Below are 115343 nucleotides of genomic sequence, written 5' to 3' on the forward strand. Positions count from 1 at the left end.
CAACACGAATGTCAGCTGCAATAGTGCATTTTTGGCATTGACTTTAAGCACGCTGTTGAGTTCTCAAGTTTCGGGTGCATCCCTCACTCCCAGGAACAAGTTCCTGTTGCATTCGGGGCAACTCGGTTAACTTTAATGTGAATTGTTTTGGCTGTCAACTTGGCGTTTCGGCCTCTAGCAATTCGCATTTTAAGTTGTTATCACTGCCTTTCAATCTGGCAGCTATTGAAGCTTACTCGCTGGATCAGTTCCGCGCAATTCGGTAATTCTTTGAATTCTTTTGGATTGTTCAGCGGGGTTCCTCAGCCGCTTGAAGCGACTCGATCAACACTACCGCTGCGCCTCATCCCTGTCAAAGCGGATTGTTGTGCGTCCTGGTCCAGTGTTGAGTTGTGTGGACCATCTCAGATCCTGGGGCTCGGCCCCTCCCCCGTCCCTGTCACCATGGTGACCCGGACACGCCACACACCTTCGGTTCCGGTGGGTTCCATTGAACGCACACCCGAGCTCGAGAGAGTTTGTGGTTGTGGGATCTTCGGGTTCGTCCGCCCTGTGGGGCGTCCGGTTCACCTCGAAGCGTTGGAAACACTACACGCCGCCGACGTCGCGCACAAATCGGCTCCGGGCGTGGGTTCTTTCGGGATCCCGACACCATCCGCAGTGGCCGCCGGCCACGCTCCATCCAACGCACAGGACGCCCCTCCCCGGTGGGGAAGGGCGTCCGGTGGCCGCGTGGTGCCGGTCAGCCGAGCACCACGCCACCGACAGTCCTGCGTCCGCGCCGCAGGACAGCGAAGCGGTTGGCCAGCAGGTGTTCGGGAGCGAGCTGGAGGTCAGCGTCGGTCACCTTCACGTTGTTGAGGTACGCGCCCCCCTCACTGATGGCGCGACGGGCGGCGGACTTGCTGTCCACCAGACCAGCCAGCGTCATTGCCTCCGTGATGCTCGGCAGGGTGTTCACCCGGGCAGCCCCGACCTCAGTCATGACCTGGTCAAGCGTCGATGCAGGGAGATCAGCGAGATCCCCCTTCCCGAAGAGGGCGGCCGCCGCATCAGAAGCCGCCTTCCGTTCCGCGGTTCCGTGCACCAGATCCGTCACGTCGTCGGCCAGCGCCCGCTGAGCGGCACGCCTGAACGGCTCGGCTGCGGTGGCACGCTCCAACTCCTCAATCTCTTCCCTGCTGCGGAAGCTGAATACTTTGAGGTAGTCGATGACCTTGGCATCCTCCGCATTCAGGAAGAACTGGTGGAACGCATAGGCGCTCGTCAGACCCTCATCGAGCCACACGGTGCCGGACTCGGTCTTGCCGAACTTGGTGCCGTCGGCCTTGGTGAGCAGCGGGGTGGCCAAAGCATGCACCCGTTCCTGGTCGCTGCGACGAAGCAGTTCCACCCCCGCCGTGATGTTGCCCCACTGGTCACTCCCCCCGGTCTGCAGGGTGACACCGTGCCGGCGATTGAGTTCCCGGTAGTCCATCGACTGCAGGAGCACATAGCTGAACTCGGTGTAGGAGATCCCCGCCTCGAGACGCCGGGCCACCACGTCGCGCGCCAGCATCCTGTTGACCGGGAAGTGCTTGCCCACGTCGCGCAGAAAGTCCAGTACAGAGATCTGCTGCGTCCAGTCCAGGTTGTTCACCATCGTCGCGGATCCTGGACCGTCGAAGTCGACGAAGCGCTCCACCTGCGAGCGGATTCGCTCCACCCACCCGGCAACCACCTCGGCGCTGTTCATGGTGCGCTCGCCCGCCTCCTTGGGGTCACCGATGAGCCCTGTGGCGCCGCCCACCAGCATGTACGGCTTGTGACCGGCCTGCTGGAGTCGACGCGCCAGCAGCAACTGGACAAGGTTCCCGGTGTGGACGCTGGGCGCCGTGGGGTCGAACCCCACATAGAAGTTGACGGGCGCCGCGTCGAGATGCGCGGCCAGCGCCTCCTCGTCGGTCGAGTGGGCGATGAGCCCCCGCCACTTCAGGTCTTCGAGCAGTGCATTCACGCTGTTCACCCTATCGCCGTTGTCGTTGCCTTCCACCCCCTTCAGAGGGCGGGGTCAGTTCCCCGAGGATGCCCAGTCACGAAGACCGGACTGGCGGCTGCGCAGTTCACCCAGCTGCTCGGTGACCCGCAGTGGCGCCGTGCCACCCCGTCCGTCGCGGGCAGCCACGGAGCCCTCAACAGTCAGGACATCGAGGACCGAGGCGTCAAGATGCTCCGAGATGTGTCCTAGATCTTCAACGGTGAGCTCCTGGAGCGTCATGCTGCGGGACTCGCAGTAGCGGACCGCCTCCCCCGCCACCTCATGGGCGACGGCGAACGGCACACGATGGCGCACCAGGTGGTCCGCCACGTCGGTGGCCAAGGAGAAACCCATGGGAGCCACCGCCGCCATGCGGGCACGGTCAAAGGTGAGCGTGCCCACCATGCCGGCAACGGCGGGCAGCAACACGTGGAGTTGGTCGATGCTGTCGAAGATCGGCTCCTTGTCCTCCTGCAGATCCCGGTTGTAGGCCAGGGGCAATCCCTTGAGTGTGGCCAGGAGCCCCGTCAGGTTGCCGATGAGACGCCCCGCCTTGCCGCGTGCCAGCTCCGCGACGTCGGGGTTCTTCTTCTGCGGCATGATCGAGCTGCCCGTGGACCAGGCGTCATCGAGTTTCGCGAACCCGAACTCGGCCGTGCACCACAGGATGACGTCCTCGCTGAGCCGGGACAGGTCGATGCCCACCTGTGCCAGCACCCATGTGGCCTCGGCCACGAGGTCGCGGGACGCTGTCCCATCGATGGAGTTGGGCACTGAGGAGGAGAACCCGAGTTCGTGGGCCACCAGCTGCGGGTCGAGTCCCAGCGATGTACCCGCCAGCGCAGCAGAGCCATAAGGACTGACCGCCAGCCGGGCGTCCAGGTCGCGGAGTCGCTCGATGTCACGCACCAGCGGCCAGGCATGGGCGAGCAGATGGTGGCTCAACAGAACGGGCTGCGCGGACTGCAGGTGCGTGCGGCCCGGCATCACAGCCCCCATGTAGGCGTCTGCCTGGGTGCCGAGCGCGTCGAGGACTTCGTCGACGGCCAGGGCGATGGACCGCAGCTCGGTGCGGAGGTAGGAGCGGATCAGGGTGGCGATCTGGTCGTTGCGGGACCTCCCTGCACGCAGCCGCCCCCCGAGTTCGGAACCGACGACCTCCTTCAGCCCACGTTCCAACGCGCCGTGCACGTCCTCATCATCCGCGGCCGGCAGGAACTCGCCCGCCGCCACCCGCCGGGCCAGCTCCGCGAGACCGGCATCCATGGCGTCGGCCTCGTCGGATCCCAGAAGGCCCGCGGCCAGGAGCGCCTTGGCGTGCGCGCGCGAGCCGGCAATGTCATGGAGCGCGAGGCGCCAGTCGAACTGCGTTGACTTGCTGAGCGCGAACATCGCCTCGCTCGGGCCGCCGCCGAAGCGGCCACCCCAGAGTCGTCCCTCAGTCACTTGTCATCCTTCTGCGTTGTCGGTGTGTGTGGTTTGCCGGTGCGGGTCATGTCCGAGATGGCCGCGATGACCTCGCCGGCCCGGTGGTCGTCGGCGGCTATGAGCAGGACAGTGTCGTCGCCGGCGATGGTGCCCATGATGCCGGGCAGCCGGGCGGCGTCGAGTGTGGCGGCGAAGAACTGCGCCGCCCCCGGTGGTGTCCGCAGCACCACCTGGTTGCCCGCCGACTGAATGGACTGCAGGAGTTCCGCGGCCAGTCGTGCCAGCTTCTCCAGCGCGAGGCCGGGAACATCCCCGTCGGTACCGAGCGCGTAGACGAGCGAACCGTCCGCGGCTCGTCGACGGATCGCCCCCATCGCCACGAGGTCTTTGCTGAGCGTGGACTGGCTGACGGTGATGTCGTCGGCAGCCAGCGCGGAGCTCAGGTCCTGCTGCGACGCGTGGCGCTCCTCGGCGAGCAGTTCCCGCAATCGGGAGAGTCGCGCCGGGCGGGCCACGTCAGCCACGCGCAGACTCCAGGAGCTGTGGCAGCGCGTCCACGAAGGGTTGCAGCTCCCCCTGCGTGATGATCAGGGGCGGCGCGATCCGCAGTACGTTGCTCCGGGGCGCGTTGATGACCCACCCTGCCGCCAGTGCTGCGTCCACCACGGCTGGCCCTATGTCCGCGCCCAGCACGATGCCCCGAAGGAGGCCACGGCCGCGCACGTGGTCGATGAGCGGGTGTCTCAGCCCCTCCACCGCGGCGGCGAACCAGTCGCCCACCTGCCGCACGTTGTCCAGGACGCCAGCCTCGAGTTCGTCCAGCACTGCGTTGGCGGCGGCTGCGGCCACCGGATTGCCACCAAAGGTGGACCCATGGTTGCCGGGCTGCAGCAGCATGGCAGCGTCACGCACAGCGATGCAGGCACCCACGGGGAACCCGTTGCCGAGCCCCTTTGCCACCGTCACGAGATCGGCGGTCACACCGTCGGCCCGGTGCAGCAGCAGTTCACCGCAGCGGCCGATGCCGGTCTGAACCTCGTCGACCCAGAGCAGCGCACCGGCGTCGCGGGTGATGCGACGCGCCTCGGCGAGGTAGCCAGCTGGCAGAGGCAGGATGCCGTTCTCCCCCTGAATGGGCTCGACGAGCACCGCGGCCGTCTTGTCGTTGACTGCACCCCGAAGAGCATCGACGTCACCAAATCGCACGAACTCCACATGCCCGGGCAGCGGCTCGAACGGCTCCCGATACTTGGGCGTGTGCGTCACCGCCAATGCCCCCATGGTGCGGCCGTGGAAGGAACCCTCCATGGCAACGATGTGGGTGCGCCCCGTCAGCCGGGTGACCTTGAAGGCTGCCTCGTTGGCCTCGGTTCCGGAGTTGGTGAAGAAGACCCGAGCACCCTCCCCAGCGGCAGCAGCCAGCCTTTCGGCGAGCCGCACCTGCCCCTCGGTGGCGAAGAAGTTGGACACGTGGCCCAGCCGGGACAGCTGCGAGGTGATGGCGGCGGTCACACCGGCATGGTTGTGGCCCAGGGAGTTCACGGCGATACCGGCCAGCAGGTCGACGTAGCGGTTGCCGTCGGCGTCGACGAGGTGGATGCCCTCTCCATGGGAGAACACCCGCTTCGGGGAGCCGAAGGCGTTCATCATGACGGCGTCATAACGCCCCAGGATCGTGTTCTGGTCACGCGCACCGGGCTCGCTCATGCGGGCGCCTCCTCGTGGGTTGGGTCATCGGTCACCATGGTGCCGATGCCGTCGTTGGTGAAGATCTCCAGCAGCAGGCAGTGCAGGACCCGACCGTCGATGATGGTGGCGGCCTTCACCCCCGACTCCACGGCGCGAAGGCAACCCTCGAGCTTGGGCACCATGCCAGCCTGCACCTGGGGAAGGAGCTCCCGTACCTCGGCCGTGGACATGGACGTGATGATGGAGTCCTCGTCCGGATAGTTCGCGTACAACCCCGCAACATCTGTGAGCATCACGAGACGCCTCGCGCCCAGCGCCACAGCCAGCGCCGACGCAGCCGTGTCAGCGTTCACGTTGTACACCTGGCCGTCTGGTCCGGGCGCCACGGTGGCGATGACAGGGATGCGTCCCGCCTCGATGAGGTCGAGAACTGAGGTGGGGTCGACGGAGTCCACATCGCCCACGAGCCCGAGGTCGATCTCCTCGTCATCGACGATCAGCCCCCGCCGCTTGGCCCGGAGGAGCCCGCCGTCCTCACCGGACATGCCGACGGCGAACGGCGCGTGCGCGTTGATGAGACCGACGAGTTCACGCCCCACCTGCCCGACGAGCACCATACGCACCACGTCCATGGCCTCCTGCGTGGTCACGCGCAGCCCGCCGCGGAACTCCGAGGAGATGTCCAGACGCTTCAGCATCGAGGAGATCTGCGGTCCACCACCGTGAACGACGACAGGTTTGAGTCCGACGCGGCGCAGGAAGACGACGTCGGCGGCGAAGGCACGCTTCAGTTCGTCGTCGATCATGGCGTTGCCGCCGTACTTGATGACGATGGTCTGACCGGCGAACTCCGCCAGCCACGGCAGCGCCTCGATCAACGTGCTGGCCTTGTCCATGAGCACGTCACGGTCCCGGCTGGTGATGCGGCTCATGAGGAGTACTCCGCGTTCTCCTTCACGTACTCGTACGTGAGGTCGTTGGTGAGGATGGTGGCCGTGTGTTCCCCCGCATGGAGGTCCACGAGGACATGGACGTGGCGGCCCGTGAGGTCCACGAGTGATCGATCCTCGCCGATCTGGCCGCCGCGACAGACCTGCACGCCGTTGAAGGAGACGTCGATCATGTCGGGGTCGAAGTCCGCGTCGGTGACACCGATGGCCGAGAGCACACGCCCCCAGTTGGGGTCGTTGCCAAAGATTGCGCACTTGAACAGGTTGCTGCGGGCAATCTCGCGGCCCACCAGTTCGGCGTCCTCCTCGTACAGCGCACCGACCACCTCGATGGCAATCTCGTGGCTGGCACCCTCGGCGTCGGCGATGAGCTGCCCGGCGAGGTCGTGGCACAGTTCGGTGAGGGCGTCGGTGAAGGCATCCGTTCCCGGTGCGACGGCGCTGGCTCCGCTGGCAAGCAGCAGGACTGTGTCGTTGGTGGACATGCACCCGTCGGAGTCGGCCCTGTCGAAGCTGACACGGCACGCGTCACGCAGGGCCGCATCACACTGCTCGGCAGTGATGTCGGCGTCGGTGGTGATCACCACGAGCATGGTGGCTAGGCCGGGCGCGAGCATCCCGGCGCCTTTGGCCATGCCGCCGATGGACCAGCCGTCTTGTTCCCGGACGGCGGTCTTCGGGACGGAGTCAGTGGTCATGATGGCGGTGGCCGCAGCGGCGCCACCGTCGTCCGTGAGACCGGCGCACGCCGTCTCGATGCCCTCCAGCACGGTGTCCATGGGCAACCGGATGCCGATGAGACCTGTGGAGCAGACGGCTACGTCGTCGGCGGGGAGGCGCAGGTGGCCGGCGGTCGCGGCGGCCATGCGTGCGGCGTCGGCGAACCCGTCGGCGCCGGTGCAGGCGTTGGCACCGCCGGAGTTGAGGACGACGGCGGCCAGCTGGCCGTCCGAGACGGCCTGGCGCGACCATTTCACGGGGGCCGCGTGGACCCTGTTGCGGGTGAAGAGGCCGGCGGCGGCGAAATGCGGACCCGTGTTCTGGACGACAGCCAGGTCTGCTCTGCCGCTGGCCTTGATACCGGCGGCGATGCCGGAGGCGGTGAAGCCCTTGGGTGTGGTGACGGTCATGGTGCGACTCCGACGGTGCTGAGCCCGGTTGCCTCCGGCAGGCCGAGCGCGATGTTCATGGATTGGATGGCGCCGCCTGCGGTGCCCTTGGTGAGGTTGTCGAGGGCGGCGATGGCGATGAGTCGGCCCGCAGCCAGGTCCACCACCACCTGGATGGTGGTGCGGTTGCTGCCCAGCACGGAGGCCGTCTGCGGCCAGACCCCCTCCGGCAGGAGATCGACGAAGGGTTCGTCCGCGAAGAATGCCGCATAGGCGGCGCGGGCCAGGGCGGTGTCGACGCCCTTGGCCACCGGGGCGCTGCAGGTGGCCAGGATGCCCCGGGACATGGGCACCAGCAGGGGGGTGAAACTCACGTTGACGGTCTCGTCGGTGACCAGGGACAGGTTCTGGATGATCTCCGGGGTGTGGCGGTGCACGCCGCCGACGCCGTAGGCGCTGGCGTTGCCCATCACTTCGGCGCCCATGAGGTTGGTCTTCGGCGCTTTGCCCGCGCCGGAGGTTCCGCTGGCGGCGACGACTGAGATCTGGGCGGCGTCCACGAGCCCCTTGGAAACGGCAGGCAGCATCGCCAGCGTCGCCGTCGTCGGGTAGCAGCCGGGCACCGCGATCCGCTTGGAGCCACGCAGCCTGTCCCGCTGGCCCGGCAGTTCGGGGAGTCCGTAGGGCCAGGTCCCGGCGTGTGGGGAACCGTAGAATTTTTCCCACAGGGCGGGATCCTGGAGTCGGAAATCGGCGCCGGCGTCCACCACGAGCGTGTCCTCGCCCAGCTGTTCAGCGATCGCGGCGGAGGCGCCGTGCGGCAGGGCAAGGAAGACGACGTCATGGCCGGCAAGGTTCTCGGCCGTGGTGGCCACGACGGGGCGGTCGGCCAGCGGGGCCAGGTGGGGCTGGTGGAGGCCCAGCGAGTCACCGACGCTGGAGTTGCCCGTGAGGGCTCCGATCTCCACGTCCTGGTGCTGCAGCAGCAGCCTCAGCACCTCACCGCCGGCATAGCCTGTGCAGCCCGCGACTGCGACCGTGTATGTCATATAGGAAACTATGCCACAGATCGAATAACTATTCGAGGCGGGCGGCTGTCTGAGCGACTCCCCGCTCGGAGCCCGCCACCAGCAACCGCACACCCCAGTCGAAGTGGCGCTGCGAGCGCTCCCCGTCGAACCCGCCGATGACCCCGAGCGCGGCGAGCTGCGACTGCGTCTGCTCCTCCATCACATGCCCCAGGACGAAGTGCATGAATGCCTGGGCCACGCCCTCGGCCTCGTCCTCGGTGGCGCCGCGTGCCACCAGAACTTCCCGCGCCTGCGCCGCAGGGTCCACACGTCCGAGACCCATGGCCCGTGTGGAGGCCACCAGTTCGGCGGCGTCACGATGAGCCAGCAGCAGGAAACGGACGGCTGCGGCCCACTCCCCCAACCAGTTCCCGTCAGGGCGAGACAGGGTTTCCAGCCCGTCCAGCACCTGATCCGCCACGGCTGCCAGCAGTGTCTGTTTGTTGGGGAAATGCCAGTAGAGGGCTCCCGCCTTCACTCCCAACGCTTCGGCCACACGGCGCATGGTCATGTCCGCGAGGCCGTACTCGTCGAGGATCGCCAGCGACGCCTCGACGATCCGTTCAGCCGTCAGCGCCACGCCGCCACTCCCAGAACCCGCATGCCGCGTAGGGCTCGTAGCCCAGCGCGGTGTTGATGGCCAGCATGTGGGCGTTCTCCGATGCGTTTCCGGTGATGAGCCGCGTCACCCGGGGCCAGACCTCCGGTATCGCGGCATGGTTGACCGCCTTCATGAGCATGCCCAGCCCGTGCCCCCGGTGCCCACCCACCACGAGGGTCTCCCACTGGTGGGCGATCTCCGGCCGGGACCGGTCGTGGAGAAACCGGGTGAACCCGACGAGTTCGCCGCTCGGCACGTGCCTGATCAAAGTCTGCAACTGGTCGCGGTCGGCCGCGTCGAGCTGGGCGTCGGAGGCGCGCAGACGCTCGGCATCCCACAGCTCCTCCCCCACGTCCAGATCTCCTGTGGGCACGTCGGCGGCCATGGTGGCGCTCAGTGCGGCCGCCCCGTCGAGGAGGTCATCGGGGGTGGGACCGTGAATGGTGATGATCTCGTACTCAGACGGCATCCGGGCGAGCTCCGCATCCCGCATCGCCGCCAGATCGTCCACGGATGGGAGGGCCATCCGCGAGATGCGCTCTGCCTGTCCCAGTGTGTAGCCGCGACCGGCGAGGAAACGCGACTCTGCACTGTCCCGCTCGACTCCGCCGACGCCGGTCTCCGCTGGCAACTCGCGGGCACCGTCCGGAATGCTCACGGGCTCCCAGGTCCAGACCTGGATGGTGCTCCTGCCGAACTCCTCAGCGACCTTGAGTGCCGCGGCGTGCAGCGCACCCCCCACACCCTTCCCGCGGGACCCGGACCGCACCACCAACGAGAGGATGGCAAGGCGCGGGTTGTCGGCCATGGGCATGTCGAGGCTGGCAACACCCAGGACATGCTCCTGGCAGGTGGGGGTACCCCCGTCGCTGGCCACGAGATGGATGTGCCGGTGGTACTCCGGGTACATCCCGTAGGAGAAGGCCAGCTCCGCACTCTCGAACATGTCGAGATCCCCGACCTTGGCCAGAAGCACCTCGGCCCACAAATCGCGCTCGGCGCGCAGGACGAACATCTCCGGCGCATCGATGGACGCTGGATGTTCGAAGCGGGTGATGGCGTGCACGACTACAGAGTACGACCCACGCTGTGGGATGCGGAGGCGCACCGGTGGCGACGTACGGTTGCCACCGGGCCAGCACCGCCCGGAGGATGAGCCCAGGGGAGGCCCCACCTGCCGGGTCAGGCGCGCTGCACGGCCCCGTACCGGTCCGCGGCGACGGCCACCGCAGCCTGTCGGGCTGTGGCGGCCTCGGCATCCTTCAGGGTCCTGTCCGCGCGGAAGCGCAGGGCAAACGCCAGTGATTTCTTCCCCTTGCCCACCTGGTCGCCCCGATAGACGTCGAACAGGGAGATCTCCTCGAGGAGCTCACCGGCCCCTTCGCGGAGCGCAGCCTCCACGTCGGCGGCGGCCACGGCCTCGTCGACGATGAGGGCCACGTCCTCCTTGGCCAGCGGGAACGACGACAGGGCACGGATGGAGCCACCGCCGGGGGCCGCGGCCAGGAGGGCACCCAGCGTGAACTCGACGGCGCAGGTGCGCTCAGGCAGGCCGAACTCCCTGATGACCTCGGGGTGCAACTCCCCTGCGAAACCCAGTACCTGGCCGTTGACGGACAGCTCCGCGCAGCGCCCGGGGTGCCACGGCATCACTTCGGTGTTGCGGCGCGCCAACTGGAGACCCACCGCCGATGCAGCTGTTTCCGCGAAGGCCACGACATGTGTCCAGTCGGCCTCCACTGCGTCCCCGTGCCACCCGGCGGCAACCCAATCGCCGCAGACCAGCGCGGCCAGGGTCTCTGGCTGCGCCGGCAGCGCAGCCTCGATCCCTGCGAGGTCCTCATCGGAGGGACGATCCGTGACGTCGGGATGCGGAACGGCACCGCCGTCGGTGGCGTGGAACACAGTCCCGTGTTCGAACAACGCGAGGTCGCCCAGTGAACGCGACGTGTTCTTGGCGACGGCGGCGAAGAGCCCAGGCAGCAGGCTGGTGCGCAGGTACGGGTGCGTATCCGACAGCGGGTTGGCGAGCCGCACGAGACTGCGACGGGGATCGTCGGCGGTCAGGTGCAGCTTGTCGAGTTCGGTCTCCGCGATGAACGGCAGGCTCAACACCTCGGTGAAGCCGGCGGCAGCGACCGCGGACATGACGGCGCGACGACCACGCTGAGTGCGTGTCAGTCCCCCACCCACGGGCGGGACGGGGATCCTCAGGCCGATGCGGTCGTAACCGTACTTGCGGCCCACCTCCTCGACGACGTCGTACGGGTCATGCAGGTCGGGGCGCCAGGAGGGCGCGCACACGGTGAGGGAGTCACCCATGGCCGTCACCTGACAGCCGCTCGCCTCCAGGATGCGCACGGTGTCGCTCGCCTCGATGGGGGCGCCGAGGATGGCGGCCACCAGTCCGGTGCGCAGGTTGATGCGGTGTCGCTCGGGCACAGAGCCGACGACGGTCTCCTCGGCACGCAATTCCCCACCGCCGTGGGCGATGAGCAGCTCCGCGGCGCGGCGTGCGGCCGCGTACGGCACGCGGGGGTCGACGGTGCGCTCAAAGCGCTTGGATGCCTCGGACGGTAACCCGTGACGTCGGAAGGTGCGCGACACGCTGGCCGCGTCGAAATGTGCCGCCTCGAGCACGATGGCGGTGGTGGAGGAAGTCACCTCGGTGTCCTCGCCCCCCATGACCCCGGCCAGGCCGATGGCGCCCGAGTCGTCGGTGATCAGCAGGTCGTCGGCCGTGCACGTGCGCACCGTGCCGTCGAGCGTGCGGAGTTGCTCGCCGGCGGAGGCAAGCCGGACCCGGATGGGTCCCTGCAGCTGTGCAGCGTCGTAGGCGTGCAACGGCTGGCCGCTCTCGAGCATCACGTAGTTGGTGACGTCAACGGGCAGGGAGATGGAGCGCACCCCACTGGCAAGCAGCCGCTGTGACATCCACGACGGCGTCGGTGCATCGGGGTCGAAGCCCTCGATGGTGAGGGCGACGAAACTGGTGCAGCGATCCGACTCCAACTCGACGGGGTAGCCGCCGCTGGTGGGGCTCGGCATGCTGCGGTCGTAGGGGTCGCTGAACGGAACACGTGCGGCGATGGCAGCCTCGCGGGCCAGGCCCCGCAGGGACAGGCAGTACCCGAGGTCGGTGGTGACTTCCATGTCGAAGACCGTGTCGCTGCTCCACAGCGCGTCGAGGGCATCGTCGCCGGGGGTCGCTCCGGTGGTGGGGTCGATGACGAGGATGCCGTCGTGGTCGTCACCGAGCCCGATCTCGTCCTCGGCGCAGATCATGCCGTCGGAGATGTGCCCGTAGGTCTTGCGGGCCGCGATGGCGAAGTCGCCGGGCAGCACCGCCCCGGGCAGCGCCACCACCACGAGGTCTCCCTCGTCGAAGTTCAGGGCGCCGCACACGATTCCTCGGGAGGCGGGGTACTCGTCGGTGGCCTCATCGTTGTGGCCACCCACATCGACGCGGCAGTAGCGGATGGTCTTGCCGTTCTTCTGCGGCTCCTCCACCAGCGACAGCACACGACCGATCACCAACGGGCCGGTGACGTCGGGGCCGGTTGTCTCGACGCGCTCAACCGTGAGGCCGGCGCGCGTGAAGGAGTCGGCCATCTCGGCGTCGGTCACGGGCAGCGAGACAAGCTCGCGCAACCAGGAAACGGGTGCCTTCATCGGGCTCCTCCAAGCAGGGATCGGCTGAAGCGGATGTCGCCCTCGACGAAGTCACGCAGGTCGGGGGCGTTGTTGCGGAACATGACGGTGCGGTCAACGCCCATGCCGAACGCGAAGCCGGAGTAGACGGCCGCGTCGATGCCGCAGGCCCGCAGCACACGGGGGTTCACGATGCCGCAGCCACCCCACTCGATCCAGCCCTCGCTCCGGCACGTGCGGCAGGGTGCATCCGGGTTCCCGACGGAGGAGCCGTGGCAGACGAAGCACTCGAGGTCCACCTCGGCGCTGGGTTCCGTGAAGGGGAAGTGGTGGGGGCGCATGCGGGTTCTCACGTCACCGAACATGGCGCGGGCGAAGTGGTCCAGAGTGCCCCGCAGGTCGGCCATGGAGATGCCCTTGTCCACCACGAGGCCCTCGAGTTGGTGGAACACGGGCAGGTGGGTGGCGTCGTACTCGTCGGCGCGGAACACCTTGCCGGGGCTCACCACGTAGAGGGGAAGGTCGCGCTCCAGCAGCGCCCGGATCTGCACGGGTGACGTCTGTGTGCGCAGCAGCTTGCCGTGTTCGGGCGGGTCGATCCACAGGGTGTCCTGCAGGGCGCGGGCGGGGTGGTCGGGGGCCACGTTGAGGGCGTCGAAGTTGTACCACTCGGCCTCCAGTTCGGGGCCCTCCGCCACCTCCCAGCCCATGGCCACGAAAACGTCGCACATGTCGTCCATGAGTGCGGTGATGGGGTGCAGGGCACCCTGGGGTGCCAGCCGCACGGGCAGCGTCATGTCGACGCGCTCATCGCGCAGCGCCTGCTGGAGTTCCTGGGCTGCCAGCTCAGTCGCTCGCGCGGATATCGCCTGGTTCACGCGGCCGCGCGCCTTGCCGGTGCGGGCACCCGCCTCCTTGCGGGCGGCGGGCGGCAGCGCACCGATCTCCCGGTTGGCGAGGGCCAGTGGGGAGCGGTCGCCGGCATGCTCCAGCCGGGCCTGCTTCAGTTCGGCCGTCGTCCGGGAGGAGGCGACGGCGGCCAGGGCAGCGTCGACGTACCCGGCGACCACCTCGGGATCCAGCGCAGCCACAGGCTGCGGGTCGACGTTGTCATGCGGACCTGACATCAGGATCCTCCCGGTTGGTGCTGGGGCGCTCTGTGGTTCGACGCTGGGCCGAGGCGCTCTGGTAGAGACAAATTGCTGCTGCGCTGGAGAGGTTGAGGCTTTCGGCGGAGCCCCACATCGGCACGGACACCACACGGTCCGCGAGTTCCGCATCCTCCGCCGGCAGGCCCCACGCCTCGTTGCCCATGATCCACGCCGTCGGGCCCGAGAGCCCGCCGTCGGCGGCCAGCAGATCCAGCGCCACCCCGTCGGAGTCGGCTGCCAGCACCTGGAGGCCGTTGGCCCTGCAGTACTCGACGGCCTCGGCCAAGGGGATGCCCGTGACGATGGGGAGGTGGAACATGCTGCCCACGGTGGAGCGGACGGTCTTGGGGTTGTGCAGTTCAACAGAGCCCTGTGTCAGGATCACGGCGTCTGCACCGAACGCGTCCGCGCAGCGGATGACGGTGCCGGCGTTGCCGGGGTCCCGCACCTGTGCGCAGATGACCACGAGACGGGCATCGGTGATTGACTCCAGCGGGTGGCCCAGTTGGCGGCACACCGCGACGACTCCCTGCGGGGTAACGGTGTCGCTGAGTTGCCGCATCTGCTCATCGGTTGCCACCCAGACGGGGCAGTCGATCCCCTCGAGGAGGTCCGCGTGCTTGTCGGGGTCGCCCACGATGACATCGGCAACGATCCCGCCGAAGGCTAACGCTTCACGGACGGCCTGACGGCCCTCCACCAGGAAGGTGCCCGCAAGGTCACGTCCACGGCGATTGGTGAGCCGACGAACTGAACGCAGCACCGCGACCGGAAGGTCGGGCACTGCGTTCGGTTCGTACGTGTTGACCACTCAGACAGCCTGGGCTGCGGACTGATTCTCCTTGGCCACGACGACGAGCGCCGAGAACGCGGTGGGGTCGGTCACGGCCAGGTCGGCGAGGATCTTGCGATCCACGGCCACGCCGGCGTTGCTCAGTCCGAAGATGAAACGGTTGTAGGTCATGCCGTCAGCGCGGCAGGCTGCGTTGATCCGCTGGATCCACAGGCCACGGAAGTCGCGCTTCTTGTTGCGACGGTCGCGGTAGGAGTAGGTCATCGAGTGGAGGACCTGCTCCTTTGCCTTGCGGTACAGACGAGAGCGCTGGCCGCGGTAGCCGGAAGCGAGCTCAAGTATTTCGCGGCGCTTCTTGTGCGCATTCACAGAACGCTTGACGCGTGCCATGTTTTCTCCTTGCTTGGGGTGCCGGGATGTTCCCGGAGGGGGATGGTCAGGTCAGGGGGGGTCGAGGCTCAACGGCCCTTGTGCTTGCCGAGCAGCTTGCGAGCCTGCCTGACGTCGGCGGGAGCCATCTCCACGTTGCCCTTCAGGCGACGCAGTCGCGTGGAGGACTTGTGTTCGTTGAGGTGGCCAAGGTTGGCCTGACGGCGCATGATCTTGCCCGAACCGGTCACCTTGAATCGCTTCTTGGCACCAGAGTGAGTCTTCATCTTCGGCATGGTGATTCGCTCTCTATCTTCTTCGTGAATCGACTCAGAGGTCGATGTCTGGGTCCATGTTGTCTGCAGGACCACGCTTCTTCTGGTGCGGCGGCTCAGCGGAGTGTGCAGCACGCAGCTGCGCCTCGGCCTGCTTTTCGGCTTCCTGCTGCTCACGGCGCTCTTCCATGCGGCGATCGCGGTCAGCGGCCTTGTCGACCTTGGCCTCGGTCTTCTTCCGCGCGGGGCCGAGCACCATCAGCATGTTGCGGCCGTCCTGCTTGGCCGAGGATTCGACGTAGCCGAACTCAGACACGTCGTCGGCCAGGCGCTTCAGCAGTTCCATGCCCAACTCGGGGCGGGACTGCTCGCGACCGCGGAACATGATGGTGATCTTCACCTTGTCGCCACCCTTGAGGAACCGCACGACGTGACCCTTTTTGGTCTCGTAGTCGTGGTTGTCGATCTTCAGGCGGAGCTTCATTTCCTTGGTGAGCGTGTTCGTCTGGTTCTTGCGGGCGTCGCGGGCCTTCTGCGCAGCCTCGTACTTGAACTTTCCGTAGTCCATCAACTTGCACACCGGCGGGCGCGCCATGGGCGCAACCTCAACAAGATCGAGATCGTTCTCGGTGGCCAGTCGAATGGCATCCTCGACACGAACGATGCCGACTTGTTCGCCGTTCGGGCCGACGAGGCGGACTTCTGGTACTCGGATGCGATCGTTGATCCGTGGTTCTGTGCTGATGGGTCCTCCAGGTGTCGGGTGAAGCTGAGTCGAACTGAATCGTGATCAAATCACAAAAGGCCTCCGCATGTGCGAAGGCCTGACTGCACACCACAACGGTGTGCTGGTACCGACCCGGCAACCGGTGAAGGTCAGCTCGGGTGGGAGGTCAGGCCTCCACTTGCTTGCGGATCGCCATGGGCAGATCTCGACAATGAAAGATTCTAGTACGCCCACCGCCCTGCCACCAAAACGCCTCCGTCCCGGGGCCGTCCTCCACATGAACGTGGATGGGTGTCGGCGTCACTCGCCGTCTTGTGCCTGCTTCACCCACGCAAACGCTCCGTCCTCGAACTCGACGAGCCGCTGGCCGTCCGCGATGGCGGCGAGCAGGTCACCGCCCAGCACGAACGGGCTGGGGCCGGCGAGGTCGAGCAACAACTCGGTGGCACCGGCGGGCTGCACGGAGGCGGCGAGCTCGTCGAGGTGGCACGGTACGGGGCGGGCGTCGGACTGCCAGGCGCGCAGGGCGTCCATGCCGGTGAACGCGAGAAGGTGTGTGGTGCCGCCGTCTCTGAGGGTGACGGCCGCCATCTCGGCATGCCGGTCCGGGTCGGGGTGGTCGGTCTCGTCACCCGAGGCCACGATGGGCATGAGAAGGCGCGACGCACACAGCGCCACAACGGCACGGCTGTAGGACACCTGGTCCCCCACTGCGGCCAGCGCGGCACGCACGAGGGGGTCGGGGCTGCCGTCGTCGCCGAGGAAACGTTTGTTCGGCTGCGCGAGGTGGCGGGGTGGTTCCATGGCGCACCAGCCTAGGCCGATGTGGGAAGCTGGGCCAATGGAAGCGCCGTTGATCATCACCATTTTCCTCATGACCCTCATCGTCGCCATCACGGCGGGATTGTGGGCCCGGCACCGCGGCGCACGCCCGCTCATGGGTGGGATCGGTGCCCTGTTGATCCCGCTCGGCCTGTACCTGCTCGGCGTCACCCGGCTCGCCTACAACGGCGTCGTCAGCCTCATTGACTGGGCGCAGCGCACCGCGTGGTCGCCGGTCATGACCTGGGGTGCGAGCCTGGCCGGCGTGGGGCTCCTGATGTTCGTCGTTTCCCGCTTCATCCAGCCGGCCGCCCGCCCCGCGGTGGAACCTGACCGGAAAGCGGCAGTGGCCAGCAAGGCCCGCCCCGGCCAGTCCTCATCCGCCGTGGTGGCAACGGGACCTGCTGCGAAGCCCGCCCCCGCGAAAGCCCCCGCCAGGACGGCGGAGGATGACGAGGTGGAGGACATCCTGCGCAAGCGGGGGCTGCTGTGAGGTTCACTCCTCCGTCAGGGTGATGTCCTTCGACGTCGCCCCGTGAGCCTTCAACCATTCCCGGAGATCACGCAGCTTCTTCTTGCCCTGTGCGCCCTCCAACTGCTGGATGGCCAGGACCGCGCGACGCTTGACCCCGGTGCCATCCTTGATGAGGAGGTAGGCCCACGCGTCGCCACTGCGCAGCCGCAGGCCAGCGATCTCGTCCACCGAGAACTTGCGCAGCACAGGCCCGTTGCGGACCGTCACACCCTTCTCGTCGGCCCACAGCCGTGAATAGCCCACGCTCAGCATGATGCCGATCATGACGAGCACGAAGAACAGCAGCGTGCCCGCCTGTGTCCAGGTGACCTGGACCCGAATCTCCGGACCCAACGCGTACCAGCCGTACAGGGCGAAGACCAACAAAATCCCCGAGAGCAGGAGCGATGTCAGCAGCGCAGGGACGCTGCTGAACACGAGCCGCTCAGGCGTCGTTGCCTGCTCGGGCCCATCCGGTGTCACAGCAGACATGCGGTCAGCTCCGTCAACAGGATTCCGCGCGCCCCGGCCTCGAAAAGCCGGTCCATCAGCAGGTGGGCGCCCTTGCGTGGCACCAGAACCCGCACCGCGAGCCACCCGTTCTTGGCGAGCTGCGACACCGTCGGGCCGTTGACGCCCGAAGCCAGCGCCGTCGTCGCCGCGAGGTCGCCCTCAGCCACGTTGTAGTCCATCATCAGGTAGTTGTTGGCCACGAGCACGCTGCCCAGACGGGTGCGCAGCCCGTCCATGCCTGCGGGGTCGTCGCCGCCGCGACGGCGGATGAGGATGGCCTCCGAGGAGCAGATGGAGTCCCCGAACATCTCCAGGCCGGCCCGTCGCAGCGTGGTTCCGGTGTCCACCACGTCAGCCACGACGTCGGCGACGCCCAGCCTGATGGCGGATTCCACGGCTCCGTCGAGTTTTACGAGCGTCGCCTCGATGCCCTGGGCGTCGAGCCACACCTGCAGAAGGCCGGGATAGGAGGTGGCGATGCGCTTGCCAGACAGGTTCGAGACGGTGTTGCCCTGGCCCTGTGGGGCGGCGAAACGAAAGTGGCTGCCGCCGAACCCCAACGACATGATCTCGTCGGCCTGCGCTTCGGAGTCCAGGAGCATGTCCCGGCCGGTGATACCGAGGTCCAGATGGCCGGCGCCGACGTACACGGCGATGTCGCGGGGACGCAGGTAGTAGAACTCGACGTTGTGGTCGACGTCGATGAGCGTCAGGTCCTTGGGGTCGGTGCGCTGCCGGTAGCCGGCGCTGCGGAGCATGTCGGCAGCAGCCTCGGCCAGTGCACCCTTGTTGGGGACGGCGATCTTGAGAAGTCGATCAGTCATGCAGGGGGCCTTCACATTTCTCTCTGCGGATCACAGGTAGCGGTAGATGTCGTCGAGGTCGAGGTCGAGGGCGAGCATCATCGTCTGCAGGTGGTACAGCAGCTGGCTGATCTCCTCGGCTGCCTCCTCCTTCGACTGGTACTCGGCGGCCATCCACACCTCGGCCGCCTCCTCCACCACTTTCTTGCCGATGGCGTGGACACCGGCGTCGAGGCGTGCCACGGTGTGGGAACCCTCGGGGCGGGTACGGGCGGTTTCGGTCAGCTGCTCGAAGAGCTGTTCGAAGGACTTCACGGCTGGCAGCCTACCCGCCGTCGCGGCCTCGTCGTGCACTGCCGATGCTGCGTCCAGCTCGTGGGTGGTTCAGAGCTTGATGCCGAGGAGGGCGTCCACGGCGATCTCCATCTCGTGGATGGCACCGGTGTCGTCGGAGTCGACGGCGAGGCTGCCGGCCACCCAGGCGTCGACGCTCTGCAGCGCGGAGGGCGCATCCAGGTCGGTGCGCAGCGCCTTGCGGAGCTGGTCGATGAGTCCTGCGGCGGGGAGCGCGGTGCCGTTGTTCCTGATGCTTCGCCACAGGTGGAGGCGCTCGTTGGCCTTCTCCAGCATCGAGGCCTCCCACTCCCAGTCGCTGCGATAGTGCTGGTCCAGCAGTGCGAGGCGGATGGCCATGGGGTCGGCGCCCGCATGGCGCAGGCGGCTCACGAGTTCCAGGTTGCCCTTGGACTTGCTCATCTTCTCGCCACCGAGGGCCACCATCCCGGAGTGGACAAAGGCCTTCGCCATCGGTTCACGGGAAGCAACGATGGCCTGGGCTGCGCACATCTCGTGATGAGGGAACGTGAGGTCGGAACCACCGCCCTGCACGTCGAAATGCGGGCCGAGGAAACGCAGGGAAATAGCCACGCACTCGATGTGCCACCCGGGCCGCCCGGCACCAAGCGGTGATTCCCAGCTGGGCTCCCCCTCCCGGGCGAACTGCCACAGCAGGGAGTCCAGTGGGTGGCGCTTGCCGGGCCGCTCGGGGTCGCCGCCCCGCTCCGCGAAGACGCTGAGCATCTCCGCTTCCTCCAGGTTGCTGACGCCACCGAAGCCGGGTGCGGCCGCGCTGTTGAAGTACCAGTCGGGGTGCTCGGCGTCCTCCACCTGGTAGACCAGGCCGCTGGGCAGCAACTGCTCGATGACCTCCACCACGCAGGAGATGGTCTCCACTGCACCCACGTAGTGGTCCGGGGGGATGACCCGCAGGTCGGTCATGTCGCTGCGGAACAGTTCGATCTGACTCTCGGCCAGCTCCTCCCAGTCCTGCCCTGTGGCCTCGGCCCGCTCCAGGAGCGGGTCATCAACGTCCGTGACGTTCTGGGTGTAGTTGACGTCCAGCCCGAGATCGCGCCACACCCGGTTGACCAGGTCGAAGGCGACATAGGTGTTGGCGTGCCCGAGGTGGGTGGCGTCGTAGGGGGTGATGCCGCACACGTACATGCGCGCCTCGTCCTGGTCGGGCTCGATGGCCACCAGTTCTCGGGTCGCCGTGTCGTGCAGGCTCAACCTGTCCGGCACGTCTCCTCCACTGTGGGAGATGAGGGGGACGTCTACTTTCGGCCACGCGTACATGGGATCGGAATCTACCGTCTCCCACCAAGGCGGCGCACCGCTGTTCGCCTTCAGCAGTCCCGCCCTCGGCTGCGGCGCCTCACCAGGCGGGCCACGGGATGGCGGGCCACTGCCTGCTGGGGCCCGGGAACACCCCGGCTCGCAACAGTGACTCGGCACGCTCCCCCATCGCCTCCCACTCCTCCTCGTTGAGCCCCTCCGGCCGTGCCCCGAGTGCGGAAACGGACCGCAGGACGGCCTCTTCGTCTCCCGAAATGGGTTCGCCGGCGAATCCCCACAGGACGGTGCGGAACTTGTTCTCCACGTGCATGCTGACGCCGTGATCAACGCCGAACAACCGCTCCCCGTCGGCGATGATGTGGCCCGCCTTGCGGTCGGAATTGTTGATGACAAGGTCGAACAGGCACATGGCACGCAGCCGCGGGTCGTTGCGGTGGGCAAGCAGGATCGGTTTGTCGTGCTGGTCGATCCCCTCCACCACCGGCAGCCACGTCTCATCAACCTGTTCCGGGCGCAGCAGGTCGACGGTGTCGGTGACCTCCCCGTCGATCCACACCTGCAGCGATCCCTCCCCCGCCGGTCCGTCGTGCCACACGGTGCGCGGCACCACGTGGAAGCCGAGGGCCTCGCTGAGGTCGTGGGCGGCCACCTCCCGACGACTGAGGGTGCCGTGCGGGAAGTCCCACAGCGGCGCCTCACCGGCGACGGGTTTGTACACCCACAGCTGGTCGTCCTCGTCGCGGGTGAGGAAGGTGGCATTCGAGGCCTCGGTCAGGCGACCAAGCACCGTCAGGCCACCCACCGGCACGGTTGCCGCCATCAGAACAGGTCGGTGCGGTAGCCGTTCGAGCGCGGGCAGATGTGGCCGCCGGCATCGATGGGTTGCGCGCAGAACGGGCAGGCCGGGCGTCCGGACGCCACCACCACCTGGGTGCGCAACGAGAAGTCCCGCGCCATGCGTGGGACCAGCCAGATCTGCATGAGGACGTTGCCGTCCTCGTCCTCCTTCTCCTCACCGAGGTCCTGGGAGAACAGCTCCAACTGGATGGCCGATCGTCCGGCATCCCAGGCAAGACCGATGGCGCCCACCCGGAACTCGATGTCCAGCGGCGCGTCGAGAGGGCCCATGTCACTGGGCGCGATCATGTGGCTGGTGGAATGCCCCAAGGACTCGAGCTGGTCGAGGATCTCCCCCATGCGGCGCCCCAGCACCTGCACCTGCTGCTTCTCGATGGCGACGGCTGCCAGAGCCCCACCCTGGGACACCTGAATGATGAACAACCTGTTTCCCGGCTCACCGATGGTGCCGACAACGCAACGGTCCGGGCGTGGGAACTCGAGCAACATGGGACAAGCCTATTCCTTGTGGGCGACGTCTCCGCCGCCGACGACGGGAGCAGCAGGGACGGCGAGAAGACCGGAGACATCACTGTTGGCGTTGATGCACACCACGAACGGGCGTTCGCTGCTGTAGTTGACGATGCTCACGGAGGCGGGAGCGACGTTGAGTCGCTGGAAATCGTCGAACCCCTGAGCCAGGGCGTCGGAGAGGATTGCCTTGATGACGTCGCCATGGCTGACCACCACCACGGTCTCCCCCTTCTCGTGGCGGCCGCGGATGGTGGCGATGGCGTCCACTGCGCGGGCCCGCATCTCCTCCATGGACTCCCCGTCGGGGAACACCACCGCCGACGGTGACTGCTGAATGGTCGACCACAGGGGCTCAGCGGCCAGTTCCATGAGCTTCCGGTTGGTCCACGCGCCGTAGTCACACTCGTCCAGGCCGGGCAGTTCCTCGGCGTCCGGTAACCCCAGCAGCGTCGCCGTCTGCTGGCAGCGCAGGCTCGGGGACCGGTATGCGGCGGTGACGGACGCGCCTGCCAGCAGCTCCTTCAGGCCAGTGGCCTGCTCCCGCCCCACGTCGTCGAGTTCCACGCCTTCCGCTCGTCCCGCGAGGACGCCGTCGGCGTTCGCGGTGGATCTGCCATGTCTGATCAGAACAACTGTGGTCATGGAACACAACGCTAGTCGGTCTACAGTGTGGGCTGGTCTGGAGGACACCGGACAATTGGCCGAAGGGTGCAACACATGGGGTGGTTCGACGCGATCGTGCTCGGAATCGTGCAAGGTCTCACGGAGTTCCTACCGATCTCCTCCAGCGCACACGTTTCGATCGTGGGCCAGCTGTTCTTCGGCGGCAAGGACCCGGGCGCAGCATTCACCGCCGTCACCCAACTCGGCACCGAGACCGCGGTGCTCGTCTACTTCTGGCACGACATCGTGCGAATCATCAGGAAGTGGTGCCTGGCACTGGTGGGGCGGGGGGAACGCTCGGATCCCGACGTTCGACTCGGCTGGCTCGTGATCCTTGGTTCCATACCGATCGTGGTGCTCGGTCTGATTTTCCAGGACGCCATCGACTCCACCGTGCGCAACCTGTGGGTCACTGTGGCCATGCTCGCCGGAGTTGGGGTGGTCCTGTGGTTCGCTGACGCACGGGGTGACCGCAACACCCTGGAGCTGAAAGACCTCACCTGGAAGCACGGCCTGCTGGTCGGTCTTTTCCAGGCCTGCGCGCTCATCCCAGGCGTCTCGCGCTCGGGCGCGACCATCTCCGCCGGGCTCTACATGGGATACACCCGCGAGACGGCGACGCGCTACGCCTTCCTGCTGGCAGTCCCCGCCGTCTTCGGCTCAGGTCTCTACAAGTTGAAGGACATCGGGGGCGAGGCCACGAACTGGGGTCCCACCATCGTCGCCACGGTTCTCGCATTCATCGTCGGATACGCGGTCATCGCCTGGCTCATCAAGTTCATCTCCACTCACAGCTTCCGCGGGTTCGTCTACTACCGGCTCGGACTCGCAGCCGTCGTCGCTGCCCTCCTGCTGACCGGCGTCCTTTCGGCCGTCCCACAGCAATAGGGTGGCTGACATGGAACGACGCGCACTGGGGGCCTCCGGTCTGCAGGTGTCCCGCATGGGGCTCGGGACCATGGCCTGGGGCCGCGACACGGACTGGCCGACGGTGAAACAACTGGTCAACGACTTCATCGACGCCGGTGGGAACCTCCTGGACACCGCGCCCGCCTACGGCGGCGGGGTGGCCGAGAAGATGATTGGCAAACTGCTGGCGGGCGGCGTGGCGCGCCAGGACCTGGTCATCGCCACCAAGGCCGGCTTCGTCATCCGGGGCGGCAAACGCGTGATCGACACGTCGCGGGCCGCCATGCTGACGGACCTGGAGCAGTCGCTGCGACGCCTGAACACCGACCATGTGGATCTGTGGCAGGTGCACGCCTGGGGCGACGCCCCCATCGACGAGACGCTCTCCGCCATGGACTCGGCCGTCTCCCGCGGGCTGGCGCGCTACGTCGGCGTGTCCAACTTCGTGGGCTGGCAGACCGCCACCGCCGCCACCTGGCAGCAGGCACTCACTGAGCGCACAAAGCTGTCCTCGGTGCAGGTGGAGTACTCGCTGCTGGCCCGGCGTGCCGAAGTGGAGGTGGTGGGTGCCGCCGAGCACCACAACCTCGGACTGCTGGCCTGGTCTTCGCTCGGACGCGGCGCACTGACGGGCAAGTACCGCACAGGAATCCCCCGCGACTCACGTGCCGCCTCCGACCACTTCGCGTGGTTCCTTGAGCCCTACATGCAGCCGCGCTCCCGTTCCGTCGTTGACGCCGTCGCCAAGGCTGCCGAGGGTCTCGGTCTGACGCCGGCCCAGGTGGCGCTGCTGTGGTTGCGCGACGCCCCGCAGGTCGCTTCGGCACTCGTGGGGCCCCGCACCCCTGAGCACCTGTCCGAACTCCTTGACGCCGAGTCCAAGGAACTGGTGGCGCCCATCGTCTCGGCCCTCGACGACGTCTCCGGCGGCCCCAACGCGTACCGACCTCCTGCCACCGCGCCAGTCCGCTGACGCCGGACGGTTCCCCCACCCCCGACACAGGCGGAACCTGCCCCGGAATTGCGCTGACAGGGACTGGGCCTGTATTATTTCGGACGCGCCTCATGGAGGTGCATCACCTGTCCGGGTGGCGGAATTGGTAGACGCGCTAGCTTGAGGTGCTAGTGCCCCTTTCGGGGCGTGGAGGTTCAAGTCCTCTTTCGGACACAATTATTGGACCCCCAGTCGACAAGGCCAAAAGCCAGTTGACTGGGGGTCTTGTCATTCCCGAGCCCACCTTTGACGCACAGCGTGGTGGGCGTCCACCCTCACGGCCTTCGCCATCAGGTCAACGTCCTGTGGTCGGGAACTGAGGCCTACCGAACAGGGAAACGTGCGACGAGACATGACCCGGAACCGTGACTTTCGCTGGGATAAAGCCCACTGGAGCGTCCGCGGACTGACGGCCCACTTCCACCTGGCTCCGTCTGATATCGCATCGCCATCTGCGGCGAATGGACCCAGCGCTCCAACGAACGGGTGGCCCAGCGCGCGCCGCGCCGGAACCTGGACACCGAGAACGGCTGCGCCGCCTTTCACGACCGCTGACCGGGCAGGGCTGATCCTTTGACGAACACCCGCTCTGCACACGATCACCGGCCCGAACCCGGCGACGACATCACCCTCTTGACACCCGTGCCCACAGACGCCGCGTCCACGCGGTTGACCGCGCCGGACCTGTCGTCAAACGGTTCACCCAGGTATTCCACCCAGTCCCGTTTGAGGCAGGGGTAGTGCTTGCTCGCCTCGACGAGATCCAAGAATCCAGCCACAGTGGAACGGAGCAGATTTTCCAACTGGTCGTCGATCAGTTCCCCGTTCTCGGAGAAGGCCCGGTGTGCCTGGGCGAGGGAAAACATGTCGGGGAACACCCGCACGCCCAAGTGTTCCAACGGGATCCTCAGCGCCCACAGTCCCCTGTTTCCACCAGCCATGGAGCCGGAAGCTGACATCAGCAACGCGTGCTTCTGCTGGAACGGCTGCGGCCGAAACCGGGACACCCAGTCAATGATGTTCTTCACCACACCGGGCATGGAGAAGTTGTATTCCGGGGACACCAGCAAAAACGCGTCCACGGCCAGCAACGCTTCCTTGAAACGTTGTGCTCCTGGTGGAAATCCGGTGGAGTCCTCGACATCCTGGCTGTACCCGGGTGTCTCGAACTCGCTGATCGTGAGCACCTCCGTGGTGGCGCCCAAGTCCACCATGACCTCGGCAGCCAACCGTGCGAGCTGTGTGTTCAACGACCCGGTCCGTGCCGAGCCGGAGAGCACCAGCACCCTCACATCCACCGACAATCCCGCACCACCTGTACCAGTCATGCCATCCTCCTTCCGTGGGTCCACCTGTGAGGACACGAGTGTTCGGATGCCCGCGCCTCGATGTTCGGGAACACGCCGCACAGCAGGGACGCGACGGCGAACCGCACTACGGCCATCGGGAATATCCTGCGTCCACCGAAGCGGTCGGCCAAGGACCCCGACATCAAGGATGCACGCAGCCAACGTGGGTCTGTACGCGGTGACCGTCCACCGCGGTTCGACGAAGTAGGCGGCTGACAGACCGGAACCCAGGATCGACGCAACCAGGATCCAGGACACGGCCGCCGAGTCCATCGTGACACCGCGGGCATCCTCGGCCCCCGCCTCGAATCCGGCGCTACTCATGTCCGTCCATTCCCGGGACAATGCCACGGCATCCCACGTGTCGCTACGGTCAATCGACTGAGCCGGGCCCCCCACCTTCGGCGGCGCCCTGTCCACCGGACCAGACCTGCCCCCCTGCCGGCAGATGTTTGCGGATGCAGTCAAACGACCCAAGCGTGACCCCGGGGCCCCGAACTACCGCCATCGAGAGCGCACGAGTACCTGGAGGACATCATGAAGGACAGGCCCGGAATCGATCCCACGGTGACCCCCGCCGGAAGCGGGTGTGTCGACTGCGACGCCACGGATGGGTGGTGGGTCCATCTCCCGCCGCGCAGCCAGTCCGTCCCCGGGCCCCGCAGCCGGGTGCCACCTGACTGGCGTCGTCAGTTCCGCTGAGGCACCCCACGGTTCCACAGCGCCACCCAGGTTTTCAGTCGATTGACCGTGGCGGCCAACGACCGGAGATTTCTAGCATGACTACACCATCTGAAAGGGGAATGATGAGAGAAACCATGACTGCGGTACGCGCCCACCGGCGCGGTGGCCCGCAGGAGTTGGTCGTGGAGACCGTCGCGCTGCCACCGTTGGGGCCGGATGAGGTCCTCGTCGCCGTGCACGCGGTCGCGATCACGTTCACCGAACTGGAGTGGGATGAATCCTGGACGCACGCGCCCGTCATCCCCGGGCACGAATTCTCGGGTGTTGTCGAGGCCACGGGTGCAGATGTCAGCACAGCGGAAGTGGGTGATCCCGTCTTCGGATTGATTCGATTCGACCGTCAGGGTGCTGCTGCGGACTACGTCGCGGTCCCTGCCCGCGACATCTCACGCAAACCAGAGTCGCTGTCCCACACGGAGACGGCAGCTTTGCCCCTGGCTGGGCTGACGGCGTGGCAGGGACTGTTTGACCTCGCCAAGGTGCAACCGGGCGAGCGCGTCCTGGTCCTGGGGGGGGGCTGGTGGTGTCGGTGCGTTCGCTGTGCAGCTCGCCAAACATGCAGGGGCGTTCGTCGCCGCGACGGCACGCGGAGCGGGTGTCTCATTTGCGGGTGACATGGGGGCCGACGTCGTCCTGGATGCGGAGAACGAGGAGTTGTCATCCTTGGGGCGCACCTTCGATGTTGTGTTCGACACGATCGGCGGTGAAGCCCTGGCAGCGTCCTACGGCACGCTGATGCCGCGGGGGAGACTCGTCACGCTCCATGCGCCCCCCGACGAGTCGCTCAGCGCTCGTTATCAGGTGGAATCGTTCTTCTTCATCGTCTCGCCCGATGTGGGAGAGCTCGACACGCTGGCCGGACTCGCGGAGAAGGGCTTGCTCCGGGTCACCCTGTCGGCCTCCTACCCACTCGAAGAGGCCCGCGCCGCCTTTGCGCACGCGTCGTCCCCCAAGCATGCCCCCGGCAAAACAGTGCTGGTGGTGCGGGACTAGTCACTGTAGGGAGCAGTCGCACCGGCCGGGCCGAGCGGCCAGTGTGCGCGGGGGCCCGGGATGGGCCACGACGTCGGGCACTCATGCGCCGACACCTCACATGGTGCGAGGCACACGCCTTGCACATCATCGAATCCACGGATGGGTCACGAAATGTCTGATCAGAAAATCCCAGTTGTCTTCATTCACGGGCTCTGGCTCGCCGCTTCGTCGTGGCAGCCGTGGGTCGACCTCTTCACGGAGCGAGGGTTCGCACCCATCTCCCCCACATGGCCGGGGGAGGCGCCAACCGTCATGGCGTCCCGGGCAAACCCTGAAGCTGCGGCGGGCTACGGAATTGACGCAATAACGTCCCACTTCGCTGCAATCATCGATTCGCTCCCGTCGAAACCCATCATCGTTGGGCACTCCTTCGGCGGGATGATCACGGAGAAGTTGCTCGGCCAGAACCTTGGCATCGCCGGGGTGGCCATCGATGCGGCCCAGATCAAGGGGGTCCTCCCCCTACCGCTGTCGTCGCTGCGTTCGACACTGCCAGTGTTTCGAAACTTCGCCAACGAGAAGCGGGCCGTGTCCCTGACCGTTGATCAGTTCCGGTACAGCTTCGGCAATGCCCTCCCGGCTGAGGAGTCCGACGCACTGTGGGAGAAGCACAGCATTCCCTCGCCCGGCAAGCCACTGTTCGAAGCCGCCAGCGCCAACTTCTCTGCACACTCCCCCGCAAAAGTTGACACCGACAACGACGACCGTGGTCCTCTCCTGCTGATCATGGGGGGCAGGGACCACGTTGTGCCGGAAGCAATCACCAAATCAACGATGAAGCAGTACCGCCAGTCCTCCGCCGTCACGGAATTGGTCGAGTTCCGTGATCGAGGTCACTCGCTGACGATCGACAGCGGTTGGACAGAGGTGGCCGACTCCGTCCTGAGCTGGGTGGGGGAACGGGTCATGGCTTCCTCGTCGTGAGTCCTGTTGCCGGGATCATTCCTCCGCGGTGCGAGGGTGGAGTGCGGACGACAGTTGCGCCCGGTTCGTGATGCCAAGCTTGGGGTAGATCCGGTAGAGATGTGACCCGACGGTCCGGTGCGACAGGAACATCCGTTCCCCAATCTCCCGGTTCGACAACCCGCGGGCCGCGAGTTCCGCCACCTGGAGCTCTTGGGATGACAGGGGTTCCCACGCCCCGGGGATCCGTGCCTGGGAATCGGTGCCGAGCGCCCGCAGGTCGGAGCGTGCACGCTCCGACCACGGACGCAAGGACAGCGCATCCGCTGCATCCCGCGCTGTTCGAAGCAGGTCACGCGCCTCCTGGTTTCGCCGCTGGCGACGGAGCCAGGAGCCGTAGCCCAGGAGTAGGCGGGCACGGTACGTGGGCCACGCGGCAACGGCGCCCCGCAGCGCTTCCACGTATGCCTCCTCCACCTCCGCCGTCTCGGTGGCGAGAAATGGCGCGGCATACGCTTCCGCCACCCGACGCCAGGGCGTGACGGCCACGCGCGCATCACGTTGGAAGAGAGAACGCACCTCGTCAATCCGGCCAAGATGTGCGGCGGATTCCGCCAGATCGCCAAGACTCCAGCCCGACTGGACGGGATGGTACGACGGATCATGCTGGTCAAGCGCTCGACGCAAAGCAACGAATGCTTCGTCGTAGCGTCCCTGCGCCAGATGGTTCACCCCGCGTGCAAGTTGCACGCCGGTCAGGACGTTGTGCGCACCGACGGCCAGGGCACCCTTCTCCGATTCGTGGATCAGCATCTCCGCACGATCATGCTCGCCACGCAGCGCGGCTATGAAGCCCTCCCCGATCACTGTGCCGGTCCCCCACCGTGGCAAACCAAGCTCGTCGGCAAGTCGAGTGCCCTCCTCCACCGCCTGGAGCGCCTCCGGCCAGTTCGCGAGGCAGATCTCCACCCAAGCGTGGATGGGCTGCAGGGATGCGATCGAGCGCAGACGGCCATGTGCCCGATAACTGTCGAGGAGCCTGCGTTGCATGGCGGCGAGCACGGGGTCTGCATCGACGTTCAGCCGGACACGCACCAGCATTTCCGCAGCGGCGTCCATAGCGGAGGCGTCCAGACGGAGCACCGCCTCAGCGATCAGATCTGCATGTTGGGCAGGCTCACTCATCGCCAGGACGACGAGCCGCCGGGGATCCGAAGCGGGCAGCACCGCCGCGATGCTTCGGCCCAGCAGGACAAACTCCTCCGGAAAACTTCCCCCTGCTGCGCTGATCTCCTCGCCGACGGCGAGTACGAGCTCGATCGCCAGGTCTGTCTCTCCACGAGCGAGAACCCGTCGCGCTTGGTTGACGGTGCGCCCGAGGGCGCGAGGATGGGCCGTGCAGGGTTCTAATCCGAGCTCCACGAGTGAGAGCCTGCCCGCCTCCACGTCATCGAGATCATCAGCGTCGAGACCCGCCAGTGCATCGGAGGCCGTGTCACGTTGACCTGCTTCCAGCGCCGCCTCAGCCCATCTCAGGGCCCGTCGTTGCCTCCCGGCAGCGTCGACGCTGAGTCGAGCCGCTGTCCGCCACGTGCGCATACTGACCGCCACATCCCCCTGGCGAGTCGCCCGGAGAGCGGCATCCTCCAGGGCTGATGCGACATCTTCATCAGCCCCCAGGAGGCTGGCGGCTCTGTGCCACAACGCACGGTCAGGGTCATGCTCCAATGCCTGCGCAAGTGCCGAGTGTGCCCTGCGACGTTGCTCTCCCGGAGCCGACGAAATGATTGCGGCTCGCACCAACGGGTGCAGGAAGGTGAAGCGGCCAGCACCCAACTGGACGACACCCGTCCCCTCGGCTTCTCCGAGAGCCATCCGGATCTCGTCAGGCGTGAAGCCCAGCGCCACACCGCTCCCCTGGATGTCAAGGACTGCATCGTCGTCATTCAGTGCCCCCACCAGCATGAGCGTGGCAGTGGGGTCAGAGACCCCATGGACGCGAGCGAGGAAGGCGGAGCACAATCGCTCTCCCAAGCTCTCCTCCTCATCACCTTCAGAGAAATCAGCGGACAATTCGAGGAGCCCCAGAGGATTGCCACCAGATCGTCGGAGGACCCTGACTTGCCCCTGCGCCTCCAGTGAGGGGCGGCGGGTGCGGAGCAATTCGATGGCGTCGTCGACGGTCAGTGCATTCACGTCGATTGTTTCCAGTCCGGCTTTCAGCAGCGGAGAAACGTGGCCGCAGCGGACCGCAAAGATGCTGAGGACCGGGTCAAGCGTCAGCCGCCGCGACACGAACGCGAGGACGCGCGCCGTGGATTCGTCCATCCACTGCGCGTCATCCACCACGAGGATGAGGCCGGACCCAGGTGCAAGGTCTGACAGGACCTCCAGCGCAGCAATCCCCACGGCAAAGAGGTCAGGAGTTGCACCGATGGCGTCCCCGAAGGCCCTATCGAGCACTCCTCTCGGCCGTGCGCGCATGGAGTCGGGGCGCCGGATGAGAGGTCGGAGGATCTGTTGGAGCGCCGCATAGGGCAGTGCGGCTTCGGATTCTGTGGCCGCCAGATGGAGAACCCGGGATCCGCGGGCCATGGCTCGCTGGATGGCGACGGAGAGGAGGGCACTTTTTCCGATGCCGGCCTCACCCCGGATGACCAGCCCGCCACCGCGATGCGGCAGCGCATCGACACCAGCGAGCATCCGCGCGATCTCCACTTGTCGCCCAACGAGCTGCTGCACCGGCCTCACCTCTGACGGGGTCCAGCCGGGCCGACCACACGGTCTGCAGGCGCTCCCTGAGTCGGCCGAACCCAAGCACATACCACTCTACGTTCACATCACTTTCTGCGTGCCTCGCGGGGAAGTCACGCTTCCACGCCGCACAAATAGCAGGACGCCCGTGGGGGTCCGCTGCGCCGATCAGGGACGCCAGTAGTTGTTGGCCGCCGCGATCGTTGCAAACTCGATTGCGATCACCTGGCTGGCCGCAATGAGACTGTCCGCATTCGCAGCGTAGATCGGGCGCCCGTCCTGGAGGGTCTCCAGAACAGGTTGGATTCGATGGATGCTGTGACGGGCCATCAGCACAGCAAGCGCCCGTCCCTCCTCAGCTGTCGCGGTGATCAAGGTGCCTCCCGGGACACCCACTCGCTCAGAGTCCGGTAATTGGGTCATGACGCTCCTTCTTGGTGCCTGTCAGATGGTCAAGGTAACCAAGCTGGAGATGGGACGTCACTACTTCTGGGAACAGTTCAGTCATTCGACTGAGCACAGGGCGGCACGCCGTCAATGCTGCCTTCGTAGAATTGGAGACAGCGCAACCACCGGTTGCGGAGACTCGCGGGCGACCCGTAAGGAACACCAATCCCGAAGGAACAGCACGATCAAGCTCGCAATCATCTGCTACTCCGCAACCGGGCACGGCACCACGATGGCCAGGCATGTCGAGCATTTCGCCCAGGAAGCCGGCGCCGAGGTGAGGCTGCGCCACGTCCGCTTAACCGTCGATCCGTTGCTGTTCGTCAACAACCCCGCCTGACGCCGCAACTATGGAGCGACCAAGGACCTTCCGGAAGCCTCCGGTGACGACATCGGCTGAGCGGACGCGGTGATCTTTGGCTCACCCACCCGATACTCCAATGTGGCGGCATCCTTACAGTCGTTCATCGACACGCTGGGCCCTGACTGGATCAGCGTCACGCCAACTTGCAAGCGCAAAACTGCTTCACAGCCGTGCCCTGTGGAGATGATTTCCGGGTCATCGGGCAGCAGAACAGGGACTGGATGCGGCGTTGTCCGTGTTGCGACTGTCGCGTCGGTTCTCCCCCGACCGCATCGACTCGGCCTTCCCCTCGCCCTGACCGGACGGGTGAGGTCGCCTCGCCATGCGCACCTGCAATCGGTCCTGGCCATCGGCCAGGACGGCATCGCCGGACTCCAACCGTCTGGGGATGTCGCCGATCGCAAAGGACACGTCCGCGGCGCCACCCACTACGCAGGAGACGCCAAGTGAGCAGCATCGACATCGAGACCAACAGCAAGCTGCTCGAGATAGGCGCCGCAGCGCTGCTGTAGGCGATCGAGGCCCAAGACGACGCACTCGTGATCAGTCTCTCCTGCGGGGACAGGTCACCGAACGGGAACCGGTCATTCTCACGTACGTCGTGAAGGGTCGCTCTTCGGGGAGATCGCCAGGGATCTCTTCGTCAGTGACAAGACGGTGACTTCACATGTCTCGAGCCTGCTGAGGAAACACGTGCAAGAAACTGGATCGATCTCGCGCGCCTTATTGCGAATCAGGACGGACGAGATGCGCTATTTGCGAGATATAAAATGCTTCACCAGCCTACAATGGATAAAATTTATCGAACTAAGTCCTTTCGGGAGCGGCAATGCGTATTCGGCGCAAGGTTTTCGCGGTAGCGGCGGCAGTGATAATGGCTGTGGCATCAGGTGCGCTCGTGGCCCATGCCGACTCCCCGCCCACTGTGTACACCACCCCGGGTGGGCAGATCTCCGGTGGGCGGCTGTGGAACACCACGTGTGAGAAGTACTCCAGCAACGTCGTGCGCTGTCGGGCTGAGATCTGGGGCACGCAGGTGCAGTACCGGGGTGGCCGCTATGTCTCCACCACTGGGTGGATGTTCAACAACCTCACCTATCTCCCGTCGCCGCAGGCTTCGTGGGCGGGGAACAACCTGGCGAGGAACAACGCGGGTTGGACGAGTGCCGGCAGGACGTGGAGGACTGAATGCGACACAGCCACCACGGGACGCGGCGGTTGCCGCAGCTACGTCTGGACCCAGCAGGTGGGTCTGGAGGATGGACAGTACGTCTCTCGGTCCCAATGGGTGTTCAACAACATCGTGCAGTTCTCGACCTCAGCGATTCAGCCAGTTACCAGGGTTCCGCTGTGGATCATCGACCATTCACGGTTGGACTTCACCGGCCTGGTGCCGTCGCCCCTCCAATGGGGAACTTCCATGAAGGACTTGGAGAAGCTGGGGTACTTCTCGCTGGAGCCCAACGAAGAAGGCAACAAGTGGATGGAAAACCCGAGCCTGAACAGGCGGGGCATCTTCACCTGGTTGTGGGATGACGATGAGACCTTCAGGGAAACGATAATTCTCGAACCCCAGATCCGCACAGTGGACGGCGCCCACGTCGGCATGACATTTGCGGAGGTCAAGGCCATCTACGGTGACCGGGTTCATCTGGAGACAAAGCGCAATGGCCAGGACCAGAAGTTCTACACCGCAGTGGTGAAGAAGAATGGGTATGAAGTGGTGTTCTGGAACTGGAAGACCGAAAGTGACCGCCCTTTGGTGGGCTCCGACGTGATCAACGGGATGATGGCCCGCAAGTACTCTAACGAGCGTGAGCCCATCTAGTCGTGGGTCGTTCCTGACGGCATAGGGCCCCACCCGTCAGACGTACGGCCTCATCCCACTGAGCCTCGGGGTTTCCCACGCATGCCCGAAGCATGCGGCCATAGTGCCCGCGCAGAGACTCGAAGTCCCGCATATCGAAGCCTGCGGTGTCGAGGACGTCGATCATGTCGGGGAGAGGATTGAGCTCCCCGTCGGGGACGACGTAGCGCCAGATGAGGAGGCCTTGGCCCGCCTGGTGTGCCTCGGTCCGCGCGTCAGCGGTCGGGAAAATGGTGCGAGGCGATCCGGGTCAGGGAGTCGGTTCGGTAGATGTCGACCCCGGAAGGAGCGACCACATACAGGTCGGCGTCGAAGGGATGGAGGGAGGTGCTGAAGCCGGGGATCTTCAGGGCGCTCATCACCCTCGGTTCGGTCGGGGTGCTGAGGTCCAGCGTGAAGAGCGGGTCGATCTGGCGGTAGCTGACCACGTAGGCGCGCGGGCCCTGGAAGCGCACCGATTGGCTCTGCTCGTTGATACCAGCTTCGGCAGCGACGCGACGACGTTGAGCGCGTCATCGAGTATGAACAAGGTGGGGTACCTCGCCCAGCCTCCGGAGGCGATGGTGCCGTCCATGGTGACCGCGACCCTGAGATGCCCGTCGAAGTGGTCGAGGGCGAACTGGTTCAGCGGTATGCCCGGGATGGAGGCAGTCGCGGCGACGGTGACCGCACCATCGGCGAGTTCGATCCGGACCAGGTCGCTCTTCTGGGCGACTCCGCGCCCTCCGGTGTCCCTGATCAAGGGTGAACTCGGCCGCGGCTGTGGGCTGGTAGGTGGTGGAGGCCAGGAAGAGGCGTCGTCGCTCATGTCGGTGACGTCCGCGCGTCCCATCACCGACGCCGTGTCGAGGCGCTGCCGGGTGGCCAGGTCGATGCTGCTGATCACCTGGAACGACGGTCCCGTCGGACTTGCAGGGATCATCAGGTAGGCGGCGGCCACCGGCGTGACCCCCCGCGCGTCGGCGACGCAGGGAACGAACGTGGCTGGATCATCCGGGTCGACGACGTCGCCGTCGGGGACCGCGTAATCCGTCACCAGGCACAACAGGTCCCTGAAAGTGACCCCCGTATGACGGAGGCTGCACAGGGTGCCAACCTTGTGAAGGCTGGAGACGCAACGCTCAGAAGTCCCACTGCCCCCAATTGGCCAGAGTCCCGGTAGAAGTGCAGCAGCTCCGCCCTGACGAGTAGCCGTCGCAGGTGAGACGACAGCATCGCGAGCAACGTGCCTGGTCCCGCATGATGCGGTGATCGCCGCGCTGCGGGTCGCCGATGGAATCCGACTCCTCAGCCAGCACAGCCACGTTTCTCCGGCTCACTGTCGTCAAATCGTCTCCCAACGACCCCGTGAGACGGACGCCATGCCAGGCACAGGGGCGGGGACCGGGCGCAGGGGACGGTCTCGAAAGTGATTTCCCGCGGACGTCATCCCGGCGTGGCACAGTCACGGATCTGCGAGAAGGCGGTGCATCGCTCGTGGCCTCTGCGACTCCATTAGTGTGTGCCCAACCTCACCGATCGGAGACACATGTCCCAGCATCGACGATGGCGTACCGCAGCAGCGTCGCTCGCGGTAGCCGCCCTCATTCTGACCCCCACAGCAGCCCGCGCCGAGGAAGGCAACACCGGCCGCCTCGACCTCGGCAACCTCGCCGACTTCACCACCACACCCGAGGGATCACCCGGCAAGACCCGCCCCACCGGGGAGTGGTTTGTCGAATTCACCTCGGAACCCACAGCCTCTGGAGGAACGAAGGTCGAGATCCAACGCGACCGCACGAGCTTCACCGCCGAAGCCCGTGCGGCCAACCTCCCGGCCGACGTCACCCACATCTACACCCGCCTGTTCAACGGTGTCACCGTCAAGGCCGACGATGCCCAGGCGAGTCGACTCGTCCATTTGAAGTCCGTGAAGGACGTCTACCCCGTCCTCGCGATGCGTGCGCCCGCAGCCCCGCCGTCGCCCGACATGGCTGCCACGAGATCATCACTGGCGATGATTGGCGCTGACAAGGCGCAAACCGAGCTGGGCTTCACCGGTCGAGGCATCAAGGTGGGCATCATCGACTCGGGCATCGACTACAACCATCCCGACCTTGGCGGCACAGGTGACCAGACGTCTACCACCTTCCCCACCCCGCGGATCGCCTACGGATGGGACTTCATCGGCGACGAGTACAGCCCCTGGCCAGACGAGAACGGCGAGATTCCCCAGCCGAAGCCTGATGCCGACCCCATGGACTGTTTGGGGCACGGCACGCACGTTGCTGGCACCATCGGCGGCGAGGGCAAGGTCCTCGGCGTCGCACCCGAAGCCACACTGGGGGCCTACAAGGTCTTCACCTGCTACGGCGAAACCACCATGGCCATCATCCTCGATGCAATGGAGCGGACAGCCGTCGACGACATGGACGTCGTCAACATGAGCCTCGGTTGGCCCCTGCAGGGCTCCCCCACCCACCCCCTGTCGCAGGCCGCAGATCGACTGGTGGACAGTGGCGTCGTCCTCGTCGTTGCCGCCGGCAACGAGGGCGAATACGGTACGCAGACCCTGCGCGCACCGTCGGTGGCCAAGAAGGCGATATCGGTGGCCTCCTTCGACGCCACCAGCATGACCATGCCCCGAGCGGACTTCACTCCAGCCATGGGAGAGCCGATCACGTCGGGCTACACCGCGCTGTCCACCGCCCCGGTGCCGACGGGTTTCTCGGGCGAACTGGCCACCTTCAGCGATCCGCTGCAGTGCAAGCCGGATCCCACGCTGTCCGGCAAGGTCGCCTTCTTCAGCGGCAATGGCGGCTGCAACCTGCAGCGTCGCACCCAGTTGGCACTCGCCTCCGGCGCCATCGGGGTCGTGGCCTATGCGGACTTCTTCTGGGAAACAGTGGACAGCGACCAAGCGCCTGCCATCGGCATCCTGACGCCCACCGGACAGCAGGTGCTTGAGGCGATGAAGGCCGGTCCTGTGACCTTCAGCGTGCCCGGCACGTTCATCGACGACCCGAACCCCTACACCCCCGGCCTCGCGTCCTCGTTCACGTCGTGGGGTCTCGCCGCAGACCTGAGTCTGAAGCCTGACATGGGCGCACCCGGCGGGGGGATCTTCTCCACCCTCCCCCTCAGCATGGGCGGCTCCGGTGTCTACTCGGGAACCTCGATGGCCAGCCCCCACGTCGCGGGTTCCGTCGCTCTCATGCTGCAGAGCAACCCCGGGCTCACACCCCTGGAGGTCCGCGAACGCCTCCAGAACAGTGCAACCCCGGCCCTCTACTCATTCATGCCCGACTCCGGAGTCCTGGATGCCGCCCACCGCCAGGGAGCCGGTCTCATCCACGTCGACAGGTCCATCACCCTGACGTCGCGGGTCTCCCCCGCCACGTTGTCCACGGGCCAGTCGGCAGATGGCCCGTTCAAGCAGAGAATGACCCTGACCAACGCCACCGACGCCCCCATGACGTGGGCCACGTCGTACGAGGACGCGGTGACCTCATCGGTTGCATGGAGTGAGGGCCGTCTGCAGGACCAGCCCGACTTCACGAAGGAGAACACGCAGGTCGCCTTCTCCTCCGCATCGGTCACGGTCCCCGCGAAGGGAAGCGCCACCGTGGACGTCACCATCGTCCCGTCAGCGGACACCGCCGATACCGCCACCTACAGCGGCTTCCTGCACTTCACCTCCGGGGCGGAATCTGTACAGGTTCCGTTCGCGGGCATCAAGGGCGACTGGAGCGACGCGCCCACTCTCCTGGGCAACGACAGCGACTACCCACCCCGTCAGGGAGTGCTGTACGAGTGCATGGAATGGGTCGACCGGTTGTGCGTCGACGAGATGCCGATGTACGGCGAACTGGACCCCTCCGAAGACCCGGCCTACATGCCCTTCATGTATCCGGCGGTGCAGTACATGTTGGGGACGCAACCCGCATCTGTGACGGTGGCTGTTCTGAGGGCCACTGCTGGCGGCCAGCCCATCGAGGACACCGAGCAGGTTGCCAATATCGCGCGTGACCCGTGGCGCTCACCCGATGGCAACGTCAGCTCATGGGATGGTCAGTGGGTCGATGAGACCACCGGGGAGCTCGACACAGCAGCCGAGGGGATGTACGCGCTGCGGCTCCACGTCGCGAACCACGACAACCCGGTCCGGACCGTGACATGGACATCGCCCGCATTCCTCTGGGAGGACACTCCGGTCGATCCCGAGCCAGAACCCGAACCAACGGCGACGCCCACTCCGACACCGAAGCCAACACCGAAGCCGACGGAAAAGCCGGACGTGTACAACACACCCGGCCTCCACGAGGTCAACGGGCGCAAGTGGTTCACCGCCTGCGAGCCCTACTCGCAGACCATGCGGTGCCGCACGATGATCTGGGCCACTCAGGTCACCCAAAGCAACGGTGTCTTCCAGCAGAGCAACGGCTGGGTGTTCAACAACCTCACGTACCTGCCCCAGATGAAGCGCGCCCAGTGGCGTGCCAATCCCCTGGCGGTCACCGGTAAATGGACGTCTGCCGATGGCCGGCGGTGGCGCACCGAATGCGACACAGCCCTCACTGGGCGCGGCGGCTGCCGCTCCTTCACCACGGCGAGCGTCATCGAGGCCACACCACGGGCAGGCGGCGGCTACACCTACCAGTGGGCGAGCAAGGAGATCTTCAACAACATGGTCCGGTTCGCGAAGAACTGACGTCCGGCATTCTCCACCACAACAGCACACCTGCGGCCGGTCCCCGAGGGACCGGCCGCCGGTGTGCAATGCCTTTCACTGGGCGATGCGCACGGGCGGACCGTCCACCCGTAGGGATCACCGGCTTGATGGACCCTGTGGACATGGCCGGTATGGACCACCGGCCACGCCCTCGTCCCTAAGCTGAGACAGCGACCTCCCACGCGAGTGCCGTGATGGCGACAGTTCTGTGCACGGTCCACCGAACGGAGGCTCCGACGTGAGGGATATCACAACCCTGACTGCGACCCTCACCCGATACGCGCGCCAGAGCTTGGGCCTCCAACAGCCGCGCAGGGTACTGGTGACCACGACCGTCCGACTCACGACGGCCGCCGTACTCGCCTACCTGATCACCGTCTGGCTGATTACCGGGCCGGTGGATCTCACCTGCGCGTTGACGGCTCTGCTGGTGACCCAGACTTCGGCGCGGTCATCACTGCGGATGGGTGTGGTGCGCGTCGGCGCAGTGCTGACCGGAGTGCTCGTGGCAATTGGGGTCTCAACATGGGTGGGGTTGACCTGGTGGTCCCTGGCCGTGGTGATTGCCTTGTCCCTCGTGCTGGCCGCATTTCTACGACTCGGAGATCAAGCCCTGGAGACCCCCATCAGCGCGATGCTGATCCTCGCGGTCGGCGGCCAGGAAATAGCCGCCGAGACCCGTGTCTTCACCACGCTGATTGGGGCCGGGGTCGGAATGTCGTTCAACCTGTTGCTGCCTCCCCGCCTGCCCGTCGGAACCGCCGTGCGTCAGGTTCGCGACGTCGCCATCGCGGAAGCAGGGTCGTTGCGCGAGGCCGGATGGTCGATGATGCAGCGGCCTGTCACCCGGGGCGAGGTGGCAACATGGCTGGACACTGTCCGCGACATCTCCGGCATCGCCCGCCTGGCGCACGGGACCGTCAGCACCATTGAGGAACTGCGGCACCTCAATACTCGCTCGCCCAGCACTCCCCGGGTTGAGCCAATTTTGCGCAGCGGACTCGATGCATTGGAACGTTCCTTGTACGCAGTGAGGGGGCTGTATTTCTTGATGCACGAGGAGGCACCGGAGATCAGCACCCTTGACGATGGATACGGCGATGATGTCCGGTTTGCCTTCGCAGTCCTTCTGGAACACGTCGCGGATTCTGTCGAGAGCTTCGGTGCGCTCGTGCAGGCCGACGCGGAAGGCTCCGACGACCAGGTCAATGAGAGTCTCGCGACGAGCCTTGACGCCAGCGGCGAAGCCATGGCGATCCTGACGGAGCTCCTCATGGTCGATCCCCGCGATGAAACCTCACTGTGGCTTCTACGCGGCTCCATCCTGGTCGCAGTGCGGCAGGCAGTCGAACCACTACGACTGCAGGATCGGGCCCGCCTCCGAACAGAGCGGGACTCACGCCGAAAAATGTCTCGTCCCGTTGGCGTGGTGGCACGGGGCGTCGCCCATCATGGAAATCGTCTGAGGCGGCGCGCTTCAGGGGCCGGCCGTGGAGGCCCACCCTGAGCGGATCAACCGCGATAACGTGGCACCATGTCTCAGGCTGTGGCGATGCCCCGCTCGCGTTCAGCGATAGCGGCAACGAGTTTTAGAGCTCGGCCTCCGATGACGAGCCGCTCAGGCACTGATGTCGCAGTGGGGGTGGCCGTGACCTTCACGCCAAGAAACCCTGTCCCGCTCCCGCGAGCCGCTTCGATCGTCTCGCGGATCTCGTCGGCACCGAGCAGACTCGCACTCCAGGACGACGGACTGGCACCCGCGCCCCGCGGAGCGATGTGCCCGTCAGACCAGGGCGCACCCCAAGGTCCCTCGACATCGCTCGCACCCGAGAACATGATCCCCGACAGGAGCCCAGCCTGAGCGGCCAGAGCCACGTGTTCTGATGGCGTGCGGGTGGAGCGTCCCTCGATGGCGGAGCGTCCCCAGTTGATGGACAGGCCGACGCGATCATCGGAGATCGACGCGAGGACACCCAGCTCCTCCGACACCTCAAGGAAGCCCTTCTCCGGTGGATGCCCCGGTCGCGTGGCGTCGCAATGCTCCACCACCAGGGCGGTGCCATCGGAGTCCAGCCGCAGCAGCTCCGTGAGGGAAGCCTCCAACGCGGACGTGGACGCCTGGGCCCGTCGGGGTGCACTGTGCACCTCGATGGCCCGAATGCGGCGTCGTCCACTGTGGTCCGCGGTGATGCGTGCCAACTCCAACGCACGTCGAACATCGGCGACGGCCGCCTCCCGCCCCGAGGGGTCCTGTGAGGCCAGGCCGTAATGCGGGTCGGATGCCAGCCGTCCCATGACCGTGGGGATGCAGGTGATCACAAGATCCCAGCTGTCGGCCACGACTGCGGGAAGTCCGTTGCGCAGTGGGCCAAGGCAGCTGCGCTCGCCCAGAGCTTCTGCCAACGGCATCTCGAGAGCCGCCACCAACGGCTGCATCTCGAGCCCCCGGTACGCCGCTGCCAGTTCAACATCCGGCACCCCGTTGAACAGCGCGTATGCGCCAAGAACAAGTCCGTCTGCCATGATCCTGCTCACCACCTTTGGTTGTATGGACAAAGAGTCCCACGATGCGTGCGATCAGGGGCTCGTGGATCGGCGTTGAGGTCATTTTTACGTTTCCGGTCAATCTTCCCGAGGATCTCATCTGGCGTCTTGGTCCAAGATGAACGGGTGTTCACGGGTGTTGCAACCGTTGACAAAGCCGTGGACCTTGGTCATGAAATCGCGGACGGAGATGAAGGAGCCGCGGCGGATGGCTTGGCGCGCGATCATCCTGAACCAGACCTCGACCAGGTTCAGCCACGACCCCGACGTCGGGGTGAAGTGGACGTCTACCCGGGGGTTGGCTGCTAGCCAGTCGCGGATCTCGATGCGTTCGTGGGCGGGGTGGTTGCCCATCACTCAGTGCAGCTCCTGGTTGGGCTAGGCGCGAGCGATGTGTTTGAGGAAGCCGAGGAACTCCTCGTGTCGGTGCCGACTCAACCAGTGCGTCAGCCCCAGGCTCTTCGGTGGTGGCGTCAACGTCGCGATGAGGACCGCTGCATCATCGAGCACTTGTGGGCGGCCGGGTCGCTGGGCATCAACCAGCCCGTCCAATCCGGATTCCAGGGAGCGCTTCCGCCACAGATTCACCGTCGGACGCGAGACCCCGGCGAGGTCAGCGACATACGCATTCGAGGTGCCCTGGGCTGCGAGAAGCACGATCCGGGCTCGATTCAGGTCGAACTCTACGAAAAGGCAGACAACAACTGCAACGTTCAACCTTCACATGGCAATATCGTCGAGATACTCATTGCGTCGACGACCGGGCTGTGGCACAGGGACCGCCTGTTCTACCGCCTCAGGTTCGTCGGGACACCTGCGCCGCATCACTGACCTCGCCAATCAGCCGTTCAACAACGTCCTCCAACATCGCAGCTCCCACCGGCACGTCGGAGTCGGTGACAACGGCAAAGTGGGTGCCTCCCGCCTGCATCGTCTTGAGGGCGACTTCCAGGGTGGCCTCCCGGGGGATGGTGGCCAACGGCCGGATCACGAGGCGGTTCAAGGGCTGGTGCGCCTGTTCAGTCGTCAAGCGAAGAAAGTCCTTGAGGTGGACGTACCCGACCAGATGACCATCGGAAGTCGAAACGGGGAAACGCGAATACCCGGTACGGACGAACTCTTGCTCCACTTGGGCCGCAGTCGCTTCTCGTGGCACCGTGACGAGATCAGACAGGGGCAGCATGACTGAGTCGACCCTCTCGCTGCTCATGGTGACCGATCCGGACAGAAGCTGGTGCTCGTTGTCTTCCAAGAGGCCCTCCTGGCGCGACTCCGCGATGAAGGCGGCCACTTCCTCCGTGGTGAAGGCCGACGCCACCTCATCCTTCGGGCTCACCTTCACCAGGCGGAGGAAGAGGTTCGCAACCCAGTTGAGGAACACAATGAGCGGTCGCAGAACCAGCACGATGCCGTACAAGACGGGAGCGAGGACCAGCGCAGTGCGTTCGGGTCCTGCGATGGCGATGTTCTTTGGCACCATTTCTCCCAACACCATGTGCAGGAACACGACGATGGCCAGGGCAATGATGAAGGCAAGGGTGTGGAGGAGAGCACCGTCCACGCCGATGCTGGCCAAGGGGAGTTCCAGGGCGTGAGCCACGGCCGGCTCGGCGATCGCACCGAGACCGAGTGAGCACATCGTGATGCCCAATTGTGCCCCCGCCATCATGAGCGAAACACGCTCCATCGCACGAAGCGTGATGCGTGCAGCCCGTGAACCGGTAGCAGCGGTCGGTTCGATCTGGGTGCGACGGGCCGCGATGAGTGCGAACTCGGCGCCCACAAAGAATGCATTGCCGGCCAACAGGACAATGGCGACGAGCATGGGAGCGAGATCAATCATCGGTGGAGCCTTCCAGGTCGAGTTCCTCGATGGTCAGGACCAACCGGTCGACCCGCCATCCGTCAAGTCTGGTGACCTGGAGCCGCGCCGCCATCGGCGTGGGCACACCATCCTGTTCCGTTCGAGACTCGTCCTGCACCTCGAGGATCACCTCGTCGCCAACCTGCGGGAACCGCCCCAAGCGCTCGGTGATGAGGCCTCCCAGGGTGTCGGACTCGCGACCTTCGGGGATTTTCAGTTCCAGCGCCTCACCCACCTCGTCAGGGCGCAGGAGACCGGACAGCGACCAGTGCTGCTCACCAAGCTGGCGGTAGCCACGAGCGGGGATGTCCTGCTCATCGTCGATCTCGCCGACGATCTCCTCGACCACATCCTCGAGGGTCACGATGCCGTCCGTGCCGCCGTACTCGTCAACGACGACGGCCATCTGCACGCCGAGGCGGAGGACCTCGAGGACCGAGCCAAGCGGCATCGTGGACGGCACCGCCCTGACGGGGCGAAGGAGCCCGGCAATCGACGTGTGGCTGCGCTTGTCAGTGGGCACGGCGAGGGCATCCTTGAAGTGGACCACTCCGAGGATCTCATCCACACTGTCCTTCATGACCGGGAAGCGCGCGTGCCCGGTGGAGGCAGCGGTGTCGAGAACATCCGATGCGCTCTGGCTGATGTCGAGGAACCGCACCCGGGGACGCGGGGTCATGGCATCCGAGGCGGTGATGTCCTTCATGGACACCGAGTGCTCCAGCCGTCGGGCGAGGTCCTCACCCAGGGTGCCCTGCCGAGCTGAGCGCGCCGCCAACGATCCGAGTTCCTGCGCAGACCGGGCAGAGGCGAGTTCTTCCTGGGGCTCGATCCCCAGCGCACGCACGATGGCATTGGCCGCGCCGTTGAGGAACCAGAGAAGAGGTGAGCTCAGCCAGGTGAATCCTCGCTGAAATCCGACGACAGCGCGACCCACCTTGAGCGGCTCGGCGATGGCCCAGTTCTTCGGTACGAGTTCACCGAACACCATCTGCGCCAACGTGGCTATCAGGAACGCGGCGGTGAAGGCGACCACGGCGGCAGTTTGGGCGGGAAGACCCAGCCGCTCGATCGGGGTCTGCAGGAGCGCCGCGATGGAAGGCTCGGCGATGAACCCGACCACGAGGCTCGTGACCGTGATCCCCAGCTGGGCTCCGGACAGCTGAGTGGACAGTGTTCTAAGCCCCGCCCGCACGGAGGCGACCTTGGGATCCTCCTCTGCCAATCGCGCCACCGTCGGTCGGTCCACGGTCACCAGGGCGAACTCGGCTGCGACGAAAGCAGCGTTCGCGCCGATGAGTGCCACCACGAGGAGCAACAGCAGCCACTCGGTCAGCACCGGGAATTCTCCGTCGGTCCAGGGAGAAACCGGGATGTTTCGGCCCCGAGGGGCCCTGTACTTTGACCGTCGTTCACACCATCATCCTAGATGAGTGTGAACATCCGAGGTCCGCGGTGGATGCTGGCTGGACCTTGCCCATGATCGGGCCGAGGCCGTGGGAACTCGTCGCGGACGTGCCTCGGGAGCCATGGACAGGTCACGTTCGCCGTGGTGTCATGGAGGCAACCGCCCACGAACAAAGATGGCTGACCATGGATGAGAGCAACTCGGCCGCAGCAGACTCGGATGCGTTCGTTTTTTTCGGCGCCACCGGCGACCTCGCGCACAAAAAGATTTTTCCGGCCCTGTATTCGATGGTGAAGGCCGGGACATTGAGCGTGCCCGTGATCGGCGTCGCATCCTCGCAGTGGGGGTTGCCCCAGTTCAGCGACCACGTCCGTGACAGCGTGACCAGTTCCGGTGAGGTGACGAGGGACGATGAGGACCTGGATCGGTTGCTGTCCCTGCTGGGCTACGTCGACGGTGACTACAGCGAACCGTCGACCTTCGCGGCGTTGAAGGAGGCGCTGGGATCTGCGAAGCGACCGGCGCACTACCTGGCGATACCCCCGTCATTGTTCACCACGGTGATCGAAGGGCTGCGGGATGCCGGATTGAACCGCGACGCTCGCGTCATCGTCGAGAAGCCTTTTGGTCGAGATCTGGACTCCGCCCGGCAACTGAACCGTGTGATTCGCTCCGCCTTCGAGGAGTCCGCGATCTTCCGGATCGACCACTACCTCGGCAAGGAGGAGATCATGAACCTCCTCTACTTCCGGTTCGCAAACTCTTTTCTCGAGCCGATCTGGAACCGTGACCACGTCTCCAGTGTCCAGATCACGCTCGCTGAGACGTTCGGCGTGCAGGGTCGTGGCGCCTTCTACGAGACTGCGGGGTGCCTGCGTGACGTGGTCGAGAACCACATGTTCCAGATCGTTGCGTTGCTCGCGATGGAGCCGCCCGCCTACCAGGGTTATCAGGCGGTTCAGGACGAGAAGGTCAAGGTGTTCAGGGCGATGCAGCCGCTGGGCGTGGATGACATCGTCCGCGGGCAGTTCACGGGATACCGCGACGAAGCGGGAGTGGCCCCCCACTCCGATGTCGAGACCTTCTGCGCCCTCCGGTTGTCCATCAACTCGTGGCGCTGGGCGGGTGTTCCGTGGTACCTGCGTTCCGGAAAATGCCTGCCGTCAGGCGCTGCGGAGGTGGTCGTCGAACTCAAGCCACCGCCGCAACCTCTCTTCTCCGACTCTGCGCCCGCCCGTGGCAGGGCGAATTACTTCCGTTTCCGTCTCTCCCCCAACCCGGAGATTGCAATCGCCGCACGGGTCAAGCGCGCTGGCGAGGAGTTCGTCGGTGACCAGCGCGAGCTCACGCTCTTCAACGGACAGCCGGGGGAAGAGCAGCCCTACCAGAGGCTTCTGGGCGATGCCCTGGCCGGAGAGGGTGCGCTCTACACGCGCGAGGACAGCATCGAGGCGGCCTGGGCCGTCGTGGAACCTGTCCTGGAGCACCACCACCGAGCACTCCCCTACGCGCCGGGCACGTGGGGTCCCGAGCAGGCAGAAGCGCTGATCGCCGGGGACGGGCGCTGGCACAACCCTGATGCCGACGAAATGGTGCATCCTGCGCCGTGACGATGTGTAGGCATCCGCCCGGGACGATGCAGGACCTTTCAGCGCTGCCGTGTGGCCGACTCCCCGGTGACGTCGCCAACGCGCACGTGGTGGCTCTCTGGGCAGGTGATGCCGGAGGCCACGTCCCGGATCTGCTCCGCCCATGAACAAGCAGCCTCAGGGATGGCTGATCAGTGGAGGGCTATGACGCAATACTGAACCCATGACCAACTCGATCCACGGCCGCCACCCCGCCCGTGCAGTCGCCGTGATGGTGTTGTTCACCGCGTTGAGTGGCTGCACCCTGTTCCAGGACGACATGTGCGTCGAAGGGGAGCAACCGGTCTATGCGCTGAACCACCCGAATGGGGGTGCCTGCATCGCAGATGAGGCACCAGTCCCCGAGGGATTCGCGAAATATCCTGAGAAGCGGGTCCCACACAAGGTGGGCGACCAGTACGACCGATGGCCGTTGGCCGAGGACTACCCCTGGGCGGACGAAGTCGGCTGATCCTGGAGAACGGTGCTTCGTGCAACCGGTTGTCATCCACATCTCGTGACCCGCGTCCACGCGACGTTGCGTGAACCGGGTTGCCGTCATCTGCATCGTCTGCGCGTGATACTTCTTTCATGAGCACCGAAGAACGAAGACGGCAACTCGGGGACAGTGACGCACCCGTGGAGGGTGAGATCGCAGAGTCCTTCGACCGCATCGTGGAGGAGGGAGCCGAGCGCCTCGCCAGGTCTTGGTGGACCGTGCTCATCACCGGGACCTTTGGTGGATTGGAAGTTGGCCTGGGAGTGATGGCCTATCTGGCGGTCATGCATGAAACGCAGAATCATCTGCTGGCCGGTTTGGCCTTCGGCATTGGTTTCATCGCCCTGCTCCTGGCGAAGAGCGAGCTGTTCACAGAAGGTTTCCTCGTCCCGATCACCGCGGTCGCCGCCAAGGAGGCCAGCATCGGCCAACTCATGAAACTGTGGGGTGGGACTCTGGTGATGAACCTCGTCGGGGGCTGGCTCTTCATGTGGATCGTCGTGCAGGCGTTCCCGCAATGGAAGCCCGAACTGGCAGCCGCCGCCATGCATTTCGTGGACGCCGGATTCTCTGTACAGTCCGTCTGCCTGGCGGTGCTGGGTGGCAGCACCATCACTGTGATGACACGCATGCAGCACGGCACCGACTCGGACCCCGCGAAGATCATTGCTGCCATGGCGGGCGGTTTCCTGCTGGCAGGTCTGCAACTGTTCCACTCCATCCTTGATTCCCTGCTCATCTTTGGTGCCATTCACGCTGGTGTGGCGGTGACGTACGCAGACTGGATCGGATGGTTCGGCTACACCCTGGTGTTCAACATGCTCGGGGGGCTGCTCCTGGTCACGGCGTTGCGTCTGTTGCGCAACAAGGACTTGCTCCAGGAGCGTCGACAAGCCGCACCCGAGGACCCGGATGCAGTGAGGTGATCTGTTCGGCACCGGCCCCACGTCACGCAGTCTCGCCCCCTCCACGCGAGCGGACCGTCCGGGCGCGTCCAGCGGGTTCGCCGTACCAGGCACCACCACCGGGCAGTATGTGACCATGATTGATTTTGGCCTCCGGCAAGAGGTGGCGCTGGTCACCGGCGCGTCCAGTGGTATCGGGCAGGCCATCGCACTGGCCCTGGGAGAGTCCGGCGTCGCCGTCGGGTGTGCTGCACGGTCAGGGGTACGCGCTGCCGAGACGGTGAGCCGGATCCAGAGCGCCGGCGGTCGCGCCCTGGCCATCGAATGGGATGTGACAAACCCCGAACAGGCGGCCGCGGCTGTAGCGTCGGTGGAGCAGAGGTTCGGCCCCCTCAGCCTTGCCGTGAACAACGCCGGGGTCGGCGCGGGCACGCCAGCGCTGGAGCTGTCCCCCAGTGCGTGGCAGAGCGTCTTCGACACCAACGTGAACGGGGTGTTCTACTCCTGCCAGGCGGAGGCGCGGGTCATGCAGCAGCATGGACGAGGAGCCATCGTGAACATCGCCTCGATCTCCGCAACCATCGCCAATCGCAACCTGACACAGGTGCAATACAACTCCAGCAAGGCTGCGGTCGTCCACCTGACCAAGTCGCTGGCGGTGGAGTGGGCGCCGCTCGGGATCCGGGTCAACGCCGTCAGCCCCGGCTACACACTCACCCCCATGAATCGCCGCCCGGAGGTAGCCGATCTCGTCGCGGAGTTCGCCGACACCACACCGCTGGGCCGACTCGCCGACCCGCAGGAGATCGCCGGCCCGGTCCTGTTCCTGCTGGGCCCTGCGGCCAGCTACATCACCGGGGTCGACCTGCTGGTCGACGGCGGTTACTGCTGCTGGTAGCGGGACCGCAGAGGAGTAGCACATGTCCCGGCTGCCGTTGGGCCGCCCCGGCGTACTCGCCGTCCGACCCGTGGACGATAGTGGGGTATGGCGAAATATGCGGAGAACGCTGCAATCAACCTGCGGCTCGGGATGCTGGGGCTGCCCATGCCGGAGCACTCGCGCCACAGCGCGGGCCAGGAACTTGTCCAGCCGATCCTCGCGCGACAGCGCGAACTGAACCGTCGGCTCGCCCACAGGCTGCCCGCTGTGGACTCACGGATCCAGTCGTTCCTGGACAGCTACCTGGAGGGTACGGGCACCTCCCCCCAGCTGCCGAAACAGACCTTCGTTCTGGACCAGCCGGGCCTGGCGCGTTCCCTCTCCCTGCCCATGGACGGCGACCAGTTCGCCTCCGAACACCTGACGAGCTATCGCCTCGTCAACGGGGTGCTGCACAACCCCACCAACGACCGCCGCACCACCAAGGGCGTGTTCCACATCGCCGAGGGCGGCCTGCCCATCCAGGACGACAAGATCGCCGTCCCGCGCGAGGTGTTCGGTCGCATCATGGAGGCCGCGTTCCAGCCTCCCACCGACGCCATGGTCCTGCCCTACGGCGCCGATGAGGTCGAACCCCCGAAATGCTGGGCGTCGCTGCAACTGCGACCCATCGTCGTGCCCGCCGTCCCCGGCTTCTCCCGTGAACGCACGCTGGAGATCCGGTTCTTCGCGCCGGGCACGCTCATGGCCAACCTCGACTTCGTGGAGGGCATCTTCGGTAACGCCGGCGACCCGTACCTCCCCCAGAACGACGCGTCCCTGGACCCCGAATCCTGGACCGGCCACACGGGCGCAGTGGTCCTTGCACCCCACCTCACGAAGCTCAACAAGAAGGAGCTGGGCCTGCCGCATGTCGACGACGCCACAAAACGCCAGCGCCGCGACGGCATGTGCTGGGAGAGCGAGGACGAGCTGTACAACCACGGCACCGCGTTCAAGCTGTGCGCCCGCGACGAGCGCGGCGTCATCGTCACGGTCATCGCCGACAACTACTTCGGGTACTGCAAGAAGGAGGTGAAGGCGCAGATCAGCTACTCCGCCAACCTCACGGGTCTCGTGGAGGAGGAGCACTCCGGCGGCGCCATCGTCTTCCCCCGCTACAACCTGGGCGGCCATTTTTCGCACAACTGCGACCCCGCGTACAGCCTCGCCGACGTCGTGGCCCGCGACCCGCAACGCTTCGTGCCGCAACACCAGGGACATGCCCTGGACCGGGAGAACCGCCACGTGGTGCTGGTCCCCGCCGGCACCACCTACAGCATCTCCGACGGAAGCGTCTCGTGGGAAGTGGCTGGCGTCAAGGGCCACATCCAGTTGAGAGCCGAAACCAGCTACATGGGTCCTGACGGCTACATGGTGGACCTGCACCACGTGGACACCGACGGCAGCCAGTGGACCCTCGTGGGCACCTCACCTGACGCCACCGCGTGCCACAAGCCGGCCACCGTCTCCGGTGGGGGCAAGTCGGAGATCTCGAAGGCCATCACCGATGCCATCATCTCCGGCAACGCCTACGTCGCCGACATCGACGCCGACATCGCCGCCGTCCAGGCCATTCTCGACCGGGACTACACGGGACGCTTCGTTGATCCGGCCCGCGAGCCGTCACAGTTTCGCCCCATCCTTTCCGAGCGCCGCAGCATCGGCAGCGTCATCAAGCTGATGTCCCCGAACTCTGATTACACGCCCGAGTACAACGAGTGGCTCGAGTCCATCCCGCACCACATCAAGGAACTCCTGTACGTGGTCAAACGCTTCAACCGCCCGGAGTGGGGGGATGACTGGCCCAGCCACTTCTCCACCGGCATCGTCAACGGCCGCAAGGGCACCTCGCTCCGCGTCGACGGCGAGAAGGTGCACGTCAACATGCTCCGCGTCGGCTTCGAGCCCGACGGCTCCTGGCGGCTCTTCGGCCTGCGCCACGACTTCCACCCCGCCGCCAAGGTGCAGACCGAGGACGACATCACCGCCAGCATCATCGCCCCCCCGCGGGTGACCGGTATGGACGTGTCACGCAAGTTCGTCACCAACTGCGAGCGGCTTCTGTTCCAGCGCCCCGACGACGCCATCCACCGCGGCTACGACAAGCAGGCCGAGGCCGACATCGCCTCCGGCGGCACCTTCCTCTCAAACTTTCAGCCCCTGACGCGCGACGACGCCAAGAAGTTGGTGGAGGACGCCATCGCGTTCAGCAAGTTCTCCCCGCCCATCCAGGGACTCATCCGTCGCTCGGCCGCCGGCGGCGAGGCGCTCCCGAAGTACTTCGTCTCGTCCGCCCATCCCAGGTTGGTGAACGGCAAGCCGTCGAAGAACCCGCGCTACCTGCAGGTGCGCCCCGACCTGGCGGACCCCCAGGCCACAGCGATCGCCGATCTCGCCACGCACCTCTTCCGCAAGCAGCCCACAGACACCCTGAGCGCGCACAGCGTCGACGTGGTGGCGGCAGGTCGGCGCAACAACGCCGCCGAGCCTGGCGTGCCCCCGTTGTGCTCCTACTCGCCGCTGCACTGGATGGACCTGCCCGAACTGCTCATGGAGTTCATCAGCTCCATGACGGGCAAGTCGCCGTCGACGACCGGTGCCGGCTCGGAGGGCGCCATGACCAAGGGGCCGTTCAACCCACTGCCCTCGATCATCGACCTCAACGCCGCCTTCCTGTCGTTCGCCCTCACCGAGTACGACGGATGGCTCTCCAGCGCCGGCGTGATCGGCCCGAAGGTCCGCGTGGACCATGACATCAGCCTGCTCGTGCCCGAGGTGTTCTCCCGCATGACCCCGGCCGAGCGCGACGCCGCCTCCCTCATCAAGGAAGGCTGCCTCGAGCCGCTGGAGGACTTCGACCACGACGGCGAGACCGTCCTGGCAAGCCGGCTCGGATACCGGATGACGTCGAAGTTCACATCCAAGTACTTTGGCCGGATCTTCCTCCACCCGCACGTCGTGTTCACCGAGCAGATGCTGCGTCCGGAACAGCAGGACATGGACACCTTCGCTGAAGCGATCCGTACCATCGTCACCACGCATCAGCGCGTGGCACAGACCTACATCGACGACGGCACCATCGCGTTGGCCGTCCCCCCTGTCAGGGCACTGCTCGAGGTGATGGCGACGGGTGCCACGGCCGAGGGCCTGACGCTGAAGGACCCGGAATTTCGTGAAACGTTCACCCGCCGCTCGGTGGTGGACTCCTCCTGGTACACGGCGCGTCTGGTGTCCCAGCGCGACACCGACATCGCACACGCGGAGCACGCCCTGGCTGCCATGGCTGACTTCACGTCCAAGGAACTCCACCGCGACACCTCCGAGCGGTTGGGCATCATCGCCAAGACCTCTGCAGTCTCGGCCCACCTCGCGGAACTCAGGGCCGACACGGACGCCAACACCTACGTCGGCACTCTGGGTCGCCAGGTCACGTGGCGGATCTGACGGCCCCCGCGCGCTCGGCCCGGCGATGACTCACGGCACCACCAGGTCGTTCACACATCGCCGCACGGAGTCACCCACGACGTAGCGGGCCAGCAGTCGTTGAGCTGCCAGAGGATGTATTCGCCAGAGGATGTATTCGAGGGTGCGACATAAGTGGGAACGGAAATGCCCCACGACAATGAAGAAGTCGTCAAGACGGTCGTGACCGCCACCACACGGCGGTGTTGGGACGAAGGATTCGAGTGTCTCCCGGTGCGGCAGAGTCGCTGGTGATCAGGATCTGATCACCAGCGGGAAGTAGGTGGTTTCGCGTGCCCATGTTGACGATGCACTGGACGCCCGATCCACGGCGCAACGCGAGAACGTCCGGGCCCCGGTCCAACCACTCGACCACCGGATCGTCGTGGGCGAAGTACTGGCGGCGCAGGAGTAGCGCCCGCCGGTAGAGCGCGAGCGTTGAATGCGGTTGGTGCTGCTGTACGTCAACTGCTTGGTCCGCCCAGCGCGACGGCTGCGGAAGCCACGGGGCAGCTGTTGGAGGCACAGTGCTGAATCCCAGACCCGGTGCGTTGGCCCGCCACGGCAACGGCACTCGACAGCCGTCCCGACCCGGGTTCGTGCCGCCGGAGCGGGCCACCATCGGGTCCTGAAGAACGCCCTGGGGCAGGTCCTCAACCTCGTCCAGGCCCAGCTCCTCCCCCTGATAGATGTAAAAGGAACCGGGGAGTGACATCAACAACAGCGCCATGGCACGCGCCCGCTCCCGTCCCAGCTGCACATCTGTCTCGATGCCCCACGCCTTGTCCGCGAACGAGAAGCCGGTGTCCCGGCGTCCGTAACGTGTCGCCGCTCGCGTGACGTCATGGTTTCCCAGCACCCATGCCGGAGGTGCAGCCAGCCGCTCATGGGTCCGCAGGGTGTCCTCGATCGCTGCGCGCAATCTCGTCAGCTGCCATGGGCTGGCCATGACGTCGAACCCGAAGACGGTGTGGAGCTCATCCGGCCCGACGTAGCGGGCCAACCGGTCGCGATCCTCAAGCCACACCTCCCCCACGAGCAACTTCGAATCCGTGTAGGAGTCCGCAACCTTCCTCCAGCTGCGGTAGATCTCGTGCACCTCATCGCGATCTTCAAACGGATGACCACGGGCAGTCACGTCATCCCCCACCTCTGGAAGGGTCGGGTCCTTCATCAGCAGAGCAGCCGAGTCGATCCGAACTCCAGACACACCCCGATCGAACCAGAATCGGAGAATCTCCTCGTACTCGGCGCGAACCTCAGGATGATTCCAGTTGAGGTCCGGCTGTCCGGGTGAAAAGAGGTGGAGATACCACTGGTCGCTGCCCCCTGGGGCCCTCGACCACGTCCCCCCGCCGAACGGCGAGACCCAACCCGTGGGGGGAGAGGCGCCCCCGGGCCCCACCCCGTCCCGGAACCAGAACCGGGCGCGCTCGGGAGAACCCTTTGCCGATGCCACAGCGGCCGTGAACCATCGATGATCTGAGGCAACGTGATTCGCTACGACGTCGATGATGCTCCGCATCCCCATGTCGAGGGCCTCCAGGATCAGTTCCTCGGCCTCCTGCAGCGTCCCGAGGACTGGATCAATGTCGCGGTGGTCCGTGACGTCGTAGCCGCCGTCGGCCTGTGGTGAGACGTACCACGGCGTGAACCACAGTGCATCCACTCCCAGGTCGCGGAGGTAGGGCAGATGCGCCCGGACGCCGGCCAGATCGCCCACACCATCGCCATTGCCGTCGGCGAAGCTCTTGGGATAGATCTGGTAGATCACTGCCTGGTGCCACCAGGGCCCATCGGAACTCATGGCTCAACTCCTCGGTCTTTCGCCACGTCAACCTGCGCGTTTCAGCCCTCGATTCCACGCTGGAAATCATGGTGCCACGTGGTGCGGTCACAGGGTTTCCGTCTTCATCAGGCCGGACAGCTCAACGGTGCTCTCCACGCCCTCGCCCCACCGGATCCAGAGCTGCTCGGCATTGGCAGTCAATGCGATGCGGGGCACCGACAGGGTGCTCCGCGCATCAACTCTCGTGGGGGTTTGACGATCCAGGCACAACATCGCGGCGAACCACTGGTGCGGCGTCACGGGGGCCGTCAGCCAGGGGGTGAGGGTCGTGCCGCCCAACGGTGAGACGTCGTGCTCACGACGCACACCCGCCGTATCGAAACCGGCCGCGCCGAACACGAGCGAGCGGAGGCCGCCCAACAAAGCCCCCGCCCGCACGTCGGCGCCGTTGGACCACTGGTACGTGGGTTCGTCCCCGGAGACGGCCCAGCCGCCCAGTCGTAGCGTCATCCCCGTGATGGGCGAAAGGTTCTCGGGAAGCTCCTCGATCCGGACGAGCCTGATCTCCCAGGGGCCTCGCAGCACGGAGACCGTGCGCAGCGCAGCAGCATCGACGGCCTCACCGGAGGCCCCCGGGCCGTAGTCGAGGTACTCCGACGCCTCTGTCAGCCAATGGGCTCGAGCCACGGACGAGCCGACCGCCACCTCGGCGCCGACGTGGCTGAGCCCGATGGTGCCCGTCGTGAAGCCGGTGCGATGCGTCGAGCGTCCCGATGGGTCGAGCAGCACGACCGATTGCTCGACTGGATCGGTGCGAGCGGCAGCTGTCATCCTGGGCGACGTCACCGTGGAATAGCCGAACTCTGCGTAGTTGGGCGCATCGCCGGCCTGCAGACCTGCCCGACCGTAGTCGGTGCCGTGGTTGATCACCCTGACGATGCCGTCGGCCTTGGTCCCGCTGACCAACCAACCGGGCGCGCGTATGGTGAACAATTGATCCGAGAGCTCCAACGGCAGTGGCTCCTCCCGACTCGTCCATACGGGATCGGTGGGAGGGAGGGAGAGCCCGAGCATCCCCTTCACCGCCCAGTACGGCGAGGACGGACCGGAATAGTGCTGGGCCATCGCTGGCCACGACCCATGCCACCCCACGCTGAGCAGCGCTGACGCGGCGCCTTCCTGCCCGAGGTGGGGCGCGAAGTGCGCCATGACACCCGAAGCGGCCCGACGAAGCACTCCGGAACTCAGCGAGGGGACGCGACTGATGGCGCCCACCCAGAACGGGGCTGCCGCGGCGAACCGGTAGATCAGGCTACGACCCTGGAACAACGGAGACCCGTCACCACCGATGAGCCGGACAGCGTCGAGGAGGTAGCGGTCCAACCGGTCCCGATCACGCTCCAGCCTGTCCGCAGCGAGGTCCTCCGCGGCACTCATGCGTGCCCACAGGGCCGGATACAGGTGCAGTGCCCACCCGCCGTAATGGTCAAAGGCGCGCAGTGGCCCGTCTGCGATCCATCCGTCCGGCCGCTGGAAGGAATCGTGGAATGCCAGGTCCGTCTCGATTTCCTCCCTGGACCACGGACCGTCCACCGAGCGCAGGAAGGTCTGGACGATGACGCGAAACCAGCGCCAGTTGTTGTGGGGATAGGCGTCATCGCCGACGACGACAGCGAGGTACGAGACCACCTGCTGCTGGACACGATCGTCGAGTCGATCCCAGATCCACGGCCGCGTCATGTCGAGAATGAGCGCCACCGATGCAGCTTCCACCTTCGCCTGGCCTGACTCGTCGGGGCGGACCCACCGCCCGGAATTGTCCGGGTCCGTTCCGTGTGCGAGGCCCTCGGAGTACCACTGCGCCAGGCCGAGTGGGTCCTGCCCCCCTTCCCCCGCGAGCCGAAAGCCGGCGAGAAGGAAGGTTCTGGCGAACCCCTCCAGGCCGTCCACGTCGCGGCCGAAAGCCCCGTGGGGCCCCGGGGGGACTATCTGCGCATGATCGTCCGAAGCACACGCACGCACGGCCAGCAGCATTCTGTCGGCCAGGCCCGCCCACCGACGACGACTCCATCCGGTGAACGGAGCGAGTTGGTCTTCCACCATGCGTCGACTCCTCTCTGCACACAGCTAACACCCTTGCGGGACGCGCGTGACTGCCTTGACGGATCAAGCGCCCAGTTCAGTGTGCCCAGACGTATTCCGTTGACCCCGGGGGCGGTTACAGTCTCGATCATTGGGAGCCCCTCCCCCTCGGATTGGTCGGGATGGTTGTGGAAAGGACGCTGGTGTCCAAGTCAGCCGCACTACCGGAGGCGTCGTCCGGCGAGACCGTCGCCGGCATCAGACCGCGCAAAAAATTGACCCATCGGTTCGGGCGCGACAAGACTTTGCTGTTGATGTGCGTGCCGGGTCTGGCTGTCCTGATCACCTTTCACTACGCCGCCCTGGCCGGAAACGTGATCGCGTGGAAGGACTACAAGCCCTACCTGAGTATCGCCACCAGTGATTGGGTGGGGTGGGACAACTTCAAGGTGATCACGGAAGGCGATCCCGCGTTCCTCGGGGCCGTACGCAACACTCTCGTCCTCACGCTCATTCAGAGTGTCCTGGTGTTTCCGGCACCCATCATTCTGGCGCTGCTGCTGAACAGCGTCATGTCGCTCCGGATCAAGCGCGCGGTGCAGAGCGTGCTGTATCTGCCGCACTTCCTGAGCTGGGTGGTCGTCGTCGCTGTGTTCCAGTCGATCCTGGGCGGCGGTGGCCTCATCAACTCCTTCCTGCGCCAGCATGGGGCGACGACCCTCGACATCATTGGCAATCCCGACCTGTTCATCGCACTACTGACAAGCCAGGTCATGTGGAAGGACACCGGCTGGGCCACGATCCTGTTCCTGGCGGCGCTCTCCGGCATCGATTCCTCGTTGTACGAGGCGACTGCTGTCGACGGCGCGTCAAGATGGCGACAGATCTGGCACGTGACGCTGCCAGGCCTGCGCGGCGTCATCATCCTGCTGTTGATTCTGCGCCTGGGAGATTCACTGTCTGTGGGCTTCGAACAGATCATCCTGCAACAGCGCGCGGTGGGTATCGATGCCAGCGAGGTCATCGACACCTACGTCTTCAACCATGGGGTCGTCGGCAATTCCTGGGGCGAGGCCACCGCGGTGGGTCTCGTCAAGGGCGTGATCGGCACGCTACTGGTGCTGGGCGCCAACAAACTGGCCCACGTGTTCGGGGAACAGGGAGTGTACAAAGCATGAGCAACGTCACACCGGTGCGACCGGACGTCAACGCCCCCACGACTTCGACGACACGATCCCTGCGCGGACGTCGTCGAGGAACGCTCGAGAACGGACAGCAGGCCCCCAACGGGGGTGAAAGGCTGCTCATCGGCGTGGTCCTGGCGGTCTGCACAGCGGCCGTGATGATCCCCTTCCTCGGCATCATCTCCACGTCACTGTCCACCTCTGAGCACCTCAACCAGGCTGGCGGCTTCACGCTGTGGCCTGACGGCTTCCACATCGGCGCCTATGTCTCGATCCTGACCGGCGGTGTGGTGACTCGCGCACTGCTCGTCAGCATCGGCGTCACCACGGTCGGCACGCTGCTGAGCCTCGCCGTGAGCTCCATGATGGCGTTCGGCCTTTCCCGCCCTGGAAGCCTTCTCCACAAACCCATCCTTCTGGTGCTGCTGTTCAGCCTGCTCTTCAGCCCCGGACTCATTCCGCTCTATCTGACGGTCAAGCAGGTTGGCCTCCTCAACTCGTACTGGTCACTGATCCTGCCGGGCCTCATCAGCGCATTCAACGTCATCGTGCTGCGCGCTTTCTTCATGAACATTCCCAACGAGTTGTTCGAGTCGGCGCGCCTGGACGGAGCCTCGGACTGGCACATCTTCACCCGACTGGTGCTGCCGCTGTCGAAAGCAGTGCTCGCAGTCATTGGCCTGTTCTACGCGGTCGGCTACTGGAACTCGTTCTTCAACGCCCTCCTCTATCTCTCCGACCAGAGCAAGTGGCCGCTCACGCTCGTCATGCGCACCTACGTCCTTGACAACGCCCAACTGTCGCAGGGTGATCTCGGTGCTGCCGTCGACGCGCTTCCGCCGCAACCCGCGCTCCAGATGGCCATGCTGATCATCGCCATCTTCCCCATCCTGTGCGTATACCCCTTCCTGCAGAAGCACTTCACCACGGGCATGCTGACCGGTGCGGTGAAGGGTTGATCCGACGCGCGTTCCCTCACCACACCACACCACACAAGGAGAAATCATGACGCCCCTGTCTCGTCGCCAGTTCGTCCATGCTTCGCTGGCCATCGCTGCCCTGAGCGGTGGTGGCCTGCTGTCCGGATGCGGGGGCGGCTCGTCCAGCGACAACCCCACCGACAAGGGCGGCGCCAACGGTGGTGACGCCGTTCCGGCTCCCACCTACCGTCCGCTGGAGAACGGACCGAAGCCTGACATTGCCGGCGACGTCAACATTCCGGACACCTTCTTCAACTACCCGAGCGACCCATTTCAGTCCGTCACCGAGATGGCAGGCGACGGCAAGCCCGTGAGCATTTTGACCCAGACCTTTTCACCCGTCACGGCGCAGCCGCCCAAGAACACGGCATGGCAGAACCTGAACGACAAGATCGGCTCGGAACTCACGATCCAACAGATCCCGGCCGGTGAATACTCCACCAAATTCAGCACCACCCTGGCGGGTCAGCAATTGCCCGACATGTTCTTCATCGCCGAGGTCTCCGACATGCCTGCCATGGTGCAGGCCACCTGTCTGGACCTGTCAGATCACCTCTCAGGGGATGCAATCCTGAAGTACCCGAACCTGGCAGCCATCCCGACTGATGCATGGGAGGCAGGACGTTTCGGCGGTCGTCTCTACGGCTTGCCGAGCCCCCGCGGCGCAATGTCGTCCGGCATCTTGTACAAGCGCGACGACATGCTCAAGGCGAAGGGCATCGATGGCACGTGGGGTAGCTTCCAGGAATTCTTCGACCTCGCCAAGGAAATCAACGACCCACGCGGAGGCGTGTGGGCCTCGACGAGCGTCCCGGGCCAGTACATCAAGAACATGCTGGGCATGCCCAACTTCTGGAATTACGACGGCAAGACCATGCAGAGTTGGTGGATGGTGCCCGAGATGGAACAGGCGCTCGAGGCGCAGCGGTCATGGGTGGAGGCCGGACTGATGAACCCGGACGCCTTCAGCAGCCCCAACACCAAATTGTGGTTCTCGACGGGCAAGGGGTACTTCAACCCTGACGCGTTCACCGCGTGGGCGCAGTACTGGGTGGGGGCCACCAGCGGTTTCGACTTCGGCGGCTGCGAGATTCCGGCCTTCGAGGGCGGCGGCGACGGCCACATGTGGGTCAGCTTCCCCTCGTTCGGGCGCTCGGCCATCAACAAGAACGCCGGTGACCGGGTCGAGACGCTGCTCAAGGTGGCCAACTATTTGGCCGCACCGTTCGGCACGCAGGAGTTCCTGGACGTCAAGTACGGGAAGGAGGGCGTGGACTACACCCTCAACGGCAGCGACCCCGAGCCCACCCCGGCCGGGGGCGCGAACAGTCAGATCGGGGTGAAGTACATCGTCGATGCCAAGGTGCCGAACTATCTTCCCGGCCACAAGGAGTCTGCGCAGAAACTCGACACTCTCATCCGTGCGTTGATGCCGAACGCCCTGTACAACGACGCCGTCTACCTGTACTCGAAGGAGCAGGAGAAGAACTTCGCCGAGGCGTTGACCGAGTTCGGCGCGCTCGAGGGTGACATTGTTCAGGGTCGCAAGCAGGTATCAGACTGGAAGCCCGCCGCCGACAAGTGGTGGAAGGACCATGGGCAGAAAATGGCCGATGAGCTTGCGCAGGCCTACGTCGACGCGGGACGCAAGAAGTAGTTCCACCTCTCAGCCCGGGGGTCGTGATCAGCAGGGGCCGTGTGGCACCCGTGACCGGCTCCGGTCGTCACCAACCTGGGGCAGGCCTCCTCGACCCAGCGTCGAGGGGGCCTGCTATTCTCCTGCCAGCGCAGTTGGACCAAGGGGGAACGGCCAGCGCTGTTTTTTGCGACCACTGCCGGCGACCCCGGCTCACAGCCGGAGATGATCCCCCATGACCGACCCCCTGCGCGTCCTCGTCGCCGAGGACGACCCCGACATTCGCGACGTGGTGGCTTTCAAGCTCGGTCGGGCGGGTTTTGACGTGACGGCGGTGGAGGACGGCACCCGCGCCGCCCACGAACTCTTCGGCGGCAGCTACGCCGTGGCGATTCTGGACGTGATGATGCCCGGCCTCTCCGGGCTGGACGTGCTGGCCTCGTACCGGGCATCGGTACCGGAGGGACGCACCCGGATCCTGCTGCTGACGGCCCGCGCCCGCGACGTCGACGTCGACTCCGGTTTTGCCGCAGGCGCGGACGACTACGTCATCAAACCGTTCCTGCCCCGCGAACTCGTGAGCCGCGTCACAGCGCTGGCGGGGAGGGCCTGACCCATGGGAGTGGTCGTGTCGCACTCCCCCACCGCTGGAGGACAGCGATGATCACCGCCCGCCCACTGTCCCGGTCGTTGAAGCAGATCAGTTTCGGCCTGGCCGCGCTCATCATCGTGATCGCCGCCGTGTCACTGACGGCCATCTTCCTGCAGCGCAAGGAACTCGACCAGTTCCGGCAGGAGGTGGGTCGCTCCGTCGATGCCGTCTCCTCGCTGTCGCTCAAGCTCGCGGATGCGCAGAACGCCCTCATGCTGGCCGCCTCCACCTACGACCCGTGGTTGCCGCGGATCGCTGACGACGCCATGGCCAGGGTGAGGGAGTCCATTCCGGACCTGGAACTGGTCGCTGAAGTCACTGGGAGCTCCGTGGCGACGACGGATGCGGCGCAGCGACTGACAGCATGGTTGGTGGCCAGCGACAACGTGCTCCGCGCCGACATGACCGCACGGAACGTGGCCTCCATCGAGTATCCGTTGGCACGCGAGGCCCTCATCGAGGTGACCAAGGAGTTGGAGGACACCCGCACCGAGCGTCGCATGGAGCACGACGCCATCATCCTGGGTGGCGCCGTCGCCATCGGCGCCGCCACCCTGGCCGCGCTGCTCTTGGTGGCGTTGATGGCACGCCACTACGTGCGCCGGCTGACACGGCCTCTCACCCAGCTCCGAAAGATGGTGGACGCGCGCGTCGCCGGCGACCTGGCCATTCGTGCACGGACGGACCAGGGATTCTCCGAGGCGGTCCGGCTCGCCGTGGCCATCAACGAACTCTCGGACTTCAACAATGGGCTGCGCGCCACCCACGAGGCGACCATCCACAGCCACCTCCTTGCGGAAAGGGTGGCCGCCCATCTCGCCGTCACCGGCTCGACGGACGGCTGGGGGCGTGCACTGGAAGCCCTCGCCGAGGGCTTGCATCTGAATGCTGTGGCCGTCCTGCCCGAGGGCGACCCATCGCACTCAGCCCTGCACATCACCCCCGGGGACCAGTCGTGGTTGCCGGATCCGCTGCCGATCCCCGCAGATGCCGGGCACGCACAGGATTCACCGGTGGCAGCCGTTGCCCTGGATCTTGGCGGGCAGCCCATGGGGACGCTACTGGTGTACCGGGAGGGAGGCCGTTGGAGCGACTCCGATGCCGAAGCCCTGGAACTGAGCAGCCATCACCTGGCGGCGTCGCTGGCGCTGGAGTCGGTGATGGAGGCCGCCAGGGCGCTCGACGAGGACAAGACCCGCTTCCTCGCCACCACCAGCCACGAGCTGCGCACACCCCTGACCGCGGTGGTGGCCTGGCTGAGTCTGCTGCAGGAGGGTGATCTCGGTGAGCTCTCCGCCGACCAGCACCATGCCATGGGCGTGGTGGAGCGCAACATCGCGCGGTTGCGCGACCTCATCGAGGATCTGCTGACCGTCAACCAGTTGGACAGCGGCCAGGCCCGCGCCGTCCGCACCCACATGGACATGGCTGCACTCGCCTGCCGCGTGGTGGAGTCGCTGACGCCCATGGCGGACACGGCCGGCGTGCAGCTGCGCTGTCAGGCCACACCGTGTGACAACAACCTGACCGTCCAGGGGGACCCGGGACAGATTGAGCGGGCCATCACCAACATCACCCAGAACGCGCTGAAGTTCACGGGCCGCGACGGCAGGGTGGACCTGAATATCCGTTGTGTCGATGGCGATGTCACGCTGACATGCACGGACACGGGCATCGGCATCCCCGCCGACGACCTGCCCCACGTCCTGGAACGCTTCCGACGTGCTGGCAACGCCCACGGCCTTCCGGGCACCGGGTTGGGGTTGTCGATCGTGGACTCCATCATGGAGGCCCACGGCGGCACCTTCCTCCTCGACTCCACGCAGGGCGTGGGCACCACCGTGGTACTGACCCTGCCAACGCAGCTCCGCGAACCCTCCCTCGTGCGCCAATGACGTCATCGGGCTGTCGAACCCCTGGGCGCTGAGTTCCACCGGAAGATCTTTCACCACCCGGGTAGCGGACTCGTCCGGCTCACATCGCGGCGATCAGGTCGAGCGTCAGCTCGTCGAGGGTCCCCAGCACTGTGGTGCGTGCCAGGACGTCGTCGCTGGGCGGGTGGAACGCCGGTGGCACGCAGACCACGGCCATGCCGGCGGCCAGGGCGGACAGGACGCCGTTGGTGGAGTCCTCGACGGCCACGCAGGCGCCCGGATCCACACCGAGAAGCTCGGCGGCGCGGAGGAATCCGTCGGGCGCGGGCTTGCCGGCCGCCACCTCTTCCGTCGACACGCTGGCCGCCAGCAGATCCCCGATCCCCATGGCCTCGACGCCGGCGTCGATGAGGCGGCGAGGCGACGAACTGGCGATGGCGATGGGGTAGGTCTCGGCCATCCGCCGCACGGCCGCGATGGCCCCCGGCAGCAGCTCAACGCCTGCGCGGTGGTGCTCGGCCATGGCGTTGATGGTTGCTTCCGCCGCCTCGGGAGCACTCATGGGCAGCCCCACCGTCGAGACGAGGTATCCGCTCCACTCCGGCGTGCTCATGCCCATCATCGCCTGCGTTGCCTCCTTGGGCCATGGCAGGCCGGCGTCGGCGGCGAGCTGTCGCCGTACCACGTCCCACTGCTCCTCGGTCTCCATCAGGGTGCCGTCCATGTCGAAGATGATGGCCTGGGCGTGCATGGTCCTCCTGTGCTTGACGTCCAACTTCCGTGGACCCCATTGTCCATGACTGGCGGCGCTGCCCTAGCATGGGCCCGTCGAGCCCCAGAACCCGGTGCAAGTCCGGGACTGTCGCGCAACCGTGACCCCTTCTCGTGAGGGGAAGTCGGATCGAGGGGCGGGACACAGCAGTGAAAGCTCCGTCGCGACCAGCGGACACCCACGTCCTCATCGGGGTGGCGGAGGCACATCCCGAAAGGTCTCTCTTGATGTCACTCCTCCAGCACCGCACCAGCCGCGTGACCCTCACCGCCCTGGCGGTCGTCGGTCTCGGCTTCAGCGTCCCACTCCTCCAGGCCTCTGCCGACCCCAGCCCCACCGCGGCGTGCCTCGACGCAGGCAATGTCTGGGTCCTCGTCGAGACCGACGACGCCGTGACGGGTGGCTGCGCCACCGAGTTCGGCACGGGCGTGGAAGCCCTTGCGAGCGCCGGGTTCGTGGCGGGCGTCGACGATTCCGGATTCATCAACACCATCGATGGCGTACCGGAGGTCAAGGGCCCGCAGGACTGGTGGGCCTATGCCCACACCGATGAGGACCTCGCCGCCTGGGAGTTCTACGACGTCGGGGCCACGCAGTCCGCGCCCACCCCCGGCAGCATCGAGGGCTGGCGCCTGATCCACAGCTGGGAAGCAACGGACACGTTCCCCTCCGTCACCCCCCTGGAGCTCCTGGCCGAGGTGGAGGCATCCCCCAGCCCATCACCGTCGGAGAGCCTGCAGCCGTCCGCCACTGCGACTCCCTCTGCCACTGCGACTCCCTCTGCCACCGCGACCCCGTCGGCCGAGCCGAGCACCTCACCGTCCTCCAGCGCGATCCCCACAGCGACGGCGCCCTCGACTGCACCCACCCCGGGACTTCCGCACACCGGCAACTGACAAGGCGCCCACACGCAGCGGGCACATGATGTCGATCGATTGATCCGTTGACCGCTCACCACAGGCAACGGATCAATCGTCGTAGTCACATGAGGTTTTATATTTATTGGGGCTGTTTGTTACGAATACTGTTCATCGCAGCATCATCTGCCTTAAGGTCAGATTTGTCGGATTGAACATATCGGAAGGCCCATCATGTCGCCCAAGCCTCGTCACGTCGCACGCACGTCGTTAGCCGCACTGGCGGTCCTTGGGATCGGCTTCGCCGTCCCGCTTCTCCAGGCATCGGCTGAATACGCCCCGTCGGCGACGGCGTCGCCGTCGCCCGGTTACTCTCCCAAGCCCTCGGCGACGATGAGCCAGACACCCAGCCCATCGCCATCGCCATCGAGGTCGATGACCCCCAGCCCGTCGCCGTCGGAGTCGATGACACCGAGCCCGTCGCCATCGGAGTCGATGTCGCCCAGCCCGACCCCTTCGCCATCCCCGTCGGAGTCGATGTCGCCCAGTCCGTCGCCATCCCCGTCGGAGTCGATGTCGCCCAGTCCGTCGCCATCCCCGTCGGAGTCGATGACGCCCAGCCCGAGCCCATCGCCATCCCCGTCAGAGTCGATGTCGCCCAGCCCGTCGCCATCCCCGTCGGAGTCGATGTCGCCCAGCCCGTCGCCATCCCCCTCGGAGTCGATGTCGCCCAGCCCGAGCCCATCGCCATCCCCGTCGGAGTCGATGTCGCCCAGCCCGTCGCCATCCCCCTCGATGACGCCCAGCCCGAGCCCATCGCCGTCGCCCTCGGAATCCATGACGCCGAGCCCGTCGCCGAGCCCGTCTCCTTCAGGGAGCGCCAAGCCCAGCGAGGGTAGCTCACCGAGCCCCAGTCACACGAAGACCCCGAACCGTCCATCTCTCCCCCACACCGGCAACTGAGGCGAGTGGGCCCTGCGGTACCGGTGGTCAGAGGTCGATGAACTGATCCCGGTGCACCACGGGACGGAGCGTTTCGCCTTCGTCCCCGTGGTGCCCCAGCATTCCGCCGAGTTCCCGCGAACAGTAGCCGACGAAACCGCGGGCGAACGGTTCCCCGTCGGGGCCCACGATGTCCACGGGCTCGCCCTCGTCGAAAGAACCCTCCACCTTCACCACGCCCGCCGCCAGCAGAGAGGCGTGAGTGGTCCTCAGGGCATGCCGGGCGCCTGCGTCAACGTGCAGGCGTCCCCGCGTTTCCGCCGCGTGAGCCAGCCACAGCAGTCGCCGTGGCCTGCGCTTGCCCACTGGTGAGAAGTGAGTGCCGACATCCTCCCCCGCGAGTGCGGCGTCGAGGTTGTCGGCGTGTGTCAGGATCACCTGGATCCCGGCTTGCGCCGCAATCTGGGCCGCTTCCAGCTTCGTGGCCATGCCGCCGGTTCCCACCTTGGAACCCAGGCGTGACGTGTCCACCCGCAGGGCCGAAATGTCATCGACGTGGCGGATCAGTTCGCTGCCCGGTTCGCTCGGGTGGGCGGTGTAGAGACCTTCAACGTCACTGAACAGGAAGAGGACGTCCGCGCGCACGAGATGGGCCACCAGTGCGGCCAGGCGGTCGTTGTCACCGAAACGGATCTCGTGGGTGGCGACGGTGTCGTTCTCGTTGACGATGGGCACCACACCCAGCCGGAAAAGTCGCGACATGGTGTCCAGCGCGTTGCGGTACGTGGTGGGCCGCAGCACGTCCTCCACCGTCAGAAGAAGTTGCGCCACCATGACGTCGTGCTCCGCGAACGCCTCCGTGTAGTGGCGGATGAGGAGACCCTGACCCACGGCGGCCGCCGCCTGCTGGGTCTCCAGGTCCCGTGGGCGACGGTGCAGCCCCAACGGCCCCAGCGCGGCCGCAATGGCGCCGGAGGTGACGAGCACCACCCGGCGCCCGGAGTGGTGCAGCGCCGACAGGGTGGTGGCCAGTTGGTGCACCCTCTCGAGGTTGAAGCCGCCGTCGGCGGTGGTCAGGGACGAAGAGCCCACCTTGACGACAATGCGATCGGCGTCAGCGATCTCACTGCGCATCAGCAGCGCGGTCCTCTCCGCCCTGGTACCCGTCGGTGGCGAGGTCCACAGCAGCCTTGGCGGCGTGGTACTCGGAGTCCATGCGGCGACGGCGGGTCACGGATGCCCGCTCGGAGTCCATGCGATCGTCCTCACCGCGGCGGGACATGATCTCGGCACCGATGTCCACCTGCGGGGCGAAGTCGAAGATCACGGCATCCTCCCCACCGATGGCGACGGCGTCCCCGGGCCGGGCGCCGATCTCCAGCAACTTGGCCTCGATGCCGATCCTGTTGAGCCGGTCCGCGAGGTAGCCCACGGCTTCGGCGTTGGCGAAGTCCGTCTGGCGGATCCAGCGTTCGGGCTTGGTGCCACGGACACGCCAGATGAACCCGCCGTCACCGTCGCCCTTCTTGACGATGTCGAACTCCGGGGCCCCCTTGCCGCGTGACACCGGCCCAGGACGCAGGACGGGCGCGGGCGTCGGCTCCGGGAGTGTGGCGCGGCGAGCGGCCACCAGGTCGGCCATGGCGAACTTCAGCGCGTTGAGTCCCTCGCCGGTCTTCGTGGAGATCTCGAACACCGTGTGGCCCAACGCCTCAAGTTCGGGGCGGGCCAGCTCGGCCAGGCCCGGACCGTCGGGGAGGTCCACCTTGTTCAGGGCCACGAGCCTCACACGGTCCTCGAGACCGCCATGCGCGGCGAGCTCGCCCTCGATGACCTCCAGGTCGCCGATCGGGTCGCGGCCGGGCTCGTAGGTACCGAGGTCGATGACGTGCAGGATGGCCTGGCAGCGGTCGATGTGGCGCAGGAAGTCGAAGCCGAGGCCCCTGCCCTCGGAGGCGCCCTCGATGAGGCCGGGGACGTCCGCGACGGTGTAGGTGGTGTCACCCGCCACCACCACGCCCAGGTTCGGCACGAGCGTGGTGAATGGGTAGTCGGCAATCTTCGGGCGTGCCCGGGAGATGGCCGCGATGAGCGAGGACTTGCCGGCGGACGGGAACCCGACGAGGCCCACGTCTGCCACCACCTTCAGCTCGAGCTGCAGCTGGCACTCCTGGCCGTCCTCACCCAGCAGCGCGAATCCGGGAGCCTTGCGGGAAGCCGAGGCGAGTGCCGCGTTCCCGAGGCCGCCCTTGCCGCCGATCGCGGCGACGAACTCCTCCCCCGGTGCCGTGAGGTCGGCCAGCTGCTGCCCGGTCTCGACGTCGGTGATGATGGTGCCGCTGGGCACCGTCAGGATCACATCCGGACCGCGGGCGCCGTGCTGGTTGTCACCACGGCCCGGCTGGCCGTTGTTGGCCTTGCGCACGGACTGCCGGTGGTACTCCACCAGCGTCGTCATGCTGTCGTCGACGCGGAACACGACCGATCCGCCGTCGCCACCGTTGCCACCATTGGGTCCACCGAGTGGCCTGAACTTCTCCCGAAGGATCGACGTGCAGCCGTGGCCGCCGTTGCCGGCATGGACGGACAGCTTCACGCGGTCCACGAAGGACGGGATCGCCATGTTCACTCCTCATTGCATTGGTGCGACGACACATTGTCATCGCGGGTGCCCCACCGGTGATGCGCAGCCCGGGTGGAACGAGAAAAGGCAGCCCGACCGGGCTGCCCTTCCTTCATGCTTGCTGCTTGTGTGCTCAGGCCTCGGAGGGAGCGATGTTGACGACGCGTCGACCGCGCCTCACACCGAACTCCACCTGACCGGGGACCAGGGCGAACAGAGTGTCGTCGCCGCCGCGGCCAACACCGATGCCGGGGTGGAAGTGGGTGCCGCGCTGACGGACGAGGATCTCGCCCGCGCCGACAACCTGACCGCCGAACCGCTTCACGCCGAGACGCTTGGAGTTCGAGTCACGACCGTTGCGCGTCGAAGACGCGCCTTTCTTGGATGCCATTTCTCGACCCTCAGTTCTCGATGCCGGTGATCTTGACCTGGGTGTACCGCTGACGGTGACCCTGGCGTTTCTTGTAACCGGTCTTGTTCTTGTACTTGATGATGCGGATCTTCGGGCCCTTGGTGTTGCCGATGACCTCGGCAGACACGGAGACCTTGTCCAGTCCCTCGGAATCGGAGGTGATGTTCTCACCATCAACGAGGAGCAGTGGCTGCAGGTTGACGGTACCGCCGACCTTATCTGACACCAGATCGATGTCCAGAATGTCGCCAACAGCAACCTTGTGCTGGCGTCCGCCGTTGCGCACGATTGCGTACACGCCTGACCTACCTTCTGAGCTATTTCACGTCTTTGACACGACCCCGGCATCAGCCGGATCGTCGGGGGGTACAAGGCCTCGGGCTGAACACCAGAGCCAGTTGCACCGATGGGCAACTCTACGCAGGCTGGGCGCCCGGGTCAAACCGGGGAACCGGGCGCCCAGCTGGCGTCAGTCAGACTTCTTTTCTCCACCGCCACCGCCGTGGCCGCTACCGCCGCTACGGCGACCACGACCCGAGCGGTTGCGATTGCCGCCACCGTTGCTGGCCCCCTGTCCGCCGCCACCGGGGTGGCTGCGGCGGTCCCCGCCGTCAGAGGGGGCCTGGGAGTCCACGGGCTCGTCAAAGCGGATGTAGCCGGCCCCGTGGCAGTGCTCACACTCCTCGGTGAAGGCCTCAGCAAGGCCTGTACCGATCTTCTTGCGGGTCAGCTGCACCAGCCCCAGGCTCGTGACCTCCGCCACTTGGTGACGGGTGCGGTCTCGTCCCAGGCACTCGACGAGACGCCGCAGGAGAAGCTCACGGTTACTGGGCAGCACCATGTCGATGAAGTCGACCACGATGATGCCGCCGATGTCACGCAGCCGCAGCTGCCGGACCACCTCTTCAGCCGCCTCCAGGTTGTTGCTGGTGACGGTGGCCTCGAGGTTGCCCCCCGAGCCGGTGAAGCGCCCGGTGTTGACGTCGATGACCGTCATGGCCTCGGTGCGGTCGATCACGAGCGAACCGCCGGAGGGCAGGAAGACCTTGCGGTCCAGTGCCTTGGCGATCTGTTCGTCGATCTTGTACTCGGCGAACGCGTCGTGGCCCGCGTCGTCGGGCTGGAAACGTTCCACACGGTCCGCCAGGTTCGGCGCAACGTGGGCGACGTAGGCGCTGATGGATTCGAAGGAATCGTCCTCGCTGCCATTGCCCTGCACCACCAGCGCACCGAAGTCCTCCGTGAACAGGTCCCGCACGATGCGAAGCGTCAGTTCAGGCTCGCTGTACAGCGAGGTGGGAGCGCTGCCGCCCTTGATCTTCTTCTCGATGATCTCCCACTGGGACTTGAGCCGGTTGACGTCGCGGATCAGTTCCTCCGACGATGCACCCTCGGCGGCAGTACGCACGATCACGGACTCGGAGTCGCCGATCACCTCGCTGAGGATGTCCCGCAGGCGGGACCGTTCGGAGTCAGGCAGCTTCCGGGAGATACCGGACAGGTGACCGCCCGGGGAGTAGACCACGTAGCGGCCGGGCAGCGAGACGTGACCGGTGAGGCGGGCACCCTTGGCGCCCACGGGGTCCTTGGTGACCTGTACCAGGACGGCCTGGCCGGACTTGAAGACCTTCTCCACCTTGCGGTCCTCAGAGCTCACGTGGAAGCTGTTCCAGTCCACCTCGCCGGCGTACAGCACGGCGTTGCGGCCTCGGCCGATGTCGATGAAGGCGGCTTCCATACTGGGCAGCACGTTTTGCACCCTGCCGATGTACACGTTGCCGATGAGCGACGTGGCGGAAGCGCGGTCAACGTAGTGCTCCACCAGGATGCCGTCCTCCACCACGGCGAGCTGGGTGTACTCCTCGCTCTGGCGGATGACGAGCTTGCGGTCCACCGACTCGCGGCGGGCCAGGAACTCGGCCTCACTGAGGATCGGGGCGCGACGGCGTCCCGCGGTCCGGTTCTCCCGGCGCCGCTGGCGCTTGGCCTCCATGCGTGTGGAGCCCTCGATACCCGTGATGGAGTCCTCGCCGGTGCCCTTGGAGGAATCCGGTGCATCGGTGCCGGAGCGGCGGCGGCGCCGACGGCGGCGCGTTGTTCCGCTGCTGCCCGTGTGGTCCTCGTTCTCGGCGTCACCGTCGGAATCGTTGTCGTCCTGCGTGGAGGACGGCTCCTCGACGGTGTCGTCATCCGACGTGGGCTCGGATGTCTCCGGCGACTCATCACTGTCGGAGGAGTCATCCCTGTTCCCACCACGACGGCGGCGACGGCCTCCACGGCGGCGGCGACGACGGTTGCCGCGCTCCTCCGAGTCATGGGAGTCGTCGTCCGAGTCGGAGTCATCAGAGTCGGCGTCGTCAGAATCCGAGTCGTCCGAGTCATCGGAATCCTCGTCAGAGTCGTCCGATTCGGAGTCGTCCTCGTCATCCGACTCGTCGGAATCGATGTCCTCGTCGTCTTCGTCGTCGTCGTCTTCGTCGTCGTCACCGGAGGCGATGGCGCCGGCGAGTTCGTCGAGTCGTGCCCTACGGGTCTCGGCGGTGACGGTGAAAGGATCCGCAACGAGCCCACGACGGGTCCTCGCTGCGTCCTCCGCCATCCTGAGTGCTGCGGCGATGCCGTCCATCTCGGGAACGTCCTCGTCGGTCGCCTGCGCGGCGGGGGCTTCCTGCACGGGAGCCGGGGTGACGGAGCGGGTGGCGCGGCGGCGACGGCTCGGCTTCTCGTCGGTCACCGCCTCGGGCTTCCCGGAGGCGATCTCAGCTGTCAGCGCGTCCAGCGCCGCGCCAACGTCCGACGTCGACGACGTGGCGTTGTCGTCGGCCGTGGGCGCTTCGGTTGCTGCGGGGGCGGCGCCACGGGTGGCGCGACGCCGGCGCGTGGCCGGCTTCTCCTCAGCCGCGGCCTCCTCCTGGGCGGCGGGCGCCGGGTCGGCCTTCTCGGGGCCTGTCTCGGGAGACGCAGCCGCGGCCGTCTCGGAGTCCGGGGCAGCGGCGGGACGCGATGATGCGCGGCGACGGCGGGTGGGTGGCTTCTCCTCGGCGGCAGGCTCGGTGACCGTCACCACCTCGGCGACAGGTTCCGGCGCCTGTTCGGCGACAGGTTCCGGGACCGGAGCGGCTGCCGGACGGGATGCGCGACGGCTACGAGTGACCGGCTTCTCCTCGTCCACGGGTGCAGCCTCGGCGGCGGCAGGCACCTCAGGGGACTTCACCGCGCTGGTGGCACGGCGGGTGCGCCTCGGCCTTTCGGCAACCGTCTCGACCGTGTCGGCGGCGTCTTGCGCCGGCTCATCGGCGACGGGTGCGGCCTTGGCCCTGCTCCTGCTGCGGGTCGGTGCGGCGGCAGCAGTCTCGGTCACGGCCCCGGTGGGGCGGGTGGCGCGACGGCTACGGGTTGCTGTGGGCGCTTCCCCGGCGGCGGCGCCGCCGCCGGTTGCTGGGTCGGGCTGAGCGGCAGCCGTTCGGGGAACGTCAGCGGGGGCGGGGGCTGCGACCTCCGGCGGCGGACCCGCAGGGCGGGAAGCAGCGCGGCGTCGCACAGGGGGCTGGGGTGTTGATTCGGCGGGGGTGGTGCCGTTTTCGTTCTCGAGCATGTGGCTCCTCATGCGCTGTCACGCGCAGGACTGGCGCAGTTTGTGAAACTTCACACCAAGACTGAAGGTCCGCGAGGTTCGTGCAAGGAGCAGCCGCGGTCGAATCATCGTCGCGGTACAGACTCACCCACTCGGGCCCCGGTTGGCACCGGCGGTGCCTGACCTGGTCACCATTGTTCCACAGCATGACCCCAACCTGTCCATCGCACACGCCGGTGATGGGTCTCCCGTTGCACACAGCAGGGATCGGGCGATGTCACCATCTCGCCCCGACGTCGACGTCACGGACCGCGGCCACACCGTCATGGGGGCGGGGTTTGCGGTCACAAGGGTTGTCTGCGCTCGGGTCAGGAGTGGAGCGCTGGGGCGTGGTTATAGTGAGCAGGCCCTACGCGGGAGGAACCCACATGCAGACCAGGCGCCCGTCGAGGGACACCACGATCGCCCTCATCGCCATTCTCCTGTTGGCGTTCAACCTGCGCCCGCTCGCCACCTCCGTGGGGCCGGTGTTGAAGCAGATCACCGCAGACCTCAGCATGGGCGGCGCCCTCGCTGGACTGCTGACGTCCCTTCCTGCCCTGTGCTTCGCCGTCTTCGGAGCCCTGGCACCCTCCATTGCGAGTCGCATCGGAGCGCACCGGACCATCGGCATCGCCCTGGTGGCGCTCGTGGTGGGACAGGGTGCCAGGGCGTGGGCGCCCTCTGCGGGGCTCTTCCTCCTGTTCAGCGTTGTGGCACTCGGCGGCATGGCACTGTCCAACGTGTTGCTGCCCAGCCTCGTGCGGCTGCATTTCCCGCAGCGGATCGGGCTGGCGACGTCGTTGTACTCCCTCTCCCTGACTCTGGGGGTCACCGCAGCCAGCGCCGCCACGTACCCGTTGGCCGTCGCACTCGGTGGTTGGAGGGCGGCGTTCACCGCGACCACTGCCATCGGTCTCGCGGCGTTGCTGTGCTGGTTGCCGATGCTGCGCTACGCCAAGGCCAAGCACTCCACGGGGCCCGTGGCGCATCACTACTCCGTGGCCAGCGTGGCCCGCACCCGCATGGGGTGGGCCATAGCGGTCATGTTCGGGATCCAGTCCGCGCAGGCCTACACGATCTTCGGGTGGCTGCCCACCATCTACATCGACGCGGGCCTCAGCGAGGTGTCGGCGGGACTGATGCTCGGCATCGCCACCGGAGCCGGGATCATCCCCTCCTTCTTCACCCCCATCTACGCGAGCCGCAAGGCGGAACCCGTCGGACTCTTCCTCCTCATCATGGCCTTCCTGGTGGCCGGCTACCTCGGGTTGTGGCTGGCACCCACCACGCTGCCGTGGCTGTGGGCCATATTTTTGGCCTTCGGGACCGCCAGTTTCCCCCTGATCCTGGCGCTGCTGGGGCTGCGGTCGCGTACCGCCAGCGGCACGGCGGCGCTCTCGGGATTCGCGCAGTCGGTGGGCTATCTCATCGCCGCGAGTGGACCGTTCATCGTCGGCGTCCTGCATGCGCGCACGGAGAACTGGTCCTGGTCCATAGGGTTCCAGCTGATACTGGTGATCCCCATGACGTTCGTGGGGATCAAGTGCTGCAGAACGTGGTTCATCGAGGACGAACTCCCGTCAGGTCCCCCCGACGTGGTGCCCTCTCTCTGAGGGGTCTACGCCAACTCCCCCACCCGGCCACCACCAGAGCGGGGCGCTTTCCGCGCGAAGGGTGGGGCCCATGGGGCAACACTTGTCACAGCGGTCTCAGTATGACTGGGGACCACCAGCCGGCAGTGGGGCCGGAAAGCCCTGATCCGGAGCGTTGGCGGCGGGCGCCGCGGCCCTTTCGACACCGGAGCGGCGTGCCATCACCACGATGACGATCCCGGCCACCCCGAGCAGGACGAGCTGCAGCAGCACAGCGGGACCACCCGTGCCGGCCTCCCTGTCGAAGATGTCGCTGATGTCCTGGAACGGCAGGAACGCCAGCGCCACGAGGTTGTTGGCCGCGTGCATGGCCACCCCGGCCTCCAACCCACCGGTGCGCCAGGTGAGGTAGGAGAACAGCATGCCCATCGTGAAGTAGGTGATGTTGAGCCAGATGTCGCCTGCGCCGTGCAACAGCATGAACACCCCACTGCTGACGATGGCGCCGGCGACGGCTCCAGCCACGCGCGGCGGGATCAGGGACGCCACGCCACGATTCAGGACGCCGCGGATGAGGTACTCCTCGCCAGCAGCCTGGAACGGCGTCACGAGGATGACGCCTATCAGTAGCCACCACCACCCAGGCCTGGCCGACAGCTCCATCTGGTCCCAGCCGTCCACGGTGGTGCTGATGACGATGAAGGCGCCGACGGCGATGAAGCTGACCACGAAACACTTCAGCAACCACGCCCACCGCACGCGGCCCATGACGGAGCTGATCCAGCCGCCCTTCTGCCCCACGACACGAGACAGCAGGAACGACAGGGGCACCAACACACCCAGCGAGACGCTGTTGGCGAGGAAGATCGTGGGCGTGATGACGCCGTCGGAGAGCGCAAGGAACGCGTCGGCGACGCTGCCCCCTGTGATGGCTGCCTCAAGGAACACCGCCGCGATGGTGACGATCAGCGACGACACGAAGAAGCCGATGGCACCCAGCACGATCGCCAGGATGGGTCGCCATGCCCGGATGCCGGGCGCACGCCAGAAGGCGGGGTACTCCCGCGGCTCGACGGGCAGCATGGGTGGCTTCGGCGTGGGCTGCCACGGCTGCGGTGGCCCCCACTGCATGGGTGGGCCGGGCGGCATGCCCTGCGGGGGCGCCCAACCGGGGGGTGGCGCGCCCTGCGACGGTGTCCAACCAGGGGGCGGTGTCCAGCCCGGAGGCGGTGACCAGCCAGGGGATGGGTTCGCCGAGGCTGGCGGCGGTGTCGATCCGTCGGGCTGAGCGGACCTGACCGGCTCGGGCGACCAGTCGGTGGGGGGATGCGTCATGGGGGGTCCTTGCTGGTTCAGTGGGTGATGGCGTCAGGCGAGGCGGTCCTCTGGACCCCTTGTGCCCGGGCCATCAGGGTGATGATGCCGGCGATCACGATCATGGGAGCCAGTCGAACGACGGCCGGCGGGAGTCCGAGAGAAAGCCCGGCCACATCCTGCAGGCCGGGGCCGAACAGGGGGGCGTAGGAAATGAGGCCCGAGGCCATGCTCATCGCCACGGCGGCCTCCAGACCACCGGTCTGCCAGACGATGAACGCGAGAAGGAGCCCGAGCACCAACACGGCAGCGGCACCCCAGCCGTCCCCGGTGTAGATGAAGACGACGCTGCTCATCAGCACGTTCACGAAGCTGCTCACCACTGCTCCCAGCACGGCGCCCACTCCCGGCCCGGACACGAGTGACGCCACACCACGGTTCAGGACACCGCGCAGCATGTACTCGCCGCCGGTCGCAGTGACCAGGAGGAGGATGAGAACAACGGGGAACAGCCACCAGTCGAGGGTGCCGGATGACGTGAGGAACGGTGACCCGGCGATGGCGCCAATCCCCATCCATGCCAGGGCAGCCACCAGGCCGACGGCCAGGCATTGCAGCGCCCAACCCCAGCGCACCCGGCCCGCGACCGAGTGCAGCCACCTACCCTCCTGCCGCAAGATCATGGCTGCCAGGTAGGCCATGGGGACCAGCGGAGCGAACGCCAGGGCACTGGCCGCCAGTGAGACGAGTACAACGCCCGCCGTCGTGTCGCCCAGCCATGCCGCGAGCGGATCGACGACGAGAATGTAGGCCACCGAGGTCAGGGCACCCGAGGCCAGTGTCGCCACCAGAAGGCCGACCAGCGCCACGAAGATCCCCTGGATCCTGCCGCCCACGGTGGAGGCCGGTGTCCGCCAGAACATCGGATAGGTGCTGGGCCCCGTCGGGAGTCCGGACGGCATGGAGGACCAACGCTGCGGGACCGCGTAGGGCTCGGATGACTCCCCTGCGGGCCGCCCCCATCCCGGGGGTGGACCGTACAGGGGCTGGCGGCCGTCGTGCTGCGTCATGCGCGACCCGGGAACCAGAGCCCGATCTCCGACGACGCCGACTCGGGGCTGTCTGAGGCGTGAACGCAGTTGGTGCGCACGGAGGTGCCGAAGTCAGCGCGGATGGTGCCCTGCGCCGCCTTCGAGGGGTCCGTCAGGCCGTTGAGCTCCCGGACGCCCAGGAGGGCGTCCTTGCCGGAGAGGATCATCGCGACGAGCGGGCCCTCGGTCATGAACTCCCGCAGCGGCGGGTAGTAGTCACGCTCGAGGTGTTCGGCGTAGTGCTTGTCCGCGAACTCGCCGTCGATGGTGCGCAGTTCCATTGCCTCGGGGCGGAAACCGGCCTCCTCGTAGCGGTTGAGGATGTTGCCGACGTGCCCTGCGGCCACGGCGTCGGGCTTGATGATGACGAAGGTCCGCTCGATCACGGGTGTCCCGCTTCCTTGTTGGGGTTCGGTCGGTTCTCCAGGCGCTTGCCCAGGACGAACGAAATTGTCCAGATCAACGTAAACATGAGCCCCATCGCGTACATCCACGGGGTGAGCAGGCCGAGGGCGATGGCGGCCAGCTGGGTCAACCAGCCCACAGGGTAGCCCCAACCGCGTCGCAACCCTGCGGTGGCCACGATAGCCAGCAGGCTGGCCGCCCCCACCCACAGTCCTGCGGTCACGGGACTGATGCCGGACACCTGCACCATCCCGGCGAAGCCGAGCCAGAACACGATGACCTCGAAGACGAGGACCGACATCAGTGCGGAGCGCAACGGGTTGGTGGGGGTGAGCCTCATGACTCGTCCGCGGGCTTCTCGTCGCTGACGAGGAGATCACGTGCCTCCCCGGCGGCAATGACGGAGCCTGCGATCAGCACACCCGCGAGCGGGCCGGAGAAGTCCGCCAGTGTGGCCGCCATTTCAATGGCGTCCACCATGCGCTCGGCACGGTGGACCTTTCCGCTGGGCCAAATGTCCTCGGCCTCGGCCGCCAGGTCGTCGACGGCGCGGGCGCGGGGCGAGTTCGCGATCCGGGTGATGACCACTTCGTCCATCTGCTCCGCGAAAATCTGCAGCACAGAGGCGGAATCCTTGTCCGCCATCATGGCCACCACGCCGATCATGGGAGCGAACGCGAACGATTCGGTGACGGCGTCGATGGTGGCGCGCGCCGCCTGCGGGTTGTGGGCGGTGTCCAGCACGATGGCGGGCGAGGTCTTGACCAACTCCAGTCGCGCGGGTGCCTCGACAGAGCCCAGGCCCTCGGTGATGATCTCCGACGACAGGGGCTTGCCACCCAGGAAGGCCTCAACGGCCGCCACCGCCAGTGCGGCGTTACGGGCCATGTGTTCCCCGAACAGTGGCAGGAACACGTCCGGGACAGGTCCCCCGGCAGTGTCGATGCGCAGCAGTTGTCCGCCGACGGCCATCTGTCGTCCCAGCAGACCGAAGTCCGGACCCTCAGCCTTGACCTCAGCACCCACCTCGACGGCGCGCGCCAGCAGCACCTGCGCTGCGGCGGGATCCTGACCTGCGAGGACAGCGATGCTGCCCTCCTTGATGATCCCGGCCTTCTCCGTGGCCACCTGGGCGATGGTGTTGCCCAGGATGTGGGTGTGGTCCAGCCCGATGGGGCACACCACCGACACCTTGGGCTCCATGACGCTCGTGGCGTCCCAGCGGCCCCCAAGGCCCACCTCCACCACGGCCACGTCCACGGGCGCGTCCGCGAACGCCACGTAGGCCATGCCGGTGATGACCTCGAAGAAGGTCATGTCCACGCCGTCCAGTTTCTGTTCGTCGACCATGTCGACGAAAGGCTTGAACTCGCTCCACACCTCGTCGAAGCGCTCCACGCTGATGGGCTCACCGTCGATGACGATCCGTTCGCGCACGTCAGAGAGGTGGGGGCTCGCGAACCTCCCCACCCGCAGGCCGGACGCTCGCAGCAGCGCCTCGATCATGATGGCGGTGCTGCCCTTGCCGTTGGTGCCGGCCACCTGGATCACGGGTATGGAGCGCTGAGGATCACCCATGAGGTCCATCACCGCCTGGATCCGGCTGAGGCTGGGTGCCACGCGGCTTTCGGGCCATCTGCTGGTCAGCTGGGCGACGAGGGCGTCGTGCGATGTCTTGGTCATGATGCCCCCAGAGTATCGACTGGGCGGAGCCGCGCGAGAACTCGCTTGGCCGCCCGGTTAAGATGTGCCCGTGAACGAGAGCCATACCGCCCCCAGCATCCACAACTGGCGTGACTGGGTTGGTCTGGTGGCCCGACTGGTTCCCGGCATCGTCTTCCTCTACGCGGGGATCACGAAGATCACCAACATTCCTCTCTTCGTGCAGAACATCCGGGCCTACCAGTTGTTGCCGGAGTTGTGGATGAGCGACATCCTCGCCTACATCCTTCCCGTGGTGGAGATCGTGGCCGCACTCCTGCTGATAGCGGGACTGTTGACCCGCGGCGCGGCAGCGGTCACCCTCATGATGCTTGTCGTGTTCATCGGCGGGATCGCGTGGGTGTGGAGCCAGGGCATCAGCATCGATTGTGGATGCTTCGGCACCGGGGGTGAGGTGTCCGCGGAGGACACCCAGTACCCGCTGAAGATTGCCGAGAACCTCGGCATGTCAGCTCTTTGCGTCTGGCTTCTGGTGCGCCCCCGTTCCCTTTTCAGCCTCGACCACACGTTGTTGGGCGGAGGTGTCCCCGTTTCCGGCGACGCCCTGACCGACGACGACTTCGACGACGACCCCGATCACTGATCACCAACCAAGGAGTGACCGTATGGCCAACAATGCTGGCCCAAGCCGCCGTGAGGCAATGCGACTGAAGGCCGAGGCCGAAGAGGCCCGCGCCAAGCGCAACAGCCGCATCCTGTGGATCTCGCTGGGAGCCGTGGCCGTCGTGGTGGTGGTGATTCTCGCGCTGGTCATCACGCAGACGCTCGCCAAGAATGGTCCGTCCGCCGACCAGCAGACGCCGCCCAATGCAACCGAGAAGTTCGGCATCGAGCTGAAGACCAAGGACGTCGAACCCGCCGCGGACGCGGCGCACCTGGTCATCTGGGAGGACTACCAGTGCCCCGCCTGCGCGGCACGCGAGGAGGCTTTCGGCTCCGTGGTGAAGCAGCTCGTCGACGAGGGCAAGATCACCGTCGAGATCCGCACTGCGCACTTCCTTGACCCGCTCCTGCGCAACGACTCCTCCGAGCGCGCTGCCCTGGCGGCAGCCGCGGCCGACGAGGTGGGCAAGTTCCGCGAGTTCCACGAGACGGTCTACAAGGACCAGCCGGAGGAGGGTGTGGGCTACACGGACCAGCAGCTGCGCGTCGACTTCCCCACCGAGGCGGGGATCACCGGCGCAGACCTCACGAAGTTCCAGGAACTCTACGACGGCAAGGCGTTCGCCGATTTCGTGAAGAGCGCCAACGACCAGTTCACCCGAGACGGCATCTCGGGGACACCCACCTACATGGTGGGAGAGAACAAGCTGGAGTTCGCCGACGCGAGCAACCAGCCGTTGATCCAGCCGACACCGGAGGACATGCTGCGGGCCATCAACGAGGCCAACAACTGATCCACCATCACAGCCGCCGTCCCCGACAGGGGGCGGCGGTTGTGTGTTCCAGGAGTATCAGTTTGTAGCAATCTCTTGACACAAGCCGCACGACGGACAACACTTCACTTGTACCACTCATCCAATACAAGAGGTGTGACATGTCCGGTGGCCTGCTGTTGCTGTTCCCGATCGTCGCGATCATCACGCTGCTGGCAGCCGTGCTCATCGCCGTCCCCCGCCGTCGCCGGCTCGTGACCATCAACGAGCAGGACTTCCCCGCCCTGGCACGGTTGCGGTCGGTGAACACCGTGGCGCGGGTCGTGGGACTGGTCGTCGGCATCCTCGTGGTCGCCATGCTGGCGAACGCGGAGCGCCTGGGCCTCGGGCTGTTGCTCTCGCCCGCCGTGTTCGCCCTGACGCAGGTCCTCGCAACGCTGGTGGCCGGCGCCGTCACACACGACGCGGCCCGGACACGTGGCACTGCAGGGCTCGAGGTCCGCCGTTTGCGCCCGTACCTGCCCAGGGGCCTCACAGCGCTGGCCGCGTCCGCCACAGTCATTCTCGGGCTGGTCCTGGCGTGGACGACCGCAGTGGGCGCCCCCGACGACATGGGCCGGGATGGTCGCTCCTTCACGTATTCGTACCCGTGCGACACCGTGTGCACGGCGGGCTTCGGCCCGTGGCCGGGCTCCTACTACGCCGTTCCCCTCGCGGTTCTGCTCGCCATCGTCGTTGCCCTGGCTGTGGCAACAGTCCTGGTCACCGTGCGTCGCCCCCGCGACGCATCAGACCCGGAAATCGTGCGCGTGGACGACGTTGTCCGTGCCCGCGCCGTGGAATCCGTCGTTGCCGCGGTGGGTCTGGCGAGTGCCGCAAGCCTGTTCGCCGTCAGTCTGTTGGTGACGAACCTGGCCAACCCGCGCAACGTCGTCCCCCTCCTGCTCCGGATCCCGGGATGGGGGGCACTACTCCTGACGCTGGCGGCGCTACCGATGACGGTGTGGTGCGTCGTCATCCTCCTGCTGCCGGGCGCCACGGCACCCCTGAGGCCGGCTCCCCACGCGGCAGAGACACCCGTGGTGATCCCGTGAGCCTGCGAGTGCGCGTCGACACCTTCGACCCGACCCCCCCGTATGAGCAACTTCGTCGACAACTCGAGGAGCTCATCAGCACGGGGGGACTCGTCGACGGACAGCGCCTGCCGTCGGTCCGCCAACTGGCCGCCGACCTGTCGCTGGCAGCCGGGACGGTGGCCCGCACCTACGCCGAACTCGAGAAGGGTGGCCTGGTGGTCTCGCGCCGGGGCGCAGGCACACGCGTCACGGCCCCGACGACACTGCTGAAAGGCGGGACGCGGGAGGAGCGCCTCATGCAGTTGGTGCATGAGGTGGTCGGCCACGCAGTCGCGCTCGGGATGTCCCCGGAGTCGCTGGCCGCCACGGTCGAGCAGGCCATGCATGCGCAGGAGCCGCAGCAAGGGACGAGTCGGCCCCCACAATCCGTCTCCTGAGTAGACGCAGCGAGGAACGAGCAGCGCACGCCACTTCGTTTCCTGAGTGGCCCCGCGACGAACGAGGAGGGCGTATCCAAGGACCTCCCCCACCTCACCAGCCCTTCGAAACACCGCCATTCGTCCCTCATGGCGACACGCAGGGAACAAAACTCAAGGTGTCGGACATCCTCGAACGGCCGGGCCGAGCCGCAATTGGGGCGGGTCCCCCGGAGTCACTAGGATTCACCCCATGAGTGAGCACCAGCCGACCGGCCTTCCTGACAAACCCGTCCTCGAGGGACTGGAGTCGAAGTGGAGCCGGGTGTGGCGCGACGAGAAGACCTACGCCTTCGAGCGCCCCGGCAGCCGCACTGACGTTTTCAGCATCGACACCCCTCCCCCGACGGTGTCCGGCTCGCTGCACGTCGGTCACGTCTTCAGCTACACCCACACCGACCTGGTGGCCCGCTACCAGCGCATGCAGGGCAAGCAGGTGTTCTACCCGATGGGCTGGGACGACAACGGCCTTCCCACGGAACGCCGGGTCCAGAACTTCTACGGCGTCCGCTGCGACCCGTCGATCCCCTACGACCCCGACTTCACGGCACCGGCCAAGCCCGACCCGAAGCGCCAGGTGCCCATCAGCCGCGCCAACTTCATCGAGTTGTGCCACGAGTTGACGGCCGTCGACGAGCAGGCGTTCGAGGACATGTGGCGCCAGCTCGGCCTGTCCGTGGACTGGGACACGTTGTACGCCACCATCTCCGACGAGTCGCAGAAGGTGGCCCAGAAGGCGTTCCTCCGCAACCACGCCCGCGGGGAGGCGTACCTCTCCTTTGCCCCGACGCTGTGGGACGTGACGTTCTCCACCGCCGTCGCGCAGGCTGAGCTGGAGGCCCGTGAGTACCCCGGTGCCTACCATCGGGTTGCCTTCCACGGTGCCGACGGGCAGCCCATCCACATCGAGACCACCAGGCCCGAGCTTCTGGTCAGCGTCTGCGCACTCATCGCCCACCCGGACGATGAGCGGTACCAGGGCCTCTTCGGCACCACCGTCACCTCCCCACTGTTCGGCGTCGAGATCCCCGTCATGGCGCACCCCGCCGCCGAGCCCGACAAGGGTGCAGGCATCGCCATGTGCTGCACGTTCGGCGACCTCACCGACGTCATGTGGTGGCGCGAGCTGAACCTGCCCACCCGCACCGTGATCGGCCGCGACGGCCGCTTCATCCGTGACATGCCTGAGTGGGTCACCAACACCGAGGCCTACGAGGCGCTGGCCGGCAAGACGGCGTTCTCGGCACGCGAGGCCACCGTCGCGATGCTGCGCGAATCGGGCGACCTCGACGGCGAGCCCAAGCCCACCACCCGCATGGCGAACTTCTACGAGAAGGGCGACAAGCCCCTCGAGATCGTCGCCACCCGCCAGTGGTACATCCGCAACGGCGGACGCGACGACGAGCTGAAGGCCACGTTCCTGGAGCGCGGCAAGGAGCTGGAATTCTCGCCCGAGTACATGCGCCACCGCTACGAGAACTGGGTGGGCGGCCTGGCGGGCGACTGGCTCATCTCCCGCCAGCGCTTCTTCGGTGTCCCGTTCCCGGTCTGGTACCCCCTGGACGCCGACGGTGAACCCGATCACGACCGTCCGCTGATGGCCGACGAGGCGTCGCTGCCCGTCGACCCGGTGCGCCACCGCCCCGCCGGGTACAGCGAGGAGCAGCGGAACCAGCCGGGCGGCTTCATGGCCGACCCCGACATCATGGACACGTGGGCCACCTCGTCGCTGACCCCGCAGATCGCCTGCGGATGGGAGCGCGACGAGGAACTGTTCAACCTCACGTTCCCCATGGACATGGCTCCCCAGGCCCACGACATCATCCGCACCTGGCTGTTCAGCCGCGTGGTCCGTGCGCACTTCGAGAACGGCTCGCTGCCGTGGAAGCGCGCCACCATCTCGGGTTTCGTGACAGACCCGGACCGCAAGAAGATGTCCAAGTCCAAGGGCAACGTGGTGGTCCCCACCGACATCCTCGACAAGTTCGGCTCCGACGCCGTCCGCTGGCGCGCCGCCATGGCCCGCCCCGGGCTGGACTCCCCCTTCGACGAGTCGCAGATGAAGGTGGGCCGACGCCTCGCCATGAAGCTGTTGAACGCCGCCAAGTTCGTGCTGTCGCTGGCCGCTGACGCCGGCGGCCTCGAGGCCGTCACCAACCCCGTCGACAAGGCGGTGCTGGCCGGCCTTGCCGACGTGGTGCGCGGCGCCACCGCGGCCTTCGACGCCTTCGACTACACCTCCGCACTGGAGAAGGCCGAGACGTTCTTCTGGTCGTTCTGCGACGACTACCTGGAGCTCGTCAAGGAGCGCGCCTACGGTGCACAGTCCTCAGAGGAGCAGGCGTCGGCGCTGGCCGCGTTGGCGCTGGCACTTGATGTCCAGCTGCGTCTGTTCGCCCCGTTCATGCCCTTCGTCACGGAAGAGGCCTGGCGCTGGACCCACGAGGGGTCCATCCACCGCGCCGCCTGGCCGAGTGTCGACGAACTGTCCGTCGACGGCGACGGCGCCCTCCTGGGGGATGTGGCAGCAGCACTCATCACCATCCGGGGGGCGAAGTCGAACGCCAAGGTCTCCATGAAGACCGAGGTGTCCACGGCAGCCTTCTCGGGACCGGCCGACGTGGTCGAACGCCTCAAGACCATCGAGGCTGACCTCCGATCGGTGGGACGCCTCGTCGGTGACGTGACGTGGAGCACCAACGACCAGCCGCTCGCGGTGCAGGTCGAGCTGGTCGAACAGAGCGCCTGATCAGCGACCTGCTGTGCTGATCACCGACGTGGAGTGGCCCCGGCTGCCTCGCGAGTTCTTCCAGCACCCCGTGCGCGAACTCGCCCCCCGGCTGCTGGGCTGCCACATCGTGAGCGCTGATGGCATCGTGGTGCGCATCACGGAGCTGGAGGCCTATGACGGTGAGGACGATCCCGGCTCGCACGCCTTCCGTGGTCTCACCCCACGCAACAAGACGATGTTCGGCGACGCCGGCCACCTGTACGTGTACCGCCACATGGGCCTGCATTCGTGCTGCAACATCGTGGCCTCCACGAAGGACCACGCCAACGGTTGCCTCGTGCGTGCCGGGGAGGTGGTGGCGGGTATCGAACTGGCCCGCGCCCGCCGCTCCGCTGCGGGCGTGACGAGACGCGACCGCGACCTGGCGCAGGGCCCCGGCCGGCTGACAGTCGTGCTGGGCATCAACTGGCTGGACGACGGCCTGGACCTCTGCGCACGTGACTCCCCCATCTGGGTGTCCGACCGCCTCAGCAAGCCCCTCGTCGCGACGGGCCCGCGCATTGGCCTGCGACCGGAGGCCACGGACCCCGAGCACCTGCAGCTGCGCTACAGGATCCCGGGGGACCCGACCGTCTCCGGCCCGGGCCCCCTGAACCGCTGACCCGGCGGATCTCGTGGAGCACACCGCCGAGCTCGTTCTTTCGAGGATCGCCCACCCCGAGCTTCCCGGACGACGTGTCCAGCTCAAGTCCACGTTCGTCCACCGTGAGTCGTGCGGGTGCAGCGTCGCGTCCACGTCCCGACTGGGTGCGGTCGCCGGCTCGGCGCCCACGAACAGCCTCCGCGCAGGGGTGGAGGATGAGGATCATGAAAAGTGAGGGACAACGAACGATCGTGGCGTCGACGGAGGAAGTGGTCGCCCGCGCGGTTGCGCTGACGGATCTGGCCGGCCGGCAGGTCCTGGGGCTGGTCGGGGCCCCAGGATCAGGGAAGTCGACGATCGCCGACATGATCGCCATGGCAGTTGGTCCCACGGCCCAGGTGGTCGAAATGGACGGCTATCACCTGTCCAACGATCTGCTCACCCGGCTGGGAAGGCGCGACAGGAAGGGCGCCGCAGACACCTTTGACGCGGCTGGCTACGTCGATCTTCTCCGAAGGCTTCGGGATCCTGGGTCTGGAACCGTGTACGCGCCCGTCTTCGACCGTGAACGTGATCTGGCGATCGTCGGCGCGACCGCGGTTGCGGAGTCCTGTCAACTGGTCATCACCACGGGCAACTACCTCCTGCTCGACGAGCCGCCGTGGTCTGGGGTGAGCAAACTTCTGGACCACGCCTGGTTCCTGGAGCCCGACGAAGAACGGCGGATGTCTCAGCTCGTCGCCCGTCATGAGCGGTACGGCAGGACCCCGGAAGAGGCCCGAGGTTGGGCGCTGTCCACGGATGAGCCGAACGCCGAACTCGTCCGGGGCAGCCGACACAACGCCGACCTGGTGATACGTCTGAGTTGAACAGGGATCAGGATTCCGCCGATCAACACATGACGCGTGCCCTTCGGCCATGCACAACCGCCCCCGCCTCCGCCAGCGATGGGGAGAGCGGGAGCCCGGAGGCACGCAGGGTGTATCTGATGGCGAGGGTGCGGCCGCCGACGGGATCCTCAGAGCCCGAGGCGGGCCAGGTACGGGTTGACGAAGCGACGTTGCGGGTCCAGGCGACTCACGAGATCCCGGTAGTCATCCCAGCGTGGGTAGCGTGCCGCGATCACGTTCGGTGCCATGGTGAACACCTTGCCCCAGTGCGGCCTGGCGCTCGCGGGCAGGGCTGCTTCCAGCCGTGGGAGGAGGCCGCGGACGGCTTCCTCGTCCGGCTTCCACGTGAAGTGGAGGGCAACCGTCGGCGACCCGTACGCCGGGGAGAGCCACAGATCATCCCCGGCCATGGTGCGAATCTCGCTGACGTGGAGCAGGGGCGCGATCTCGTGGGCGAAGCCGCGGACCGCCTCGATGGCCGCGACGGCGTCCTTGCGAGGCAGGAGGTACTCGGTCTGCAGTTCCTCCCCCACCGACGGTGTGAACGCCAGACGGAAGTGTGGGAGCCGGTCGAACCATGGACCGGGCACACCCTGCTGGCGCGTGCACGGCTCCGGATTGATGCCGGGAATGGGGTGGCGCTCCCCGTCAGCGGTGCGGACACCCGGCAGGGGCAGTCCCGCAGGGGTGGCTGACGTGCGGGTCTTGACCCAGACCTGGTCGATGGCGTCCCGGTCCTGCCAGGTGGTGAAGAAACTGACGCTGTTGCCGGCGGTCGTGACGGCGTCGAGGTCCTCCAGGACGTCGTCCCACCGGGCCCCTTCCCATACGCTCTGGGCAACCTCGTAGGTGGGCTCGACGTCGAGGTCGATCTGGGTGACGATCCCGAGTGCACCCAGTGCGACGACGGCGCCATCGAAGTCGTCGTCACCGCGCGAGCGGTGGACCTGCTCACCGGCACCGGTGATCATCTGGAGGCCCGCGACCTGGGTGGCAAGTGAGCCGATGCGGTCGCCGGAGCCGTGGGTGCCCGTCTGCACGGCCCCGCCCACGGAGATGTGCGGCAGCGACGCCAGGTTTGCCAGCGCCACACCCCAGCGCTCAAGCGTTGGTACGAGGTCGCCGTACCGCATCCCTGCAGGCACCCTGATGGTCTTCTCGTCGATGCGGAGCACCTCGGAGTTCCCGGCGATGGCGGCCAGGGACACCAGCACCGCGTCGGTGTCGGCGAGGTCGTTGAAGGAGTGCCGGCTGCCCAGCACCCGCACCCGGGCCTCCGACGCCACCAGATCCACCAGTTCGTCGACGCTGCCCGGCTCGACGAGCCGCGTGGCGCCGTAGGCGATGTTGCCCGCCCAGTTGCGCCCGACGGCACTTCCCTGCGTGGTGCTCTCCATGGAGAAGTCTCCTTGTTCGTGGCGCGGACGCCCGTGTACTCAGACGCGTGCCGGGGGGATCGCAGGCGGTGTTGCCGCCGGCTTGTCGGCGAGGCGCTGCAACGCCTGCGCGATGGCGACGTCCAGTTGCACGTCGCCGTCGGACTCCCAGTCCGCCGGGCCCACGGGCACGACGATGTCGGGGTCGGTGCCGTGGTTCTCGAGCCCGTAGCCCTGCAGGTCGAAGGCGTGGGCGTAGCGCGGCTGCGTCACCTCGGTGCCATCCACCAGGGAGAACCGGCCGTCGATGCCCACGACGCCACCCCAGCTGCGCTCCCCCACCACGGGGCCGAGCCCCAGGTTCTGGGCTGCACCGGTGACGATGTCACCGTCGGAGCCCGCGTAGGGGTTGGTGACGAACACCACGGGACCTCGCAGGCCCTGTGTGGGGTAGGTGAACGGCTTGTCGAAGTGGCGGCCGAAGCCCCACCCGATGACCTTGCGTGCAAGCCGTTCGATGACCAGTTCCGAGGTGTGGCCACCTCCGTTGAAGCGCACGTCGGCGATCACGGCGTCGCAGCGCGTGGCGGCCTCGATGAGCCGGTGGAACTCGGCCCAGCCGTGCGCGGCCATGTCCGGCACGTGCACGTACCCGATCCGCCCACCGGACTTCTCGGTCACATAGGCGGCACGGCTGGCAACCCACTCGTGGTAATGGAGGCTTGCCTCACTGTGGATGGGGACCACCGCCACGCGCCGCTTCATGCGGCCGCGGACGAGAGAGAGCTCCACCACCTTGTCCGCGGCACCCTGCAGCAGCACCCCGATGTCCGGCACCTCGGCCGTGGGGCGGCCGTCGATGGCCACGACGACGTCGCCCTCCTGTGCGCCGACTCCAGCGGCCCGCAGGGGCGAGCGTGCACTCGGGTCGGAGGATTCCCCCGGCAGGATGCGGGCAATGGTGACCTCACCCTTCGCGTTGCGGGCGAACTCCGCCCCCAACCATCCGGTGCCGGGGCCGTCGCCGTCGGCGGGCGGGAACACGTAGGCGTGGGACGTGTTGAGTTCTCCGACCGTCTCCCACAAAACGTCCACGAGGTCGTCGTGGCTGGCGAGTTCCTCCACCAGCGGGCGGTACCCGGCACAGACGGCGGCCCAGTCGATCCCGTCCATGTCCTCCCGCCAGTAGTGGTCGCGCATCAGGCGGGCGTTCTCGTCGAACATCTGCCGCCATTCGTCGCGGGGGTTGATGCGGCGACGCAGGCGGCTGAGGTCGACGCCGATGTGGGCGTCCTCGTCCTCACCGGGCTTGGACTCGGCGGACTGCACGAACACGTCGTCACCGTTGCGCACCACCAGCTGCCTGCCGTCGCCGCTGACCTGGGCGCTGTCACAGGCGTCCACCACGACGGCGAGCTTGCGCTTGGTCACGTCGTAGAACTCCACGGAGTCCTTGGCCTCGTCGCCCGGCACCTTCCCGGAGCCGAGTTCGCCCGTGTAGGCCGACATACGGCGCCACAGCACCCCGTTGCGGGTGGTATCCAGCCATGCATAACGGCCGGAGGGCACGGGCAGCGGCAGCATCCTGTCCTCGAACCCGTCCAGGTCCAGCACCACGGGGTCCGGCTTCGGCTCCTCGGGGGCTCCCTGCTTGGGCTCCTCCTCCTCGGCCTCACTGATGGCCCAGCCGTCAGCGGACGGCCCGAACGGTGCGGGATCCTCAGCGCGGACGGGGACCACGAACGGCCGCACGGTGTTGGTGAACGACAGGTCGAAGGTGAGCTCGTCGTAGGTGGGGTCGATGGTGCGGCTGGACAGGAAGTACAGGTACTTGCCGTCCTGGCTGAAGGACGGGGAGAAGTCGTTGAACTGGCCGCGGGTCAGCTGAAAGGCCTTGTCATCGGTCAGGTCGTGACCCACGAGCCGGCCCAGCATGCCCTCGTTCGCGACCGCTTCACGCCACACCAGGTAGCGGGAGTCCGGGGAGAACACCAGTCCGGTGGCCTCGCCCTCACTGGAGCGTCCCACCTTCCTGACGGTGTTCTTCGCGACGTCGACGACGTACACGGTGCCGTCGTGGCTCGCCACCGCCACGAGCGTGCCGTCGGTGTTGGGTGCCAGACCCAGCACGCGTCCCAGCTTGCCCTGCGCGATCCGCCGGGCGTCGCCGTCGCCGTCCAACGCCATGGTCTCGAGGCAGTCGTCGCCCTCGGCGTCGCTGGCCCAGATCCCACGCCCGGAGGTGCCCAGCACCTGGGGTTCGCGGATGCGCACGCCCGGCAGATCGCTGAGAGCGCGCGCCGGCCCGCTGCGATGCGTGAGGAACCAGGCGGATCCGCGCCAGTCCAGCAGCGACCCGTCGCCACCGTGGTCGGGGCCGACGGCCTCCAGCCGGTCGGTGGGCGCCAGCACCATCGGCTCGGGGTCCCCGAGTGCAGTGGTGACGTCGATACGGCGGGGGGTGGCGTCGAGTGAATCCATGATGAACAGCTGTCCGCGGGCGTGGTAGACCACGCGGGTGCCGTCGGTGGTGGCGTCGCGGACGTAGCCGTCCTCGAACGTGTGATGCGTGTGCTGGCGCAGGTCGGCGCCGGTGCCATCAACGGACCACACCTGTGCCTGTCCGTCCGGTGTGCCGGGCAGGGAGGCGCCGAGGTCGGAGGTGAACACCAGTCGGTCACCCACCCAGGAGGGCAGGGCGAGGCTGGCCTTCTCCGCAGGCAGCAGCCGTTCCCATGTCTGCCGCGCCGGGTCCGAGATCCACAGACGCACAGCCATGCCGCCGCGGTAGCGCTTCCACCGCTCGGGGCCCTGGAAGTTGGGTGATGCCACGACGACGCGACCGTCACCGTGGAGGGCGGCCGCCATGGCGGGCCCCCAGGGAAGTCGTTCGAGGTCACCGTCGAGGGAGACGGAGAAGAGGCTCGTCATGGCCCGGTTGCCGTCGGCGTGGTCGGAGGCCAGAAGGATGTGGTCGGCGTCGAGCCAGCCGGACACCAGCATGCGGCGGGCGCCCACCCAGGTGAGCCGCCGTCGGCCACCGGCGAGGTCCACCACGTACAGGTCGAGGCCGCCGTGCACCCCACTGACGAACGCGACACGCTCTCCCTCCGGCGAGAACCGGGGGCTGCGCGGCGGGTAGCCGTCGGCCGTGAGTCTGTGCGCGCGTCCGCCCTCCGCGGGCGACAACCACAGGTCGTCGTCGGCGACGAAGACCACATGGTCCTCATGGACGTGCGGGTACCTCAAATAGCCACGGCTCATGGGGTCAAACCTACCCAACGTGGCGAGGGGCATCCACCAGCGCAGAGACTCAGAAACGCCCCGCAGGCTGCGAAGTCGCAGCCCTCGGGGCGTTTTCAGGGAGTCTGTCTCAGGCGGAGAGTTCCCTGCGGCGGGCCAGCTTGGCACGCGGCACGAATTCCGGGCCTGTGTTGCCGAGTACCGCATCGCGGTTGATGATGACCTGCGCGACGTCCTCGCTGGAGGGCACCTCGAACATCACCTCGAGCAGCAGTTCCTCGAGGATGGCCCGAAGCCCACGGGCTCCCGTGCCGCGCTCCAGGGCCTGGTCGGCGATGGCCTCCACAGCGTCGGGTGTGAAGTCGAGACGGACACCGTCGAGTTCGAACAACCGACAGAACTGCTTGGTGAGGGCGTTGCGGGGCTCGGTGAGGATCCGGACGAGGGACTCACGATCCAGCGGGGTGACGCTGGAGATCATGGGCAGACGGCCGATGAACTCGGGGATGAGACCGAACTTGTGCAGGTCCTGGGGACGCACCAGTGCGAACGGGTCCGTCACCTCCTGCTTGGTTTCGGAGCGTCTGCTGAACCCGAGCGGCTGCTTGCCGATGCGCGCGTTCACGATCTCCTCGAGGCCGGAGAACGCGCCTCCCACGATGAAGAGGATCTTGGTGGTGTCGATCTGCAGGAAGTCCTGGTGCGGGTGCTTGCGGCCGCCCTGCGGCGGCACGGAGGCGACGGTGCCCTCGAGGATCTTGAGCAGCGCCTGTTGCACCCCCTCGCCGGAGACGTCGCGGGTGATCGACGGGTTCTCGCTCTTGCGGGCGACCTTGTCGATCTCGTCGATGTAGATGATCCCGGTTTCGGCTTTCTTGATGTCGAAATCGGCTGCCTGGATCAGTTTCAGCAGGATGTTCTCGACGTCCTCGCCGACGTAGCCCGCCTCGGTCAGGGCGGTGGCATCCGCCATGGCGAAGGGCACGTTCAGCATGCGCGCCAGCGTCTGCGCCAGGTACGTCTTGCCGCAGCCCGTGGGGCCGATGAGCAGGATGTTGGACTTGCCCACCTCCACCTGTTCGTGCTCCGAGGCGTGGCGCGGCGCCTCCGCGTCGGACTGGATGCGCTTGTAGTGGTTGTAGACCGCGACACTCAACGCCTTCTTGGCGGAGTCCTGTCCGATCACGTAGGTGTCTAGGAAGTCGCGGATTTCGCGCGGCTTCGGCAGTTCCTCCGCAAGACCGATGTCGCTGGTCTCCGGGAACTCCTCCTCGATGATTTCGTTGCACAGCCCGATGCACTCGTCGCAGATGTAGACACCGGGGCCGGCGATGAGCTTCTTGACCTGCTTCTGGCTCTTGCCACAAAAGTTGCACTTGAACAGTTCACTGGACTCGCCTATGCGCGCCATGTCCTCACCCCCTGGTGTCTCGATGTCTGCCGTGGATACGTTGATCTCACCCTACCTGTCCGGGTGTCACCGCGAAGGGCAACACCCGGTTCAGGCATGGATGGTGAGGCTGTCAGGAATCCAGGCCCTTGAGGGAGGGAAGGATGTCGTCGATGATGCCGTACTTCACGGCCTCGGCGGCCGTCAGGTACTTGTCGCGCTCAATGTCGCGGCTGACCTGCTCGACGGGCTGGCCCGTGTCGTCGGCCAGCATCTGCTCCATGAGCGAGCGGATGCGCATGATCTCGCGCGCCTGGATCTCCAGGTCCGAGGACTGGCCGTAGCCGCCCTCGGTTGCCGGCTGGTGGATCAGGATGCGCGAGTTCGGCAGGGCCAGACGCTTGCCGGGGGTTCCGGCGGCCAGGATCAGCGCCGCCGCGGAGGCAGCCTGACCCAGGCACACGGTCTGGATTTCCGGCTTGATGTAGCGCATCGTGTCGTAGATCGCCGTCAGTGCGGTGAAGGAGCCACCGGGTGAGTTGATGTAGATGGAGATCTGGCGGTCGGCGTCCATCGACTGCAGGCACAGCAGCTGCGCCATCACCGCGTTGGCGATGTCGTCGGAGATGGGGGTGCCGAGGAAGATGATGCGGTCCTCGAACAGCTTGGTGTAGGGATCCACACGACGCACGCCGTAGCTGGTGCGCTCCTCCCACTGCGGGATGTAATAGTCCATCGAGGGACCGGCCGGGGCAATGCCGGCGGGAACGGGATTCATCACTGGTTCGGAGCCTCCGAGTTGATCTGGGACGCACGCTCGTACACGTGGTCAATGAAGCCGTAGTCGAGCGCCTGCTCCGCGGTGAACCACCGGTCGCGGTCGGAGTCGATCCCGATCTGCTCGACGCTCTGGCCGGTGTGCTCGGCAATCAGGCCCGCCATGGTCTTCTTGATGTGCAGCGACTGCTCCGCCTGGATCCGGATGTCGGAGGCGGTGCCGCCGAGGCCACCGGAGGGCTGGTGCATCATGATGCGGCTGTGCGGAAGCGCGAAGCGCTTGCCGCGGGTGCCCGCCGACAGCAGGAACTGCCCCATGGAGGCGGCGAGCCCCATGGCGACGGTGGCCACGTCGTTGCTGATCCACTGCATGGTGTCAAAGATCGCCATGCCCGAGTCGACGGAGCCACCCGGGGAGTTGATGTAGAGGTAGATGTCCTTGTGCGGGTCCTCGGCGTTCAGCAACAGCATCTGAGCGCAGATCGCGTTCGCATTGTCGTCCTTGACCTCAGAGCCCAGGAAGATGATGCGGTTGGCGAGCAACGAGGAATACACGTTGTCAGTCATGCCCAAGCCGGCGCCCTGAGGCGCGGCCATGGTGATTGGTTCGTTCGGCTTCGCGTTCACGTCCCCAAACCTACCGGCATCTCCCCCACACCCAAGGCCAACCCCGCAACGTTCGCCCAACGAGGAACGTTTCGATGACCGCGCTCAGGCGTGGCAGCGGCGATGCAGCTCCCGGACGCGCTCGGCCAGCAGCGGTGCGGGGCCGTCGACGCGCAGTCCGGGGACCACGGCGGTGATCGGCAGTGGGGCCACCGGGGACGGGGCCACGCCCAGTTCGCGGAGCCACTCCCCCAGCTGCACGGTGGAGGTGGCGTAGACGATGCGCCCCAGCCCCACCCAGCCGTGAGCGGCCGCACACATGGCGCAGTGCTCACCCGAGGTGTAGGTCACGGCGGCGGCACGCTGCTCGGGCGTGAGGTTCTCGGCCGCCCACCGGGCGATGGCGAACTCGGGGTGTCGGGTCCTGTCCCCGCCGGAGATGCGGTTGTGGTCCCGGAACACCCACTGGCCGTCGAGGACCAGCACGGAGCCGAACGGCTCGTCGCCGGCCCTCACGGCCTCCTCCGCCAGGTCCACGGCCATCTCGAGGAACGCCATGTCCTGACTGCTGAGCATGGTCACGTCGGTTCCTCCACGGTCTTGGGATTGGCGGCGATGAGGGCGTTGATCCAGCGGGTACGAGGATCGCTGTCGAGCAGCATGGCCTTGATCATGAGCGTGAACGGCAGGGCGATGAGGGCACCCAGTGGGCCGAACACTGCAGTCCACAGCAGCAGGGAGATGAAGGAGACCGTCGGGGTGATGCCGACGGCGTCACCCGTGAACTTCGGTTGGATGATCGACTGGATGACGAAGTTCATGACGCTGTAGGCCAGCACGACGATGAGCGCCGTCACCGGGCCCTTCTCCACGAGTGCCAACAGGGCCGGGGGCAGCAGTCCGATGATGAAGCCGACGTTGGGGATGTAGTTGGTGATGAAGCTCAGCACGGCCCACACCAGCGGCAGCGGGACGCCCAGCAGCAGCAGTACTCCGCCGTCGAGTGCGGCGACGATGATGCCGAAGATGGTGGTCACCAGCCAGTAGCGGCGGATGCCGGAGATGAACGTCTCGATGTTGCTGCTGAAGGCGGGGTGAAGCCTGTCGGTGATGCCCATGCGCTCCTTCATGGACGGCAGGTCCATGACCATGAACACCATGGCCACCAGCACCACCAGGATGATGCCCGTGGCGCCGGACGCGTTGGAGACCAGACCCTTGACCACGCCCAGCACGTTGGACGGCGAGACGGATTTCAGCTGGTCCAGCAGCGCCGACTCGTCGAAGCCGACGCGTCCCAGCAGCTGGATGGCGTGGGTGTAGAGCTCAGTGAACTGGTCGCTGTAGCCGCGCAGGGCCGTGACCATGGAGGTTCCCGACCACACGATCGCGGCGACGCCGGCGGCCAGCACTAGGAGAACGGTCAGGCCCGTGGCGATGGCGGCAAGGGCGCGCGGCACCTTCACGCGCACCAGGACCGTGTAGACCGGGTAGGCGGCGATGAGCAGGTTCACGCCCAGGAAGACGGGCGCGATGATGTCGGCGAACGTGGAGAGCAGGCCGATGGCCAGGGCGGTGGCGCCCAGCGCGATGGCCACGCCGGTGGCCCGCGAGAATCCTGGCTGCACTTCCACCTCAACGATGGCGTTGCCCACCTCGGCCCTCGCCCCGGGGGATGCCGTCGTCTCCGGGGACGTCGTTGTCGTCTCCGACGAGGCGGGCGCCTGGTTGTCCTCCAGGGTGGCGGACCCTGCCTGAAGGGTGGCGTGGACCTCGTCCCCGCCCGCGGATCGACGCGCGGTGCTGCCCTCCTCGGGCGTGGGGTTCTTCTCGCTCATGGGGCCTCCGTCGGTTGAATGAAACGTCGGGGCTTCTCCCCAGCACGACATCGTAATGCGGCAGGGTTGCACTCACGACCACCCCAGCGGCGAACCCGCCCGTCGCGGAACACGACAGTGGGCCCCGCCAGCCCTCAGGTTGGACGGGGCCCACTGTGGTGAAGCTCAATCAGTTGTTGTCGTCAGCAACCTCGACGGCGTCCTGGTCGACGGACTCGACGGCAATCGCCGAGTCGACCGGCTCGGAGCTGTCAGCCTCGGCGTCCTCGGTGTTGACCACCTGCAGGCTCATGTCGACGGTGTTGCCCTCGGTGTCCACCACGGTGGCTGCTGCACAGATGGAGGCCAGAGCCTTGCCGCGACGGATTTCCTGCATCCAGTCGCCCATGTGGTTGTGCTCCATCATGTGGTTGATCTCGTCCTGCGGGCTGTGGTTGTTCTCCTGCGCCTTGCGGAAGATCAGCTCGGTCAGCTCCTGCTGGGAGACCTCGAGAGCGTTGTCGTCGGCGTACTTGTCCAGCAGCATCTGCGCGCGCACAGCCTGCTCGGAGCGCTCGTCGATGGTCTTCCAGAACTCTTCCTCGGTCTGGGCGTCCTCGTCCTCTGCCTGCTCGAGGTAGGTCTCCACGCTCATGCCACCGCGGGTGAGCTGCTGCTCGATCTGGTTGCGACGGGTCTCCAGTTCGGCGGCCAGCATGGCCTGCGGCAGCTCGAAGTCGGTCTTCTCCAGGGCTGCTTCCAGCACCTTGTCGCGGGCGTCGGCGATCTTCTCGGCCTCCACCTGGTTCTCCACGGCCTTGCGGAGGTCCTCGCGCATCTCCTCGACGGTGTCGAACTCGGAGATCATCTGGGCGAACTCGTCGTCGACAGCGGGAAGCTCCTGCTCGGAGACCTTCGCGACGGTGACGGTGATGTCGGCGTCCTGGCCGCGGAAGTCGCCACCCACCAGCTGGGAGGTGAACGTCTTCGACTCGCCGGCCTTCAGCCCGATGACGGCCTCGTCGAGGCCCTCCAGCATGCCGACGCCTTCACCGATCTTGTAGGTGATACCGCTGGCGGTGGCGTCGGAAAGTTCCTTGCCGTCCTGCGATGCCACCAGGTCGATGGTGAGCACGTCGCCGTCGGCGGCGGCGCGGTCCACCTCGGTGGTGGTGGCGAAGCGCTGACGCAGCAGGTTGATGCGCTCATCAACGGCGTCGTCGGAGACCTCGGGCACGTCGACGGTGGCCTCGAGGGTGGAGAAGTCAGGCAGCTCGAAGTCGGGGCGGATGTCCACCTCGGCGGTGAACTCGACGACCTCGTTGTCCTCCAGCTTGGTGACGTCGACGTCGGGCTGGCCGAGCGGGAAGACACCGGACTCCGCAATTGCTTCCTGGTACGCCTTGGGCAGTGCCTCGTTGATGGCCTCCTGCAGGACGACACCGCGGCCGAAGCGCTGGTCAATGACCGATGCCGGCACCTTGCCCTTGCGGAATCCGGGGATGTTGACCTGCTGGGCAATCTCCTTGTAGGCCTTGTCGAGGTGCGGCTTCAGGTCGTCGAAGGAAATCTCGACGGTGAGCTTCACTCGCGTGGGGCTGAGCTGCTCTAGGGTGCTGGGCACGAGGTTGTCTCCTACTTGATGGTGTTGGCAGTGCAGATGTCGATCCGCTCAATCGTAGCGAGCCGTCCCCCGGGACCCACAATCCATCGGCGCGGCCCGGGCGGGGCGGCGCTGCCGGTTTGCCGAGCGTGGGCACCATGACGGTATGCTGACCGGCGTTGAATGCGGATGTAGCTCAATGGTAGAGCCTCAGTCTTCCAAACTGATCACGCGGGTTCGATTCCCGTCATCCGCTCCACCGGACCCCGGCACCCTCGAGTGCTGGGGTCCTTGGCATTTCCCCTTCACGGACACCCACGGCGACCACACGTCCGGAACTCGGCCCGCCGTGGCGACGGGCACCCCAGCGTTGACCTTCCACCGGGGCCCTCCTATGATCGTTGAAACGATTCAGGGAGAAGAGCAGATGCACCTCAGTCCTCGGGACCAGTTGATCCGCCTGGCCCATCACTTCGGATCCGACCCCGAGTACGCCCGGGCGGGTGGCGGCAACGCGTCGGTCAAGGTGGACGGCGTGCTGCACATCAAGCCCAGCGGCACCATGCTGGCCGACCTCCGCGACGAGGATCTCGTGCCCTTGCGGCTCGAGCCGCTCTTCGAAGCCCTCGTCAGCGACGAGCCTGTCGAGGGAGACCCCGTCATGGTGGCGGCCGAGCGGGCCCGGGTCGGTGATCCTGCCGGACGCCGCCCCAGCGTGGAGATCCTGTTCCACGCCCTCATCGCCGATCCCCTCGTGATCCATCTGCACCCCCTGGTGGCCAACGCCGTCACCTGCAACGAGGACGGCAGGCAACTGACGGCGGACCTCCTCGGCGACGAAGCGCTCTGGGTTGACTACATCGACCCCGGGATCCCGTTGGCGCGGGGCATCGCAGCGGCGCGGGTGGAGTTCGAGAGCCACACCGGCCGGCACGCCCCGGCCATCACGATGCTGGGCAACCACGGCATCATCGTGTCCGGGGACACCTTCGAGGAGGTGGCGCAACGCACCACATGGCTCACCTCCACCATCGCTGCCGCGATCGCTGCCGCGGGCCCCGACGCGGGCACTGACGCGGCCGCAGGCGCGGTCAGCACCCTGGACAATGCAGGTTCGGCCGCAACACTGACCACACTGGCCGAGCAGTTCCGCGTCGCCACCGAGTCCCGGTCCGTCGTCCTGGACGCCGACGCCTTCATTGCCGCCACCACAGGCCCGTCTGCCGGACCCGTGTCGCGCGGCCCGATGATTCCGGACCAGATCGTCTACGCGGGCTCCCTGCCCGTTCTGCTGCGCGAGGACGACGACGCGGACGCCGTCGCCCACCAGGTGGCGCGTTTCCGTGGGATTCACGGCCGCTCCCCCGTCGTGGCCGTCATCCCGCGTGTTGCCGCGTTCGCCGTCGGGGAGGGGGACAAGGCCGCCCGCAACGCCCTGGACACCTACCGCGATGCACTGCGCATGGCACGCGACGCCGACCGCATCGGGCGCGTCCGGGTCATGGACCAGAGCGAGCGGACGTTCATCGAGAACTGGGAGGCGGAGTCCTACCGCCGCTCCGTGGCCGCGACCGCCTGAGCCCATCCGTCAGAAAAGTCGACGCTCGACGCCCCTCCATGTGGCCTCGGCGCCTGCGGCCGGGCTGTAGGTGAGCAGTTCGCTGGAGGCCCGCACGATCCTGCGCAGCTCCGGGAGCCCGCCCCGGACCGCGCCGATGGCGCGCGCCTGGAGAACGATGTTGCCCAGCGCCGTCGCCTCGACGGGGCCGGCCACGACAGGCAGGCCCGTGGCGTCGGCCGTGAGCTGGCAGAGGAGCTCGTTCTGGACCCCGCCGCCCACCATGTGCACCACGCCGATGTCGCGTCCTGCGACGTCGGCGGCTTGTCGCAGTGAGCGCCGGTAGGCCAGCGCCAGCGAGTCGAAGATGCAACGGGCCGTCTCGGCGGGGTCGCGCGGCTGGGGCTGACCCGTGAGGCGGGCGGCCTCCCCGATGCGGGCGGGCATGTCGCCTGCCGGGAAGAAGGCGGGGTCGTCGATGTCGATGACGGTGCGCAGGGGCTCGCGCGTGGCCGCCTCGCGCACGAGGCCCGGGACGTCGAGGTCCATCCGCCTGGTGCGCCAGGTGCGAACGGCCTCGTTGAACACCCACAACCCCATGACGTTCTTCAGGAACCGCACGGTGCCGTCCACCCCGAGTTCGTTGGTGAGGTTGGCGCCGAGGGCCTCCGCAGAGAGGACCGGTGCATGCAGCTCCAGGCCGACGAGAGACCACGTGCCGCAGGAGATGTAGGCGAAGTCGTCGCGCTGCGCCGGCACGGCGACGACGGCGGAGGCGGTGTCGTGGGACCCGACGGCGACCACGGGCGTCGGCATCCCCGACGGGGTGGTGAGCCCCAGATCCGGCGCCCGGACGGGGCCCAGGATGGTTCCCGGTTCGACGAGTTCCCCCAGCAGGCCGGCGACGTCCCGGCCGCATTCATCCGTGAGGGACTGCAGCATGTCGGGGTGCCATGCCCGGGTGACCGGGTCGAGCAGGCCGGTGGTGGAGGCGTTCGTGACCTCGGTGACGCTGCGGCCGGTCAGCCAGTGGCCCAGGAGGTCCGGCATGAGCAGGAGACGCCGTGCCAGCGACAGGCGCCCGGGCGTCTCGGCCAACAGTTGGAAGATGGTGTTGAACGGCTGCACCTGCACGCCCACGCGCCTATACATCTCCTCGGCGGGGACAACGTGGAAGTACTTCTCTGCCAAGCCCACCGTCCGTGGGCAGCGGTAGCTGGCGGGGTTCCCGAGGAGTTCGCCACCGGCGTCCAGGAGTGCGTAGTCGACGGCCCAGGTGTCGATCCCGACGGACTCGAGGGGCCCCACGTCGTGCGCGGCAGCCCGCAGGCCGCGTGTGACGTCACCCCACAGGCGCAGAACGTCCCAGTGCATGCGGGGGCCCAGCTCCGTCGGCACCTCCACGGGACCGTTGGGGAATCGGCCGGCTTCTGCGAGCGTGATCCGTCCACCGGACAGGGTGCCTGCCATCACGCGGCCGCTGGAGGCCCCGAGATCCACGGCAGCCATCGTCGTCGGCATGCGCACCTCTCTCTGAAACGATTCACAAACCGTAGCACCAGACATCGGTCCCACCGCAGCACTTCCGAGAACCCGGCCCGAGCGCGGGGTCACTGGCCGGCTGTGGACTCCCGCACCACCAGCTCCGGCTTCAGCACCACGGACCGGTGGCGATGCTCCGCCCCGTCGCGGATTTCGGCCTCGAGCAACTCGATGGCACGGCGCCCCATCTCCGCGCTCGGCTGACGGACGGACGTGATGGGCACCACGGCGTTCGCACAGAAGTCGATGTCGTCGTAGCCGACGAGCGCGATGTCGCCGGGGACGTCGATGCTGCGGCTCATGACCAACGCCTGCAGGGCGCCGATGGCCAGGAGGTCGTTCATGGCGAAGATGGCGTCGGGCCACCCCCGCCCCGAATCGACGATCTCCTCGGTCGCCGCGCGCCCCGCGAGGATGCTCATCTCCGGCGGAGCGACGTAGTGGAGTTCGACGCCGCTGGACTCGGACGCCGCCTGCAGTGCGCCCGCGTGGCGACGACCGATCTGCCGGAACTGGGGTGGGCCCCCGATCACGGTGATGCGCCGTCGCCCCGTCTCCACGAGGTGCTTCACAGCCAGGTAGCCGCCGTGGAAGTCGTCGGCCGAGACCGTGCAGAATTCGTCGTCGTGGTCCACCGCATCCACGAGGACCACCCGGGTCCCCCGTCTGACCACCGCCCGGTGCCTGCCCAGATCTGAGCTGCCCGGCGTCACGAGGACACCCCGGGCGCGCTGCTGCTCGAACTGTGAGAGGTAGAACTCCTCCTTGGCGTGACGACGATGACTGTTGGCCACGAAGAGCCCCAGACCGAGCTCCTCCGCGGCCTCCTCGGCCTCGAGCGCGATGCTGCCGTAGAAGGGGTTCTGCGTGTCCACCACCACCAGCCCCACCGCGCGGCTCACGCCCGCCTTCAGCTGCCGAGCTGCGACGTTGGGCACGTACCCGAGCTGCTCGATGGCACGCTCCACCTGCGCCCGACGTTCCGCGGACACCGCTGAGGGCTTGTTCAGGACGTTCGAGACGGTGCCGACGGAAACTCCCGCCAACCGAGCGACGTCCTTGATTCCCGCTGGATCACTTCGCCCTGCCATGCAGACCTCCTGTCGTCTCGCCCCGCGCAACCTAGCGCGCAACCGGTCCCTCGATTTCACCAGAGGCCGCAATGTCTCGATTCGGACTCGATGAGAGTCTCCTCATTGACACGTTTCACTCTGCTGTGATTCCATCATCACACAAGCATGAATCGTTTCATCTCATCGTGGAGGTGTACAGGTGGAAAACCCCGGCGAACAGCCACTCATCTCGTTGCGCAACGCCGTCAAGACATTCGGTCCCGTCGTTGCGCTCGCCGACGGCAGCATCGACCTGCACGCCGGCGAGATCCATGCGCTGGCCGGGGAGAACGGCGCGGGCAAGTCGACGCTCGTCAAGGTCCTGGCGGGTCTCCACCACCGCGACTCCGGCGACTTCGAGATCGAGGGGCAGCCCGTCTCCTTCGCCACCGTGGCCGACTCACGAGCCGCCGGGATTTCCGTCATCTACCAGGAGCCGACGCTGTTCCCGGACCTCACGGTGGCCGAGAACATCTTCATAGGCCGCCAGCCCCGGGGTCGCTTCGGCATGATCGACCACCGCCTGATGCGCGACCACGCGTCGGCGATCTTCGAGGAACTGGGCGTCCCCATCGACCCGGATCGGTTGGCTGAGGGGCTCTCCATCGCTGACCAGCAGATCATCGAGATCGCCAAGGCCATCTCGCTGGAGGCCCGGGTCCTCGTCATGGATGAGCCCACCGCGGCACTGAGCGGCCACGAGGTGGACCGGCTCTTCGCCGTCGCCCGGTCCCTGCGCGACAAGGGGGCGGCGCTGATGTTCATCTCGCACCGCATGGAGGAGATCTTCAGCCTGTGCGACCGCGTGACCGTCATGCGCGACGGGCGCTACGTCACCACCCGGATGATCCCGGACACCACGCCGTCGCAGATCGTCCGGGACATGGTGGGGCGCGACATCGACCAGCTCTTCCCCAAGTTCGACGCGCAGGTGGGTGCCCCGGTCCTGGAGGTCGAGGGCCTGAACCGGGCCGGTGTCTTCCGCAACATCTCCTTCTGCGTCCGCGCCGGCGAGATTGTGGCGCTCTCGGGCCTCGTGGGCGCCGGGCGCTCGGAGGTGGCACGGGCCGTGATGGGCATCGACCCCATCGACTCCGGCACCGTCACACTGCTCGGCAAGCGACTCAAGCCCGGCCAGCCCATGGCGGCCATCCGCGGTGGCATGGGGTTCGTCCCCGAGGACCGCCGCAAGCAGGGCCTCGTCATGGAACTCTCCGTCCTGCGCAACACGGCGCTCACGTTGCGCGACGGACTCGCGCGGTTCGGGATCATCAACGCCCGCAAGGAGGCCGAGGTGGCAGCCGAGTGGGGCCGCAAGCTGCAGGTGAAGAGCTCCAGCCCGTACAACAGCGTGGCCACGCTCTCCGGCGGCAACCAGCAGAAGGTCGTCCTGGCCAAGTGGCTGGCCACGAAGCCGAAACTCCTGATCGTCGACGAGCCCACCCGCGGCATCGACGTCGGCACGAAGGCAGAAGTGCACCGCCTCCTGTCCCAGCTGGCTGTCGACGGCGTCGCCATCCTGATGATCTCCTCCGAGCTCCCCGAGGTGCTGGGCATGGCCGACAGGGTGCTCGTCATGTGCGAGGGCGCCATCACCGCCGAGTTCCCCCGTGCCGAGGCCACGCCCGAGCGCATCATCGAGGCAGCAACGGACCACGCGAAGGCGGCAGCATCGTGACCGACACCCAGACCGCACTCCCCCGCGCCGACATCGCGGCGAGTGCCCGGACGCGCCGCCGGTGGAACCCCCGCAGCCTCCTCAGCAAGCGTGAATCCCCCGTCGTCCTCGCGTTGCTGCTGCTGGTGCTGTTCACCTACCTGGCCAACCCACGCTTCCTCGCCCCGCAGGGCCTCAAGGACCTGATGCTGAACGCCACGATCATGATGATCATGGCCGCGGGCCAGGCGTTGATCATCTCCACCCGGAGCGTCGACCTCTCCGTCGGCTCCGCCCTGGGGCTGACGGCGTTCCTCACGGGCACCCTCTTCGCGACGTACCCGTCCATCCCGATCATCGTGGTGTTCTTGGCCGGGATCGCGATGGGCGCGGGCCTGGGCGCCATCAACGGCCTGCTGGTGACGACGGCGCGGGTGCCGGCCATGGTCATCACGCTCGGCACGCTGTACGTGTTCCGTGGCGTCAACAGCTGGTGGGCGGGCTCCACGCAGTACTTCGCCGGGGACCGCCCCGATGCCTTCGGGAACCTGAGCGTGAGCCTGTTGGTCGGCATCCCCATCATCACCATCATCGCGATCATCGTCATCGCCGTGGTCACCCTGTTCCAGCGCTACAGCCGTTCCGGGCGTGACCTGTACGCCATCGGGTCCGACCCCGACGCCGCCATCGTGTACGGCATCCCCGTCGGCCGTCGCGTGTTCACGGCATTCGTCACCAACGGCGCCCTCGTGGGGCTGGCGGGCGTGCTGTACGCCAGCCGGTTCAACTCCGTGGGTGCCGTCACCGGCACAGGCCTCGAACTCCAGGTGGTGGCCGCGGCCGTGGTCGGTGGTGTCGCCATCGTGGGCGGTGTTGGCACCGCCGCCGGCGCCGCCATCGGTGCCCTCCTCCTGACCACCATCACGGGCGCCCTCACCTCCGTCGGCGTCGACAAGTTCTGGCAGCAGGCCGTGGTGGGCGGGCTGATACTGGCCTCCATCCTCATCGACCGGCTGGCCACGCTGCGCCGCGCCCGAAACCTGCGGAAGGCCACGTCATGACCGACACCCTCACCCCCGTGGCGGCGCCCCCCGCCCTGTCCGCGACCCGCGGCGCCATCTCCCGGACGCTGGCCAGCCGCCCCGCGCTGATGACCTACATCCTCCTGGTGCTGCTGATCCTGGCCTCCACCATGGTGCCGCGGTTCGCCCAACCGCGGACCGCCACGTTCCTGCTGCTCGACGTCGTGGCCACACTGCTGATGGCCATGCCGATGACGCTCGTGATGATCACCGGCGACATCGACCTGTCCGTCGCCAGCGTCGCGGGCCTGTCCAGCGCCGTCATGGGCGTCCTGTTCACGGGGGGCATGCCGTTCGGCGGAGTCGTGCTGATCTGCCTGCTGGTGGGTCTCGCATGTGGCCTGTTCAACGGCCTTTTCACCGCCTACGTCGGACTGCCCGCCCTCGCCGTCACGATCGGCACGCTGGCCCTGTTCCGCGGGCTGGCGCTGGTGGTCATCGGCGACAACGCCGTCTCCAACTTCCCGCCGGCGGCCTCCGCGTATGCCACCGGCTCGTTCGGGGCCACAGGTATCCCGCTGGTCATGCTGCCGGTGGGCCTCATCATCGTCGCCTTCGCCGTCGTCCTGCACATGACGCCGTTCGGCCGGACCCTGTTCGCGATGGGGCACAGCATGGAGGCCGCCCGCTTCGTGGGCGTCAACACCAAGCGCGCCCGCCTCCTCACCCTCATGAGCTCCGGCCTGGTCTCTGCCCTGGCCGGCGTCTTCTGGACCCTGCGCTACTCCAGCGCCCGCAGCGACAATGCCACCGGCCTCGAGCTCGTGGTCATCGCCGCCGTCGTGCTGGGCGGGGTGTCCGTCTTCGGTGGGAAGGGCTCCATCTGGGGCTCCGTGTGCGGTGTCCTCATCATCGGGGTCATCAACTACGCGCTCCGCCTGAACCGCATCCCGGAGGTGGTGCTCGTCACCATCACCGGCCTACTGCTGATCATCTCCGTCGTCGCCCCCTCCGTGGTGGCGTCGTGGAGTGCCTGGCGGCACCGACGCCGCCGTGCACGGGAGATCGATTCCACCATCACCACAGCTGGCGCACTCAGCGCCTGAGAAGGAGAACCACCATGTCCAGCACCTCACGTGGCCGCCTGTCGTTGAAGGTGGGTGCCATCCTGTTCGCAGCGTCCCTGGCACTGACCGCCTGCGGCGCCACCGTCAACGACTCCCCTGCCTCCCCGGACACGTCCGCCGGCACCGATGCGAGCCCCACCGAGAACGCGGGCGGCGGCGACCTGTCCATCACCTTCATCCCCAAGCAGCTCAACAACCCCTACACCGACGTCGTCCTCGGCGGCGGGAAGAAGGGCGCGGAGGAAGCCGGTTTCACCACCAGCAACGTGGTGGGCCCGCTGGATGCATCCGCCTCCAGTCAGGTGTCCTTCATCAACGCCGAGACCCAGGCCGGCACCAGCGTCATCGTGATCGCCGCCAATGATCCCGACGCCGTCTGCGCCGCCCTCAAGGAGGCCCGTGCTGGCGGAGCAAAGATCGTCGCCTTCGACTCCGACGCCAACCCGGACTGTCGCGACGTGTTCGTGAGCCAGGTGGTGGCCAAGGACGTCGCCACGATTCAGCTGGAGATGATCTCGGAGCAGATCGGTGGCAAGGGTGACATCGCCATCCTCTCCGCCACCGCGAACGCCACCAACCAGAACGAGTGGATCAAGTTCATGGAGGAGGAACTCGCCTCCAACCCCGACTACAAGGACATCAAGCTGGTGTCCAAGGTCTACGGGGACGACGACGACACCAAGAGCTTCCAGGAGGCCCAGGGTCTCATGCAGGCCAACCCGAACCTGAAGGGCATCATCTCCCCCACCACGGTCGGCATCGCCGCCACCGCCCGCTACCTCTCCACCTCCGAGTACAAGGGGAAGGTTGCCCTCACCGGCCTGGGACTGCCCAACGAGATGCGCTCCTTCGTGAAGGACGGCACCGTCAAGGAGTTCGCCCTCTGGGACCCGGCACAGCTGGGCTACGTCTCCGCCTACGCCGGCAAGGCACTCGCCGACGGAACCATCACCGGCAAGTCCGGCGACAAGTTCACCGCGGGTGACATGGGTGAGCGCGAGGTGGGAGAGAACGGGATCATCATCGTCGGCCCACCGGTGCGGTTCAACGCGGACAACATCGACAAGTACGACTTCTGACCCACCCGCATACTCCGGCGGTTCGCCGGGACCCACCCCCCTGCGGTCCCGGCGGACCGACCGGTCCCACCTGAGAGGAGTTGGCCCATGTCGCAGGATTTCCTGTCCGCCCTGCACCAGCACGAACGGCCGGCCATGCGTATCGGGGTGGTCAGCGGAGGCCTCGGCGCCTACTGGGACCAGTTCCCCCACCTGCTGCCGCAGTTGCAGAGCAGCGTCGCCTATGTGGCGGAGCGCCTCCAGTCGCTGGATGCCGAGATCATCGACGCCGGTTTCGTCTCGGACGCGCACGATGCCGTGAAGGCCGCCGAGAAGTTGCGGCTGGCCGACTGCGACCTGCTCGTCATCTACCTCACCACCTACCTGACCTCCTCCATGGTGCTGCCCATCGCGCAACGCGCCGGCGCCCCGGTGCTGTGCATCGACCTGCAGCCCACCGAGAAGATGGACCACGCCAGCTTCGACACCGGCGACTGGCTCGCCTACTGCGGCCAGTGCCCCGTCCCCGAGGTGGGGCACGTGTTCCGCCGCGCCGGCATCGAGTTCCGCTCCGTGACAGGGTGGCTGCGCCAGGACGCCGCCTGGGACCGCATCATGCAGTGGGCGCGTGCCGCCGGTGCCCGCTCACGGCTCCGCACCGCCCGTCACGGCCTCATGGGGCACCTCTATCCGGGCATGCTCGACGTCTCCACCGACCTCACCACCGTGTCCACCACCTTCGGCAGCCACGTCGAGGTGCTGGAATTCGACGACCTGCGCGAGCGCGTGCGGGGGGTGGGCGCCGACCTGGTCGACGAGCGCATCTCCCTGGTCCGTGACATCTTCGAGATGGACCCCTCCGTCAACGAGGACGACCTGCGGTGGGCCGCGCAGGTGTCGGTGGGGCTCGACCGCCTCGTCGCCGACTTCGACCTTGATTCGCTGGCCTACTACCATCGCGGGCTCGCCGGCGAACTCCACGAGAAGCTGGGCGCCGGCATGATCCTGGGCGCCTCCCTCCTCAACGCCCGGGGCATCCCCGCCGCCGGCGAGTACGAGCTGCGGACCTCGGTGGCCATGCTCATCGCCCAGTCGCTGGGCGCGGGCGGCTCCTTCACGGAGATCCAGGCCCTCAACTACCTCGACGGCGTCGTCGAGATGGGCCACGACGGCCCCGCTCACCTGGCCATCTCGTCGCGCAAACCGCTCCTGCGCGGACTCGGCGTCTTCCACGGCAAGCGCGGCTGGGGCGTCTCCGTGGAGTTCGACGTGGCGCACGGCCCCGTCACCACGCTCGGCCTCGGGCAGGACCGGGACGGGAGCTTCGTGCTCGTCACCTCCGAGGGCAGCGTCGTGGAGGGCCCGCTGCTGCGGATCGGCAACACCACCTCCCGGGTGGACTTCGGCCGCGACCCCGGGCAGTGGGTCGACGAGTGGAGCGCCACCGGGGTGGGGCACCACTGGGCGCTCTGCGTCGGGCACCAGGCCGCGACCGTCGCCGCCGTCGCGTCGCTGGTCGGGATCGAGCACCGCCATGTCTGAGATGCAGCGCTACTGCATACAGCTGCAGGTTCGCCCCGAGCGGCTTGACGAGTACAAGGAGCGCCACAGCGCCGTGTGGCCGGACATGCTGCGCGCACTGAAGTCCTCCGGCTGGCACAACTACTCGCTGTTCCTGCGGCCTGATGGGCTGCTCATCGGCTACGTCGAGAGCCCCGATCTGGACGCCGCACAGGCCGCCATGGCCGCCACCGAGGTCAACGCCCGCTGGCAGGCGGAGATGGGCAAGTACTTCGTCAACCTCAGCACCACCCCCGACGAGGGTTTCGTCCGCCTGGAGGAGGTCTTCCACCTCGAGACCCAACTGGGGCGCCTGCACGGCGCCGATGAGAAGGAGAACTGAGACACCATGACTATCAGCACCGAGGCACTCGAGATCCTCGCCCGGCAGGAGATCGAGGTCCCATCGTGGGCCTACGGCAACTCCGGTACCCGGTTCAAGGTGTTCTCCACCCCCGGCACCCCCCGGACCGTGCAGGAGAAGATCTCCGATGCCGCCCAGGTGCACAAGCACACCGGTTTGGCACCCACCGTTGCGCTGCACTACCCCTGGGACAAGGTCGACGACTTCGGGGAGCTCCGCAGCTTCGCCGAGGGTCTGGGCATGAAGCTGGGCACCATCAACTCCAATACGTTCCAGGACGACGCGTACAAGTTTGGTTCGCTCACCCACAGCGACCCCGCCGTCCGGCGCATGGCCATCGACCACCACCTCCAGTGCGTCGACGTCATGGACGCCACCGGGTCCCGCGACCTGAAGATCTGGCTGGCTGATGGCAGCAACTACCCCGGTCAGGCCGACATCCGGACACGTCAGGACCTGCTCCACGAGTCCCTCGTCGAGATCTACGACCGTCTCGGCGACGACCAGCGCATGGTGCTGGAGTACAAGTTCTTCGAGCCGGCGTTCTACCACATGGACGTTCCCGACTGGGGCACCTCCTACGTGCAGGTGGCGGCCCTCGGGGACAGGGCCATGGTCTGCCTCGACACCGGCCACCACGCCCCCGGCACCAACATCGAGTTCATCGTCGCCCAGTTGCTGCGCCTCGGAAAGCTCGGCTCCTTCGACTTCAACTCCCGGTTCTACGCCGACGACGACCTCATCGTGGGGGCCGCCGATCCGTTCCAGCTGTTCCGGATCATGTACGAAGTGGTGGTGGGTGGAGGCATGGCCGATGACACCCCCGTCGCGTTCATGCTGGACCAGTGCCACAACGTGGAGGACAAGATCATCGGCCAGATCCGCTCGGTGCTGAACGTGCAGGAGATGAGCGCCCGGGCCCTGCTCGTGGACCGCAACGCTCTGCACCAGGCCCAGCGGGCCGGGGACGTGATGGGCGCGAACGGGATCTTCATGGACGCGTTCTACACCGACGTCCGGGCCGACCTCGCTCAGTGGCGCGAGTCCAGAGGTCTGCCGGCGGACCCGATCGCCGCCTACGTGGCGTCCGGGTACCGGGAGCACATCGAAGCCGACCGCGTCGGCGGCAACCAGGCCAGCTGGGGGGCCTGAGCGGCACGAGACTTCCCGTGCCCGTGGCGAAGTGGCAGGCTTGAGACATGAAACTCGTGATTCGACTGGTCATCTCGGCCCTTGCTACGGCGCTCGCCGTATGGCTGGTGCCCGGCATCCACCTGACAGCCTCCAGCGATGGGGAGAAGGCGCTGACGCTGATCGTGGTCGCGGCGATCTTCGGACTGGTCAACGCCGTCGTCCGCCCGCTCATCACCATCGCGGGCGCCTGCCTCATCCTCCTGACGATGGGTCTGTTCCTGTTCGTCATCAACGCCCTCATGCTCATGCTCACCGCATGGTTGGCCGGCTCGCTGGGGTTCGGCTTCGAGGTCGACGGATTCTGGTGGGCCGTTCTGGGATCCATCATCATCAGCCTGGCGACGTCCCTGATCTCCGGATTGATCGAAACCCGCGACTGACACCTCAGGTGGTGGCGCCCGGCCGGGGTGCAGTAGACTCAGCCGGGCCCGCCGAGGTGGGCAATCGGGGCGTAGCGTAGTGGCTAGCGCGCCTGCTTTGGGAGCAGGAGACCGCAGGTTCGAGTCCTGTCGCCCCGACCACTATCATCCGTAGCCAGAGCCACATTCGCCAAGAATTCGTTCGCTTCGTGCCAGATTCATGCCAGATAGCAACGCTAGGGCACGGCCGTAGTTGCGACTTAGAACGCCACAGCAACCCCACTCATGCCTTGGGCGGACTAGGCTCAGCGCCTCCCGCCCCCGACGGCAATGACGATCCCACCTCGGCCTCGGGTTCTTTTCGCCTCAGCGCCGTGGGGGAAGCCGAGTGCGAACCGGTACTCGTACACCGCGCAGATCGATGATCGCCAGTAGTTCGCTGGACGAGGCCTTGCCTAAAGCCCGCGTCGCCCTTCCGCTGGAGAAGTCACGGTGAAAATGCGATGCAGTACCCGGCTGAGCTGGGTCCTCATGCTGGAGTTTCGGCTCGGTGAGGCATACCGCCGGACGGGTCCTTTTGGATGCACTTGCGATCTTCTGCCGATCCTCCGTCACCGGGCCTTGACCACTGCTACCACCGTGGTTCGTGAGCAGGCCCGCCACGGCTGCCACGGGGCTCGCGCTCGGCAACGAACTGAATGGGCCTCTATTGACATAGGCGCAGATCCATCGTTGCGCACCACCGACTAGACCGTCAGGATCTCACAGGCGATCCTAATCGCCTGCCCGCGAGGAGGCGGAAGTGACTTTCCGCCAGCACTCTCCCTTGGTGGGATCCGGTGGCGGGCAGGGAGCTACTGGTACAGCGGGATCAGCACGCACCAAGAAGTACACAAATCCATCACGCGAAAGGACGATCACGGTCTCGATCGCGATAGTCAGTTCAGGACGTGCATCTATGCTGGGCAGCATGCCTCGAGGAACCAACGCACCGATGGTGGGCGACTACAACCAGTCCCTTGTGCTCGACAAGGTGAGGCGTGCACCAGCAGGGCTTAGCCAGGTCGAGATAATTCAGCTCACTGGGCTGTCAAAGCAGACAGTCTCCAACATCACTCGGCGGCTGTCTGACGACGGCTGGTTCCGCTCACTCGCGGCGACTGTCACCGGACGCGGCAAGCCTCGGACGCCGGTCCAAATAAACCCCGGACGACTCTTTGCCATTGGCTTGCACCTTGACCCTTCGCTAGTCACTGCTGTAATCCTTGACCTCGGTGGGGCCACTGTGGCCTCGAGGAGTGTTGTTGGGCTGCTCAATGAGCACCCGTCGGAGAGTATAAACCGTATCGTTGACCTAGTGGAAGAGATGATCCACAGGTCGGGCGTAGAACGAACGATGATTGCAGGGGTCGGAGTGGCCTCCCCTGGTCCGCTGGATATTCCGCGCGGCTCTCTTATCAATCCGCCCAAACTGGACGGCTGGGACGGTTTCAATATCACCGCCGCCCTGCGCGACTCGTTCAGCTATCCAGTCATCCTCGACAAAGACACCCTTGCTGCGGCCATCGGGGAATGCTGGGCTCGAGACAACGCCGACGGTGAGTCGCTGCTATTCATGTATTTGGGAACTGGCATCGGGTGCGCCTTTGCATCCAACGGGACCATCGTTCGCGGAGCAACTCACAACGCTGGTGAGATAGGTCATATACGAAGCGACACGCAAGGCACCCTGTGTTTCTGTGGCAGACGGGGATGTCTCGGCCGCGCAACAGATCCGTATCAGCTAATCGAGGACGCCGTCGTACTAGGGCTCGTTCCATCGTCTTCAGCTGCCCTGAGCTACGACGGCGCGCTCCGAGTATTGGAAGAATTGGGCGAAATGGCGGATGAAGGCATCCCAGGCGCCGTCAACCTGCTCACACGCGCAGCCAACGCAATCGCTGAGGCAACTCGCGTACTCGTCAGTGCCCTTGACGCATCGCTAGTAGTGTTCGGTGGGCCATTTTGGTCACCGCTGTCAAAGCACTACCTCAGTGTGATCGAGGCTCAGTTGGAGGCCGCCCCACAGCATGCACCACCCAGTCCCCGCATAGAAACGACCGTCATGGGCAACGCGGCCGGCGCCATTGGAGCCGCAAGCCTTGTCTTCGATCAAGAGTTGTCGACTCGACTGTCCACGTACCAGATCTCGATATAGCACCACGCGCTATACAGGGCTAGGAGTCTGGACCATCGATTCATGGACAGCTGTGCCACGGGGTCTTCGCCACCTGCGGATGCCGCGAACCGGGTCCCCGGAGCGGCCGCGGTAACCGGGGGTTCCTGCTCGCTTGGTGCCGGCCAAGGCGACAACATGGGACTGGTGTGTCACAATCCTGACATCTTCGACCGCTTCGATTTCTGCGCCCTTGTATCCGGTCAACCCGTCCATCGCGACCACTCCCACCTAGTCTCGAAAGTCGTTGGTTTGGGCGTTGACCCAGGTAACGAACACCGTCCTCGAGCCTGCCTCAACCACCGCAGGCAGACTTTATGAACCAGTTCGGGGCCTTGCCGGAGTGCGATCGATCACGGTGACGTACTTGTCATCGCAGCGGGTGTGATTCAGGGGTGGTCATCAACGATCGTGGTGACGTCGTCGAACCAGCCCGGGTCGTTGAGGGTAACTCATCGGCAGCAGCCAGGACGGCGGCGTGGGCGGTGGACCACGCCACTCCAAGATTGCCTACGATTCTTGCGATCGACATACACGCGATGACTACAGACTTGAACGCTGGCGCAATCGCGTCACGAGAGAACCGGCCCCGGGATAGCGCGGCAGCGTGGCAACTGCGACGACGGATCTAACGGCAGAGACGGCAGCGTTATCGCTGCGTGAAAAACTTCAAGATCGCTAGGTTCACCAGAACGCAACATCGGCCATGTGATCATGTTGTCATAGCGGCCACCCGGCAGGCCACATCGAGGACAAGATGATGGGAGAGTCGTTGGCTGGCTGATCAAGATTACGTAGTCGCGGTTCAACCGGCTGGTCCAACACGCTTGGACCGATGCTGCCGAGCCAGCAGAACTGATCCAGGCAAGGTGACAAGTCATTCTCCCAAGCGCCCGGAGTTCGAAGCGGCGGCGTTGGGCACCTCCATCTTCGCAGCTCGTGGTCTCGCTCACATGCCCTACTCCAGCTCAGACCCCTTCCTGCCGTACCCACTCCATCATGAGGAGCCTGACAAGAACTCAAGCTCTGCGTTAGGTGTGTCCATTTCACTTCCATTCTTTGAACCCAGGCGTGGGACTCAATGCGTTTTACACTGCTCCGCCCGGTCTACAAGCTCACACGGTAGGGGGTTGACAGCATTTACTCCATCTGTTTTACTAAAGATGGATGGACAACCGCCGGCAACGAGGCATGGCGAGGTGAGTCCAAAGACCTAGGAGGGTCTGGTGAAGAACACATCAGTACTGAGGGCTGTGGCGCTGAGCTCTGTGATCGGATTGTTGTTGGGTGGATGTGGGGCTGACGGCAGCTCCGACGACGGCGTAACGACTATCAAGGTCGCCTATCAGAAATTCGGATCGTACACACAGCTAGACGATCACTTGAAGCAGGTTAAGCCAGACTTTGAAGCTGCCCATGAGAACACTGTCGTCGAACTGGTCCCGATCGAGGCGGTGGAAAACGATTACGCGACGAAACTCGCCCTCATGAACCAATCAGCTGCCACGGCCCCAGATGTCATGTACGAAGACACTTTCCGCGTCCAGCCTGACGCTGATGCCGGGTATCTCGCACCACTCGACGAGTACACCGCGAAGTGGCCTGAATGGGACATGTTCTACGAGAACGCCAAGAATGCTGGGCTGGGCAAGGGGGGGAAAACTTTCGCGATCCCCATGGGTACAGACACCCGCGCGCTCTGGTACAACAAGGATCTGTTCGCGCAGGCTGGGCTGCCGGTACCGTGGGCTCCCAAGAACTGGGACGAAGTATTGAGCGCTGCTGAAACGATCAAAGCTAAGTTGCCCGAGGCCATTCCGATGAACGTGTATTCGGGCAAGGCCATGGGAGAGGGAGCGAGCATGCAGGGGTTCGAGATGCTGCTCTACGGAACCAAAGACACCTTGTATGACACCGAGAGTCAAAAGTGGGTGGCGGGTTCACAAGGTTTTGTTGACTCGTTGAAATTCATCAAGGACCTTTATCAGGGGGGCTTGGGTCCGACACCGGAACAGGGGCTCGACAAGAACGTTGCCACAGTCGTGGCCACCGATTGGCTCCCGCAAAATAAGCTCGCTATCGACTTGGATGGTTCGTGGGTCAGTGGTACCTGGATCGAATCGGGCGCTGCGCCATGGCCCGAGTGGAATGACGTATTGGGCCAGGCACCCATGCCAACCCAAGACGGTCAAGCCCCCGGCGCCACCAGCATGTCCGGCGGATGGACTCTCGCAATGGGGGAAAAATCACCGAATAAGGATGCGGCGTGGGATTTCATTGCGTTCGCCCTGAATAAGGACAACTCTCAAGCGTATGACATCGCCGCCAGTCAGATCGCGGTCCGTAGTGACGTGTCCGAGGATCCAGATTACCAAGCCGCCAATCCCACGTTTGGGTTCTTCTCCGAGATCGTGGAGTTCACACATTTCCGCCCGGCTACGAGTGACTACGGCAGGATTTCAAACGAGATCCAGATCGCCATGGAAGCCGTTATGACCGGCCAACAGGAGCCACAAGAGGCTGCAGCTGCTTACGATAAAGCCTTGGTGGGGATCGTCGGCGAAGACGCAATCACGAAAACACAATAAGTAATGGCCACAGTCGTGCGGGAACGCATCGCTGGCCCTCCGGGCCGGGGAATCACTCCTCGGCCCAAGGGGTCAAGGGCGCGGACTCACCGCTCCCTCGTGCGCAGCATCCCTCTACTCCCGGCCATCGTCCTGTTGGTAATCTTCCTCTTGGGCCCCGTCATCAGTTCCTTCTATGGGTCCCTCACCAACGCATCACTGTCAGGAACGGCCGCCCAAGGCGCCTCGTTCGTGGGGTTTGACAACTACCTGACGCTGCTCACAGACCCAGACTTCCCAAAGTCGCTGCTGCTCACACTCGTGTTCCTCGTGGCCTCCGCGATTCTGGGACAGAACATACTTGGGCTCGGTCTCGCGCTACTGATGCGCTCCTCGGGTCGGCTCATACGTGCGCTGGTAGGCACGTTCGTTGTCACTGCCTGGGTCATGCCCGAGATCGTTGCGGCGTTTTCTGCCTATGCATTCTTCAACGACTCCGGGACATTGAACGGCCTTCTTAGGGCAGTAGGAATCACCGGCCCGAACTGGCTTTATGGACTTCCAATGATCGCCATCATTCTTGCCAATATTTGGCGTGGAACCGCGTTCTCTATGCTCGTCTATGCCGCAGCGCTCCATGACGTTCCAGAGGAAATCATTGAGGCGGCAGAGGTCGACGGTGCTCAAGGCTGGCAACGACTGGTCTTTATTACGCTGCCGCTGATTCGACGGGGCATCTCAACGAATCTCATGCTCACAACCCTTCAAACCCTAGCTGTGTTCACGCTGATCTTTGTGATGACTGGAGGCGGTCCCGGAACCAATAGTGCAACGCTGCCGGTCTTAGCCTACCAGCAGGCTTTCCAATTCGGTGATCTAGGTCTCGGGACAGCGATTGCAACCATCATGCTACTGATCGGCGCCGCGTTCTCGATCTTCTACATACGTCTACTGAAACCGGAGGTTGACTGACCATGGGCATGACCTCTCCGAGTCTACGGAGTATGAAAGTCGTCTCCAACACGGTGCTGGCACTCGTGGTCGTCGCGTTTGCGCTTCCCCTCGCCTGGCTCGTTCTCGCGTCCGTCGACACCCGCGCGACTCTGTCGATCAAGTGGCCAGAGAAGATTTCTCTTCAGAACTTCACCGCCGTCTTGACTCCTGAAACCGCCTTCGTTCCTCTTCTGAACAGCCTTGTTCTTTCCGCCGGATGCGCCATAATCACAGTAGTGGTAGCGGTTCTGGCTGCCTATCCTCTGTCCCGGTATCGAATGCGCATTAACAAGCCCTTCCTCTACGGGGTCCTATTCGGCACATGCTTGCCCATCACCGCGATGATGGTCCCGGTCTACAGCCTCTTCGTAGCCTTCAACCTCATCGACTCGACGGCCGGCACGATCTTCTTTCTTGCTGCTACCAGTCTGCCGATGGCCATCTACATGATGAAGAACTTTATGGATGGGGTCCCCATCAGCCTCGAGGAAGCCGCTTGGGTTGACGGCGCCTCCATGATGAAGACCCTCACGCGTATCGTCGTCCCCCTCATGCGCCCCGGCCTTGCAGTGGTATTCATCTTCGTATTCATCGGCGCCTGGGGAAACTTCTTCGTTCCCTTTATTTTGCTGCTGTCTCCTGACAAACAGCCTGCGGCTGTCAGCATCTATTCTTTTTTTGGTCAATACGGAACCATCGCCTATGGACAGCTCGCTGCATTCTCGATCATCTACTCCGTTCCTGTCCTTAGCCTGTACATCTTCGTTTCACGCTTCCTCGGGGGAGGATCCGCACTAGCCGGAGGCGTAAAGGGTTAATCAAAGTCTTGAAGAACCACCCCGAACCCCGAAGCTTGTCAATATGCGCCATATAGGCGCGTACCTCGTTCATCCTGCTAACTCTCTCTCATACGACCACAAACCGATACACAATCGCTCCTACGACTTCCATGTCAAAGGATCTCAAGAGAAAGACATCGTCTTCATGTACCACAGCGCCGAACTCCTCGAAATGCGAATTGACCGCTTCGTAAGGGAACGCCTCCACCCTGCACGTGAACTGGCGAGCGCCCCCGTGACGATTACTGCATGGGAGGCACCGGACGAGCCAGTGCCGTTCCATGCGGTGCCGCTTGATGACTTCGAACCGTTCGAGATCGGCAGTCCATGGGGCAAAGCGTGGGGCACCACATGGTTCCACGTCACCGGTTCGGTCCCGGTTACATGGGATGCCGAAGCCGCAGACGTCGAACTCAAGATCGACTTGGGGTTCTCTTCTGGCCAGCCCGGCTTCCAAGCCGAAGGCCTTGTCTGGTCACCCGAGGGAGAAATCGTCAAGGCTCTGGAACCCCTCAACAACTATGTGCGCCTCCAAGCTAAACCTGGCGATTCGTTCGATATCTACATCGAGGCGGCATCGAACCCCGATCTCGGGTCACAATTTGTCGATTTCAAGCCGTCGGGGCTGGGACGCAAATCGACCGCACCTACCGACCCGCTCTATTCACTGCGACGCATGGCCATCGTCCATAGAGATCGGGAAGTCTGGGAACTGGTAGCCGACATCTGGACGCTACGTGGTCTCGTGGATGAGCTGCCAACCGAGTCCCCGCGCCGTGCCGCGATACTCACCGCTCTTGAGACGGTCGTCGAAGTTGTCGACCCGTTCAATGTTCACGCGACAGCACACAAGGGCCGCGAAGCACTGACCGCCGTGCTGTCATCACCGGCTGCGGGCACAGCTCACACCGTCTTCGCAGTCGGACACGCGCACATCGACTCGGCGTGGCTATGGCCTGTCCGAGAAACGATCCGCAAATGCGCACGTACGTTCTCCAATGTTCTGGACCTCATGGACCAAGACCCGGACTTCAGCTTCGCCTGCTCCAGCGCCCAACAATTCGCTTGGATCCGCGACTCCTACCCCGAACTCTTCGAACGCATCAAGATTCGCGTTGCCGAGGGAAGGTTCATCCCCGTCGGCGGCATGTGGGTCGAATCCGACACCA

99 protein-coding genes, 3 tRNA genes and 2 pseudogenes (1 of these 104 running past the window's edge) are annotated in these 115343 nt (G+C 66.1%); 46 read left to right on the plus strand and 58 right to left on the minus strand.

From position 1 onward, the window contains the following. Window positions 1–742: 742 nt before the first annotated feature. The 16 genes from tyrS to EAX62_RS14870 all read right to left on the minus strand — a co-directional run bounded on the left by tyrS (window position 743) and on the right by EAX62_RS14870 (window position 16634). Window positions 743–1996, minus strand: a complete 1254-nt coding sequence (tyrS, locus tag EAX62_RS14795) for a tyrosine--tRNA ligase (RefSeq protein WP_121902649.1) — start codon at window positions 1994–1996, stop codon at window positions 743–745. A 54-nt stretch (window positions 1997–2050) separates the two neighbouring features. Further along, entirely contained in the window at window positions 2051–3463 is a 1413-nt protein-coding gene (gene argH / locus EAX62_RS14800; protein ID WP_121902515.1) for an argininosuccinate lyase, read from the minus strand. Beyond that, complete coding sequence (locus tag EAX62_RS14805) at window positions 3460–3969, minus strand: arginine repressor (RefSeq protein ID WP_121902516.1); 510 nt, start codon at window positions 3967–3969, stop codon at window positions 3460–3462. The genes argH and EAX62_RS14805 overlap by 4 nt, the downstream gene beginning before the upstream one ends. Then, a complete protein-coding gene (locus EAX62_RS14810) occupies window positions 3962–5152 on the minus strand; it encodes an acetylornithine transaminase (RefSeq protein WP_121902517.1) in 1191 nt (396 codons plus the stop codon). The genes EAX62_RS14805 and EAX62_RS14810 overlap by 8 nt, the downstream gene beginning before the upstream one ends. Beyond that, a complete protein-coding gene (gene argB / locus EAX62_RS14815) occupies window positions 5149–6066 on the minus strand; it encodes an acetylglutamate kinase (RefSeq protein ID WP_121902518.1) in 918 nt (305 codons plus the stop codon). Before argB ends, EAX62_RS14810 begins: the two co-directional genes overlap by 4 nt. Beyond that, window positions 6063–7214: a bifunctional glutamate N-acetyltransferase/amino-acid acetyltransferase ArgJ gene (gene argJ / locus EAX62_RS14820; protein WP_121902519.1), complete on the minus strand. Its 1152-nt coding sequence runs from the start codon at window positions 7212–7214 to the stop codon at window positions 6063–6065. The genes argB and argJ overlap by 4 nt, the downstream gene beginning before the upstream one ends. After that, window positions 7211–8242, minus strand: a complete 1032-nt coding sequence (argC, locus tag EAX62_RS14825; RefSeq protein WP_121902520.1) for an N-acetyl-gamma-glutamyl-phosphate reductase — start codon at window positions 8240–8242, stop codon at window positions 7211–7213. The genes argJ and argC overlap by 4 nt, the downstream gene beginning before the upstream one ends. Before the next feature lie 28 nt (window positions 8243–8270). After that, window positions 8271–8843 (minus strand): TetR family transcriptional regulator, encoded by a 573-nt coding sequence (locus tag EAX62_RS14830; RefSeq protein WP_121902521.1) that lies wholly within the window; start codon window positions 8841–8843, stop codon window positions 8271–8273. Then, entirely contained in the window at window positions 8827–9930 is a 1104-nt protein-coding gene (locus tag EAX62_RS14835) for a GNAT family N-acetyltransferase (protein WP_121902522.1), read from the minus strand. The genes EAX62_RS14830 and EAX62_RS14835 overlap by 17 nt, the downstream gene beginning before the upstream one ends. A gap of 116 nt (window positions 9931–10046) precedes the next feature. Next, window positions 10047–12536: a phenylalanine--tRNA ligase subunit beta gene (gene pheT / locus EAX62_RS14840; RefSeq protein ID WP_121902523.1), complete on the minus strand. Its 2490-nt coding sequence runs from the start codon at window positions 12534–12536 to the stop codon at window positions 10047–10049. Beyond that, window positions 12533–13642 carry a phenylalanine--tRNA ligase subunit alpha gene (gene pheS / locus EAX62_RS14845; protein ID WP_121902524.1) on the minus strand — a complete coding sequence of 370 codons (1110 nt, stop codon included), beginning with the start codon at window positions 13640–13642 and terminating at the stop codon, window positions 12533–12535. The genes pheT and pheS overlap by 4 nt, the downstream gene beginning before the upstream one ends. Then, entirely contained in the window at window positions 13626–14477 is an 852-nt protein-coding gene (locus EAX62_RS14850) for a TrmH family RNA methyltransferase (protein ID WP_121902525.1), read from the minus strand. Before EAX62_RS14850 ends, pheS begins: the two co-directional genes overlap by 17 nt. After that, a complete protein-coding gene (gene rplT / locus EAX62_RS14855; protein WP_121902526.1) occupies window positions 14478–14849 on the minus strand; it encodes a 50S ribosomal protein L20 in 372 nt (123 codons plus the stop codon). 68 nt (window positions 14850–14917) lie between these two features. After that, window positions 14918–15124 carry a 50S ribosomal protein L35 gene (gene rpmI / locus EAX62_RS14860; protein WP_121902527.1) on the minus strand — a complete coding sequence of 69 codons (207 nt, stop codon included), beginning with the start codon at window positions 15122–15124 and terminating at the stop codon, window positions 14918–14920. 34 nt (window positions 15125–15158) lie between these two features. Next, on the minus strand, window positions 15159–15848 hold the full coding sequence (infC, locus tag EAX62_RS14865) for a translation initiation factor IF-3 (protein ID WP_121902528.1): 690 nt from the start codon (window positions 15846–15848) through the stop codon (window positions 15159–15161). A 282-nt stretch (window positions 15849–16130) separates the two neighbouring features. Continuing rightward, the gene (locus tag EAX62_RS14870; RefSeq protein ID WP_121902650.1) at window positions 16131–16634 is read right to left on the minus strand and encodes an SseB family protein; all 504 of its coding nucleotides are present in this window, start codon (window positions 16632–16634) and stop codon (window positions 16131–16133) included. A 49-nt stretch (window positions 16635–16683) separates the two neighbouring features. On the opposite strand from EAX62_RS14870, the gene EAX62_RS14875 reads away from it, so the two are divergent. Next, complete coding sequence (locus EAX62_RS14875; RefSeq protein WP_121902529.1) at window positions 16684–17145, plus strand: hypothetical protein; 462 nt, start codon at window positions 16684–16686, stop codon at window positions 17143–17145. A gap of 3 nt (window positions 17146–17148) precedes the next feature. On the opposite strand, the gene EAX62_RS14880 is transcribed toward EAX62_RS14875, so the two are convergent. The 7 genes from EAX62_RS14880 to EAX62_RS14910 all read right to left on the minus strand — a co-directional run bounded on the left by EAX62_RS14880 (window position 17149) and on the right by EAX62_RS14910 (window position 22130). Next, the gene (locus tag EAX62_RS14880; RefSeq protein ID WP_121902530.1) at window positions 17149–17658 is read right to left on the minus strand and encodes a PH domain-containing protein; all 510 of its coding nucleotides are present in this window, start codon (window positions 17656–17658) and stop codon (window positions 17149–17151) included. Further along, entirely contained in the window at window positions 17646–18503 is an 858-nt protein-coding gene (gene hisG, locus EAX62_RS14885; RefSeq protein ID WP_121902531.1) for an ATP phosphoribosyltransferase, read from the minus strand. Before hisG ends, EAX62_RS14880 begins: the two co-directional genes overlap by 13 nt. 30 nt (window positions 18504–18533) lie before the next feature. Beyond that, complete coding sequence (locus tag EAX62_RS14890) at window positions 18534–18797, minus strand: phosphoribosyl-ATP diphosphatase (protein ID WP_121902651.1); 264 nt, start codon at window positions 18795–18797, stop codon at window positions 18534–18536. Between the two features lie 69 nt (window positions 18798–18866). Next, window positions 18867–20117, minus strand: coding sequence for a cysteine--1-D-myo-inosityl 2-amino-2-deoxy-alpha-D-glucopyranoside ligase (mshC, locus tag EAX62_RS14895; RefSeq protein ID WP_121902532.1), 1251 nt, complete (start codon window positions 20115–20117; stop codon window positions 18867–18869). 79 nt (window positions 20118–20196) lie between these two features. After that, window positions 20197–20937, minus strand: a complete 741-nt coding sequence (locus EAX62_RS14900) for an SCO1664 family protein (protein WP_121902533.1) — start codon at window positions 20935–20937, stop codon at window positions 20197–20199. Next, window positions 20937–21464 (minus strand): DUF3090 domain-containing protein, encoded by a 528-nt coding sequence (locus EAX62_RS14905; RefSeq protein ID WP_121902534.1) that lies wholly within the window; start codon window positions 21462–21464, stop codon window positions 20937–20939. The genes EAX62_RS14900 and EAX62_RS14905 overlap by 1 nt, the downstream gene beginning before the upstream one ends. A 9-nt stretch (window positions 21465–21473) precedes the next feature. Further along, the gene (locus EAX62_RS14910; protein ID WP_121902535.1) at window positions 21474–22130 is read right to left on the minus strand and encodes an MSMEG_4193 family putative phosphomutase; all 657 of its coding nucleotides are present in this window, start codon (window positions 22128–22130) and stop codon (window positions 21474–21476) included. A gap of 75 nt (window positions 22131–22205) precedes the next feature. Between EAX62_RS14910 and EAX62_RS14915 the strand changes: the two genes are divergently transcribed. From EAX62_RS14915 to EAX62_RS14925, 3 genes are all read left to right on the plus strand, one after another. Further along, window positions 22206–23039, plus strand: a complete 834-nt coding sequence (locus EAX62_RS14915) for an undecaprenyl-diphosphate phosphatase (protein ID WP_121902536.1) — start codon at window positions 22206–22208, stop codon at window positions 23037–23039. A gap of 10 nt (window positions 23040–23049) precedes the next feature. Then, window positions 23050–24033: an aldo/keto reductase gene (locus EAX62_RS14920; protein WP_121902652.1), complete on the plus strand. Its 984-nt coding sequence runs from the start codon at window positions 23050–23052 to the stop codon at window positions 24031–24033. A gap of 109 nt (window positions 24034–24142) precedes the next feature. Then, window positions 24143–24228, plus strand: a tRNA-Leu gene (locus tag EAX62_RS14925). Window positions 24229–24653: 425 nt separating this feature from the next. Here EAX62_RS14925 and EAX62_RS14930 read toward each other — a convergent pair. Further along, complete coding sequence (locus EAX62_RS14930) at window positions 24654–25382, minus strand: NADPH-dependent FMN reductase (protein WP_121902653.1); 729 nt, start codon at window positions 25380–25382, stop codon at window positions 24654–24656. An 839-nt stretch (window positions 25383–26221) separates the two neighbouring features. Between EAX62_RS14930 and EAX62_RS16940 the strand changes: the two genes are divergently transcribed. From EAX62_RS16940 to EAX62_RS14940, 3 genes are all read left to right on the plus strand, one after another. Beyond that, window positions 26222–26761, plus strand: coding sequence for an NADP-dependent oxidoreductase (locus EAX62_RS16940; RefSeq protein ID WP_199711319.1), 540 nt, complete (start codon window positions 26222–26224; stop codon window positions 26759–26761). Continuing rightward, complete coding sequence (locus EAX62_RS16945) at window positions 26688–27140, plus strand: zinc-binding dehydrogenase (protein WP_233557993.1); 453 nt, start codon at window positions 26688–26690, stop codon at window positions 27138–27140. The genes EAX62_RS16940 and EAX62_RS16945 overlap by 74 nt, the downstream gene beginning before the upstream one ends. A 153-nt stretch (window positions 27141–27293) precedes the next feature. After that, on the plus strand, window positions 27294–28106 hold the full coding sequence (locus EAX62_RS14940) for an alpha/beta hydrolase (protein ID WP_121902654.1): 813 nt from the start codon (window positions 27294–27296) through the stop codon (window positions 28104–28106). 15 nt (window positions 28107–28121) lie between these two features. Here the strand turns inward: EAX62_RS14940 and EAX62_RS14945 are convergent, their stop codons facing one another. Together EAX62_RS14945 and EAX62_RS14950 are read right to left on the minus strand one after the other, a co-directional pair. Beyond that, the gene (locus tag EAX62_RS14945) at window positions 28122–30827 is read right to left on the minus strand and encodes an ATP-binding protein (protein WP_158600694.1); all 2706 of its coding nucleotides are present in this window, start codon (window positions 30825–30827) and stop codon (window positions 28122–28124) included. 180 nt (window positions 30828–31007) lie between these two features. Further along, on the minus strand, window positions 31008–31214 hold the full coding sequence (locus tag EAX62_RS14950) for a hexameric tyrosine-coordinated heme protein (protein WP_199711321.1): 207 nt from the start codon (window positions 31212–31214) through the stop codon (window positions 31008–31010). Window positions 31215–31260: 46 nt separating this feature from the next. On the opposite strand from EAX62_RS14950, the gene EAX62_RS14955 reads away from it, so the two are divergent. Next, window positions 31261–31626, plus strand: a complete 366-nt coding sequence (locus EAX62_RS14955) for a hypothetical protein (RefSeq protein WP_121902539.1) — start codon at window positions 31261–31263, stop codon at window positions 31624–31626. A gap of 898 nt (window positions 31627–32524) precedes the next feature. After that, window positions 32525–33478: a hypothetical protein gene (locus EAX62_RS14970; protein ID WP_147454128.1), complete on the plus strand. Its 954-nt coding sequence runs from the start codon at window positions 32525–32527 to the stop codon at window positions 33476–33478. On the opposite strand, the gene EAX62_RS17560 is transcribed toward EAX62_RS14970, so the two are convergent. The 3 genes and pseudogenes from EAX62_RS17560 to EAX62_RS14985 all read right to left on the minus strand — a co-directional run. Then, window positions 33456–33749, minus strand: a complete 294-nt coding sequence (locus EAX62_RS17560; protein WP_121902543.1) for a class I SAM-dependent methyltransferase — start codon at window positions 33747–33749, stop codon at window positions 33456–33458. The two genes, EAX62_RS14970 and EAX62_RS17560, sit on opposite strands and share 23 nt — an antisense overlap. Next, window positions 33733–33876 (minus strand): beta-propeller domain-containing protein, encoded by a 144-nt coding sequence (locus tag EAX62_RS17200; protein WP_233557994.1) that lies wholly within the window; start codon window positions 33874–33876, stop codon window positions 33733–33735. Before EAX62_RS17200 ends, EAX62_RS17560 begins: the two co-directional genes overlap by 17 nt. A gap of 3 nt (window positions 33877–33879) precedes the next feature. After that, a pseudogene (locus tag EAX62_RS14985) lies at window positions 33880–34553 on the minus strand (beta-propeller domain-containing protein); the annotation flags it as partial. A 492-nt stretch (window positions 34554–35045) separates the two neighbouring features. On the opposite strand from EAX62_RS14985, the gene EAX62_RS17405 reads away from it, so the two are divergent. Both EAX62_RS17405 and EAX62_RS14995 read left to right on the plus strand, forming a co-directional pair. Further along, complete coding sequence (locus EAX62_RS17405; protein ID WP_121902546.1) at window positions 35046–38207, plus strand: S8 family peptidase; 3162 nt, start codon at window positions 35046–35048, stop codon at window positions 38205–38207. A 343-nt stretch (window positions 38208–38550) separates the two neighbouring features. Continuing rightward, window positions 38551–39735 carry an FUSC family protein gene (locus tag EAX62_RS14995; protein ID WP_158600697.1) on the plus strand — a complete coding sequence of 395 codons (1185 nt, stop codon included), beginning with the start codon at window positions 38551–38553 and terminating at the stop codon, window positions 39733–39735. Between the two features lie 32 nt (window positions 39736–39767). On the opposite strand, the gene EAX62_RS15000 is transcribed toward EAX62_RS14995, so the two are convergent. The 5 genes and pseudogenes from EAX62_RS15000 to EAX62_RS15015 all read right to left on the minus strand — a co-directional run bounded on the left by EAX62_RS15000 (window position 39768) and on the right by EAX62_RS15015 (window position 43975). Beyond that, window positions 39768–40751 (minus strand): DUF4862 family protein, encoded by a 984-nt coding sequence (locus EAX62_RS15000; RefSeq protein ID WP_147454129.1) that lies wholly within the window; start codon window positions 40749–40751, stop codon window positions 39768–39770. Window positions 40752–41002: 251 nt separating this feature from the next. Continuing rightward, window positions 41003–41087, minus strand: a pseudogene (locus EAX62_RS17565) (hypothetical protein); the annotation flags it as partial. A gap of 63 nt (window positions 41088–41150) precedes the next feature. Next, window positions 41151–41429, minus strand: a complete 279-nt coding sequence (locus EAX62_RS17570; RefSeq protein WP_199711323.1) for a helix-turn-helix domain-containing protein — start codon at window positions 41427–41429, stop codon at window positions 41151–41153. A gap of 139 nt (window positions 41430–41568) precedes the next feature. After that, on the minus strand, window positions 41569–42615 hold the full coding sequence (locus tag EAX62_RS15010; RefSeq protein ID WP_121902549.1) for a hemolysin family protein: 1047 nt from the start codon (window positions 42613–42615) through the stop codon (window positions 41569–41571). After that, window positions 42608–43975, minus strand: a complete 1368-nt coding sequence (locus EAX62_RS15015) for a hemolysin family protein (RefSeq protein WP_199711324.1) — start codon at window positions 43973–43975, stop codon at window positions 42608–42610. The genes EAX62_RS15010 and EAX62_RS15015 overlap by 8 nt, the downstream gene beginning before the upstream one ends. Before the next feature lie 254 nt (window positions 43976–44229). Between EAX62_RS15015 and zwf the strand changes: the two genes are divergently transcribed. The 5 genes from zwf (at window position 44230) to EAX62_RS15040 (ending at window position 51442) form a co-directional block, all read left to right on the plus strand. Next, a complete protein-coding gene (gene zwf / locus EAX62_RS15020; RefSeq protein WP_121902656.1) occupies window positions 44230–45654 on the plus strand; it encodes a glucose-6-phosphate dehydrogenase in 1425 nt (474 codons plus the stop codon). A gap of 202 nt (window positions 45655–45856) precedes the next feature. After that, the gene (locus tag EAX62_RS15025; RefSeq protein WP_121902550.1) at window positions 45857–46144 is read left to right on the plus strand and encodes a hypothetical protein; all 288 of its coding nucleotides are present in this window, start codon (window positions 45857–45859) and stop codon (window positions 46142–46144) included. Window positions 46145–46263: 119 nt separating this feature from the next. Then, window positions 46264–47097: a formate/nitrite transporter family protein gene (locus EAX62_RS15030; RefSeq protein WP_121902551.1), complete on the plus strand. Its 834-nt coding sequence runs from the start codon at window positions 46264–46266 to the stop codon at window positions 47095–47097. A 115-nt stretch (window positions 47098–47212) separates the two neighbouring features. Continuing rightward, on the plus strand, window positions 47213–47974 hold the full coding sequence (locus EAX62_RS15035) for a glucose 1-dehydrogenase (protein ID WP_121902552.1): 762 nt from the start codon (window positions 47213–47215) through the stop codon (window positions 47972–47974). Window positions 47975–48061: 87 nt separating this feature from the next. Next, complete coding sequence (locus tag EAX62_RS15040) at window positions 48062–51442, plus strand: hypothetical protein (RefSeq protein ID WP_121902553.1); 3381 nt, start codon at window positions 48062–48064, stop codon at window positions 51440–51442. A 190-nt stretch (window positions 51443–51632) separates the two neighbouring features. Here EAX62_RS15040 and EAX62_RS15045 read toward each other — a convergent pair whose 3' ends face one another. Together EAX62_RS15045 and EAX62_RS15050 are read right to left on the minus strand one after the other, a co-directional pair. After that, complete coding sequence (locus EAX62_RS15045; protein ID WP_121902554.1) at window positions 51633–53267, minus strand: glycoside hydrolase family 13 protein; 1635 nt, start codon at window positions 53265–53267, stop codon at window positions 51633–51635. 87 nt (window positions 53268–53354) lie between these two features. Beyond that, window positions 53355–55352 (minus strand): DUF2264 domain-containing protein, encoded by a 1998-nt coding sequence (locus EAX62_RS15050; RefSeq protein WP_121902555.1) that lies wholly within the window; start codon window positions 55350–55352, stop codon window positions 53355–53357. A gap of 182 nt (window positions 55353–55534) precedes the next feature. Between EAX62_RS15050 and EAX62_RS15055 the strand changes: the two genes are divergently transcribed. The 5 genes from EAX62_RS15055 to EAX62_RS15075 all read left to right on the plus strand — a co-directional run bounded on the left by EAX62_RS15055 (window position 55535) and on the right by EAX62_RS15075 (window position 61678). After that, window positions 55535–56509: an ABC transporter permease gene (locus EAX62_RS15055; protein ID WP_233557996.1), complete on the plus strand. Its 975-nt coding sequence runs from the start codon at window positions 55535–55537 to the stop codon at window positions 56507–56509. Next, the gene (locus EAX62_RS15060; protein WP_121902556.1) at window positions 56506–57474 is read left to right on the plus strand and encodes a carbohydrate ABC transporter permease; all 969 of its coding nucleotides are present in this window, start codon (window positions 56506–56508) and stop codon (window positions 57472–57474) included. The genes EAX62_RS15055 and EAX62_RS15060 overlap by 4 nt, the downstream gene beginning before the upstream one ends. Before the next feature lie 46 nt (window positions 57475–57520). Beyond that, window positions 57521–59152: a type 2 periplasmic-binding domain-containing protein gene (locus EAX62_RS15065; protein ID WP_121902557.1), complete on the plus strand. Its 1632-nt coding sequence runs from the start codon at window positions 57521–57523 to the stop codon at window positions 59150–59152. 214 nt (window positions 59153–59366) lie between these two features. Further along, window positions 59367–59744 carry a response regulator transcription factor gene (locus EAX62_RS15070; RefSeq protein ID WP_121902558.1) on the plus strand — a complete coding sequence of 126 codons (378 nt, stop codon included), beginning with the start codon at window positions 59367–59369 and terminating at the stop codon, window positions 59742–59744. Between the two features lie 47 nt (window positions 59745–59791). Next, on the plus strand, window positions 59792–61678 hold the full coding sequence (locus EAX62_RS15075; RefSeq protein ID WP_121902559.1) for a sensor histidine kinase: 1887 nt from the start codon (window positions 59792–59794) through the stop codon (window positions 61676–61678). A gap of 79 nt (window positions 61679–61757) precedes the next feature. Here EAX62_RS15075 and EAX62_RS15080 read toward each other — a convergent pair whose 3' ends face one another. Beyond that, window positions 61758–62408, minus strand: coding sequence for an HAD family hydrolase (locus tag EAX62_RS15080; protein ID WP_121902560.1), 651 nt, complete (start codon window positions 62406–62408; stop codon window positions 61758–61760). Between the two features lie 248 nt (window positions 62409–62656). Between EAX62_RS15080 and EAX62_RS15085 the strand changes: the two genes are divergently transcribed. Beyond that, entirely contained in the window at window positions 62657–63325 is a 669-nt protein-coding gene (locus EAX62_RS15085) for a hypothetical protein (protein ID WP_121902561.1), read from the plus strand. A gap of 329 nt (window positions 63326–63654) precedes the next feature. Here EAX62_RS15085 and EAX62_RS15090 read toward each other — a convergent pair whose 3' ends face one another. The 6 genes from EAX62_RS15090 to EAX62_RS15115 form a co-directional block, all read right to left on the minus strand. Continuing rightward, window positions 63655–64170: a hypothetical protein gene (locus EAX62_RS15090; RefSeq protein WP_147454130.1), complete on the minus strand. Its 516-nt coding sequence runs from the start codon at window positions 64168–64170 to the stop codon at window positions 63655–63657. A gap of 106 nt (window positions 64171–64276) precedes the next feature. Beyond that, window positions 64277–65362, minus strand: coding sequence for a glutamate 5-kinase (proB, locus tag EAX62_RS15095; protein ID WP_121902563.1), 1086 nt, complete (start codon window positions 65360–65362; stop codon window positions 64277–64279). Continuing rightward, window positions 65352–66851, minus strand: a complete 1500-nt coding sequence (gene obgE / locus EAX62_RS15100) for a GTPase ObgE (protein ID WP_121902564.1) — start codon at window positions 66849–66851, stop codon at window positions 65352–65354. Before obgE ends, proB begins: the two co-directional genes overlap by 11 nt. A gap of 133 nt (window positions 66852–66984) precedes the next feature. After that, on the minus strand, window positions 66985–67242 hold the full coding sequence (rpmA, locus tag EAX62_RS15105; RefSeq protein WP_121902565.1) for a 50S ribosomal protein L27: 258 nt from the start codon (window positions 67240–67242) through the stop codon (window positions 66985–66987). A 10-nt stretch (window positions 67243–67252) separates the two neighbouring features. Beyond that, a complete protein-coding gene (gene rplU / locus EAX62_RS15110) occupies window positions 67253–67561 on the minus strand; it encodes a 50S ribosomal protein L21 (RefSeq protein ID WP_121902566.1) in 309 nt (102 codons plus the stop codon). Window positions 67562–67732: 171 nt separating this feature from the next. Then, entirely contained in the window at window positions 67733–70858 is a 3126-nt protein-coding gene (locus EAX62_RS15115; protein WP_121902567.1) for an Rne/Rng family ribonuclease, read from the minus strand. 407 nt (window positions 70859–71265) lie between these two features. Between EAX62_RS15115 and EAX62_RS15120 the strand changes: the two genes are divergently transcribed. After that, window positions 71266–72492 carry a CynX/NimT family MFS transporter gene (locus EAX62_RS15120; RefSeq protein ID WP_158600698.1) on the plus strand — a complete coding sequence of 409 codons (1227 nt, stop codon included), beginning with the start codon at window positions 71266–71268 and terminating at the stop codon, window positions 72490–72492. A gap of 96 nt (window positions 72493–72588) precedes the next feature. On the opposite strand, the gene EAX62_RS17410 is transcribed toward EAX62_RS15120, so the two are convergent. The 5 genes from EAX62_RS17410 to EAX62_RS15145 form a co-directional block, all read right to left on the minus strand. Further along, a complete protein-coding gene (locus EAX62_RS17410; protein ID WP_158600699.1) occupies window positions 72589–73554 on the minus strand; it encodes a CPBP family intramembrane glutamic endopeptidase in 966 nt (321 codons plus the stop codon). 269 nt (window positions 73555–73823) lie between these two features. After that, window positions 73824–74855 carry a CPBP family glutamic-type intramembrane protease gene (locus EAX62_RS15130; protein WP_147454131.1) on the minus strand — a complete coding sequence of 344 codons (1032 nt, stop codon included), beginning with the start codon at window positions 74853–74855 and terminating at the stop codon, window positions 73824–73826. Then, window positions 74852–75262, minus strand: coding sequence for a nucleoside-diphosphate kinase (ndk, locus tag EAX62_RS15135; protein ID WP_121902571.1), 411 nt, complete (start codon window positions 75260–75262; stop codon window positions 74852–74854). Before ndk ends, EAX62_RS15130 begins: the two co-directional genes overlap by 4 nt. Then, entirely contained in the window at window positions 75259–75621 is a 363-nt protein-coding gene (locus EAX62_RS15140; protein WP_121902572.1) for a DUF4233 domain-containing protein, read from the minus strand. The genes ndk and EAX62_RS15140 overlap by 4 nt, the downstream gene beginning before the upstream one ends. Next, entirely contained in the window at window positions 75618–76964 is a 1347-nt protein-coding gene (locus EAX62_RS15145) for a bifunctional folylpolyglutamate synthase/dihydrofolate synthase (protein ID WP_121902573.1), read from the minus strand. The genes EAX62_RS15140 and EAX62_RS15145 overlap by 4 nt, the downstream gene beginning before the upstream one ends. Before the next feature lie 70 nt (window positions 76965–77034). Here EAX62_RS15145 and EAX62_RS15150 point away from each other — a divergent pair, with 70 nt between their 5' ends. The 7 genes from EAX62_RS15150 to EAX62_RS15175 all read left to right on the plus strand — a co-directional run bounded on the left by EAX62_RS15150 (window position 77035) and on the right by EAX62_RS15175 (window position 84174). Next, a complete protein-coding gene (locus tag EAX62_RS15150) occupies window positions 77035–77586 on the plus strand; it encodes a MauE/DoxX family redox-associated membrane protein (RefSeq protein WP_233557997.1) in 552 nt (183 codons plus the stop codon). 22 nt (window positions 77587–77608) lie between these two features. Next, window positions 77609–78400, plus strand: coding sequence for a DsbA family protein (locus EAX62_RS15155; RefSeq protein WP_121902575.1), 792 nt, complete (start codon window positions 77609–77611; stop codon window positions 78398–78400). Between the two features lie 140 nt (window positions 78401–78540). Beyond that, window positions 78541–79473 (plus strand): hypothetical protein, encoded by a 933-nt coding sequence (locus EAX62_RS17225; protein WP_233557998.1) that lies wholly within the window; start codon window positions 78541–78543, stop codon window positions 79471–79473. Continuing rightward, window positions 79470–79892, plus strand: coding sequence for a GntR family transcriptional regulator (locus EAX62_RS15160; RefSeq protein WP_233557999.1), 423 nt, complete (start codon window positions 79470–79472; stop codon window positions 79890–79892). The genes EAX62_RS17225 and EAX62_RS15160 overlap by 4 nt, the downstream gene beginning before the upstream one ends. A gap of 232 nt (window positions 79893–80124) precedes the next feature. Beyond that, on the plus strand, window positions 80125–82680 hold the full coding sequence (valS, locus tag EAX62_RS15165) for a valine--tRNA ligase (protein WP_121902577.1): 2556 nt from the start codon (window positions 80125–80127) through the stop codon (window positions 82678–82680). A gap of 13 nt (window positions 82681–82693) precedes the next feature. Continuing rightward, window positions 82694–83323, plus strand: coding sequence for a DNA-3-methyladenine glycosylase (locus EAX62_RS15170; RefSeq protein ID WP_121902578.1), 630 nt, complete (start codon window positions 82694–82696; stop codon window positions 83321–83323). A gap of 206 nt (window positions 83324–83529) precedes the next feature. Further along, window positions 83530–84174 carry a nucleoside/nucleotide kinase family protein gene (locus EAX62_RS15175; protein WP_121902579.1) on the plus strand — a complete coding sequence of 215 codons (645 nt, stop codon included), beginning with the start codon at window positions 83530–83532 and terminating at the stop codon, window positions 84172–84174. A gap of 149 nt (window positions 84175–84323) precedes the next feature. Here the strand turns inward: EAX62_RS15175 and EAX62_RS15180 are convergent, their stop codons facing one another. The 8 genes from EAX62_RS15180 to tig form a co-directional block, all read right to left on the minus strand. Beyond that, window positions 84324–85592, minus strand: coding sequence for an FAD-binding protein (locus tag EAX62_RS15180; RefSeq protein ID WP_121902580.1), 1269 nt, complete (start codon window positions 85590–85592; stop codon window positions 84324–84326). A 39-nt stretch (window positions 85593–85631) separates the two neighbouring features. Next, window positions 85632–88835 carry a S41 family peptidase gene (locus tag EAX62_RS15185; protein WP_121902581.1) on the minus strand — a complete coding sequence of 1068 codons (3204 nt, stop codon included), beginning with the start codon at window positions 88833–88835 and terminating at the stop codon, window positions 85632–85634. A gap of 109 nt (window positions 88836–88944) precedes the next feature. Further along, window positions 88945–90225: an ATP-dependent Clp protease ATP-binding subunit ClpX gene (gene clpX, locus EAX62_RS15190; protein ID WP_121902582.1), complete on the minus strand. Its 1281-nt coding sequence runs from the start codon at window positions 90223–90225 to the stop codon at window positions 88945–88947. Between the two features lie 112 nt (window positions 90226–90337). Beyond that, window positions 90338–90982: an ATP-dependent Clp protease proteolytic subunit gene (locus EAX62_RS15195; RefSeq protein WP_199711325.1), complete on the minus strand. Its 645-nt coding sequence runs from the start codon at window positions 90980–90982 to the stop codon at window positions 90338–90340. Beyond that, on the minus strand, window positions 90982–91578 hold the full coding sequence (locus EAX62_RS15200; RefSeq protein WP_121902583.1) for an ATP-dependent Clp protease proteolytic subunit: 597 nt from the start codon (window positions 91576–91578) through the stop codon (window positions 90982–90984). The genes EAX62_RS15195 and EAX62_RS15200 overlap by 1 nt, the downstream gene beginning before the upstream one ends. Window positions 91579–91692: 114 nt before the next feature. Continuing rightward, window positions 91693–92163: a nucleoside deaminase gene (locus EAX62_RS15205; RefSeq protein WP_121902659.1), complete on the minus strand. Its 471-nt coding sequence runs from the start codon at window positions 92161–92163 to the stop codon at window positions 91693–91695. 2 nt (window positions 92164–92165) lie between these two features. After that, complete coding sequence (locus EAX62_RS15210) at window positions 92166–93425, minus strand: AI-2E family transporter (RefSeq protein WP_121902584.1); 1260 nt, start codon at window positions 93423–93425, stop codon at window positions 92166–92168. 169 nt (window positions 93426–93594) lie between these two features. Next, entirely contained in the window at window positions 93595–95028 is a 1434-nt protein-coding gene (gene tig, locus EAX62_RS15215; protein WP_121902585.1) for a trigger factor, read from the minus strand. A 164-nt stretch (window positions 95029–95192) separates the two neighbouring features. Here tig and EAX62_RS15220 point away from each other — a divergent pair. After that, window positions 95193–95266: transfer RNA gene (locus EAX62_RS15220), tRNA-Gly, on the plus strand. A 168-nt stretch (window positions 95267–95434) separates the two neighbouring features. Continuing rightward, the gene (locus EAX62_RS15225) at window positions 95435–96586 is read left to right on the plus strand and encodes a class II aldolase/adducin family protein (protein WP_121902660.1); all 1152 of its coding nucleotides are present in this window, start codon (window positions 95435–95437) and stop codon (window positions 96584–96586) included. Between the two features lie 9 nt (window positions 96587–96595). On the opposite strand, the gene EAX62_RS15230 is transcribed toward EAX62_RS15225, so the two are convergent. Next, window positions 96596–98086 carry a rhamnulokinase gene (locus EAX62_RS15230; RefSeq protein WP_121902586.1) on the minus strand — a complete coding sequence of 497 codons (1491 nt, stop codon included), beginning with the start codon at window positions 98084–98086 and terminating at the stop codon, window positions 96596–96598. Between the two features lie 89 nt (window positions 98087–98175). Further along, window positions 98176–99198, minus strand: coding sequence for a LacI family DNA-binding transcriptional regulator (locus EAX62_RS15235; RefSeq protein ID WP_121902587.1), 1023 nt, complete (start codon window positions 99196–99198; stop codon window positions 98176–98178). A 181-nt stretch (window positions 99199–99379) separates the two neighbouring features. On the opposite strand from EAX62_RS15235, the gene EAX62_RS15240 reads away from it, so the two are divergent. From EAX62_RS15240 to EAX62_RS15305, 14 genes are all read left to right on the plus strand, one after another. Next, entirely contained in the window at window positions 99380–100897 is a 1518-nt protein-coding gene (locus EAX62_RS15240) for a sugar ABC transporter ATP-binding protein (RefSeq protein WP_121902588.1), read from the plus strand. Beyond that, window positions 100894–101937, plus strand: a complete 1044-nt coding sequence (locus EAX62_RS15245; RefSeq protein ID WP_233558000.1) for an ABC transporter permease — start codon at window positions 100894–100896, stop codon at window positions 101935–101937. Before EAX62_RS15240 ends, EAX62_RS15245 begins: the two co-directional genes overlap by 4 nt. Continuing rightward, the gene (locus EAX62_RS15250; RefSeq protein ID WP_121902589.1) at window positions 101934–103004 is read left to right on the plus strand and encodes an ABC transporter permease; all 1071 of its coding nucleotides are present in this window, start codon (window positions 101934–101936) and stop codon (window positions 103002–103004) included. The genes EAX62_RS15245 and EAX62_RS15250 overlap by 4 nt, the downstream gene beginning before the upstream one ends. 14 nt (window positions 103005–103018) lie before the next feature. Further along, complete coding sequence (gene rhaS, locus EAX62_RS15255; protein ID WP_121902590.1) at window positions 103019–104104, plus strand: rhamnose ABC transporter substrate-binding protein; 1086 nt, start codon at window positions 103019–103021, stop codon at window positions 104102–104104. A gap of 87 nt (window positions 104105–104191) precedes the next feature. Beyond that, window positions 104192–105625: an L-fucose/L-arabinose isomerase family protein gene (locus EAX62_RS15260; protein WP_121902591.1), complete on the plus strand. Its 1434-nt coding sequence runs from the start codon at window positions 104192–104194 to the stop codon at window positions 105623–105625. Next, window positions 105618–105986, plus strand: coding sequence for an L-rhamnose mutarotase (locus EAX62_RS15265; protein WP_233558001.1), 369 nt, complete (start codon window positions 105618–105620; stop codon window positions 105984–105986). The genes EAX62_RS15260 and EAX62_RS15265 overlap by 8 nt, the downstream gene beginning before the upstream one ends. Window positions 105987–105992: 6 nt before the next feature. After that, entirely contained in the window at window positions 105993–107159 is a 1167-nt protein-coding gene (gene rhaI, locus EAX62_RS15270) for an L-rhamnose isomerase (protein ID WP_121902593.1), read from the plus strand. Window positions 107160–107206: 47 nt separating this feature from the next. Next, window positions 107207–107581 (plus strand): phage holin family protein, encoded by a 375-nt coding sequence (locus tag EAX62_RS15275; protein WP_121902594.1) that lies wholly within the window; start codon window positions 107207–107209, stop codon window positions 107579–107581. 65 nt (window positions 107582–107646) lie between these two features. Continuing rightward, window positions 107647–107722: transfer RNA gene (locus EAX62_RS15280), tRNA-Pro, on the plus strand. Window positions 107723–108554: 832 nt separating this feature from the next. Then, complete coding sequence (locus EAX62_RS15285) at window positions 108555–109757, plus strand: ROK family transcriptional regulator (protein WP_158600700.1); 1203 nt, start codon at window positions 108555–108557, stop codon at window positions 109755–109757. A gap of 1244 nt (window positions 109758–111001) precedes the next feature. After that, complete coding sequence (locus EAX62_RS15290; RefSeq protein WP_121902596.1) at window positions 111002–112363, plus strand: extracellular solute-binding protein; 1362 nt, start codon at window positions 111002–111004, stop codon at window positions 112361–112363. A gap of 99 nt (window positions 112364–112462) precedes the next feature. After that, window positions 112463–113314 carry a carbohydrate ABC transporter permease gene (locus EAX62_RS15295; protein WP_233558002.1) on the plus strand — a complete coding sequence of 284 codons (852 nt, stop codon included), beginning with the start codon at window positions 112463–112465 and terminating at the stop codon, window positions 113312–113314. 32 nt (window positions 113315–113346) lie between these two features. After that, a complete protein-coding gene (locus tag EAX62_RS15300) occupies window positions 113347–114153 on the plus strand; it encodes a carbohydrate ABC transporter permease (RefSeq protein WP_199711326.1) in 807 nt (268 codons plus the stop codon). A gap of 166 nt (window positions 114154–114319) precedes the next feature. Next, on the plus strand, window positions 114320–115343 hold the start of the coding sequence (locus tag EAX62_RS15305) for an alpha-mannosidase (protein WP_121902599.1). Its footprint extends 2009 nt past the window's final position; the window shows 1024 of its 3033 coding nt (coding positions 1–1024); its start codon is at window positions 114320–114322; its stop codon lies beyond the right edge, outside the window.

Origin of the sequence: Tessaracoccus antarcticus (assembly GCF_003688855.1) — a bacterium.
Lineage (GTDB): Bacteria > Actinomycetota > Actinomycetes > Propionibacteriales > Propionibacteriaceae > Arachnia > Arachnia antarctica.

What these genes read in the sequence shown, in the direction of transcription:
- EAX62_RS15185 (WP_121902581.1), bottom strand. Translation starts at nt 88,835, where the DNA reads ATGAGCCGTGGCTATTTGAGGTACCCGCACGTCCATGAGGACCATGTG.
- EAX62_RS15285 (WP_158600700.1), top strand. Translation starts at nt 108,555, where the DNA reads ATGGTGGGCGACTACAACCAGTCCCTTGTGCTCGACAAGGTGAGGCGT.
- EAX62_RS15070 (WP_121902558.1), top strand. Translation starts at nt 59,367, where the DNA reads ATGACCGACCCCCTGCGCGTCCTCGTCGCCGAGGACGACCCCGACATT.
- obgE (WP_121902564.1), bottom strand. Translation starts at nt 66,851, where the DNA reads ATGGCGATCCCGTCCTTCGTGGACCGCGTGAAGCTGTCCGTCCATGCC.
- EAX62_RS15275 (WP_121902594.1), top strand. Translation starts at nt 107,207, where the DNA reads ATGAAACTCGTGATTCGACTGGTCATCTCGGCCCTTGCTACGGCGCTC.
- rplT (WP_121902526.1), bottom strand. Translation starts at nt 14,849, where the DNA reads ATGGCACGCGTCAAGCGTTCTGTGAATGCGCACAAGAAGCGCCGCGAA.
- EAX62_RS15205 (WP_121902659.1), bottom strand. Translation starts at nt 92,163, where the DNA reads ATGCTCAGCAGTCAGGACATGGCGTTCCTCGAGATGGCCGTGGACCTG.
- EAX62_RS15300 (WP_199711326.1), top strand. Translation starts at nt 113,347, where the DNA reads ATGAAAGTCGTCTCCAACACGGTGCTGGCACTCGTGGTCGTCGCGTTT.
- zwf (WP_121902656.1), top strand. Translation starts at nt 44,230, where the DNA reads ATGGATGAGAGCAACTCGGCCGCAGCAGACTCGGATGCGTTCGTTTTT.
- EAX62_RS15145 (WP_121902573.1), bottom strand. Translation starts at nt 76,964, where the DNA reads ATGACCAAGACATCGCACGACGCCCTCGTCGCCCAGCTGACCAGCAGA.
- EAX62_RS14910 (WP_121902535.1), bottom strand. Translation starts at nt 22,130, where the DNA reads ATGACCACAGTTGTTCTGATCAGACATGGCAGATCCACCGCGAACGCC.
- rpmA (WP_121902565.1), bottom strand. Translation starts at nt 67,242, where the DNA reads ATGGCATCCAAGAAAGGCGCGTCTTCGACGCGCAACGGTCGTGACTCG.
- valS (WP_121902577.1), top strand. Translation starts at nt 80,125, where the DNA reads ATGAGTGAGCACCAGCCGACCGGCCTTCCTGACAAACCCGTCCTCGAG.
- EAX62_RS15140 (WP_121902572.1), bottom strand. Translation starts at nt 75,621, where the DNA reads ATGAGGCTCACCCCCACCAACCCGTTGCGCTCCGCACTGATGTCGGTC.
- EAX62_RS17410 (WP_158600699.1), bottom strand. Translation starts at nt 73,554, where the DNA reads ATGCTGCCCGTCGAGCCGCGGGAGTACCCCGCCTTCTGGCGTGCGCCC.
- EAX62_RS14900 (WP_121902533.1), bottom strand. Translation starts at nt 20,937, where the DNA reads ATGGCGGCAACCGTGCCGGTGGGTGGCCTGACGGTGCTTGGTCGCCTG.
- EAX62_RS15235 (WP_121902587.1), bottom strand. Translation starts at nt 99,198, where the DNA reads ATGGCAGGGCGAAGTGATCCAGCGGGAATCAAGGACGTCGCTCGGTTG.
- rpmI (WP_121902527.1), bottom strand. Translation starts at nt 15,124, where the DNA reads ATGCCGAAGATGAAGACTCACTCTGGTGCCAAGAAGCGATTCAAGGTG.
- EAX62_RS14810 (WP_121902517.1), bottom strand. Translation starts at nt 5,152, where the DNA reads ATGAGCGAGCCCGGTGCGCGTGACCAGAACACGATCCTGGGGCGTTAT.
- EAX62_RS15075 (WP_121902559.1), top strand. Translation starts at nt 59,792, where the DNA reads ATGATCACCGCCCGCCCACTGTCCCGGTCGTTGAAGCAGATCAGTTTC.
- argC (WP_121902520.1), bottom strand. Translation starts at nt 8,242, where the DNA reads ATGACATACACGGTCGCAGTCGCGGGCTGCACAGGCTATGCCGGCGGT.
- EAX62_RS15195 (WP_199711325.1), bottom strand. Translation starts at nt 90,982, where the DNA reads ATGAATCCCGTTCCCGCCGGCATTGCCCCGGCCGGTCCCTCGATGGAC.
- proB (WP_121902563.1), bottom strand. Translation starts at nt 65,362, where the DNA reads ATGCGCAGTGAGATCGCTGACGCCGATCGCATTGTCGTCAAGGTGGGC.
- EAX62_RS15260 (WP_121902591.1), top strand. Translation starts at nt 104,192, where the DNA reads ATGTCGCAGGATTTCCTGTCCGCCCTGCACCAGCACGAACGGCCGGCC.
- EAX62_RS17405 (WP_121902546.1), top strand. Translation starts at nt 35,046, where the DNA reads ATGTCCCAGCATCGACGATGGCGTACCGCAGCAGCGTCGCTCGCGGTA.
- clpX (WP_121902582.1), bottom strand. Translation starts at nt 90,225, where the DNA reads ATGGCGCGCATAGGCGAGTCCAGTGAACTGTTCAAGTGCAACTTTTGT.
- EAX62_RS15265 (WP_233558001.1), top strand. Translation starts at nt 105,618, where the DNA reads ATGTCTGAGATGCAGCGCTACTGCATACAGCTGCAGGTTCGCCCCGAG.
- EAX62_RS14915 (WP_121902536.1), top strand. Translation starts at nt 22,206, where the DNA reads ATGGGGTGGTTCGACGCGATCGTGCTCGGAATCGTGCAAGGTCTCACG.
- EAX62_RS15210 (WP_121902584.1), bottom strand. Translation starts at nt 93,425, where the DNA reads ATGAGCGAGAAGAACCCCACGCCCGAGGAGGGCAGCACCGCGCGTCGA.
- EAX62_RS14920 (WP_121902652.1), top strand. Translation starts at nt 23,050, where the DNA reads ATGGAACGACGCGCACTGGGGGCCTCCGGTCTGCAGGTGTCCCGCATG.
- EAX62_RS15035 (WP_121902552.1), top strand. Translation starts at nt 47,213, where the DNA reads ATGATTGATTTTGGCCTCCGGCAAGAGGTGGCGCTGGTCACCGGCGCG.
- EAX62_RS14870 (WP_121902650.1), bottom strand. Translation starts at nt 16,634, where the DNA reads ATGGAACCACCCCGCCACCTCGCGCAGCCGAACAAACGTTTCCTCGGC.
- EAX62_RS14880 (WP_121902530.1), bottom strand. Translation starts at nt 17,658, where the DNA reads ATGTCTGCTGTGACACCGGATGGGCCCGAGCAGGCAACGACGCCTGAG.
- EAX62_RS15115 (WP_121902567.1), bottom strand. Translation starts at nt 70,858, where the DNA reads ATGCTCGAGAACGAAAACGGCACCACCCCCGCCGAATCAACACCCCAG.
- EAX62_RS15175 (WP_121902579.1), top strand. Translation starts at nt 83,530, where the DNA reads ATGAAAAGTGAGGGACAACGAACGATCGTGGCGTCGACGGAGGAAGTG.
- EAX62_RS15180 (WP_121902580.1), bottom strand. Translation starts at nt 85,592, where the DNA reads ATGGAGAGCACCACGCAGGGAAGTGCCGTCGGGCGCAACTGGGCGGGC.
- EAX62_RS15225 (WP_121902660.1), top strand. Translation starts at nt 95,435, where the DNA reads ATGCACCTCAGTCCTCGGGACCAGTTGATCCGCCTGGCCCATCACTTC.
- hisG (WP_121902531.1), bottom strand. Translation starts at nt 18,503, where the DNA reads ATGACTGATCGACTTCTCAAGATCGCCGTCCCCAACAAGGGTGCACTG.
- EAX62_RS15045 (WP_121902554.1), bottom strand. Translation starts at nt 53,267, where the DNA reads ATGAGTTCCGATGGGCCCTGGTGGCACCAGGCAGTGATCTACCAGATC.
- EAX62_RS15080 (WP_121902560.1), bottom strand. Translation starts at nt 62,408, where the DNA reads ATGCACGCCCAGGCCATCATCTTCGACATGGACGGCACCCTGATGGAG.
- EAX62_RS14955 (WP_121902539.1), top strand. Translation starts at nt 31,261, where the DNA reads ATGACGCTCCTTCTTGGTGCCTGTCAGATGGTCAAGGTAACCAAGCTG.
- EAX62_RS14905 (WP_121902534.1), bottom strand. Translation starts at nt 21,464, where the DNA reads ATGTTGCTCGAGTTCCCACGCCCGGACCGTTGCGTTGTCGGCACCATC.
- EAX62_RS15230 (WP_121902586.1), bottom strand. Translation starts at nt 98,086, where the DNA reads ATGCCGACGACGATGGCTGCCGTGGATCTCGGGGCCTCCAGCGGCCGC.
- EAX62_RS14940 (WP_121902654.1), top strand. Translation starts at nt 27,294, where the DNA reads ATGTCTGATCAGAAAATCCCAGTTGTCTTCATTCACGGGCTCTGGCTC.
- EAX62_RS16940 (WP_199711319.1), top strand. Translation starts at nt 26,222, where the DNA reads ATGACTGCGGTACGCGCCCACCGGCGCGGTGGCCCGCAGGAGTTGGTC.
- EAX62_RS15030 (WP_121902551.1), top strand. Translation starts at nt 46,264, where the DNA reads ATGAGCACCGAAGAACGAAGACGGCAACTCGGGGACAGTGACGCACCC.
- EAX62_RS14970 (WP_147454128.1), top strand. Translation starts at nt 32,525, where the DNA reads ATGGCTGTGGCATCAGGTGCGCTCGTGGCCCATGCCGACTCCCCGCCC.
- EAX62_RS15130 (WP_147454131.1), bottom strand. Translation starts at nt 74,855, where the DNA reads ATGACGCAGCACGACGGCCGCCAGCCCCTGTACGGTCCACCCCCGGGA.
- EAX62_RS15025 (WP_121902550.1), top strand. Translation starts at nt 45,857, where the DNA reads ATGACCAACTCGATCCACGGCCGCCACCCCGCCCGTGCAGTCGCCGTG.
- argJ (WP_121902519.1), bottom strand. Translation starts at nt 7,214, where the DNA reads ATGACCGTCACCACACCCAAGGGCTTCACCGCCTCCGGCATCGCCGCC.
- EAX62_RS15200 (WP_121902583.1), bottom strand. Translation starts at nt 91,578, where the DNA reads ATGGCCGCGCCTCAGGGCGCCGGCTTGGGCATGACTGACAACGTGTAT.
- EAX62_RS15000 (WP_147454129.1), bottom strand. Translation starts at nt 40,751, where the DNA reads ATGGCAGACGGACTTGTTCTTGGCGCATACGCGCTGTTCAACGGGGTG.
- EAX62_RS17225 (WP_233557998.1), top strand. Translation starts at nt 78,541, where the DNA reads ATGTCCGGTGGCCTGCTGTTGCTGTTCCCGATCGTCGCGATCATCACG.
- EAX62_RS15040 (WP_121902553.1), top strand. Translation starts at nt 48,062, where the DNA reads ATGGCGAAATATGCGGAGAACGCTGCAATCAACCTGCGGCTCGGGATG.
- EAX62_RS14930 (WP_121902653.1), bottom strand. Translation starts at nt 25,382, where the DNA reads ATGACTGGTACAGGTGGTGCGGGATTGTCGGTGGATGTGAGGGTGCTG.
- mshC (WP_121902532.1), bottom strand. Translation starts at nt 20,117, where the DNA reads ATGTACGCGTGGCCGAAAGTAGACGTCCCCCTCATCTCCCACAGTGGA.
- EAX62_RS15060 (WP_121902556.1), top strand. Translation starts at nt 56,506, where the DNA reads ATGAGCAACGTCACACCGGTGCGACCGGACGTCAACGCCCCCACGACT.
- EAX62_RS15085 (WP_121902561.1), top strand. Translation starts at nt 62,657, where the DNA reads ATGTCACTCCTCCAGCACCGCACCAGCCGCGTGACCCTCACCGCCCTG.
- pheS (WP_121902524.1), bottom strand. Translation starts at nt 13,642, where the DNA reads ATGTCAGGTCCGCATGACAACGTCGACCCGCAGCCTGTGGCTGCGCTG.
- EAX62_RS15155 (WP_121902575.1), top strand. Translation starts at nt 77,609, where the DNA reads ATGGCCAACAATGCTGGCCCAAGCCGCCGTGAGGCAATGCGACTGAAG.
- EAX62_RS15010 (WP_121902549.1), bottom strand. Translation starts at nt 42,615, where the DNA reads ATGATTGATCTCGCTCCCATGCTCGTCGCCATTGTCCTGTTGGCCGGC.
- EAX62_RS15250 (WP_121902589.1), top strand. Translation starts at nt 101,934, where the DNA reads ATGACCGACACCCTCACCCCCGTGGCGGCGCCCCCCGCCCTGTCCGCG.
- EAX62_RS15120 (WP_158600698.1), top strand. Translation starts at nt 71,266, where the DNA reads ATGCAGACCAGGCGCCCGTCGAGGGACACCACGATCGCCCTCATCGCC.
- EAX62_RS15065 (WP_121902557.1), top strand. Translation starts at nt 57,521, where the DNA reads ATGACGCCCCTGTCTCGTCGCCAGTTCGTCCATGCTTCGCTGGCCATC.
- rhaI (WP_121902593.1), top strand. Translation starts at nt 105,993, where the DNA reads ATGACTATCAGCACCGAGGCACTCGAGATCCTCGCCCGGCAGGAGATC.
- EAX62_RS15050 (WP_121902555.1), bottom strand. Translation starts at nt 55,352, where the DNA reads ATGGTGGAAGACCAACTCGCTCCGTTCACCGGATGGAGTCGTCGTCGG.
- pheT (WP_121902523.1), bottom strand. Translation starts at nt 12,536, where the DNA reads ATGAAGGCACCCGTTTCCTGGTTGCGCGAGCTTGTCTCGCTGCCCGTG.
- argB (WP_121902518.1), bottom strand. Translation starts at nt 6,066, where the DNA reads ATGAGCCGCATCACCAGCCGGGACCGTGACGTGCTCATGGACAAGGCC.
- rhaS (WP_121902590.1), top strand. Translation starts at nt 103,019, where the DNA reads ATGTCCAGCACCTCACGTGGCCGCCTGTCGTTGAAGGTGGGTGCCATC.
- EAX62_RS17200 (WP_233557994.1), bottom strand. Translation starts at nt 33,876, where the DNA reads ATGAGCGCCCTGAAGATCCCCGGCTTCAGCACCTCCCTCCATCCCTTC.